The sequence below is a fragment of the Amycolatopsis anabasis genome, assembly GCF_009765355.1.
GTDB classification, from domain to species: domain Bacteria; phylum Actinomycetota; class Actinomycetes; order Mycobacteriales; family Pseudonocardiaceae; genus Amycolatopsis; species Amycolatopsis anabasis.
In genome coordinates, this window is the sequence record NZ_VTHK01000041.1 from 1 (window position 1) to 83,474 (window position 83,474).

Sequence of the window (83,474 nt, forward strand, 5' to 3'; positions counted from 1 at the left end):
CACCCGGTCAACCCCACCCCACCAGCAAAAACCAAGATGAAAAATGCCCATTGGGGGACGTTTGGCTACGGGGTGGGGAGGGCGAGGGTGCCGAGGGCGGCGACCAGGGGGGCGAGTTCGGGCACCTGTTCGGCTTCGGCGAGCGCGTCGCCCAGGGTGCGGTCGTGCGTCGGGCGCGCGGTGTCCAGCAACGCGTGTCCGGCTTCGGTGACCTCGGTGTAGATGCCGCGGCGGTCGTCGGGGCACAGGTACCGCTGGAGCAGGCCGCGCTTCTCCAGCCGGGTGACCAGCCGGGTCGTCGCCGACTGGCTGAGCACCACCGCCCGGGAGAGCTGGTTCATCCGCATGTGCCAGCCGTCCTGGCGGGAAAGCACGTCGAGCACGCTGTACTCGCTCACCGACAGCTCGTGCTCGCGCTGCAACGCACGTTCGAGCGCGTCCTCGATCCGGGCGTGCAGCGCCGCCACCGTTCGCCATCCCTGGGCGCGTGCCTCCGCGGCGTCATCGTCCAGTGACACGGTTCACCTCTTCCTTGGCCATCGCCACCTTGCGCACAGCCTACTTGCATGCTGCACTATCACGCGTAAGCAATAAGCCGCGTGTGCAACTATCGCGGACGCCGGTTGTTGACGGCGCTACTTAGATACTACAGGAAGAAGGTACGTTTCATGCCTGTCGCCCTGCTCGCCCTGGCGATCAGCGCCTTCGGCATCGGCACCACCGAGTTCGTGATCATGGGGCTGCTCCCCGACGTCGCCCGCGACTTCGGGGTTTCGATCCCGTCGGCGGGCCTGCTCATCTCCGGCTACGCGCTCGGTGTCGTGATCGGCGCCCCGCTGCTCACGGCGGTCGGCGCCAAACTGCCGCGCAAGACCATCCTGGTCGCGCTGATGGTGCTGTTCATCGCCGGGAACCTGATCTCCGCGCTCGCCACCAGCTACTCGTTGCTGATGACCGGCCGGATCGTGGCCGCGCTTTCGCACGGCGCCTTCTTCGGCGTCGGCTCGGTGGTCGCCGCCGGACTCGTCGCCCCGGCGAAACGGGCGAGCGCGATCGCCTTGATGTTCACCGGGCTGACCGTCGCCAACGTCCTCGGCGTGCCGATGGGCACCGCGCTCGGCCAGCACTTCGGCTGGCGGTCCACGTTCTGGGCGGTCACCGCGCTCGGGGTGGCCGGTCTCGCCGGGATCGTGACGCTCGTGCCGCGGCAAGGGGCGGGGGAGTCCGGCGGCCTGCGCGGGGAACTCGCCGTGTTCCGCCGCCCGCAGGTGTGGCTCGCGCTCGCGACGACCGCGCTGGGCTTCGGCGGGGTGTTCGCCGCCTTCACCTACATCACGCCGATGATGACCGAGGTCGCCGGGTTCTCCGCCGGGACGGTCACCTGGTTGCTGGTGCTGTTCGGCGCGGGCCTGTTCGCCGGGAACCTGCTCGGCGGCAAGGCGGCGGATCGCGGGCTGATGCCGAGCCTGTACGTCTTCCTCGCCGCGCTGACCGCGGTGCTGGTGGTCTTCGTGTTCACCGCGCACGCGCAGGTTCCCGCGGCGATCACCCTCGCCCTGTTCGGGGCGGCCGGGTTCGCGACCGTGCCCTCGCTGCAAATGCGGGTGATGGAGAAGGCCGAAGGCGCACCAGCCCTCGCGTCGGCGGCGAACATCGCGGCCTTCAACCTCGGCAACGCCGGCGGCGCCTGGCTCGGCGGACTGGCCATCGACCACGGCCTCGGCTACACCGCGCCGAACTGGATCGGCGCCCTGCTCGCCGGATCGGGGCTCGTGGTCGCCGTGGTTTCCGGCCTGCTGGACCGCCGGACCCGGTCGACGGTCGCGGTGCCCACCGCCGACCAGGTGCCGATGACCGTCTGAACCGGCGGGAGGAAGGGACCGGGTCGTGAGTGTCCCGGCCGGTTCTACGTAACCGGTCTGTCCACTCACGACCCCAGCACTCGGCGCCCCTTGCTTGCACGGGCGAGGAGGCATGAGGAACAGGTTGTACTCCTGGTCGACGGTCGTCGTGGCCGGGGCGTTCGGGAAGTCGACGAACAGCATCGCGGCCTTGACCGGGCCGTCCGGCCGGGGGAAGTTCGCCCAGTTCGTCTTCCCCTCGGACAGGAAACCGCCGGACAAGGCACACGGGCCGGTCGGATCCGGAACGGCCGCCAGCGCGGGCGGCGACGGGATCCCGCCCAGCAGCACGGCGGCCAATACACACACAAAACCCAGTCTTCGTAAGGGTTTCCTCGACATCTCGGGTTCTCCTCGCGGGCAGGGGCGGGGTTGCCTCAGCAAGGGATCTACCAGTGCGCGCCGGATGCCGGAAGGCGTTCCGGTCGCCCTGTCACAAGATTGTCAAACGGGTACGGGGGTGAATCACGCACATGATCCGGATGATCTAGGTTGTCCGCACAAGCCGGGCACATTTCGGTAAAAGCCCCCAGAACGTGCAACGAACTGCGCCGTCCGGCCGAACTTCAGGCACGTTCGGAAGGGGCGATCATGGTGATGCGTCAAGTCGGCAGGTCGGCCGCGGTCTTCGTCTGCACTCTGCTCATGGCGGCGGGATTCCTCGTCGCGCTCCCGGCGCCGCTCGCGTCGTCGCTTCCGGCGCTGCCCGCCGGATTCGTGCTCCGGGACCAGGCCAGCGGCCAGGCCGCCTACGATCTGACCGACTTCGCCTACCTGCCGGACGGTTCGATGCTGACCACCGGCAAGAGCGGGCGGTTGGCCTGGGTCGCGGCGGACGGGCGCACCCGCACGATCGCCACGCTGCCGGTGCGCACCGACGGCGACCTCGGGCTGCTCAGCGTCGAACCGGCGCACGACTACGCCACCTCGCGGCAGATCTATCTCGCCCGGTCCGTGCCCAGCGGCGGCGCGCCGTTCACGCTGCGGCTGGCCCGGTGGACGGTGACCGGTGCGACCGAACCGACCGGCATCGCGCAGGAACAGGTCCTGCTCGAGTTCGCCGGGGACGTGCCGACCCACGCGCTGACCGGGATCGTCGCCGACGACGACGGAACGTTGTGGGTGACCAACGGGGACAACGCGAGCCCCGCGTTCGCGGACCGGCTGGCGTTGCGGTCCCTGGACATCAACGCGATCCAGGGCAAGCTCCTGCACATCACCTCGACCGGGCTCGGGGTGCCGGGCAACCCGTACTACGACCCGGCCAATCCCGCGTCGGTACGCAGCAAGGTCTACGCCAGCGGCCTGCGCAGCCCGTTCCGGCTGACCCTCGATCCGGGCAGCGGGCTGCCGATCGTCGGCGAGGTCGGCTGGAACGACTGGGAAGAGGTCGACATCGTGCTCCCCGGGCGGAGTTACGCGTGGCCGTGCTGGGAGGCGAACATCCCGACCCCCGGCTACAGCACGATGCCCGAATGCGCGGGCGTGCCGAACACCCCGCCGTTGTGGGCGTACCAGCACGGCAGCGCGAGCAACCAGGGCAACAGCGTCACCGGCGGGATCGTCTACAGTGGAACGAGCTATCCCGCGCAGTACCGGGGTGCGTACTTCTTCGGCGACTACGTGGGCAAGAAGATCTGGACGCTGCGGTACGACGCGCAGGGGAAACTGACCCAGGCGCCGCAGAACCCGCCGCTGGGCATCGATATCGGCGGCCCGGTGAAGTTCGCGGCGGCGCCCAACGGGGACATCGTCTACGCCGACATCTATTCCGCGACCCTGCGGCGACTGACCTACACGCAGGGCAACACCGCGCCGGTCGCCAAGGCCGCGACCAGCACGAATCCGGCCACCCGCACGGTCACGTTCGACGCGAGCGAATCGGTCGACTTCGACGGCGATCAGCTGACCTACCAGTGGAGTTTCGGCGACGGCACATCCGGGACCGGGGTGCGCGCCACGCACACGTATGCCGCGGGCGCCGACCAGTTCACCGCGGTGCTCACGGTGACCGATCCGCTCGGCGCCACCGGGAGCACGCAGATCACCGTGGCGCCGTCGAACAACTCGCCCGCCCTGCAACTGACCACACCGGGGAACGTGACGTTCGCGGTGGGCGAATCGATCGGCCTCGGCGCGACCGCGACCGACGCCGAGGACGGTGTGCTGCCGGTGAGCTGGACCAGCCGCACCGTCCATTGTCCGGACGACGCCACCTGCCACGCCCATCCCGGGGTGAGCGCGTCCACGGAGACCTTCAGCGCCGGGTTCACCGACCACACCGATTCGCGGATGGAGTTCACCGCGACGGCCACCGACAGCGCGGGCGTCGCGACCAGCGCGACCTATGTCGCCCGGCCGCGGGAACACCGGCTGACGCTGGTGAGCAACATTCCCGCGACGCTGCAGATTCCGGCGGAAGGCGGGGTCAGTTCGTCGATGGTCACCGAGGGCGCGACGCTCGACGTCGTCGCCGCGCCCGTCGCGGCCGATGGGGCGTCCCCGTTCGCCGGGTGGGCGGACGGGCCGGCGGCGACCACCCGGACGCTGACCATGGGCGCCGCGGACACCACGCTGACCGCCAACTACACCACGCCGATCGAGCAGCGGTACAACGCCGAACCCGCGTTGCGGCAACTGCTCGGCGCGCCGACCGGGCCGGAGACCGCCGATATCGGCGCGCGGTACCGCGCGTACGAACGGGGGCGGCTGTACTGGTCGCCGCAGACCGGCGTGCGCGAGGTGCACGGCGCGATCCTGGACAAGTACCTGCAACTCGGCGGCCCGGGCCGGTGGGGTGTGCCGGTCACCGACCAGACGGCCACCGCCGATGGCGCCGGCCAGTTCAACCACTTCACCCAGCGCGCCTCGATCTACTGGACCGCGGCGACCGGTGCGCGGGGAATCTGTTGCCAGATCCGGGAAACCTGGGCGGCGCTGGGCTGGGAACGCTCATATCTCGGCTACCCGGCCACGGACGAGACGGCGACGGCCGACGGGATCGGCCGGTTCAACCACTTCACGAACCGGGGCTCGATCTTCTGGTCCCCGGCCACCGGGGCGCAGGCCGTGTGCTGCCAGATCCGGGAACTCTGGTCGGCCCTGGGCTGGGAACGCTCGTACCTGGGTTATCCGGTCACCGGTGAGCTGGTCGCCCCGGACGGGGTGGGCCATTTCAACCACTTCGCCAACCGCGGTTCGATCTACTGGACCCCGTGGGCGGGTGCGGTGGCGACCTGTTGCCAGATCAGGGAGAAATGGGCCTCGATGGGCTGGGAGCGCTCGTACCTGGGGTACCCGGTGACCAGTGAACGGGTCACCCCGGACGGGATCGGGCACTACAACCACTTCACCAACCGCGGCTCGATCTACTGGACCCCGTTCGCCGGGGCGGTCGCGACCTGCTGCCAGATCCGCGAGCGCTGGGCCGCGCTCGGCTGGGAGCGGTCGTACCTCGGGTACCCGGTCAGCGACGAATTCGCCATCCCCGGCGGGAAACGGACCAACTACCAGTACGGCTACATCACCTGGACCGCCGCCACCGGCCGGGTGACCGACCGCCGCTACTAGCCACCCGCACCGCCCTCGCCCCGGGGGACCCCTCACCAACCGGGGCGAGGGCACCCATCCCCAATGCGGCCTTCGGGACACTCAACGCCCCGAAAGCCACATTGGGTACCTTGAGAGGAGCCCTCCGCGGTCAACCGGGAAGCTCAGTCGCCGCTTTCGTCGGACACCGGAATGCCGCTGAAAACTCCGCCGACACACAGCCGACCGGTCGGGCTCTCCTCCGATTCCTCCGCGTCGCCGCCACCTTTCTCGCAAAGCTCTTCGGTGACGGTATTCTGTGGGGATGCGGTCGCAACGGCCGTCACGGGGGCGCTGAGCACCAGTGCGAGGCCCGCCGCGAAAGCTCCCGCGGCGGCAACAATGCGTTTCATTCCGAACTCTCCCTTTCGATGTTTCTCATCGGTGTCGGTGACACCAAGACACACCCAGGGTCAGCCGAACCTCGGTCACCCCCAAACGAGGTTCACCGCATTGTCGGGGGACCTCACACCCATAGCGCAAACCCGCCGCGCTCGGTCACCGGATTCCTACCCGATCACGCGATCAAGCACCGGTCCGTACCGGCACAGCCCGTCGTCGGATACCGGAGGCTTGCGTGCGCCCGGTCAGCGAGTGTCTGGTGTGGACAGTCGATGGGCGAGTTCGCGGACTTCGGGGTCGCGGCCCCAGGTGGCGAGCAGGCGGTGGCGGAGACCGCGGAGTTCACCGCGGACAAGGGAATTGCGCGACGACGGGGGAACGGCGAGGGTGGCTTCGACCGCTTGCGCCGCCGCGTCCGGTTCGCCCGCGTAGGCGTGGGCGTCGGCGAGGCGGGCGGCGAACAGCGCGCGGTTGGGCCACATCTCGGCCGGGGTGCGCTCGAAAGCGTCCCGCGCGGCGTCGACCGCGTGGTCGGCGAGGGCGCGGTGACCGTGCGCGGCGAGGTCGCGGTAGCAGGCGGCCCGGATGCTCTGGAGCATGGCGACGCCGTACGGCCTGGCGAGCCAGGGCGCGTCCGCCGGATCGGTTCGTCCGGCCAGGTTCGCCGCGAGCGCGAGCCGGTTCGCGCAGCGGCCGCGTTCGCCGAGGCCCGCGAACGCCCGGGCTTCCAGGATCGCGGCCAGGAAACCCGTCCACGGCCGCCCGGCGCCGGTCTCGTGCGCCGCCCGGGCGTACCCGAGCGCGCGCACCTGATCGCCCGCCGCCCGCGCGACCACGCCGATCCGGGTCTGCGGATCCGCCGCCAGGCCGTGATCATCGGCACCCTTCGCCCAGCCCAACGCCCGCCCGAACCACGTCATCGCGAGGTCGCGCTGGCCGTTCTCGAACCGGGCCCACCCGGCGCGGTATCCGTACCGCCCGGCCAGTCGCAGCACCTCGGTCTGATGGGGCGAACTCGTCGAGAGCCAGCCCATCAGTAAACGCAGGTGACTTTCCAGCGCCTCGACGATCCCGGCCCCGCCGAGCGTGTCGTCGAACCGTTCGTAGGCGGTGAGCAGCAGGTCGAACTCGCGGATCGAGTCCGGGCAGGCGTCCCCGCCCCGGGCGACGTTCCGGTGTGCGGCTTCGAGCGACGACCACCGGAGCCCGTGCTCGACCTTGCTGATCAGGGAATGGTGGTGGCCGACCAGGCGACCTAACCGGGCCTGGGTCAGCCCGGCGGCTTCCCGGTGCTCCCGCAGGAGGCGCCCGAACTCCACCCGGGCATCGGTCACGCTCGCTCCTCCGCGGGTTCGCGCGCGTCCGCGATCGTGTCGCCAGGGCGCGATTTGGCAACCCCTCGCACGTCGGCGACAAGGGCGCCCTGCCGCCCCGATAGCGGGGCCTGTCGGCCGGGGCGCGCTCCGTGGTCCACTCGGGTGCCGCGACTTGACTCAGCGAGTTTCACGCGGCGCACGCGGCGAGGTCCACCGGAACCTGCTGCCCCCGCCGCACGAGCACCTTCGTGGTGACCGCCACCGGCTTACCGGGTGGCGCGCAGGTGAGCGTCCACGACTCGTCGAGCATCCCGTTCTCGGCGGGCCGCGTCGACGGGTTGACGTCCCAGGTGAACCGGCCGCCGGAAGGCACGGTCAGCGCCGATTCCAGATGCGTCGGCACCGGTTGCCCGGTCGCCGTGGTCAGGGTGAAGTCCTTGGTGATCCGCAAGGTCGATCCGGCGGGCGCGGAACCGGTGAGCACCCCGTGCCGCGTCCGGTCCGCGGCGGCTTCGGCCGCGCGCAGGTACAGTTCGCGCAATCCCAGCCGCGTCCCGGTGCCCATGTACTGGTCCACCACGCCGGGGCCGAAGGCCGGGTGGAAGTTCCCGGTCCCGATCTCCACGGTGAACCCGAAACCGGCGGTCGCGTAGTACGACCAGCGTTCGGTCATCCCGCCGACCCGCAGCGCCGAGGAGCCGTAGCCGTTGGCCGAGCTCAGCCGGGTGCCCAGCGCGCTGTAGAGGTCCTCCTCCGGCCCGGCCGGGCGCAGCACGACCTCGCCGTAGGTGTGGTTGCTGATCAGCGCGGTCGCCTGCAGGCCGGACACCAGATCGCGGACATTGGTGACCTCCGGTTCGGAGAACGGTCCCGCGCCGCGGTAGGTCTCGGAGCCCCGGTTCGCGCTGGATCCGTTGTCGCCCCAGGCCGCGCCGTAGTTGCGGTTGGGGTCGACGCCGTAGGACCGGTTCGCCGACGCCGCGCATTCGCCCGGACCGGGGAGCTGCCCGTCGCGCACCCGGCAGTTCTTGCGCTTCATCTCGTATGTCAGGCCCCGCGAGATCGCGAAACCGTCCGGGTTCACCATAGGCACGACGACCACCCGGAGCTGGTCGAGCAGTCCGGTGACGCGCGCGTCCGTGCCGTCGTTCTTCAGCAGGTCGTAGGCGAACTCCAAGGTCACCTCCGAGGACGGCCACTCCCGGGCGTGATGCACCCCGGTGACCACCAGGACCGGTTTGTGCGCCGACGCGGCGACGTCGTGGGAGATCTCCAGCCCGCGCACGGTCCGGTTCTCCAACGTGCGGTGGGGCAGGGTGAAGGTCCGGGCCGCCTTCGGGTAGGTCGACGCGAGCCGGTCGAGGTCGGTGTCGTAGTCGGCGAACGCGCGGTAGGCGGTGCGGCCGCTCGGCAGCGTGGAGACCGCGACGGACCGGGCGTAGGCCGCGTCCGCCGCCCGGGTCCGCGCGGCGTCGGCGGTGAGGTCGGCGACCAGCGTGTGCCACCGGAAACCTTTCTGCCGCAGGTGTTCCGCGTCGGCGCGGCCGTGCAGGACGACGTCCGCGGTGCCGTCCACGGCGTCCAGGCCGAGCGCGGCGACCTGCTCGGGTGACGCGTCGACGCGCACCAGGGAGATCCGGTCGTCCGGGGCCGCGGCCGCCGGGGCGGTGAGCGTGGCTGCCAGGGTCAGGGCGGCAATCGGGAGAAGGAAGGATCGCATCGGCGCCTCCAGCCCGTGGTGATGAGTGGACCAGACCATAGGGCGGTACCGGGCGGAGGTGGCGGTTCTGGCGGGTACCCGCCAGGTCCTACCGACGATCGACGGTCACCTCGCCGGACTGGATCACCGCCCGCAGGTGCGTCTCCGGATCGGCGAGCACGCCGAGATCGTCGAGCGGATTGCCGTCCACGATGATCAGGTCGGCGAGCGCGCCGATCGCCAGCGTGCCGATTTCCCCGGCGCGCCCGAGGAGTTCGGCCGCGGTGGCGGTCGCCGAGCGGATCACCTCGACCGGCGACAGCACCTCGCCGCGCAACCGGAACTCCGTGCTCTGGTGCCGGTGCATCCCGCCCAGCAGATCGCTGCCGTACGCCATCCGCACCCCGCCGCGCGCCGCTCTGTCCACAGCGGACAGTCCGGCGTCCAGCACGACGTCGACCTTCTCCCACATCCGGCGGGTGAGCCCGAAGTCCATGCCCTCCTCCTTGAGGGCCCAGTAGGTCACCAGGGTCGGCACCAGGAAGGCGTTATGCGCGACGAACAGTTCCACGCTGCGGTCGTCGAGCAGGTTGCCGTGCTCGATCGAGCGGACACCCGCCTCCAGCGCCCGGTTGACCGCGCGGGCGGTGTAGGCGTGCGCGGCGACGTACCGGTTGGCGGCCTCGGCCTCCTCGACCGCCGCGCGCAGTTCGGCCATCGAGTACTGCGTCGAATCGATCCGGTCGGTCGGCGAGGCCACCCCGCCCGAGGCCATCACCTTGATGTGGTGGGCACCCTTGCGCAGCTCGTCGCGGGCCGCCGCGCGCACCGCGTCGACGCCATCGGCGATCCGGCCGAGCCCGGCGCAGCACGGGTGGTCGTTGACGACCTGCGTACCGCGGCCGCGGGCGTCGCCGTGCCCGCCGGTCTGGCTCAACGCCTTGCCGCAGAACAGGATCCGCGGTCCGCTGAGCAGCCCCTCGCGCTGCGCGTCGGCCAGCCCGAAGTCCGCGCCCGACGCGTCCCGCACGGTGGTGAATCCGCGTTCGGCCATCCCGCGCAGGATCCGGGCGGCGTGCGCGCCGACGTAGTACGGGCTCCAGCCGGGGAGCGCGCCCAGGTCACCGGTCGCGGCGGTGACGTGCACGTGCGCGTCGATCAGGCCGGGCAGCACGACCGCGCCGCCGAGCTCGAGCACCCGGGCGCCGGCCGGGGCGCGGAGCCCGGGCCCGGATTCGGCGATCCGGCCGTCCACCGCGAGCAGATCGCCCTCGCGGCATTCGGCGTTCTCCGGATCGAGCAGTACGGCGTCGCGCAGGAGCAACGCGGTCATCGGGCCTCCCGTTCGGTGAGTTCCTCCAGGGACCGGCCCGCGGTGGACAGGCCGAAGACGAGCACCCCGGCGACGCCGACCGCGAGCACCGTGGTGGTCAGCACGAACACGCCGCCGAAGCCCAGCGCGCTCGCGAAGAACCCGATGACCGACGGGGCGAGGATGCTGCCGAACCGCCCGAACGAACTGGACAGTCCGGTGCCGGTCGCGCGGATCCAGGTGGGGAAGACCTCGGGGGTGTAGGAGTACAGCCCCGCGTAGGTTCCGTTGAGGAAGAACGACAGCACCGCGCCGGACACCATGATCGGCACCGGATCGTCCAGCCGGCTGAGCCAGAACGCGGCGGCCGCGGAACCGGCCAGGTACAGGGCGATGGTGTTCTTGCGGTCCAGGCGTTCGCCGAGCCACGCCGCGGAGAAGTAACCGGGCACCTGGGCCAGGTAGATCACGATGGCGAACTCGAAGCTCTTGGTCACCGTGATGCCGCGGTCCACCAGCAGGGTCGGGATCCAGGAGAAGAAGCCGTAGTAGGCGAAGGTGATCACGAACCAGAGCAGCCAGGTGATCGCCGTGCGGCGCGCCATCCGGCGGCCCCACAGGAACCGCAGCGCCGTGCCGAGGCCGACCTTGGCCGCGGCCTGGACGCCCGGGCGGTCCTCGGTCTCCGGGACCGGGGGCAGCGGGCGCCCGGTGGCCCGTTCGGTCTCCCGCTCCATCGCCGCGACCACCGCTTCGGCCGCTTCCGGACGGCCGCGCGCCAGCAGGTAGCGAGGCGATTCGGGCAGCGAACGCCGCCACCACAGCAGCAACAGGATCGGCAGCGCGGTGATCACCTGCGCCCACCGCCAGCCTTCCGGAACCGTCGGCACCACGAACCGCCCGATCAGCGCGGCCGCGACGAAACCGAACGAGAAGAACCCGGCCAGGGCGCCGACGAACCAGCCGCGGCGCGCGGGCGCGATGAACTCGGCCAGGAACGGCGCGATGATGGCGCTTTCCGCGCCAGTGCCCACCCCGGCGAGCACCCGCGCGCCGAGGAACACCTCGAAGTTCGGCGCGCCCGCGGCGATCAGGGTGAAGAAGCAGTAGACGGCCAGCGCGCCCATCATCACCGCCCGGCGGCCGATCCGGTCGCCGAGCAGCCCGGCGAGCGCCGCGCCGAACAGGAATCCGAACGGGGTGGCCGAGCCGATCAGGCCCAGTTCGCCGTTGCTCAGCGCCCATTCCGCCTTGACGCTGGGCAGCAGGAACGCCACCACCGCGGCGTCCATCCCGTCGAACGTGTAGCCCAGGCCGCCGAGCAGGAGGAGCCGGTGGTGCGGGCGGCTCAGCGGGAGCCGGTCCAGCCGGGCGAGCAACGACATGCGAGGCACGCTAGCGCCCGAACCTGATCTTGCCGAGCCCTTTGCGCCCGCCACTTCGCCGCCGAAGTGCGGGGTCGTGAGCGGCTAGACCGGTTCTAACCGGCGTAAACACTCACGACACGTGCGCGCGCTTTCGGGGTCAGCGCGGGGTGAGGTGCATGCGGATGTCGTCGCGGGCCCAGAGGACGAAACGTTCGACCGGGACCACCTGGTGCCCGGGCGCCAGCCGGAACTCGAAACGCTTCAACAGCACCGCGAGCATGAGCTTGATCTCGACCATGGCCAGCGCGGCGCCCTCGCAGCTGCGCGGCCCGAAGCCGAACGGGACGAACGCGAACCGGGGCCGTTCCCGCGCGGCCCCGGGCAGGAACCGGTCGGGGTCGAACCGCTCGGGATCCGGCCAGTGGCGTGGATTCAGGTGAATCGCCCAGATCGGATACATCAGGGTCGTCCCCGCCGGAACGAGGTGCTCCCCGAGTTCCAGATCCTCGACGAGTTCCCGCGCCGCGTACGGGCCCGGCGGGTACCGCCGCATCGACTCCTTGAGCACGCGTTCCAGGTACTCCAGCTCGCCGAGCTGGCCGTACTCGGGCGCGGGCCGGTCACCGAGCACGCGATCGAGTTCCGCGTGCACGCGCGCGGCGATCTCGGGGTGCTGGGACAGCAGGTACAACGCCCACGACGCGGCCACGCCCGACGTGTGGTACCCGGCCATCATCACCACGAGCGCGCTGTCCCGGATCCGTGCCGGGGAGAGGTCGCTCTCGGCCAGCATGCTCACCAGATCGGACCGGTCGGCACCGCCGGCCGATTCGAGGATCCGGGTGACCGTGCCCCGCACCTGCGCCAGGGCCTGCTCGGCGCGCGCCCGCCGTTCGGAGTCGGAATACGGCGACGGCAACCGGTACTGGCGACCGATGAACTCCTCGAGCAACCCCTTGAACGCGGCGGCCGTGTCGCGCGCGGCCTCGTCCGAGGACAGCTCGCTGCCCAGCGCGTACTGGCAGATCATCCGCAGCGACAGCTCGCTCAGATCCTGTTGCAGCGCGACTTCGCGGCACCCGGCCCAGCGCTGCGCCTGCGCGAGGGTGAGCCGGGTGAACGCCGCGAACTGCGTCTCGTGCGAGCGGTGGTTGCCGAGCACGGTCAGCAGCAACCGCCGCCACGGCACGTGCTCGGCCTCCGGCAGCGTTTGCAGGTTCCCCGCCTCGAACAGCGGCGTCAGGAACTCGAAGAGCTCGTCCGGCCGCCGGTTGATCCGCGAGGTCTGGACCAGCAGTTCCGGATCGGCCACCGAGACGACCCGCGTGCCGGGCAGGTGGAATTCGGCGACCGGACCGTACCGTTCGTGCAGGTCGAGCTGGAACGTGTGCAGCCCGCCCGCCGCGGCGATGTCGGCGAGGTTGCCGTCCTGCGGATTGGGTGGGGGACCGGGGATCGCCCGGTGACCGGAAGCCATAAGGGCATGCTGACCGCCGCCCGGGCGACCTGGCAATCCGCCGTTCAGCCCGCTTCGGCCGCGGCCGGAGTGCGCTTCACCACGGCCGTCGTGCCCTCGTATCCGGTGTTCCCGCGGTTATCCTCGACCCCGGCACCTGGCCGCCGCGCCGCGCAGAAGAGGAGATTTCGTGGGAGACACTGAGCCGCCCGCCGCGGAGATCCTGGTGGTCCGCGGGGTGGTCGAAACCGGTGACCAGCGTGGCCGGGTCCTGGGCTTCCCCACCGCGAACCTCGGGCTGGCCGACGAGGCCGGCGAAACCGGCGAAGGCGTGTGGGCGGGCTGGGTGCTGCGGGCGGACGGGCAGCCGCACCCGGCCGCGGTCTCGGTGGGCCGCCGCCCGACCTACTACGGGAGCGCGGGGCTCCGGCTGGTCGAAGCGCATCTGCTCGATTTCTCCGGCGACCTGTACGGCGAGACGCTGGTCGTCCTGCTCATGCGGCGCCTGCGCTCGCAGGAGGCCTTCGAGTCGAGCGAAGCCCTGATCGAGGCGCTCACCCGCGATGTCGAAAACGCCAAGGACTGGCTCGGTTCGCATCCCGCACCGCACCTGACCGACGACCAGTTGCGCATCGGCCCCAACCGGCTGGTGGGTGTCCGGGTCGGCTGATCCGCCCCGGACACCCACGGCCGGTCAGTTGCCGGTGTAGAGCAACCGGTTCGGCGAACCGGATCCCGGGTTCTTCACCAGATCCGGCGTCGCGGCCTGGACCAGGGCGCCTTCCACCTGTGCCGGGGTTGCGCCGGGGTGGGCCGCCAGGTACAGCGCGGCGGCCCCGGCCGCGTGCGGCGCGGCGAAGGACGTCCCGTTCCCGGTGTAGGTGGCCGTGTCGCCGCCGTTCCACGCCGAGGTGATGCTCACGCCCGGGGCGAACAGGTCGACCACCTTCCCGTAGTTGGAGAAGGACGCCCGGGTGTCGGCCTTGTCGGTCGCGCCGACGGTGATCGCCTCGGTCACCCGGGCCGGGGAGGACGTCGACGCGTCCCGGTTCGAATTGCCCGCGGCGATCGTCCAGGTCACGCCGGAGGCCACCGAATCGCGCACGGCCTTGTCCAGGCTGGTGGACACGCCGCCACCGAGGCTCGCGTTCGCCACGGCCGGCTTCTCCGCGTTCTTGGTGATCCAGTTGACGCCCGCGATGACCTGCTCGGTCGTGCCGCTGCCGTTGGAATCCAGCACCCGGACCGGGTGGAGGTGGGCGCCCTTGGCGACGCCGTATTCGGCACCGGCGATCGTCCCGGCCACATGGGTGCCGTGGCCGTACCCGTCGTCGGCGTCGGTGTCGTTGTCGACGAAGTCGTAGCCCCGCCCGACCCGGCCCCCGAAGGTCTGGTGGGTGGCCCGGATCCCGGTGTCCAGGACGTAGACGTGCACTGTGGACGCGGTCGTCGAGTACCGGTAGGCGTTGTCGAGCGGCAGCTTGCGCTGGTCCGCCCGGTCCAGCCCCCAGGACGGCGGGTTCTGCTGCGTGTCCTCGACGTGGACGACCTTGTTCTGCTCGACGTAGGCGACGGCCGGATCGGCCGCCAACCGGCGTGCCTGCCGTTCGTTCGCCCGCACGGAGAATCCGCTGAAAGAATCCGAGTACACCAGGCCCAGCTTTCCGCCGAACCGGTTCGCGAGTCCGGTGGCCTTGCTCACGATTTCTCCCGAACCCGGTTTCAACGCGACGATATAACTATCCGGCACCGAACCCTCCGCAGCGGCGCCGAGAATGGAACCTTCGGCCGCCTGAGCGGGGCCGGCGGTGAAAATCGTGGCGGTAATGGCCGCGCCGGCTATTCCGGCGCCCGCCATTCTTCGCAGGTATCCGCGCACTTGTTGCTCCCTGTCCCTCGCTGGTTTGCCGGAGTTTTCCCGGCGATTTCGATGCTATGGGCGGGCCGCTAATCCGGATAGGGATTGGTGCGGGCGTCCGAGATGTGAGAACGGCGCGAGCGGGCCGTCATACGGCATACTCTCGGCAAGGCCGCCACCCGGACAGGAGAAAAATGTCAGAATCGACGCCGCGCTGGTCGTTCGAAACGCGGCAGATTCACGCCGGATCCCGACCCGATCCGGCGACCGGGGCCCGCGCGACCCCGATCTACCAGACCAGCTCCTTCGTTTTCGACGACGCCGAGCACGCGGCGGCCGCGTTCGCGTTGCGGGATCTGGAGACGCACGCGTACAGCCGGTTGTCGAACCCGACCACCGCGGTCGTGGAGGAACGCCTGGCCGATCTGGAGAACGGCGTGGCCGCGGTGGCGGTGGCGAGCGGTCAGGCGGCCTCGGCGCTGGCCCTGCTGAACCTCGCGCGGGCGGGCGATCACGTGGTCTCCGCGGCCACGCTGTACGGCGGAACGTACAACCTGTTCGCCTACACCCTGGCCGATCTGGGGATCACCGTCGACTTCGTCACCGACCCGGACGACCTCGGCCAGTGGCGGGCGGCGCTGCGGCCCGGCACCAGGGCGCTCTACGCCGAGACCGTGGGAAATCCCGGCGGCAACGTGCTCGACATCGCCGCGGTGGCCGAGGTCGCGCACGAGGCCGGGGTGCCGCTGGTGGTGGACAACACCGTCCCCACGCCGTACCTGGCCCGGCCGATCGACCACGGCGCCGATTTCGTCGTGCATTCCACCACGAAGTTCCTGTCCGGGCACGGCACCGGGATCGGCGGGATCATCGTGGACGGCGGCCGGTTCGACTTCCGCGCGGAACCGGATCGCTGGCCCCAGCTCAACCGGCCCGATCCCAGCTACCACGGCCTGGTCTTCGGCGACGAGTTCGGCGAACTCGGCTACCTCCTGCGGCTGCGCACGAAACTCGTCCGGGACCTCGGGCCCGCGGTGTCCCCGTTCAACAGTTTCCTGCTGCTGCAAGGGATCGAGACGCTGTCCCTGCGGATGGAACGGCAGGTCGCCTCGGCCCGGATCCTCGCCGAGCGGCTCGCCGGTCATCCCCGGGTCGAGCGCGTGCACTACGCCGGGCTGCCGGGCAGCCCCTGGTACGACGCGGCGAAGCGGTACCTGCCGGACGGGGTCGGGGCGGTGCTGGCCTTCGAGATCGCCGGTGGCGCGGACGCGGGCCGCCGGTTCGTCGACGGGTTGCGCCTGTTCAGCCACCTGGCCAACATCGGCGACGTGCGCAGCCTGGTCATCCATCCGGCGTCCACCACGCACGCCCAGTTGGACGAGCGGCAGCAACGCGAATCCGGGGTGACGCCCGGGCTGATCCGGCTTTCCGTCGGGCTGGAGGGCGTGGACGACCTGGTGGACGATCTGGAGCGCGGCTTCCGCGCGGCACACGGCTGACATCGGAGGAGGCGGGAGCGTGGCGTTGTTCGCGGGAAAGACCGGGACTGTCCACTATCGACAGTGGGTGCCGGAGGGACCCCAGGCACTGGTGGTGTTCTTCCACGGCCTGGGCGAGCACATCGGATCGTACGAGCCGTTCGCGGCGGCGCTCAACGCGGCCGGGATCGCGGTCTGGGCGCACGACCACGCGGGCCACGGGCGCAGCGAAGGGGAGCGGGTGCTGGTCACCCGGATCGACGATCTGCTCGAGGACGCCGAACGCCTGGTCGCCCTGGCCCGCGCGGCGCACCCCGCGCTTCCGTTCGTCCTCGCCGGTCATTCGCTGGGGTCGACCGTGGCGGCGCTGCTCACCGCGGAACGCCTGTGGCCCGCCGGGGTGCGCCCGGCTTCGCTGGTGCTCGCCGGATCCGGCCTGGTTCAGGTGTCCGATGTGGACAACGCGCTGGCGGCACTGCTGGCGAGCGGGATCGATCCGTGGGATTTGCGCAAGGATCCCGGCGAACTGACCCGGAACGAGGCGTACGCCCAGCAGGTCCGCGACGATCCGCTGACCTGGCAGGGCGGGCTCCGGGTGGAAACGCTCACCGCCCTGGGCGAGGCCGGGGTCCGGCTCGGCGACGCGGTCGAGTCCCGGGCGTTGCCGTTGCCCGTGCTCCTGCTGCACGGCGAGGCCGACGACCTGGCGCCCGCGGCGGGCGCCCGGCGCGCCGCCGAACTCCTGCCCGATGCCCGCGCGGTGATCTTCCCGCACGACCGGCACAACATCCTCAACGAGATCGATCGCGACGAGGTCTACCGCGTGCTGACCGACTTCGTCGCCCGGACCACCGCGCACGCCGGTTCGCGATAGCCGTTTGTCCTTAGTGGACGGTTCCGGACATCGTTACCGGAACGTGGGTTGCGCCGGTCGGGGACACCCGCGACGGTGGAGTCGTGCCGTCCGAATCCCGTCCGGTCGTCCGGACCGCCAGCGTCACCGACGCCGCCGCGATCGCCGAGATCCACGTACTGTCCTGGCAGGCGGCGTATGCCGGGCACCTGCCCGGTGAGTTCCTGGCCGGGCTTTCCGTCGACGACCGCCGGGAGCGCTGGGCGGGACGGCTGGTCACCGGCCCGCGGCCCGGCGGGGTCTTCGTGGTGACGCTCGAGGACGAGGTGACCGGTTTCGTCGCGGTCGGTCCCAGCCGGGACACCGACGCCGTGCCCGGGACGGCCGAACTGCACGCGATCTACCTGCACCCGCACCATTGGCACCGCGGCCAGGGGCGCCTGCTGCACGACCACGCGCTGGCCGAACTCGCCGATCAGGGGTTCCACCGGGTGACCCTGTGGGTCCTGCGCACGAACGCCCTGGCCCGCCAGTTCTACGAACGGGCAGGCTGGTCCCCGGACGGCGCCACGAAGACCGACACCATCGGCGACCGCGACCTCCCGCTCGCCGAAGTCCGCTACCGGAAACCCCTCCGCTAGCCGAGCGAACTGTCATGAGGGGACCCCTCCAGACAAAATCTGTCCGGAGGGGTCCCCTCATGACAGCCGACTAGCGACGCAAGGTTTACAAGAATTACGTAATTCTGTAGGTTCGGGTTCGTGGACGCGGAGACGGCGGAACGGTTCGCCGCACTGGAGGAGCGCGTCGCCCGGCTGGAAGGGGGCGCGGGCGGGCCGGATCCGGAGACCTTCTGGGCCTTGCACGGCCTGCGCGACCGGCTCACCGAGCGAACCGGGGGCGTGCTCTTCACCGGTTCGGTGCACCTGCCGACCGGCGAGCACTACGAATGGCAGCAGGGCGCCCGCACCGAAGCCCTGCTCGAGGCGGACTGGGCCGAATCGGGCGCCGCCTTCGCCGCGCTGGGGCACCCGGTCCGGCTGCAGCTGCTCCGGCACGTCCTCGCGGGCACGCACGCGGTCACCGAGTTGCAGGAACTCGATTCCGTCGGCACCACCGGCCAGCTCTACCACCACCTCAAGCAACTGGTCGCCGCCGGCTGGCTGCGCACCGCGAGCCGGGGCCGCTATCAGGTGCCCGGCGAGCGGATCGTGCCGCTGCTGGTGCTGCTCGCGGCGGCCCACCCGCCGATGCCGCAGTAATTACGAAAAACTGGAGGGGAACATGCGTGCACTGAACCGGAGGACCGTGCTCGGCGGCGTCGCCGCGGGCACCGCGGCCGCGCTGCTGCCCGTCGCGCCGGCCGCCGCCGCGACGGATCCGAAGTCACTCGTCGACGAGACGCTGCGGAAAGCGCTCGCGAAAGGCATTCCCGGCCTGGCGGTCGGCGCGTTCGACGGCGGCCGCCAGTACGCGGCGGGCGCCGGAACGCTGAGCGGTGCGGGCTCGCCCGCACCGGACGGCCGGTCGGTCTTCCAGATCGGCTCGATCACCAAGACGTTCACCGCGCTGGCCCTGGCCGAAGCGCGGCGCTGCCACCACCTCCGGCTCGACGATCGGCTCGCCGACCGCCTCGACCCGCGGTTCCCGGTGCCCTCCCTGGGTTCCCGGCAGATCACGCTGCGGCACCTCGCCACGCACGCCTCCGGACTTCCGCCCATCCCGCCGAACCTGCTCACCACCCCCGGATTCGACCCGCTCGATCCCTACGCCCACTTCACCGAGCAGAACCTGATCGACGGGTTGCGCGAAACGAAACTGCGCTACGAACCCGGCAGCGACTACACCTACTCCAACCTGGCCTTCGGGCTGCTCGGCCGGGTGCTCGCCCAGCCGTTCGGCGGCGACTACGAGGAACTCGTCCGCACCCGGATCACCCGCCCCCTCGGGCTGACCGACACCACGTCCCGGCTCACCCCGGACCAGCGGGCCCGCAAGGCCACCGGCCACGCCGCCGACGGCACCGCGGTGCCCGACTGGCGGCTCCCCGAATTCGCCGGGGCGGGCGCGCTCTACGGCACCGTGGACGATCTGCTGCGTTACCTCCGCGCCATGCTGGGCGACGCCCCGACCTACCTGCGGCCGTCGATCCGCCTGGTCCAGCGGCCGCATTTCGAGCCACCGTCGCAGGCGCCGCAACGCATCGGGCTGGGCTGGCACCTGGCGCCCCTGCAGGCCACCGAGCACACGATGGTCTGGCACAACGGCGGAACCGGCGGCTTCAGCTCCTTCGCCGCGATCTCACCGCGCACCCGCACCGGGGTCGCCGTGCTCGCCGCCCAGTCCCGGCCGGACCGGGCGGTCGACGAGCTGGGCGGCACCTTGCTGGAAGCCCTGGACGCCGGTCACCGCTAGCGGCCCGCGAAGGCGAGCACCGCCTCGACGAACTGCTCGGGGTCGCCGTCGATCCCCAGATGATCCTGCCCGTGCAACGGGATGAGGTCGGCGTGCGGCAGCCGCGCGGCGATCGCCTCGGCCGCGGGCCGGAAGTACGCCGGGCCCTCGGTGCCGAGCAGCAGGCGGACCGGGATGGTGATCTTCTCGAGCCGGTCGGAGATGGCGAAGTTCTCCACCCCGTCGAGTTCCCGCACGATGGTCGGCGCGGCGGCGAGCCGGGCCGACCAGATCGGCGTCCCCTTCATCGCCTGGATGTCCATTGTGGACACGTGGATGACCTCGCGGAAGAACGTCTCCAGGATCGCCACCGGGTCGCCGGAGGCCGCGGCGGCCCGGACCCGTTCGATGGTTTCCGGCGGGACGATGGCCCGCCCGCCGACGGGCGCCGGTGGCTCGTAGAGGAACATCCGGTCGATCGCGTCGGTGACCAGGGCGGCTTCCAGCGAGCACAGCGCGCCGTAGGAATGCCCGACGACGTAGACGTCCGGCCCGGCCGATTCCGCGACCGCGGCGATGTCCTCGCCCTCCCGGCGCAGGTCGTACGGGCCGCGCTCGGCGATGCTGAGCCCGCGGCCGCGCCGGTCGACCACGTGCACGGTGAACCGCTCCGCGAGCGCGGCCACGACCGGCGTCCAGCGGCTGCGGTCCGCGGCGCTGCCGTGCACCAGCACCATCGGCGGCCCCTGGCCGAGAACCTCGAAGCTGATCACCGTGCCGTCGCGGGATTCGACCGAGCTGAGTGGAGCCATACCGCATGCTAGCCGGGACGCGCCGCGGGTGTGCGGGCATAACGCGAAACCGGTCGCGGGCATAGCTCTCGCGAATGCGATAAGCCGCCGATCGGTTGTACAGAACGGATTTCCGACTTTCGAAGGTAGCCCATTCCGCTCGACCGGGTGACGCTGAGCCTGTCTTGATTCAACCCTGCAGCGGCGTAAAGCCGCGGAATCGAGTGATCCATGAAACTGGCTCGTCTCGGCCTGGCTCTGGCGGGAATGACCCTCGCCTTGGTCGGAGCCACCCCACTGGCCTCAGCCTCCGAACCCACCGGTGGCGCCACACCGATGATCATCGGTGGCCAGAACGCCACCAGCGGACCGTGGGCCGCCCGGATGTTCGTCGGCGGCCGCCAGACCTGTTCGGCCACGATCATCGCGCCCACCTGGATCCTGACCGCCCGGCACTGCGCCGACGCGGGCACGGGTTACTCGTTCCGGGTCGGCAGCCTGGACCAGACCACCGGCGGCACGATGGTCAACGGCACCCAGGCCACCCGGCATCCCAGCGCGGACATCGCGCTGATCAAGCTGGCCAACAGCGTCCAGGCGACCTACTCGCCGCTGGGCACCACGGCGGACGTGCGGACCGGGCAGACCGTGCAGGTCTACGGCTGGGGAGCCACCAGCCGGTGCGGTTCGGAGATCAACTGCCAGTCCCGGTACCTCAAGGTCGCCAACGTGTCGGTGACCTCGGTCAACTCGCGTGACGCTTACAGCGGCATCGCCGTGCAGGCCCGGCGGGGCGACGGCATCACCGCCGGCGGCGACTCGGGCGGCCCGATGTTCGCCAGCGGCCGCCAGGTGGGCGTCGCGTCCACGAGCGACCGGCAGACCGTCACCAACTACACCAACATCACCCGGTACCGCGACTGGATCCAGCAGGTCGCCGGAGTCTGATGGCACGAGCCGCGGCGGCCGCTTCGGGATCGTTCCCGGGCGGCCGCCTCGGTGTGTCCGGCTACGAGTGCACCCGGTGGCGTGCGGGTCTTCGGAGTGGTTCCACGGTCCGGACGGGCGCGACGAGGAGGCGTCTTCGGCGGCAGATGAGCACCGCCGCGCAGTAGACGGCCCCGGACAGCGCGGCGGCGCCGAGCGCGTCGCTGGGCCGGTGCCAGCCGGCGATGACCACGGCGAACCCGGCCACCAGCGCCCAGGCGCCCCCGAGCAGGGAGAGCCCGGGGCGGGCCCGGCGCGGCGCGACCAGCAGCAGGGCCAGTCCGGTGGAGGTCGCGGCCGTGGCGTGCCCGCTGGGAAAACTGTTGTGCGTCAAGGAAGTATCCGGACCGAGTTCGGGGCGGGTCAGGACGAACAGTTTCAACAGGCGGGACGCGCCGATCGCACACGGAATGATCGCGGCCGCGGCGAGGCCCACCGCGAGCCGCTTCCGCGCGATTCCGATCAGCAGAATCACGGCCACCGAGCCGAGCAGGATCGCGATCTGGCCGATCAGTTCCAGCAATCGGTCCGAACCTTCCTGGAGGGCCGGGGAGGTGTTCGTGGTGAGGGCGGCGAACAGTTCGCGATCCCAGCGCTGACCGGTGGCGGTGAGCACGAAACCGAAATAACCGGCGAGGAAGGCGGCGAGGCAACCGGCCAGGCCCAGTGCGGGGCCGCGCAGCGAAGGGGCGGCCCGGCGGCGGTGCCGGGGTGGCGCCGTTGTGCGAATCGGCGTGGCGGAATCAGCGCACAACGGCATGGCGACCTCTCCCCGATGATAGGTCGAATAAAAACACGATTCATCCGGCGGCAATTGTTTCTTGACCGCTGGGGCGCGAAGCGGATAATTGGATATCCGCATCCTCGCTACTGCGAAGTAGGTTACTGGCGCCGGATGCGGTTAGCAAGAGATTAACCGACCAGATGTCCTTTCCGGATCGGTTGCCGGAGAAATTGTCATTCGGCTGCGGGTTCTCGATATTCGGGTACGGCCGGATGTGCTTGGTTCCGCCGCGAGACACGCCGAAGGCCCCGCGACACGCGCACGGGGCCTCCGGTTCGCCGTGGTCAGCGCTGACGTTGCTTGTTCGCCCGCGCCGAGTTGGTGCACACCTCACCGACGTCCACGGTCTGGCCGCGGTCGGCGTAGACGTCGGTCAGGCCGACCAGCCGGCCCGCCCGGTCGGTGCAGGTCAGGGTGTAGGCCTCCTTCGGACCGTACGTGGTGGGGAGCGGCGAGGCGAACTCGACCCTCCCCGCGGTCCAGTCGTCCGGACGCGCCGGATCGACCTGGTCGTAGTTGACGATCACCGCCGTGTAGTCACCGGCCGGCGGGTCGAACAGCACGGCCCGCTCGGAGTTCGTGCCGCCGTTCGCCGACTGGCTCACCAGCTTGCCCGCCGAATCGAAGACGTACAGGTCCCAGTCGGTCTCCTGGGACTTCCAGGAGATGGATACGGACAGTTTCCCGTTGTCCACTTCCGGCAACCCCTTGACGGTGAAGGGGATGCGCTCGGCCGTGGGGTTGCCCGGGAAACCGGTGTTCTCCGCGGGCACCCCGGCCGGATTGGCCAGTTCGATGCCCTGCTGGGCCGGCCCCTGCGGGTCGCGCCCGTAGCGTCCGGCCACATAGGGCCTGGTGGAGGGGTTGATCGACCACGCGAACCGGCCGCCGGTGGCCCGCAGGCTCGAGTTGAGCGTGTCCTTCACGTAGAGCGGCGGCCGCGTCGAGCCGTCCGGCTGGATCACCGGCGAGGTCGGCGTCTGGAACGTTTTGTGCAGCTGCAGCTGGTGACCCCGCGGGGCCGAACCGATCAGCGTCGAATGCGCTGCCGGATCGGCGGTGTTGGCCAGCATGTCCAGGAACGCCTGGCGGTTGCCGCCCTTGCCCGCGCCGGCGGCCGGGGGCAACCCGGCGTACTCGGCGACCACGCCGTTGGCGTACCGCGGGTGGAACTCGCTCGGCCCCACCTCGAAGGTGAACCCGTAACCGCCGGTCGCCCAGTACGACCAGTCCTCGGTGGTTCCCGTGGTGTCGTACAGGCCCCAGGACGGTTCGCTGACGTACCCGTTGCGGGTGGCCATCTGGTCGCCGAGCGCCTTGTACGCGGGCTCGTCCAGCGGCGGCCGGGTGTCGGCCACCCCCGGCGCGCGCAGCACCAGGTTCGAGTAGGTGTGCAGGGTGATCAGGTTGGTCACCTGGCGGTTGGACACCAGGTCGCGGATGTTGCGGGTCTCCGGCTCGGAGAACGGCGCCGAGCCGCGGAAGGTGTCGTTGCTCCACGTGGTCGACGCGCCCGGGCCGCCCCAGAAGCCCGCGTAGTTGCGGTTGAGGTCGATGCCGCGCTGGCGACCGGCGGGGTTGCCCGCGCAGGTCCCGGTGCGGAACTCCGGCGGTGAATCGTCCGCCCGGCAGTTCTTGCGCTTCATCTCGTAGTCGAAGCGGGAGAAGTCGCCCTTGGGCTCGGCTTCGCGGGAGATGGAGAAGCCGTCCGGGTTGACGATCGGCACGACGATGTTGCGCGTCTTGCCGACCAGGGAGCGGATGGCCGGATCCTGCTTGGTGCCGTTGACGAGTTCGTAAACCCATTCCAGGGCGTGCTCACCGGCGGGCCACTCCCGGGCGTGGTGCACGCCCATGCTCAGGAACACCGGTTTGCCGTCCGCGGTGTTCGCGACGCCGGTGGCGACCTCTGCGCCGACCACGTCCCGGCCCTCGATCGTGGGATTGGGCAGCGTGAAGGCCCTGACCAGCGCGGGATTCTTCCTCGCCAGTTCCTTCAGTTCGAAGTCGTACTCGTAGAGGTGGCGGTAGCTGGTGCGGCCGGACGGCAGCGCCGATGCCGCGGTTTTCGCGGCGTAGTCGGCGTCCGCGACGGCGTTCTCCTTGGACTTCCGGGAAAGGTCGGGGTCGATCGTGCGGAACCGCAGCCCGGTTTCGGTCAGGCGGGCGCGGTCGTCGTCATCGGCGAGGATGACCTCGACCCCGGAAGCGTCGCCTTTTTCGGTGACGTCCAGCTCGGTGGCGAGCAGGCGGCGCTGGTCCTCCCGCCGCGGGGTCTCCACCCGCACCAGTTCGGGGCGCGCGCCCGCCGCCGGTCCCTGCGGGGTCAGCGCGAGGAAGTCCACGCCGAGCGTCACCGTCCGGGCCGGGCCGGTGTACCGGCAGCCCTGCACGACGAGTTGTTGCCCCTTCCGCACGAAACTCTCGGCCAGTTCGTGGCTGCGCAACGCGGACGATCCGGCGACGATCTTGCCGGTCGCCTTGTCGAACACGGCCAGATCCCAGTCGCCCTCGGCGCCGTCGCGCGGGGTCAGCCGGGCCTGGACGAGACCGTCCACCCCGGCGGTGACCTCGCGGACGTCGGCGCCGGGCGCGCCCTTGGCCAGCGGGGAAGCGAAGCAGGCGCGGGGAACCGCGCGGTCGGCCCGCAGCACGTTCTCCGCCGCGGTCGCGGTGGGTGTGGTGAGCGCGAACAGGACGACGCCGCTGGCACCGAGCGCGATCGCCGCCCGCACCGTCGTCGCCGATCTCAGTCTTGACAACATGTCCTTACCCCTCAGTGTTTCCGTCTTGGCCGGGTGGGCCGCGGTCGGATCACACTACGTCGGGAAACGCCGAGGGGATGCGGCCATAAGTAGGCATTACCGGCTGTGAGACGGGAAGGGTGCGAGGAGTTCGTCGATCCGGTGCGGTCGGCCATTTTCCATCACCAGGCGCACGTCACCCAGCGCGGCGAGATCCTTCGTCGGGTCGCCACCGGTGACCACCAGGTCCGCGAGCTTGCCTGCCTCCACGCTGCCCAGCTCGTGGTCGACGCCGAGCTGGCGGGCCGCGGCCAGGGTCGCGCTGTGCAGCGCGGCGAAGGGCGCGACACCGTGCTTCCCCATGGCGCGCAGGTTCATGTGCATGCTGACCGCGGGATTGTCCAAAGGGGAATCCGTACCGGCGACGACCGTGCCACCGGCGGCCAGGATGCGCTTGATCACCCCGACCTCGCGGCGGGCCATCTCGGCGTTCCCGAAGAGGAAGCCGCACGGCCCCTTGCCTTGCGCGCACAGGAGTTCGGCGTGCAGGACGTCGCGCTCCTGGACGGGGTAGAGCGCGCGGACCCGGGGATCGTCGACGATTCCCGGATCGTCCGCGAGCAGGGCGCTCGAGCTGAACAGCGTGGTGCTGAGCGGCATGCCGCCCCGCGCGTGCAACCGGATCACGTCCTCGTAGACATTTCCGCGCGAGGAATTGCGGGAGAACCCGAACCCCCACTTCGTGGGACCGGCGAGGTGCTCTTTCATGTCCACGCCGTGCGCGATTCCGGGGTAGAGGTAGTGCGAGGTCGTCGGAATGCCCAGGGCGTGCGCCTGCCGGGTGACCCCGGCCTGCCAGTCGATCCGGAAGCGTTCGTAGGTCTTGACCAGGTCGTAGCCGAGTTCGCGGGCCCGTGACAGTTCCAGCGCCAGCTGGTGCTCGTCGAACACCGGCCGGGAGAACTCCCAGGACACCCGGTTTCCCTCGAGCATTTCACCGGTCATGAAGAAGCGCGGCCCCACGCGCAGCCCCGCTTCCAGCGCTTCGCGGTCCTCCAGTGCGCGGTAGACCGGATCGCCGGTGGACCGGGTCGTGGTGATGCCGAAGGAGAGCAGCAGGCGGCCCTGCCGGTCGCCGTAGGATTTCGACCGCATCTCCTGGTGGTTGTGCATGTCGATGAGGCCGGGAACCACGGTCAGTTTCGAGGCGTCGATGAATCGGCGGCCGTCCGGGGGCCGATCGGGGCGGTGCGGTTCGATGCGCTCGATCCGGTTGCCGGTGACGAGAATGTCCACATCGGACCGCGGCTCGGGATGGCGGCCGTCCCAGAGGCGCCCGGCGTGGATCAAGATCCGCTCCGCGGGCCGGTCCGGGGTGAAGTTCAGGTCGACGGGCACCTCGCGCGACCAGGAGCCGTCCACGGCGACCATTCTGAGCCGCCCGTTGTTCAGGTACAGCAAGGATTTCGAGTCGCCGCTCCAGGTCGGCGCGTCGCTCGCGTGCGCGGTGACGCGCCGACCCGGGCCGGTCGGCGTACCTTGCGCGTCGACCGGCAGCACCCAGAGCGTGCTCTCCAGCGAGAAGGCCAGCCATTTCCCGTCGGGCGACCAGACCGGACCGTCGTCGCCGCGGGTCGAGACCGAGCGCTGCGGCGCGGGCTCGACGATCCGGCTGGTGCCCGAGGCGACGTCGGTCAGCTGGATCCGGTTGTGCCCGGCGGCGAGCACCGCGAGCGCCAGCGTCTTCCCGTCCGCGGACCAGCTCGGCCTGCCCGGTGCGTTGAGCGGTGGGAGGACGCGGGTCACCGCGCCGGTCGCCAGGTCGACGGTCTTGGTCTGCGCGGACTCGTCCTGGAAGGCCAGGACCCGATCGCCCGGGGCGAAGGCCGGGGCGACCTCGGTGCCGGGCAGCGAGGTCACCCGGCGCTCGGTGTTCGACGCCAGATCGAGGACGTACAGATCCTCGGTGCCCGCCTTGTCGGAGGCGTAGGCGATCGAGCGGCCGTCGCGGGAGAACACCGGATCGACCTCGTAGAACCCGTCGCGGGTGATCCGGCGCGGGGGCCCGCCGATCGGCATCAACCACAGGTCGTTGAGCGCCTTGAACACCACCGACCGGCCGTCCGGGGAGAGCGCGGGACCCGCGATTCCGCGCACCGGTTTCGGTGCGGTCGAATCGAAGTCGTATTCCTTGCGCGGGTACTGGTCGCGGGACAGCTTGAACGTCGCGGTGAACGGGACGGTCCGGGTGGCCCCGGCGAGGGTGGAGACCGCGATGTGCCCGTCGGCCCCGTGGAGCAACTCGTCGGGGGAGAGCCATTCCGGTGGGAAGCTGGACACGTCGCCGGAGGCGCCGATCGGGCCGGGCCGGTCGGACACCATGAGCCGCTGGGCTCCCTCGCGGGTGCGCAGGAAGGCGATCCGGTTGCCGTCCGGCGACCAGGAGGGCGCCGAGACGGAGCCGGGCGCCGCGGGGACCACCGTGCGGACCGCGCCGCTCGCCAGCTCGACGGCCTCGATCGTGTTGTCCCGGACGTAGGCGATGGCACGGCCGTCCGGCGACCACGTCGGCTGCGTTTCCGGGGCGGGCGCGGTGGTGACGCGGCGCAGGGCGCCGGTGCGGATATCGACCGTCCAGATGTCGTGGGAGCCCTCGCGGGCCGAGGCGAAGGCGACCTGAGTGCCGTCGGGGGAGAAGGCGGGTTGGAGGTCGTCGTGGTAGCCGCGGGTCAGCTGCCGCGTCTCGCCGTCGGTCGTGATGGTCCAGATGTGGAACGTGCCGTCGGCGAAGCCCTGCACCGCGATGCTGCGGCCGTCGGGTGCGAGGTCGGGCCAGAACGGGTCGAGGAAGCCTTGGCGAATGGGTTTCGCCTGTCCGCCGGATCGGGGCAGGGTGAAGAGCTGGCCCTGGACGTCCAGGACCATCGTGCCGCTCTCCGGCGCGGCGGTCACCGCGAGGTTCGTGCCCTCGTCGACGGTGATTTCCTTGGCGTGGCCCGGAACGGGAGCGAGCCCGAGGACCAGTGTCAGGACGGCGAGGTGATGGAACATGGCGATCACATCCCGAAGGCGAGCAGCACGTTGCCGTGCTCGCTCGGATAGGTCGGCCAGTACCCGGCCTGGACGTAGAGCATGCCGTGGGCGACCACGGCGCCGCCGTTGCCGGAGATCGAGCTGCCGTGCCCGGTGAGCCCGTTGACCCCGGGGAAGTCCCGAACGGTGTCGAACTGCCAGAGCACTTCGCCGGTGCGCGAGGAGTAGATCCGCATCTTGCCGTCGTTGCTGCCCTCGTACAGCAGGCCGGGGCTGGTGGTGACCGCCGGGGTGTGCGCGAGGACGCAGATTTCGGGATGCGCGGCGGCGCCGCCCCACTGGCATCCGTCGGCGGGATTCGGAGTCTGCCAGCGGATGTCGCCGGTGGCGGGGTCGAGCGCGAACACCGTACCGGGCTTGGCGAAGTAGGTGGCCACGTACAGCCGTTCGCCGTCGAAGCTGCTGCCCCACTGGATGCCGGAGAGGCCGCCACCGGGCATCGGTTCGGACAACTGGCGGCGCCAGGCGACCTCGCCGGTGCGCGCGTCGAACACGTGGTAGACGCCGCTCTTCTGCCCGACGCCGACCAGCGTGCGCCCGCCCGCGCGGAAGATCGTCGGGGTCGCGCCGATGTCGTAGTCCAGGGCGTGGCCGTCCTTGAGGCCCGGGCAGTAGCCCTCGGCGTCCGGGAACCCGCACAGCACGCGCCAGGTGTCGGACTTGGTCACCTGCTGCTTCCAGCGCACCGCGCCGGTGCGGGTGTCCAGCGCGAGCAGCGAGTCGAAGTCGCCGGCGCTGCCGCTGTAGTTCTGCCCGGTGCCGATGTAGAGGGTGCCGGTCCGCTCGTCGATGACCGGGGAACTCCACACGCCCGCGCCGGACGGTTCGTACTTCGTCGCCCCGCTCGGCCAGGTGCCGTTCGCCTGCGGTTCCGGCACGGTGAAGTAGCGCCACACCAGTTCGCCGGTCTCCGCGTCGATCGAGTCGACGTGCCCGCGGAAGGTGCAGCAGGGATACTTGCGATCGGTGCTGAGCATTTCCCCGCTGGACGCGCCGAGGTAGATCCGGCCGTCGTGGAAGATCGGTGAGCTGGTGTGCATCCCGGCCCGGTGCGGTTCGGTGTTCTTCGCCCACACGAGCTTCCCGGTCCGCTGCTCGACGGCGTACAGGTAGCCGCGCATGTCCCCGAAGAACACCTTCCCGCGGGCCACGGCCGGGCCGTCGGTCACCACACCCGGCCCCCGCCCGGGATCGACCGACCCGAGGTCGAAAGTCCATTTCGTGGCCCCGGTCTTGGCGTCCGCCGCGTAGAACTTCCCGTCCGGCCCACCGAAGAAGATGTCGCCGTCGGCGACCGCGGGCTGGCTCTTCAGCGGAAACCCGGTCTTCGGAAAGGCGAATGCCCACTTGAGTTTCAGATTCCCCGCGGTGCGCGGGTTGATCACGTGTTCGGCCGCGTTGAAGCGGGAACCGGATTTGTCCGCCTGCCAGGTCGGCCAGTCCCCGAGTTGCCTGCCCTGCGCGCTCGCCGCCCCGGCGGCGAGGAGAACGGCGATGCTGACGGTTGCCACAAGACGACGTTTCCCTTGCCGGGAAGGCATTCCGGCTCCCTTCGGTGGGCACTGCGGCAGAAGTTACCGGCCCTCCTTCGGGCTGGGGACAAGTGAAACCGTATTATGCCGAGTTATCGGAGGCATCGTGCCGGGGTATTTCATGAGGTTTATTCGATTTCTTGTTTGGATTCTATCTCCACTGTTGATCTTGATTTCCTGGTATTCTGGGTTTATCTCGAAGGGGGCTTGAAGTGTTCAATCCGAAAGATCTTTCTGATTCCGAGTTGTTGTCGCGTTTGGCGGAGTTGCGGGCGTTGCGGTGTCAGGCGGATGCGGCGAAGCTCCAGCTCTTGGACGAATTCCGCGAGCGAAGACCGTCGCGGCGGTCGGCGGTGCAAGAGGCCGCGAGTTCGCTGCGGTTGTCCCGTGATGTGGCGGAGACGCAGCTGGCTGTGGCGTGCGGGATGCCCGCACGGTTGCCGGGTTTGCTGGCGGCGATGCGGGCTGGTGAGCTGGACTGGGAACGCGCCCGCTTCGCCTATAATGTGCTGTCCGGCCTGAGTGAGGAAAAATCGCTGGAAGCCGATCGGAAGCTGGCCGGTCGGATCGGCGAGAAAACGATCGCGAATTGGCGGCGCGCGGTCACCCGGGTATTGAACGGTGTGGACCCTGATGGTGCACTGGAACGTGCTCGCGAGAAACGCAAGGGCCGGAAGGTGGAGTTGATCCACCAGATCGATTCGATGGCCTCGCTGTGGGTATACCTGCCCGCCGAAGTCGCGGGCGCGGCCTATGCGCGGGTGGATGCGTTGGCGCACAAGCTCAAGACCAAGGGCGAGGAACGCACCCTGGACCAACTGCGTGCCGATGTGCTCGCCGAGTTGCTGCTCGGCCAGCACGGCGGACTGGCTGGGGTGAACGCCCAGGTGTTCGTGCACATCCCGATCGACACGGCGTTGGGTTTGCGCGAGGATGGCTGCGAACTGGTCGGCCACGGCCCGATCCCCGGCGAGATCGGCCGCGAGATCCTCAACCGGCCGGACAGCGTGTGGCGCAAGGTGCTCACCGACCCGATCACCGGCACGGTGAAGGACGTCGGCCGGACCCGGTACAAGCCACCGGCGGATCTGGACGAGCTGGTCCGGGTACGCGACCGCACCTGCCGCGCTCCCGGCTGCAACCGCCCCGCCCAACGCTGCGACAACGACCACTGCCAACCCTGGGCCGACCACGGCGACACCTGCGACTGCAACCTCTGCGCCCTGTGCCGCTTCCACCACGTGCTCAAGGACGAACCGGGCTGGCGTTTCTCCTTCGACCCCGACACCGCCGAGCTGGCCGTCACCACTCCGACCGGCCGTCAATATTCGACCCTCCCGGAGCCGCTGCGTGACCCCGAACCCACACCGGCTCGGCGGACCGATGACCACCCGGATCAGCCACCACCGTTCTGCCCGAGTCTCCCTCGTGTTCTGGTGGCTGACGGCGGCCGCTTGGTGGCCTCCTCCCGGGGCACGCCGCCCGCTCGACCCGGGCTACCAAAAATAGCGAGGGACCTTTACTACGGTTCAACGGTAGTAAAGGTCCCTCGCTCCCGTTCAGCTGGAGCGAAGGTCCCCCGCTATTTTTGCGCTGCGGAGGCATCCGAGGCGCCGGGTATGCGGCGACCCGCATACCCGAACGTGCAACTCACAGCCCTGAACGTGCAACTCGCGGGCCCCAACGTGTAACTCGCGTGCCTGAATGTGCGACTCGCGTTACCGGAGTGGGGGGCTCGCGGAGGGGAGGGTGCCGGTGTTCATGGTGTGCAGGAGGGTGTGCTGGGTCAGGTCGTCACCGCGCAGGGTGGCACTCAGGCGACCCTGGTGGAAGACCAGGACCCGGTCGCAGACCTGGGCGAGTTCGTCGAGGTCGGTGGAGCAGAGCAGCATGATCGCGGGGCCGTCGGTCATGGTGCGGAGCAGGGTGTGGATCTCGTGCCGCCCGCCGACGCCGACGCCGCGGGTCGGGTCGTCCAGGAGCAGGACCTCGGGGTTGGCTTCGAGCCACTTCGCCAGCACGGTTTTCTGCTGGTTGCCGCCGGACAGCAGGCCGCAGGGTATGTCCACATGGGACGTTCGGATCCCCAGCCGGGTGACCTGGCGGGCGGCGCGCGCACGCAGTTCCCCGGCGCGCAGCAGGGCGCCGTCGCGGGCCAGGGCGACCGAGCGGACCTGGGCTACGTTCTCCCACAACGGTTTGTCGAGCATCAGGCCGTACCGGTGCCGGTCACCGGAAACCAGCGCCACGCCCGCGTCGATCGCGGCCCGCAGCCGCCGCGGCGCCGGGCGGTCGCCGGGGAGCCGCACGCGCCCCCGCACCGGCCGCCGGAGTCCCGCGACGACCTCGAGCACGGTCCGGTGGCCGGAACCCGCCAGCCCGGCCAGGCCGACCACCTCGCCCGCCCCGGCCGTGAAGCTCACCTCGGACAACCGCCCCGGCACGGTGACCCGGTCGAAGGCGAGCGTCCGGCCGTCCCGCGGCGAAGCGGCGACCCGCGGCACCGCCTGCTGGGCGTGCCCGAGCATCGCGGTCACCACGGCGCCGATGTCGAGGTCCCCGCGCGGCACCCCGGACAGCACGGTCCGGCCCTCCCGGAGCACGGTGATCTCGTCGCACAGCGCCATCACCTCCTCCAGCAGATGCGACACGAAGACCACCGCGACCTCCCGCCGCCGCAACGCCCGCAGGATGCCCAGCAGCCGCTCGGTGCTCGCCGCTTCCAACGCGGAGGTCGGCTCGTCGAGGATCAGCACCCGGGGCTCGGTGACCAGCGCCTTGGCGATCTCCACCAGCTGCCGCTGCGCCAGGGACAACCGGCCCACCGGCCGCCGCAGGTCGACGTCGAGCCCGAGCTGCGCCAGCACCGGGCGGGCCCGCGCGACCATGGCGGACCGGTCGCGGAACGGGCCCCGCGTCGGTTCCCGCATCGGGAACAGATTGGTCAGCACATCCAAATCGGGGAACAGGTTCAACTCCTGCGACACCACGGCCACCCCGTGCGCCGCCGCGTCGGCCGTGGAGGTGAACGCCAGCTCCCGTCCGTCCAGCACCAGCGAACCGTGCTCCGGCCGCACCGCACCCGTGATGATCTTGATCAGCGTCGACTTGCCGGCCCCGTTCTCGCCGAGCAGCGCGTGCACCGAACCGCCGTGCACCCGGATCCCCGCGTCGCTCAGCGCCCGGACGCCGCCGTAGGTCTTGGTGACGCCCCGGACCTCGAGCACGCTCATCAGTTCGCCTCGGCCAGCGGCCGCAGATGCGCCTTCGGATCGGCCACCTGCTTGGCGGCCTCGGCGGCGAACCACGCCTTCCGCGACGCCTCATCCACCTGGCGCGCCATGATCTGGTCGATGTTGCCGGAGTTCACGATCAGCGATCCGGTGTTCCACCAGCCCTGCTCCAGCGGTTTGCCCGAGCGCGCGCGGTCGGCGAGCAGGCGCAGCGCGACATAACCCTTGAGCCAGTGCTCCGGCGACGCGAGCGCGGCCACGTAACCCTCCTTGACCCCGAGCAGCGCCTGCGGATCCGGGTCGCACGAGCCCACCAGGAACTTGCGCTCGGTGTTCTTCTGGATCAGCGCCAGCGACACCGCGTCCGAGGCGCCCGCGCCGATGTAGGCCACCGCGTTCGGATGCGCCTTGACGATGTCGTTCCACTTGGTGAAGTTGGTGGACGGTTCGGAACCGGCGTCGAACGGCCCGCTGATCGTCAGGCCCGGCCGTTCCCGCTGCAGCACCTCCTGCACCCCGGCGAGGCGCTGTTCGAGCAGGGTGAGCCCCGGGATGTCGTTGCCCAGCACGACTTCGCCGGTGGCCCCGGCGGGAATGTTCTTGAGCAACTCGGTGGCCAGCTGCCGCCCGAGATCGGTGTTGCTGTTGCCCACGTAGAGCCCGACACCGCTCCCGGCGGGCGGCACGGTGTCCACGGCGACGACCGGGACCCCCGCGTCGGCGGCCTGTTTCAGCGGGCGGACGAACAGGTCCGGGGTCAGCGTCTGCAGGGCGACCCCGTCGGCCGAGGTCCGGATCGCCGACTGGAACTGGGAAACCTGCATCGGCCCGTTGATCCCGGACGGCGCGTTGTCGGCGAGGTTGACCTGCCCCGCGTCGGCGGCCGCCGCCTTGGCGCCGAACGCCATTTCCTGGAACGGGTTCTGCGAGGTGGTCGCATAGCTGAACGCGAGGTTCAGCGGACCGTTCTTCGGCCCGCCACCTCCGGTCGACGGCGACGCGCAGGCGACGAGCGCCACCGCGCAGCAGCAGGCGAGCGCCAGCCGCGCGCTCCTGGAGAAGACCATGATCCCTTCCTTCCTCAGATACCGAACTCGGACCTGCGCGCGCGGCGCCGGCTGCGCAGCAGGCTGTCCACCGCGACGGCGAGCAGCACGACGGTTCCGCTGGCGAACGAACTCCAGTTCGCCGGGATGCTGAAGTAGACGAGCCCGCTGGACACCACGCTGAGCAGCACCGCGCCGAACACCGCGCCGACCACCGTCGCGCTGCCGCCGCGCAGGGGCGTCCCGCCGATCACCGCGGCCGCGATGGCCTGCAGTTCCAGGCCGGTGCCCACATTCGGGTCACCGGAGGTGAAGAACGCCAGCCCCAGCACACCGGCCAGCCCGGCGAGCCCGCCGACCAGGACGAGCACCGCCAGCCGGGTGCGGGGCGTGGAGATCCCGGAGAACGTGGCCGCCTCCGGATTGGAGCCGATCGACCGGACCCGGTAGCCGAACGGCGTCAGCCGGAGCACGACCGTGAGCGCCACGGTGACCACGATCAGCGTCCACACCCCGAACGGCAGGCCGAGCACGGTGCCCCCGACCACGGTGAAGAACGGCGCGTCCAGCGGCAGCCCGGTGACCTGCTGACCGTTGCTCAGCGCGAGCGCGAGGCCCCGGAAGACCTGCATGGTGGCGAGCGTGGCGACGATCGCCGGGATCGCGACCAACTGCACGATCAGCGCGTTCACCAGCCCCAGCACCGCCCCGAGCACGATCCCCGCGGCCGCCGCGAGCCACGGGTTCACCCCGGACCGCATCAGCAGGCCGGACGCGATCAGCGACAGCGCGAAGTTCGCGCTCACCGACAGATCGATTTCCCGCATGGACAGCAGGAACGACATCCCGGCGGCGAGCAGGGCGACGTAGACCGAACTCTGCAGCACATCCCGCAACTGGCCGGGGTTGAAGAAGCCGGGTTGCAGGATCCCGGTCAGCAGCACCAGCACGACCAACGCTGCGAACACGCTGCTGGAATCGGCCTGCAGCACGCGTCGCAGCAGGCCGTTCGCGGGGGCGGTCTCCGGGCGCGTGTCCGGGGTCGTCGCCGTCTCCGCACGCGTCAGCCGGTCGGTCATCGCGCCTCCTCGCTCGCTCGTCTGGCGGGTGTGGGGAACAGCGTGCGGCCCGGCGCTGGACGCGACTTGTCTGTGTGTGCACTCTCCTTGTCGGGCAGCTCACGAACTACGATCCGGCGCGGGGTGGCCGGCGTGCCGACCGGCTACCGTCGGTTTTTCCCGGCCGAGGAAGGAAGATCTACTGTGGACAATTCTCGGCTCGCGGGGAAGGTCGCCGTGATCACCGGCGGCGGCACGGGAATCGGCGCGGCCGCGGCGCGGCGGTTCGCCGCCGAAGGCGCCGACGTGGTGCTCGTCGGCCGCCGGGAGGCGCCGCTGCGGGCGGTCGCCGGGGAACTGGGGGAGCGGGGGATGGCGCTCGCCGCGGACGTCACCGACCGGGTCGCGGTGCGGGCCGCCCTCGACGCGGTCGCCGAGCGCTTCGGTGGTCCGGACATCGTGGTGGCCAACGCGGGCGGGCACGGACTCGGCGCCGCGGGGGAGATGACCGACGAGGATTGGCGGCGCGGCCTGCACGCCAACCTGGACACCGCCTTCGTCACCATTCGCGAGGCGCTGCCCGCGCTGGAACGGCGGCGCGGCAACGTCGTCGTGGTCTCCTCGATCGCCGGGCTGGCCGCCGGGCCGCGCGCGTGCGGGTACGTGACCGCCAAGCACGCGCTGATCGGGCTGACCCGGTCGCTGGCCCGCGACTACGGCCGGGCCGGGGTGCGGGTCAACGCGGTGTGCCCGGGCTGGGTGCGCACGCCGATGGCCGACGGGGAGATGGACGAGCTCGCCGCGGACCGCGGGATCGGCCGAGAGGAGGCCTACGCCCTGGTCACCCGGCACACCCCGCTCGGGCGACCGGCCGAAGCCGAGGAGATCGCCGCGGTGATCGCCTTCCTCGCGTCCCCGGACGCTTCGGCCATGACCGGTGCGGTGCTGGTCGCCGACTCCGGCGCCGGGGCGGTCGACCTGCCCACCATCGCGTTCGACGAGGACGCCGGGCGGGCCCCTGCCTGAGCCGTGCTTCCCCGCCCGGCCGGTTCAGCATGCTCGCCGAACGTGCCGAGTGCGCCGTTTCCCAGAGATTGATACGCCGTTTTCGCGGCGGGCTTGCCGTGCGATCGTGAAGAAAGCCTGGGGATTGGGCGCGAAGCGGTGAATCCCGCGCGCGCACCGCCGGGAAGATTCCGCCTGGAATTCGGAAAAGGAGCCCGGTGACGTCTACGTCTCAAGTGCCGTGGTCCGTGCTGGACCGCTCGGAAACCGAACCCGAAGACCTGCGGGTCGTCCCCGCGCGCCACCCGTTGCGCTGGCTGGCCACCGCGGTCGTGCTGGTCCTGCTCGCCATGGCGGTCCACGCCCTGATCACCAACCGCGCGTGGGACTGGCCGACCTTCGGGCAGTTCCTGTTCTACGACTCGGTGCTGGCCGCGGTCGCGCTCACCCTCGAGCTGACGTTGTTCGGCGTGGTCGCGGGATTCCTGCTCGGCACCGTGCTGGCGCTCATGCGGCTGTCCCGCAGCCGGTTGCTGCAGGCCGTCAGCTGGGCCTACACGTGGGTTTTCCGTTCCGTGCCGCTGATCCTGCAGCTGCTCTTCTGGTACAACCTGGCGATCCTGTACAACCAGATCTCGTTCGGTGTCCCGTTCGGACCGTCGTTCTTCGCGGTGGACACGATGTCGCTGGTGCCGCCGTTCCTCGCCGCCGGGCTCGGTCTCGCGTTGCACCAGGCCGCCTATGCCGGGGAGATCGTGCGAGCCGGTTTCCTCTCGGTCGACCAGGGGCAGCGGGAAGCCGCCGCGGCACTCGGGATTCCCGCCGGGCGGCAGATCCGGCGGATCGTGCTGCCGCAGGCGATGCGGTCGATCATCCCCACCGCGGCCAACGAGATCATCGGCATGGTCAAGGGCACCTCGGTGGTCTACATCATGGCGCTGCCCGAACTCTTCTACCAGGTGCAGGTGATCTACACCCGCAACGGCCGGGTGATCCCGCTGCTGCTCGTCGCCACCGCGTGGTACCTCGCGCTGACCACGGTCCTGTCGATCATCCAGTACTACGTGGAGCGGCACTACGCCCGGGGCGCCCTGCGCGCGCTGCCACCGACGCCGTGGCAGCGAGTCCGGAGTTTCGCCGCGGCGGTGCGGAGCGGCCGATGAGCGAGTACATGGTGGAAGTGCGCGGGGTGCGCAAGAGCTTCGGGCCGCACGAGGTGCTGCGGGGGGTGGATCTCCGCGTCCGGACCGGTGCGGTCACGGTGATCATCGGCCCGTCCGGATCGGGCAAGTCGACGTTGCTGCGCACGATCAACCACCTCGACAAGGTCAACCGCGGTTTCGTCAGCGTGGACGGCGAACTGATGGGCTACCGGCGTGCCGGGAAGCGGCTGCACGAGCTGAAGGAACGGCAAGTCCTCGCCCAGCGCACGAAAATCGGGTTCGTCTTCCAGAACTTCAACCTGTTTCCGCACCTGACCGCGCTGGAGAACGTCGTCGAGGCGCCGGTCTCGGCGCAGCGGCGGTCCCGGGCCGAGGCGGCCGCCCTCGCCCGTGACCTGCTCGCCCGGGTCGGCCTCGCCGAGTACGCGGACGCGTACCCGCGCCGCCTTTCCGGCGGGCAGCAGCAGCGCGTGGCGATCGCCCGCGCGCTCGCGCTGCGGCCCAAGGTGCTGCTGTTCGACGAGCCGACCTCGGCGCTGGACCCGGAACTGGTCGGCGAGGTGCTGGACGTCATCAAGGATCTGGCCCGCGGCGGGACCACGATGATCGTCGTCACGCACGAGCTCGGTTTCGCCCGGGAGGTCGCGGACACCGTGGTGTTCCTGGACGACGGCCGAATCGTCGAACAGGGGAGTCCGGCCGAGGTGCTCGACAACCCGCGGAACGAACGCGCCCGGGCGTTTCTCAGCAAGGTCCTCTGAGGACAGACAGGAGACTCCGTGTTCAAGGCAAGAATGGCCGCTTTCGTCGTGCTCGCCGCACTCCTGGCGGTGACCGGCTGCGGCGCCGGGGCGTCCACAACGGACAGTGCCGCGCCGAACGCGGGAGTGAAGATCAACACCAAACCGGACCAGCACCGGGAGCGCGCGCAGCGGGTCGACGAGATCGCGAAGCTGGTGCCCGAACCGATCCGCGCCCAGGGCGCGCTGGTGGTCGGCACGACCGGGAACACCACACCGCCGCTGTCCTTCCGCGCGGACGACGACCGCACGATCATCGGCGTGGAGCCCGATATCGCGCAGCTGGTCGCCGACGTCCTCGGCCTGCGGCTCGACCTGCGGGCCACCTCCTGGGAGAACCTCTTCCTCTCCGTCGAGACCGGCCAGTACACCGCCGGGTTCTCCAACATCACGGTCACCGAGGAGCGCAAGGACAAGTACGACTTCGCCGGCTACCGCAAGGACACCATCGCGTTCGAGGTGCGCGAGGACCGGGACCTGACCGTCTCCGGGCCCGCGGACCTGGCCGGGCTGCGGGTCGGCGTTTCGGCGGCCACGAACCAGGAGCAGATCCTGCTGCGCTGGGACGAGCGGAACAAGGCCGCCGGGCTGTCGCCGATCCAGTTCCAGTACTACCCGAACTCCAACGACTACTACCTCGCCCTGCGGTCCGGCCGGATCGACACCTACGTCGGGCCCAACCCGGGCGCGGCCTACCACGCCGCGGTCACCGGGGAGTCCAAAGTGGTCGGTACGGTGTCCGGTGGGGGCGACGTGCCCGCCGAGATCGCGGCGATGACGAAGAAGGGCAACGGCCTGGCCGAGGCGTTGCGGCGCGCGCTGGCCGTCGTCATCGGCAACGGCCAGTACGCCGAGGTGCTGCGCCGGTGGGACCTGGCGAGCGAGGCGGTGCCCGAGTCGAGGGTCAACCCGCCCGGGCTGCCCCGGCAGAAATAACGGCTCCCGCCATCGCCTTCGACGCCGAGGCCGCTGTAGTCTCCGAAGCGTGAAGATTCTCGGCAAGCGCATCCTGGCGGGCGTTTTCTGCATCGCATTCCTCACCGCCGCGACACCGGCGGCGCAGGCGGACACCGCACCGGTGCACCGGGGCGGCTCGGCGGTCGAGGAGACCGCGGCCGGATTTCCCCCGGAGCTGCGCCTGCGCATCGCGGCGGCCGAGGCCTACGCGAGCAGCCGCCCGGGCTTCGCCGGAATCGTGGTGCGCGACCGGAAGACCGGCGCTTCCTGGCACAACCCGCACTCGAAGACGCTCATCTGGGCGTGCTCCACGCCGAAGCTCGCCATGGTGGTCGACCTGTTGCTGCGCGACGACTCCGGCGCCATTCGCCTGACGGACGAAGACCGCGCGCTGATGCACGCGATGCTGAACTCCAGCGACAACGACGCGGCGCACACGCTGTGGAACCGCTACGGCGGTGAGGACTTCGCGACCCGCTTCCCGTCCTACGGGATGACCGACATGCGGTTCACCGATCAGCATCCGCACCACTGGGGATGGATCCTCACCACGGCGGACGACCTCGATCGCCTGATGAACTACGTGCTGGAGCGCATGCCCGCCCGGCACCGGGAGTACCTCGTCGGCGAGATGCGTTCGGTCGACGTGAACCAGCAGTGGGGCGTCTGGGGCGCGGGGGAGGCCGCGAAACCGGGGAACAAGAACGGCTGGGCGGACGACAACGACGACGGTTCCTGGCTGATGAACTCGGTGGGCTTCGTCGGCCCGGACGAGCGCTACACCGTCGCCATCATGAACAACACCCAGGTGGTCGAGGGCGGTTACGACGTCGGCAAGGAAACGACCACGAAGATCAGCGAACTCCTCTTCAAGGGTTACTTCCGCTGAAGCAACGCCGCCAGGCGGTCGACCGGCAGCGCGGGCGCCCGGTGGCCGTTCCGGCCGACCATCGGCTCGTTCGCGACCAGGGCGTTCAGCACAGCCTCCTCGACCACGTGCACCACGGCCTCGAAGAACGGATCGATCCGGCCCCACGGAACGAACCGGAGGGATTCGTAGGCGGCCTCGGTGCTGACCGGGAACGTGCTGGTGAGCGCGCCGGGATTCGCGGTGGAGAAGGCCAGGAAGAGGTCGCCGGAGAAATGGGAACCGGTGGTGCCGGTGCGGGCCAGGCCGAGCGGCACCCGCCGGGCCAGCGCCGCGCACTGCCCGGGCAGCAGCGGGGCGTCGGTGCCGAGGACCACGATGACCGATCCGGACCCCGGCGGGGCCAGCCAGTTCCGGTCCTCCATCGGGTTGTCCCCGGCGAGTTCCGCCCCCACGCCGACCCCGGCCACGGTCAGTTCGCGCCGGGCGCCGAAGTTGGCCTGCACCAGCGCCCCCACGGTGTAGGCGTCCGCGCCGTAGGACACCACGCGGGAGGCCGTGCCGGTGCCGCCCTTGAAGCCGTAGCACATCATTCCGGTGCCGCCGCCGACCGAACCCTCCGCGATCGGGCCGCCGCGTGCCGCGTCGAGCGCCGCGCCCGCGTGCTCCGGGCGGATCGTGGACGCGTTGACGTCGTTGAGGTAACCGTCCCAGGTCTCCGCGACGACCGGCAGCAGCCACTGGCTAGCGACGTCCGGCCGCTCGCGCACGACCCAGTCGATCACGCCGCGGTGGCACGGCCCGACCGCGTGGGTGTTGGTGAGCAGCACGGGCAGCCCGAGCGAACCGGTCTCCGCGAGCCAGGCGGTGCCGGTCATCTCCCCGTTGCCGTTGAGCGAGTACGTCCCCGCGGCGCACGGCTTCGCGAACCCGGCCCGGCCGCGGGGCAGGATCGCGGTGACGCCGGTGCGCGCCGATTCGCCCTCGACGAGGGTCGTGTAGCCGACCTCGACCCCGGGCACGTCGGTGATCGCGTTGGCGGGACCGGTCTCGCCGGGCAGCGGTATGCCGAGTTCGCGGGCGCGGGTCATCGGTTGCCCTCCAGTGCGCAGCGGGTGGCGGAGGCCGCGTAGGCGCGGATCATCGCCTCGGCGGTCGCGGCGTCGACGCTCGGCACCGCCATGGTGACGTGCAGGCCGTACCCGTCCTCCAGGGTCACCAGGTTGCGGGCGATGGTGAGCGGATCGGTGACCAGGTCGAACGTCCCGGCCGCCGCGCCCGCTTCGAGGATGCCCGAGTAGATGCGGACCTGCCGCTCGTACAGGGCGATGTGCTGCGCCGCGTAGGCCGGATCGCGCCGCGCGATCGTGCCCAGTTCGTAGAGCAGGACGCAGAGTTCGTCGTCCGGTCCGGTCGGCAGGCCGCTGTGGATCACGCCGAGCAGGCGGCGCCGGGGATCGGCTTGTGCCCGTGCCGCTTCCTCGCGTGCCGCGCAGAAGCGGTCGACCGCCTCCCGCTGCACCTCGTGCAGCAGGTCGACCAGGGTCGGGAAGTAGTAGAGGACCGAGCCGGACGACATCCCGGCGCGATCCGCGATGTCGCGCAGGCGGAGGTTGAGCACCCCGCGCTCGATCACCGCGCGCCGCGCGACTTCGACCAGTTCGGCCCGGCGTTCCGGTGCCCGGTTAGGACGTGCCATGGTCCTCATTCTTCGAATGACCTTCAAACAACGCAAGTCGCACGAGAGCCGAAACACAATCGTAACTGGCTTCTGGGTTGCAATCTCCGGGGTCGGGACCTTTGATACGGGAACCGCGCGGTTCGTCGAAGGGTATTCAAAGAACTCGGCCAGCCATCGGAGAGGATCATCATGACCGCTTCCGGCCAGACACCCGCCGCAACCCGCCCCGCCCTTCGCCGGGGCCTGAAAACCCTGGGCACCCTGCTCATCACGCTGTCCGCGATCAGCCCCGCGTCCTCGGTGTTCATCATCGCGCCCGGGGTCATCGGCGGGGCGGGCACCGGCGCGGTCTGGAGCTTCGTCGCCGCCGGGATCGTCGGGATCTTCATGGCGTTCGTGTACGCCGAGCTGTCCTCGGCCTTCCCGCTCGCCGGCGGCGAGTACGCCATCGCCGCCCGCACCCTCGGCCGCCTGCCCGGGTTCCTCGTGCTGGGCCTGATGATGGTCACCCAGCTGCTGATCGTCGCGGTCATCGCGCTCGGCGTCGGCACCTACCTGGCGGTGCTGTTCCCCGGTCTGCACGGCCCGACGGTCGCGGCCGTCACCTGCGTCGCCGCCGCGGTCACCGCGATCTTCGACATCCGGCTCAACGCCTGGGTGACCGGGATCTTCCTGGCCGTCGAGATGCTCGCCCTGCTCGTCGTGAGCGCGCTCGGGTTCGTGCGGCCCGCGCGGTCGCTCACCGATGTGCTCGTGCACCCCGTGGTGGCGGACGGCGCCGGGGTCGTCCCGGCCTCGATCGGGGTGATCGCCGTGGCCACCTCGGTGGCGATCTTCGCCTACAACGGCTACGGCTCGGCCGTCTACTTCGGGGAGGAGACCCGGGACGCGTCACGCGGGATCGCCCGTGCCATCCTCTGGGCACTGGGCATCACCGTGCTCGCCGAACTCGTGCCGGTGACCGCCGTGCTGCTCGGCGCCCCCGATCTCGGCGCGCTGTTCGGCGCGGAGAACCTGATGTCGTACTTCCTGGGTGCGCGCGGCGGCGAAGCGCTCACCACCGCGGTCAGCCTGGCGGTCGCGCTGGCCATCATCAACGCCGTGCTCGCGATCGTGCTGATCAGCTCGCGCATGGTGTTCAGCAGCGCGCGGGACGAGGCCTGGCCGGGGCCGGTGAACCGGGCGCTGGGCGCGCTCCACCCGAGGTTCGGCACCCCCTGGATGGCCACCCTGCTGACCGGCGCGGTCGGCGCGGCGCTGTGTTACGTCGACCCGGAACTGCTCCTGGTCGTCACCGGCACCTCGATCGTCGCCGTGTACGCCACGCTCTGCGTCGCGTCGATCGCCGGGCGCCGCAACGGTTCCACCGCGGGCGGGGCCTACCGGATGCCGTGGTTCCCGGTGGCGCCCGTGCTCGCCCTGGCCGCGCTGGCCTACGTCGTCTACCAGAACGCGCTGGACGCGCGGATCGGCCGGCCCAGCCTGTTCGTCACCGCCGGGATCGTGCTGCTGGCGCTGCTCTACTACGTCGGCGTCCTGCGGCGCCGGGGTGAGTGGGTGCTGCGGGGTCCGGAGCCCGAATGACGTCACTCGGCTTCGCGGCGCGCGCGGACGCGGCGATAGCTCCAGATCAGCAGCCCGAACAGGATCAGGCCGGAGAGGATGAGGCTCGAGCCCGCGCTCCACCCGCCGAACGGCAGGCCGGGCACGACTCCCCACACGATCCCCGCGCCGATGAGCGCCAGCCCGGCGAGCACCGAGCCGGCGATGCGCAGGGGAGAGGAGACGCTGTCCTCGGCCGCCTTCATGGCGCGGTCGCGCACCGGGTCGACGTAGCGTTCCAGTGCGGGAAACTCCGAGGCGAGCACGATCAGCCCGGCGAGGACCAGCAGCAGGCCCGGCCCGGGCAGGACGAGCAGTGCGATCCCCACCAGGAGCAGGGCGGCGCCGATCACGCCGATGACCACCCGTTTCACCGGATTGCCCGTCGCCACGGCCGCCTCCCTCTCGTCTTCGCCGTTAGTAGCCGATCGAACCATCGAACCGGTGCGGGACACGCCGGAGAAGTCCAGGATCCCCCGGTCGGTCGGCGGGGTCGATTCCCGCCGACGGGCGGGGCGGCCGCGGCCACCCGACCGGTAGGCCGTCACGGGCGGGCACCGGAAACCTGAACGGCATGGCGGTGAAACCGACAACCGAGACCACGTCCGGGGCCAGGGTCAGGCTCGCCGGTGTCGATCTGGCGCGCGGACTCGCCGTGTTCGGCATGTTCGCCGTGCACCTGGGGCCGGAGCCGGGCACGGGTGGATTCCTCAGCTGGCTGACCGGAATCGTCCAGGGCCGGTCCGCGGCGCTCTTCGTGCTGCTGGCCGGGGTGTCCCTGGCCCTGCTGACCGGCGGCCGATGCCCGAAGCGGGGCGCTGACCGGCGGGAAGCGGTGCTGCGCATCGCGATTCGCGCCGTGATCCTCCTGCTGCTGGGCACCGGGTTGACCATGCTCGGCACCTCGGTGCTCGTGATTCTCGCCTACTACGGCGTCTTCTTCCTGCTCGCGTTGCCGTTCCTCCGGCTGCGCGCGGGCACGCTCGCGGTGCTCGCCGGTGCCGTCGCGATCCTGGGACCAGTCCTGGCGGCCGTCGCCCGCCCGCTGGTGCAGGGCGGTCACTTCGCCGAGGTGAGCACTGCGCACGATCCGCTCGCCCAGTTGTCCGGCGAGGGTGTGTTGCGGCTGCTGCTGACCGGGAACTACCCCGCGATCACGTGGATGGCGTTCGTGTTCGCCGGAATGGCCCTCGGCCGGCTCGACCTCGCCGCCGTCCACAAGCGACTCGCGGTGGCCGGTGCGGCGCTCGTGGTGCTCGGGTACGGCGGTTCCTGGTTCGCGCTCGGCCTGGTGGAGACCGCCGAGATCGACCTGGACGAAGAAGTCGCCGCGCTGTTGGACACGACACCGCACACCGGGACCCCGTTCGAGATCGCGGGCACGCTCGGGATCGCGATCATGGTGCTGTCCGCCGCGCTGGTGCTGGCTCCCCGGTTCCCCCGGGCGGTGCTGCCGGTCGAGGTGGTGGGCCGCATGGCGTTGACCGCCTACGTCGCGCACGTGCTCGCAATCGGCGCCCTCGGGATCGGGGAAGTCCCCGAACGGCCGCTGCTCGCGCTGACCGCCTTCGTGGTCACCATCGGCGCCGGGTTGCTGCTGTGGAGCCGGTTCTTCCGCCGCGGCCCGCTCGAATTCCTGATGCACCGGGCCACCGAACCGGCGCGGCTGCTCAGGCGACGGTGATCACCGCTCCGCTGCGCCCCGGCTTCGCTACTCTCGGTGAACGCGGGTTCACAGCCGACCGAAGCCGGGACCCGTCAGGCCGCTGACACAGCGGCCGAAGCGAGCGATAATGGGCGCAGGTGAGTGACCATGGCGCTTCACGATGAGGAGCAACGTCGTCTGGCCGAGATCGAACTCCGGCTGGCCGAGGAGAACCCGCGTCTCGCGCAGCGCCTCGCCGAGCTGCGCCCGATCCGGATCTCCGGCACCATCCTGGCCGTAGTGGCGGTCGTCGGCGCCCTGACCATCGGCCTGACGATGATGACCTTCGGCGCCCAGTCCTCTTCTCTGATACTGATGGTTCTCGGTGCGTTGCTCGCCGTGGTCGTCCCCACCGCCGCCGTCTGGCGCTGCTGGCTCCACCGACTGCACTGATGGGCAGCCCGGCGCGCGCCGACGGCCGCTGGCCGTTGAACAGCCTGCTGGCGGGTCTGCCGGCCGCCACCGTCGAGGAACTGCTCGGGCTGGGTACTTTTCGCGAATTCGGCCCGGAACGCGTCCTGCTCCGGGAAGGCGAGGTCTCCGTCCACGCCTACCTCCTGTTGAGCGGGTGCGTGAAGGTCACCGCGACCACGCCCGAAGGCCGCCTCGCCTTGCTCGCCATCCGGGTCGGCGGGGAGCTGATCGGCGAGCTCGCCGGTCTGGACGGTGAGCCCCGGGTGGCGACGGTGACGACGGCCGGCCGGTTGCGGGCCCGGCTGATCTCGCGGGCGGAGTTCCACGGTTTTCTCGCCCGGCATCCGGACGCCGCGCTCGCGGTCAGTCGCAGTGTCGGCGCCAAGCTCCGCTGGGCGACGCGTCGCCGGGTCGACTTCGGCGGTTGCGAGGTTCGGGTCCGGCTCGCCCGGGTGCTGGTCGAACTCGCTGCCGGTTACGGGAAGCGGGTGGGCGCCGGAATCGAGATCGGGGTTTCGCTGACGCAGCCGGAACTGGCGGCGCTGGTGGGCGCCGCCGAACCCACGGTGCACAAGGCGCTGGCCGAACTGCGCCGCCGGCGGATCGTGGACACCGGCTACCGGCGCACCACGATCCGCGACTACGACCGGATCCTGGCGGTCGCCGGACTCGCGGACGGCTGAGGTCCGCTAGGAACATCCGGTGAGGAGCAAGGTCGCCAGCGTGCTGGTGAGCATGCCCGCCATCCCCACCAGGGAGCGCCGGACGTGCCGGTGCTTGCGCATCGCGAGCTCGGCGAGTAGCTGCGCCACTTCCCGCGCCTGTTCCCCCTGATTTCGCGCGGTGCCCTGAGGCGCCCATGTCCGGTCGAAGGTGGCCACGGCGGGGAAGGCGAACCGGTTGTCGCCCGAAGTTCCCGGGAGCCGCGGGCGCAGGGCCTGGACCAGTTGATGCGACGACACGGCGAAGGCCACCGCGAAAAGGCCGAGCAGCGCGAACGCGAGCCCCCTGGCCGGGGCCGCGCCGGTGGAGTTGGCGAGCAGGCCGAACTGAACGGTGAGCAGGGCCGTGAGCATGCCCTGCACGGCCACCAGGGTGCGAACCTTCTCGTCCGCGTGCTGCACCGCGCCCTGGAACAGGGTGATCGTGGCCAGGGCGGTGGTGAGTTCACCGGCGTCGGTGCGATCGTGTGCGGGGACCGCTGATCTTCCGCGTTGCATGATCGTCCTTTCCCTCGATTCACCGCCGTAACCGTCCCCGTTGTCGTCGCGACCGAACACGTCAAACGCCGGGTTTCCGGATTCCGGGCCGGGAATCCCCCGAATGGTCGGATCCCGTCCAAGGACGGGGTGTGCCTTCCGCGAATCTGGCATGGATGGTGCTGCCGGCGCTCGTGGATGGTCGCCGGATACGACCGGAGCAGGTGGGGAGCCAACGCTGAACCAGGAGAATTGGCCGAGGGACTGCCTGCTCGGACAGCTTGGCGCGCGTGCGCGGGAGGCGTTGCTCGCGCTCGGCACCACGACGACCTACCAGGCTCGGCACACGGTGATCCGGCAGGGCGCGGAAAGCCATTCCGTGCTGGTTCTGCTGTCCGGTTCGGTGAAGGTGACCGTGGACAGCGAATTCGGCCGCACCGCGCTGCTCGCCGTGCGGGGCCCCGGGGATCTCCTCGGCGAAATGGCCGTTCTCGAACGGCGCCGCCGAGCCGCGAATGCGGTCACCTGCGGCGCGGTCCGGGCCAAACTGATCAAGGGAACGCATTTTCTGGAATTCCTCGACCGCAATCCGGACGCTTGGCGGCTCGTCGCCCGGTCGCTGAGCGAGCGGCTGCGCTCGGCCAACCGGCGGCGTGCCGAATTCGTCGCCTGCCCGGCGCCGGTTCGGGTCGGCCGGGTGCTGGTCGAGATCGTCCGCCGGCACGGCGAACGAACACCGGCGGGCTGGAACCTCAGCGTGTCGCTGACCCAGACCGAGATCGCGACCCTCGCGGGTGTCGCGCTCGGAACCCTCGAGAAGGCCCTGCAGTCCATGCAACGGCAGGGGCTGGTGCGGCGCCACTATCGACGGATCGTGGTCGAGGACATGTCCGGGCTGTGCCGATTCGGCGGACTTCCGTACCGGAACCCGTACTAGTACGGGGTCAGCGACCGCGAACTGACAGAAAGTGAGGTGCGACGGCCGAACACCGGATCACGGTAGCCGGATAGGAGGAATACGTTGCCGGACAAAGAAGGCTTTGCGCGAGTCCTTTTCCTGGCGGTGGACGCGTGGCGCTATGGAGCGCGTGACGATCTCGGCCAGTCCGACGTGCAGGACGCCCTGGTCAACGGCCTGGCCGCCGCGGCGGGGCACGCCGGTCTCGAGCAATCCTGCTGGGAAGTGCAGAACACCGGTGACGGCGTGCTCGCGTTGCTGCCCAGCGGTGACGCCGAGCCCAAACTCGTGGATCCCTTCGTCCGGGCCCTCGACGAGTGGTTGTGGCGGTACAACAGGGATCGGGTTCCGGCCGCCCGGTTGCGTCTCCGGGTGGCCGTCCACCACGGTGTCGCGTACCAGGCGAGCTGCGGTTTCGCCGGACAGGGCGCCGTGCATGTCGCGCGCCTCGTCGACGCGCGACCGGTGCGCGATGCGCTCGCCGGCGCGCCGGACCGGAACCTCGTCCTGGCCATCTCGAAGCCGGTTTTCGACGACGTGGTCTGCCAGGGGCACACCGCGTTGCGGCCAGAAGACTTCGTGCCGGTCGAGGTGCACATGGCGGAGAAGGGATTTCGCGCGCCCGCGTGGATCCGCGTGCCCGGCGTCGACCCCCAACGGCTCGCGAACCGGAAGCAGGACGTCGATCCGGAGCTGTTCGCGCTCAGCCTGTCGTTCGACTTCGCGCCGGATCCCGGATCCCTCGAAGAGGTGGTGGACCGGTCGTTCGAGGCGGCCGGGCTGGACCGGCCCGCTCTCCGGGAAGTGGCGGGCAACGAAGTGCTGATCGTCCTGCGGGAAGGCGTCTCTGGCACCCGGGTGCTCGGGGTCTGGGTCGAATGCCTGGACGAGGCGCTCCGCGCGCGCGGCACCAGCGCGACTTTGGGTGTGGACTTCGGCCCGGTGATCGGGGACGGGCCCCGGATCCGAGGGCTGGCCGCGGAACGGGCCCGGGGACTCGCGGCGTCGCCGCGGGTCGCCGACGTCTTCGCGGCCGCTCGCGGGGTGCGGCTGGCGGTGGTGGTGTCCGATCTGGTCCACCGGTCGGTGGTGCGGCGGGGCGGGCGGTTCGTCAGCCCGGAGAGTTACCGGCCGGTGGAGGCCGGTCCGCGGGCCTGGTTCCGCGTATTGGGCTACTCGGTGCCGCCTCCGCCGGCCGCCGCGAGCCGCGGTGCGACCGAGCCCCGCGATGTCGAGATACACGGCAACGGAACCGTGATCGACCACGGGGAATTCGGCCATTACCACAACGGTGACGTCAAGAACTACTACGGGGACAGCCGCCGATGAGCACCGACGAATCCGCGGAATCCCCGGGCACGCCGCAACCGGCTGCCGAACCGGGGAACAATTCGAGCGGCGATTCCCCGCCGGACCAGGCGGAGGGCCGGAAGGACGACGCGGTCAACGAGCAGGACGCTCCGGAAATGAACCGGGCGTACTGGCGTGGACAACGGTTCTACGACATGCGCGGCAACACGACGCTGATGGAACACGCGAACATCCGCGAAATGCAGGTCGGGGATCGATATTTCTTCGTCGGCCAAGGCGTGTCGTGCATCTCGGGCTCGATTCGCGAAGAAATCCTGAGGTGGACCAGGGATCGATATGTCCCGATCAGAAACTACCCGGATATGCGCAAGACGCTGGCGGAACTGCGGCTGGCGCTGCTTCGCGGGGTGCCGGGCACCGGGCGAGCGACAACGGCCCTGCACCTGCTCGACGCCGTGGCCAAGGGAAAGGTCTACCGCCTGGATGTCGGCGCGGAGATCAAGTCGATGTCCGAGGCGGACCTACCGCACCAGGGTTGCGGCTATTTCGTCGAGTTGTCCCGGCGGGCCGAGAACTCGCTGACCGAGGCTCATCTGGACAAACTGCGAGACCTGCTGGAGAAACGCGATGCCTACTGCGTCCTGATCGGCGGGCGGGACCTGCGTCAGGTGGATTCGTTCGGCGGCTACGCCATGGAATACGAACCGCCCGATCCGCGGGAATTGCTGGAGCGGCACATTCGCCATGAGGTGCGGGTGGAGGACGACGAGGACCTGGAGCGGCGTTTGGCGGAGCTGGTCCTGGCGGACTGGGTTCATGTCGCCCTCGGGCCGCGTCCGCGCCCGATGGAGTCGACGCGAATGGCGGCGCTGCTGGTGGACCACGCGCGAGGTGTCCTCGATCGGAGCGAGGTCGAACGGCGCGCCACCCAGGCGGTGCCGTTCCAGGTTGCCGAGTGGTTCGCCGAACTGCAAGGCCTGCGGGCGGGAGAGGATCTGGACGAAGGGCTCGGGCTGGCCGCCTTCCGGATCGCACTCGGTGTGTTGAACGAGTCGCCCTACCACCTGGTGGCCGAAGCCGCGAGGAAGCTCGCCCGGAGGTTCGTCGAGGCGACCGCGTCGGAGAATTCGCGCCAGACGTCGTTGCTCGCGGACGATCCCGAGCGCAGGCTACCGGCGTTGCGCGCGGAGTTCATCGATGGGCAGGCGATAATCGGGACGGCCAGGGTGCCGATGCGGCTGCTGGCGTTCCAGGACGAGCGATACCCGGTCACGGTGCTGCGCCACGTCTGGGAGAACCACCACCGCATGCGCGCGGCGATTTCCAGCTGGCTGATGAAGCTGAGCAAGGATCCGAGGCCGCTCGTCTGGGTGCGTGCGGCACAGGCCGCCGGATACCTGTGCTCCCTGGACTACACCTACGCGTTCACGAAGTTGATCACGCCGGGAATCTATGCGACCGGCGACAACTGGATGCGGCGGCGGTTGTTCGCGGCGATCGCGCTGGACCAGGCGGCACAGGAAGACCAGGTGCTGCAGGCGATCCGTGGCTGGCTCCGCCGCTGGCGCCGTCGTGGTGACGAAGCGGAGCGGTGGACCGCGGCCGCCACGCTGGGGTTCGGCCTGGGGCTGCGGTACATCGACCATTCCCTTGAGGAACTGCGGATTCTCGGCACTCCGTCGGAACGGCTCCCGGTGCTGGCCGACGAGGGCGGGTCGGGGTTGGTCTGGGTGGCCGGGTACAGCCTGTCCAAGTTGTTCGCGTTCGGCGCGGTGGAGCCGGTGCTGGACCGGCTGAACGAGTGGGTCCGCAGCGAGCGCCGCAGCCTGCGCCGGCTCGCGCTGGAGACGGTCAACCAGCTGACCGATCTGTACGGGTTCGAGCTGAGGTTCCTGGACATGTCCGCGGGGCGGAAGCCCGGCGTGCGAGCGGGGCGTGAGCGCTGGCCGCTGTTGCTGACCCTGCAGGAGGCGGACGACCGGCTCACCGAGCCGTTCGCCGACCTCCTCCGGCGTTCCCTGCGCGCCCGGGGTGGGGACGGCACGGCCAAGCGCCTGCTGGGGCGCTGGATTCGTTCCGGTGAGAAGGACGCGGAATGCCTGGGTGTTCTCCTGCGGTTTCTGCCCCATCTCATCGAACGTTCCGATGACGCACACCGCCTGTACCACCTGGTGAACCGGATGCGCCGGGACTGGGCCGAGCCGCTTCCGGTCGATGTCGCGCGGCAGTTGGAAACGGTCATCGAGGGTTCGATGCTTCGAGGGAGGGCGTCATGAACGAATCAGCGGACGAGGTCGCGAACAACTCCGGCCAACCGGAGACGCCTGTCCCCGCGGTCGAGCGGGCGGCCGAGGAGGGGCGCCGCGTCGGGGAGGGCAGGTCACCGGTCGCCGCGGTCGCGCCCATCGTCGGCGAGCACCACGTGGGCAGGTTCGAGTTCTTCTACCGAAGGCCACCGGTCAAGGCGTGGACCGCGCGGGTGTTCGTGCAGGCGTCCGGCCGGTGCCTGGTGTTCATGCCCGACAGGCAGCCGACCACCCGCGAACTGCTGTGGAGCGGTATCCGGACGATGTACGAGATCGACCTCGCGTACCGGCATCTCGCCTTCGAAATCGATCTGCCGAGCACGGGTGACGCGTTCGCGTTCCAGGCCAGGGTGGACATGCAGTGGCGGGTGACCGATCCCCTGCTGGTCGTGCGGGACGGGATCACCGACATCCGCCGGGTGCTGCTGCCCTCGCTGCTGGCCGATCTGCGGCGGGCCACCCGGAGGTGCCGCATCGCGGACGCGGAGAAGGCGGAGTGCGAGGCCAATCGGGAAGTGGCCGATGACGCGTTGAGCCGCCGGCACGGGTTGTGGACGAAGGTCTTCGTGCGCCTGCGGATGGACGATCAGTGGCGGCGCAACGTCCGGCTCGAGGCCCAGGTGGGCGTCTACCGGGCCATCATCGCGATGGGCGATCTGAACCAGTTCGCCCTGCAACTCGCGCAGAACCCGAAGGATGTCGAGCCCGTGGTCCGGGCCCTGGCGAGCGAGCGCGACCTCCACCGCCGCGAGGTGTTCGATTTCATCGCCAGGCTGATCGAATCCGAAGCCCTGGATCGGTGGGAGATCGACGACCAGGTCAGGGAGGCCCTGCGGTGGCTGAAGGACTCGATCCACCGGGTGATCTCGGGAACCGACGAAGCCCGCCAGTTCTCCGCAGGTCCGGAAGGGAACGGTTCGCCGCCGGGCCGTGTGCTCAGCGCGCCCTCGCCCGCCGGTAGCTCGAACGGGACGGGCGGCTCGTCGTAGGGCACCTCGCCTGGCTGACCGCCGGACTCGGTCCGAGTGCGGAGTTCGCATGCCCGAATGGGTAACTCACGTCCTCGAGTGTGTAACTCGCATGCCTGAGTGTGTAATTCGCGTACGTGAGTGTGTAACTCGGGGACCGAACGGGGGACTCGGGCGACGGGAACGGGGGACTCGCGGCGGCCCCGGAAATGTCGGTGCCTGGGGCTACCCTTGAAGCAAGGGGTTCCCCCGAGGCACGAACGGTCCGTTCACGTGGGTGGGCAGGCGGGGGTCAGGTGAGCGGGGAGTAGTGGGTGGCGTCGCCGGTGCGGATGGTGCTGCGGGTGCCGTCGATGCTCACCGGGACGTCGCCGGCCAGGGTGATCCGGTGCAGCCGCCGCGGGCTGTCGTCGTAGTCGGCGATCGCGTAGTGCTGGGTCGCCCGGTTGTCCCAGATCGCCACGTCACCGTCGCGCCAGTGCCAGCGCACGGTGTTCTCCAACTGGGTCACCCGCTGCTGCAGGAGACCGAACAGCGTCTGCGACTCGGCGCTGGTCAGCCCGACGAGCCGGTTCACGAAGTGGCCCAGCAGCAACGCGCGTTCGCCGGTTTCCGGGTGCACCCGCACCACCGGGTGCTCGGTTTCGTACACAGTGGACTCGAACTGGTCGCGATAGGACTGGAACTTCACGTCCACCCCGCCGATCCGCGCCTCGTCGACGTTCGCGGCGTAGTCGTAGGCGTTCGTGTGCACCGCCCACAGGCGATCCACCAGCGCCTTCAGCGAAGCCGGCAGCTTCTCGTACGCGGTGACCGTGTTCGCCCACGTGGTGTTCCCGCCGTACGGCGGCAGATGCACCGCGCGCAGCACGCTGATCGCCGGGATCCGGTCCACGAACGTGACATCGGTGTGCCAGCTGTTGGCCTTCGAGTAGTCCGAGTCGATCGGCAGCACGTTCGCGTTGTCCGAGTTCTCGACGGTCGGATGCGCCAGCGTCGGCGTGCCCAGCAGCGAAGCGAAGGCCAGCTGGCCCGCGTCGTCGAGGTGCTGCTGGTCCCGGAAGAAGATCACCTTGTGGGCCAGCAGGGCGTCCCGGATCCGCGCCACCGTGGTGGCATCGAGATCGCCGCCGAGCCGCATGCCGTCGATCCGGGCGCCGGTGTGCGCGCCGAGCCGCACCACTTCGACACCGCCGGGTGCCGCCACGTCCGCCTGCAGAGTCATTGCACCGATCCTTTACGCGACTGGCTTTCGAAGACTGCTTTCGCACGCTAAGGATGAATCGCCGGTGCTCGCAAGGTTTTGTAACGCCGTGAAAATAAGTGGACCCCGATCGTCCCGCATCCCGGACGCCTTTGACGCGCACGGGTTTCCCTGGGCCCGGCTCGTCAGGCCTGCCCGGTCTCGAACCGGCTGATCCGGCCGTCGGACACCACGAACCGCCAGGCCGTGCGCATGGCGCCCCACCGGTCGTTGCGGTAGTTGGCGATCAGCGACCGGCCGTCGTCGGTCGCCGATTCCACCTCCAGCCGCCCGTTGGCGGAGAAGATCTCCTGGTCGACCCACTGATCGAGGTCCCGGTCCGCACCGTCGTCGGACATCGTGGCATCGGGGGTGAGCACTTCGTAGAACGCGTCCCGATCCCCGGCGTTGATCGCGTCGATCAGGGCGCGCACCACAGGATCGGAAATCTCGCTGGTAGTCGGCATGACCCCAGCATGCCAACAACCGAGTCCACTGTGTACTCGCTCGTGCGGGTGACGATCGGCCCCGGTCGGTGCCGGGGCCGGGTGGCCGGATCGTGACCGTTTCCGGGCCCGCCCGGCGGTAGGATCCGCCGGACCAGCCGGTGTGGAAATGGGGGACCGACATGGGGGTTGCCGCCGGGGAAGTGGGAGTTCCACGGATCCCGTTGCCGCGGTTCGCGGTCGGGCCGGTGGGGGTGGTCGTCGCCATCCAGGTCGCGGTGCTCACGGCGTTCTCCGGCCGGTACGGGTTTCATCGCGACGAGTTGTACTTCCTGGCCTCGGGTCACCGTCCGGCTTGGGGATACGTGGACAATCCACCGATCACCCCGCTGCTCGCCCGGGCGGCCACCGAGATCTTCGGGAACAGCCCGAGCGGGCTCCGGGTCGCCGCGACCCTGGGCGGGGCGGCGACCGCGGTGGTGGTCGCGCTGGTCGCCCGGGAGTTCGGCGGCGGGCGGACCGTGCAGGCGGTGGCCGGGGCGGCGGCAGCGTTGTCGTCCCTGGTGCTCGTGGTGTCCCACATGCTGTCCACGGTCACCGTCGACGTGTTGATGTGGACGGTGACCGGGTTGCTGGCGTTGCGGCTGCTGCGCACCGGGGACGGGCGGTGGTGGGTGCCGATCGGCGCGGCGGTCGGGGTGGGGCTGGTGAACAAATGGCTGGTGCTGCTCCTGGTTTCCGCGCTCGGCGTGGCGGTTCTCCTGGCCGGGCCACGGTCGGTGTTCCGGAGCGGCTGGCTCGCCGCCGGTGCCGGGATCGCGGTGCTCCTGGTGTCGCCGACCGTGGTGTGGCAGGTCGCGCACGACTTCCCGATGCTGCGGGTCGCCGCCGAGATCAGCGGGGACGACGGGGTGGAGAACCGGCTCCTGTTCGTGCCGATGCAGCTCGTCTACGCGTCACCGGTGCTGGTGCCGGTGTGGATCGCCGGAATCGTGCGGCTGTGGCGGGATCCGCGCCTGCGCTGGGCCCGCGCGCTGGCGGTGAGCTATCCGGTGCTGTGCGTGGAGCTGCTGGTGCTCGGCGGAAAACCGTACTACTCGGTGCCGCTGCTGATCCTGCTCATGGCCGCCGGGGTCGAACCGGCGCTGCGCTGGCTCAGCGGTGGTCGCCGCGCGATCCGGCGCGCGGTCGCCGGTGCCGCGATCGCCGTGGCGGCCGCGATCGGCGTGGTGGTCGGGCTTCCCGTGCTCCCGCCCGCCGCGCTGAACGGGCCCGTGCTGGCGATGAACAAAGAACCCGGCGAGCAGGTCGGCTGGCCGGAATTCACCGCGGCGGTCGCGGGGGTGTGGCAGCGGATCCCGCCGGAACGGCGCGGCACGGCGGTGATCCTCACCCGGAACTACGGGCAGGCGGGCGCGATCGAACGGTACGGCCCGGAACACGGCCTGCCGCAACCGTATTCCGGGCACATGTCCTATGCGGACTGGGGACCACCACCGGACCGCATGACCGGTCCGGTGGTGCTGGTCGGCCGGTTCGGGCCCCTCCGCGCCCTCACCGGCTGCCGGGTGGTGGCCGTGCACGACAACGGCTACGGCCTGGACAACGACGAACAGGGCACCGCGATCTCGCTGTGCGACCTGCTCTCGGAGCCCTGGTCCGCGTTCTGGCCGGACCTCCGGACGGTCTAGTAGCCCTTGGGGATGAAGATCCACAGGAGCAGGTAGAGCAGGAACTGCGGGCCCGGCAGCAGGCAGGACAGCACGAACAGGATCCGCACGGTACGCGGCTTCCAGCCGAAGCGTTCGGCGAGTCCGCCGCACACCCCGCCGATCACCCGGTTGCGTCGCGATCTCGTCAACTTGGTCGTCATGTCCTCCACGATGCCGGTGGCCGGGGCCCCTCGCATCGGTGACAACCCGGAGTTGTCCCGGAGATGGGGGCGGGGCGCCGCACCCGCCCCCATCTGGGGGAATCAGGACTTCGTGACCGTCAGCACGAAGGTCGCGGCGCCCGCGGCGCAACTCCCCGGATCGGGGTTGCTGCTGATGAACCCGGTGTAGAGCAGCTTGTTCGGCGAGCCGGAGCCGACATTGCCGATCTTGCCGTCGGTCGCGCCCGCCACCAGCGCGTCGCGCGCCTGCTGCGGGGTGGCCGACGGGTTCGCGGTCAGGTACAGGGCGGCGGCGCCCGCCACGTGCGGGGCCGCCATCGAGGTGCCCGACATGGTGGACGTGCTGCCGTTGCTCAGGCCGAGCGAGACGATCTGGTCACCGGGCGCGAAGAGGTCGACGCATTTCCCGTAGTTGGAGAAGCCCGCCCGGCTGTCGTTCGAGGACGGCCGGCTGCCCGCGGTGGCGCCGACCGTGATCGCCTCCGGCACGCGCGCGGGGGAGACGTTGCACGCGTCCTGGCTCTCGTTGCCCGCGGCGACGGCGTAGACGAACCCGGCGGCGGCCGATTTCCGCAGCGCCTCGTCGCCGACGCCGACGTTGTCCATCTTCAGGCTCATGTTGACCACGGCCGGTTTGACCCCGTTGGCGGTCACCCATTCCATCGCGTCGACGGCCGCCGAATCCGGACCGGTGCCGGAGCAGTCCCCGCCCAGTGCCTTCAGGGCGACCAGTTTGGCCTGCTTCGCCACGCCGTAGGTCTTGCTGCCGATCGTGCCGGAGACATGCGTGCCGTGGCCGAAGCAGTCGATGCCCTGGCTGCCGACGAAGTCCTCGCCGACACTCGCCCGGCCCTCGAACTCCGGGTTGTCGGGTTTGATGCCCGAGTCGATGACGTACGCGGTGACCGCGGAACCGGTGTTGGGGTAGGCGTACTTGCCGTCCAGCGGGCGATCGCGCTGATCGATCCGGTCCAGGCCCCAGGTTTCGGCCGCGGTCGTCGTGCCGTCCTGGTAGACCGTGCGCACCGCGGGATCCGCGGCGAGCCGCCGCGCCTGCCGTTCGGCGAGGTTCCGGACCGAGAAACCGCGGATCGTCCTGGTGTAGGTCGAGTGCACGGTTCCGCCGTAGGTCCTGCTCAGCGCGGCCGAAGAATCCTGGACCGCCGTGCCGCGCTCGTTGAGCACGACGATGTAGCTGCCCGGGATGGGTTTCCCGGCGGGCACTACCGGACGTTCCGGTGGGGGCGCGGCGAGGGACAGGCCACCGCTGAACAGCGTGACCACGGCCGCGCCGACGAGCGCGAAACCGGCCCGCCGCATTCGAGTTGTCGTGAACATGTATTCACGATCGGGGAGCGGATACGGCCGAACAACGCCGGTATTCATCCGTAGGGTTACCTAATCAATCCGCCGATCAGCCGTCGTGCAGGGTCACCGTGCGGCAGGCCAGGTGCAGGGCGAGCCGTTCGTCCCGGTGGTTCAGGTCGACGCCGAGCAGCCGTTCGATCCGGTCGATGCGGGCGGTCACGGTGTTGCGGTGCACGCCGAGGACCGCGGCGGTCTCCGCGATGGACGATTCGGCGTCCAGATAGGCCGCGAGCGTCCGGATCAGCTCGCCGGGCTGGCCGTGCAGCGGGGCGACCAGCGCGCGGGCGGCCGGTTCGAACGTGTCCGTGCGGGTCCATTCCAGCAGCAGCTGGGCCATGCCGAGCTGGTCCACGTGCAGGAAGTGCCCGGTTTCCGGGCGGGTCGCGGCCAGCCGGGCGGCGTCGGTCGCCTCGGCGACGGTCCCGGCCAGCCCGTCCGGACGCGGATGCGGCCGCCCCACGCCCATGTGCGCGGGCACGGTCCGGCGCAGGTCCCGGTGCGCTGCCCGTAGCCGCGAGCCGAGGGTGCGCACCTGCCCCGCGGTCGGTTCGTGGTCGAACGTGGTCCACGCCGTCCAGCCGTCGCCGTGCTCGACGACGACCGCCTCGATGCCCGCCGCGCGCAACGCGTGGGCCACCTCCTGCTCCCGCGCGATGGTGTCCACTCCGGACCGCGCACCGATCCGGATGCCGACGTGCCAGCCGCCGAGCCGCCAGCCCGCGTCGGTGGCCCGTCGCCGCAGATCGGCGCCGGGTTCGCCGTCCAACCGGAGCAGATCGCCCAGCAACGCCGCCCGGGACCGCGCGTCCCGCTCCGCTTCGAGGCGGTGGGCGAGCAGCCAGCGCTGCACCGCGCCCGCCGCCAGCGCGAGCGCCGGGGGCACGATCTCGGCCCGCGCGGCGGCGTTCCCGCGCAGCTCCGCGGCCAGCCAGACGGCCGGGCGGGCGGTGCCGGGCAGCAGCGCCGGATGCGCCAGCAGCACGCCACCGTCCACTTCGGTCCGTTGCGGCACCGGTTCGTCCACCCGGACCGGCACCGGACGCGTGATCTCGCCCGCCAGCGGTTCGCCGCGGTCGTCGAGCAGGGCGACCGGGGCGTGCAGCAGCGTGCCGAGCACGCCGACCACATCCTCCGGCGGCCGGGGACGCTCGCCGAGGGCGCGCTGGGTGTCCAGGAGCAGCGCGGCGCGGTCGAGATCCGGGGCCGCCAGGAACAACCGCGCGGCGATCAGCAGCTCGAGCGGCTCCGCTTCCGCCGACAGCAGCGGCACCGCGAGCCGTTCGCACAGCAGGCGGGTGGATTCCAGCGGCGCACCCGCCTGCGCCGGGAGCAGCGCACCGGCGCCGCCGGAGTCGGCGACCCGGCGCAGCAGGGCGTCCACCCGCCAGTCACCGGGTGCGGGCGGGCGGATCAGCACGACGAGTTCACCGGCCGCGATGTCGTGGTCGTAGCCGGGGTCCTGGGCCGGGCTGACCAGCCGCACCGGACGGTCCAGGCCCGCCCGCCCGGCGAGCACCCGGACCGTGCCGCTCCATTCCGGCAGCGCCAGCAACCTGCGCACGGTCATACCCGCACCCCCAGGAGGGCGGGATCGCAGTCGATGCCGTACGCCCGGGGCTCCAGCACCGGAAGCCGCCGGGGATCGGTCCAGAACTCCGCGGCGGGCAGTTGCAGGACTGCGACCTCGATGCCGTACCGGACGAGGTCGCACGGGATCGGCGCCCGGCTCCGGCGGTCGACCACGGCGAGCACGTCCGGGGTGGACGCCACCACCGCGCCGTCGCGCAGCGCGAGCAGGTACTCGTTCTCCATCTCCAGCCGGAGCACCGCGTCCGTCGCGTGGTCGACCACGCTCACGCTGCCGCGGCCGAAACCCGCGCGCCCGTGCCGCCCCGGACCCGGGCGGCGGGCCACCTCGACCACCCGGCCCAGCGCCAGCACGCGGCCGCCGGTGACGTGCGCGAGCGCGTCGTGGTCCGCGGACAGGGCTCGGCGGCCGAGGTCGAGGGCGCCGGTGAACGTGCCCGGGACCGCGCAGGCGGGCAGGTCGGCGGCCCGGACCGGGGCCAGCGCGAACACCGCCCAGCCACCCATCCCGGGCAGGAACCCGCGCGCCGCGCGTTCCACGTCGGCGGGGGAGCCGCGGTCGAGCAGGAGGATCTGCCCGCCCGGCCCGGCCAGGGCGGCCGGGGCGATCCCGCGGCCCACGGCGGCGGTGGACAGCTGGTCGAGCCGGGGCAGGGCGCGGCCGGAAAGATCGGCATCCACACAGGACAGTCCGAGGTCGTCCGCCGCGACCAGCGGCATGATCCCGTTCAGCCCGCCGATCTCGATCGACATCAGCGCCTGGGCGTTTTCACCGGTCCACCGCTGGATCGCGGCCACCGCGGCGCGGAACTCGTCCCCGCCGGGCGGTTTCTCGGCGAGGACCGCGGTCGCGCCGATGATCCCGACCGCCACGACCCGCGTCTCCGGCGCGACCTCGCCGATCGGGAGCACCTCGGGCCGCCGTCCGGCCCGCAACCTCGCGCGCAACAGGGCGGCTGCGGCCGTGGTGTCCCCGCCCCCGCCGGACCCGAGCAGCGTCACCCCGCGCTCCAGCGCCCCCAGATCCTCGAGCTCGATTCGCATAGGAGCACCCTGTCATGAGGGGACCCCTCCGGACACATCTCGTGAGGAGGGGTCCCCTCATGTCACCGGAGGGCGTAGCCGCCGTCCGGGTAGAGGGTCGACCCGGTGGTGAAGCCGTTGCCGAACAGGTAGAGCACGGCTTCGGCCGCTTCGGACTCGCGGCCGAGGCGGTGCAGGAGGGTGTCACGGCGGTACTGGTCGAAGCTGGCTTCGCGCACTTCGGCCGGGCGCTGCGCCCAGAGGTTGCCGTCGATCGTGCCGGGGGAGACCACGTTCACCCGAACCGGGGCGAGTTCGACCGCGAGCCCCCGGCCCAGGCCCTCGATCGCCGCGTTGCACGCCACGTAGGCGGGCGCGGCCGCGGGCGGGCGCACGCTCGCCGCACCGGCCATCAGCACCACCGAACCGTCCCGCGCGAGTTTTGGCGCGGCGTGTTTGACCGCGTGGTACTGGCCCCAGAACTTCGAGTCGAACGGGCTCGCGGCGTCGGCGTCGCTGAGTTCGCGCATCGGGCCCACGCGGTAGGACGCGGCCGGGGTGAAGAGGTGGTCGACCCGGTCCAGCGCGGCGAAGAACTCGGCGAGGGTGGCCTGGTCGGCGGTGTCCACCGTCCGCCACCGGACGGCCCCGTCGAGGGCGGCGCCGTCGAGAGATGCGGCGGCTTCGGCCAGTTTCGCCTCGGTGCGGCCGCCCAGTACGACCTCGGCGCCCGCCGCCACGGCGCGACGGGCCACTTCGAGGCCGATCCCGGAGCCGCCGCCGATCACCACCACGGTCCGATCTCGCAGGGTGTTCATTCCTGTCCTTTCGCGTCGCCGGTCAGCGTTTCGACCGGCTGGAACGGGTAGGGGAGTCCGAACGCGCCGGGGCCGAACACGGCCAGTGCTTCCGGCGTGCGCATCAGGTCCGGGGTGGAGATGCCGATCGCGGTCACCCGCTGCCCGTACCGCAGGCCCTCGGTGGTAATCGGCTCGGCGCGTTCGGAATCGAGCAGGCACACCAGATCCGGGACCACGCACCGCACCTCGCCGTCCACCAGGGCGACCAGGTTCTCGTTCTGGAACACCAGCTCCAGCTTGTGCTCCCCGTCGAAGGACACCGCGGCCGCGCGGCCCCGCGCGAACCCCGCCTCGGTCCGCCGTTCGACGTCCGAGACCTTGCCGCGGAACAGCACCCGCAGGTGGCCGTAGAGTGTGTCGGTCAGCACCTCGGCCAGGTGCGCGACCGGATCGAGGTTGCCCTCCCGGGCTTCGCGGATCGCCCGGCCCACGGTGAGCGCCAGGGTGAGCGTGCGCGGAATCGCCGTGCGCCGCACGTCCGCGCCGCTCATCGGGTACTCGGCGATGTGCGCGACCCCGCCGAGCCGGATGGTCACGCCGCGGGCCAGCCATTCCATCCGCCGGTTGTCCGCCCCGGCGTCGATCACCGCGGTCTCCCCGCGTTCGCCCGCGACGGCCATCGGCGAACCCGGCACGCCGTACACCCCGAACGTCTCCATCTGCAGTTCGGGGAACGCGCGGCCCATCCCGTCCGCGTCCACCACCGGCAGCCCGGTCCGCGCGCCGACCAGCAGGGGGATCATCGAGTTGATCCCGCCGCATTCGATCGGCATGGTCGCCGCGGCCGCGCGGCCGAGCCGGTCCTCCAAGGCGCGCAGGGCCGCCACCGGTTCGGTGCCCCGGGGCAGCTTCTCGAAGACGACCGTCGGCGCGCCCATCTGCGCGGTGGGCACGACCAGCGCGTCATCGTCCACTTCGGACGGATCGAGCACGGTGACCGGGCCGAACTCCCGGATCGCCTGCCGGACCAGCAGCCGCCCCACATACGGGTCGCCACCGCCCCCGGTGCCGAGCACCGCGGCCCCGCGGGCCAGATCGGTGAGGTGGTCCTCGGTCAGCAACCAGCTCACCGCGCCACCCCCACCGGGTCGAGGTCGTAGCCGAAGTAGCGCGGCCCGGCCAGTTCCAGGCCCGCCGGGGAATGCCAGCGCGGATCGGCGGGTGCGGCGATCACCGCGAGCCGCTGGCCGAACCGCAGCGATTCGGTGGTCACCGCGTCGCCGGTCTCGGCGTCCAGGGTGCAGATCAGATCCGGCACCGAAGCCACCACGGCGCCGTCCCGTTCGGCGATCAGGTGCTCGTTCTGGAAGCGCAGCACCAGTTCCCCGGGGTCACCATCCATTCCGGACAGCCGGGCGTCGCCGCGGGCGAACCCGGTGACCGTGCGCCGCTGGACGTCGACCACCTTGCCGGTGAACAGCAGGCGACCGTCCAACCGGGACACCACCGCGCCGACCGGATCGGTGTTCGCGGCCCGGGCGGAGCGGACCAGCGCGCCGAGTTCCGCGCACAGGCTCAGCGTGCCGGGCACCAGCGACTCGCGGGCCTGCCGCCCGGTCATCGCGTACGAGCTGATCATCGCCGAGCAGCCCATGTCGATGGTGGCGCTGCGGGCCAGCCGTTCCGCCCAGCGGTTGTCCACGGTGTCCAGCACGCAGCGGTTGCCCTTCTCGTCGGCGATCGCCATCGGGGTGGCCCGCACGCCGTAGAGCGTGGGCAGCACCATCTGGATCTCCGGGAACGCGCGGCCCATGCCGTCCGCGTCCACCAGCGGCAGCCCCAGCTGGGCCGCGGCGACCACCGGGATGAGCGAGTTCACCCCGCCCGCCTCGTCGCACGCGATGTGCGTCGGCTCCAGGCCGAGGTAGGCGGACAGCATTTCGGCGGCCCGGGCGACCTGGTCGGCGCACGGCAGCTTCTCCACCATCACCGTCGGCGCGCCCATCATGGCCACCGGCAGCACCGCGGCTTCCGGATCCAGTTCGTCCAGTGTCACCAGGCGGACCGGGCCGTGCTCGCGCACCGCGGCGCCCGCCAGCAGGCGGCCGATGTACGGGTCGCCGCCACCGCCGGTGCCCAGGATCGCCGCGCCGCGGGCGAGGTCGTCCAGATCGTCTACCGTGATCTCGCGCATGGTTCAGCTCCCCAGCTGCAGTTCGCCGACGGCCTTGGCCCGGATCCGGGTCGCGTTGCCCGGCAGGTAGGGGATCGGCACCTCGTCGAAGTCCACGATGTCCACTGTGGAGGGACTGGCCCCGGCCGCGACCGCGCGGTCCACCGCCTCCTGCTTGGCCTCGGCGATCACCGAATTCCGTTGCCCCGGCTCGATCGCGTACACCCGGTCCACCTCGCCGCCGATCTGCGCGATGGCCGCGCCGATCGCGTTCGCCACCGCGTAGTGCTCGGGGCGGTGCACCTCGCCGACCCCGGCCAGTTCGTCCGGCAGCAGGACCGAACCACCGCCGACGGCCACCACCGGCAGCGGTTCGGCCGAGGTCCGCATCCGGTCGACCGCGTCCGCCGCGTCGGCGGCGATCCGGTCCAGGGCGGCACGCACCAGATCCTTGTCCAGGTGGGCGACCCGGCCGGGGTCGCCGATCTCCGCGCGCCCGGCGGCCACCGCGATATCGGTGGCGGTGAGCGTGTCCCCGCCGAACACCAGCGCCTTCGAGGTCAGTTCGTAGCCGACCGAATCGGGCCCGACGGTGACCGCGGCCGCGTCCCCGCGCACCAGGCTGCCGCCGCCGATGCCCAGCGAGAGGACATCGGGCATCCGGAAGTTGGTGCGGATCCCGGCCACGCTGACGTCCGTGGTCGCCTCGCGCGGGAAACCCTGGTTCAGCACGCCGATGTCGCTGGTGGTGCCGCCCACGTCGACCACCGCGCAGGTGCTCAGCCCGGACAGCACGGCCGCGCCGCGCATCGAGTTGGTCGGCCCGGAGGCGAAGGTGGCGACCGGGTAGCGCCGGGCGAAGTCGACGTCCATCAGCGTGCCGTCGTTCTGGCTCAGGTACAGCGGCGCGGTGATGCCCGCGCCGCGCACCGAGGCGGCGAGCCCGTCCACGATGCCGGCCGCCAGCTCGCGCAGCGCGGCGTTGATGATCGTCGCGTTCTCCCGTTCCAGCAGCCCGATCCGGCCGATCTCGTGGGACAGCGAGATCGCCGCACCGGGCAGTTCGGCGGCGACGATCTCCGCCGCGCGGGCCTCGAACTCCGCGTTCACCGGGGAGAACACCGAGGTGATCGCGACGCTGCGGACCCCGGCCTCGCCCATTTCCGCGGCGGCCTTGCGCAGTTCGGACTCGTCGAGTTCGGCGATGTGGCGGCCGTCGAACTCGTGCCCGCCGTGGCACAGGTAGCCGCGTCCGGCGATCGCGTCCACCAGGCGCGGCGGCCAGTCCACCATCGGCGGCAGCGACGCGCCCGCGGGCAGGCTGAGCCGGATCGCCGCGGTCGGGGCCAGGCGGCGCGCCTCGACCAGCGCGTTGATGAAATGCGTGGTGCCGATCATCACCGCCCGCACCCCGGCCGGGTCGAACGCGTGCTGGGCCTGCAGGCCGTCCACGGCGGCCACGATCCCGGAGGTGACGTCGGCGGTGGTGCTCGTCTTGATCGCGGCGAGCACCCGCTCCCCGTCCAGCAGGACGGCGTCGGTGTTCGTGCCGCCGACGTCGATTCCGATACGCACTTCGCTGTTTCTCCTTGTTCTCGAACGGTTTTATGCCTTTGCGGGCAGGGCGTCGGCGGTGCGGCTGGCCCCGGTCCCGCGGACCAGGCCGAGCTTCCCGGCGACCACGTAGAGCACGAACGCGACCACGAGCGAGTTGATGCTCGCCAGCCCGACCTCGACGAACTCGCCGACCAGCGCGGCGGCCACCCAGATCACCAGGGTCGCCGGAACCCAGTTCGGGGCGTCCTCCGGCACCGCACCGGCGGCCCGGGCGGTGTCCAGTTGCCCGCGCCAGCGGCGCACCACGAAGTACTCGGCGACCATGATCCCGGCGATCGGCGGGAAGGCCACGCCGAGCGTGGTCAGGAACTCGGTGAACTTGCCGAGGATGCCCGCCGCGGCGAGCACGCTGCCGACGATCCCGAGCAGCGCGGTCGCCACCCCGCGGTGGAGGCGCTTGCCGAACACCGTGCCGACGAAGTTCACCAGGCCCAGCCCGGAGGAGTAGAGGTTCCAGTCGTTGATCTTGAGCGTGCCGGCGACGACCACCAGGATGCCGACCCAGCCGACCGACGAGGTGACGATCGTGGTGATGTCCGCCGACCGCACCGCGTGGGCGAGCAGCACCCCGGCCAGGCCGATCACGTACTCGCCGAGGGTGATGCCGAGCAGGGTCTGCTTGACGACGTCACCGACCGAGCGGTTGAACCGGGTCATGTCCGGGGTGATCACCGCGCCCACGATGAATCCGCCCGCGACCAGCGTGGTGCCCTCCAACAGGGTCAGTTGCGGACCCGGGGGCGCCGAGGACACCAGCGCGCCGAGATCGTGCCGGGAGAGTTCGGTGACGATCGACCACCCGACCAGGATCAGGAACGCGGGGACGGTCAGGTAGGCGGTCCAGGCCATCGAATGGAAGCCGCGGAGCACGATCGCGGTGACGACCAGCCCGAACAGCAACGCCCAGGTCCATTCCGGGAGCCCGCCGACCAGCGCGGACAGGCCCCGCGCGGATACCGCGGACTGGATGCCGAACCAGCCGACCAGGCTGATCCCGATGGCCAGCCCGATCAGCGCCGAACCGCCGCGGCCGAAACCGGTCCAGCGGGCCAGCATCGAGGTGGACAGCCCCTCGCGGACGCCGATCACCCCGACGAAGATCGCGACGATCTCCAGCACCACCGCGCCGAGGGTGAGCGCTCCGAGCGCCTGCCAGAAGCCCATGCCGAAGCCGAGCGTGGCGCCGAGCAGGAACTGGCTCAACGCGGACACCTGGCCGAATCGCTGGATCGCGACCGACCACCAGGAGTAGCGGGCGCGCATCGGCACCCTGGTCAACGCGTAGTCGTCGACACCGACGGACGAGGCCATGCCGACCTCCTTAGCTGTGCGAGCCGTGCGGAAGGAGTGGTTGGCCTGCAACCGTAGATACCGGTCCCGTGCCCGTCAGTGTGGAAAGTGCACAGCGGCACCTCGGCGAAAGTGAACTACGCACAGTCGGGGAAGCGCTGATCTGGGGCCGCAGGTGCAGCTGAAATGGAAAGCGGGCACCCGCGCCAACAGGTACCCGCTAGCCATCCGAGCACACGTCCGGACCCAACCGGAAGGCGACGATGGATGGGGAACGTTCTCACCGAGGAGAGCGTCCGCCTTCCACGCTAAGGCTCCCGGTCGTCCCGCGGCCAGGCGGGTGGGACGTCCTGGACGCCCGGAATTCCGTCCTGGACGCGTCGAACCGCTCCTCGCGGGCGCCGACGGCAGGTTTGGGCACGTCGAGAAACACATCCCAGGCGGTGCTTGTGACGCAGATCACTGCGAATCTCCGAAGCGTGCGCGTCCCAGACCCGTCCTGGACGCCGGCCGCGCGCGGCAGGTCAGTGCGCTGGGCGCGGCGCCGGGCCATGATGGAGGGGTCGATTTCGTCACTGTCGGTCCCGGGTTCGTTACCCCCGCCTGGCGGCGCCAAACGCCCGGTGTGGTGCCCGGTTCGGCACGACGTGGTCGGTGCTGTCCGGACCCAACCTGGAGACCTTCGTGCCTGCCGCGGGGGAGTGGAGTGTGCGATGAACGCGATGACGATGCTGTGGAAGCCGCGGGCGGTTCCCTGCTCGCAGACGGCTGGGGAACAGGTGCGCGCGGTGGCGCAGCTGTCCGTGCTGCTGGTGTTCGTCCTGGTGATGCTGCAGCGCGGCTACGACCCGCAGACCTGCGTGGCCACGGCCACCGCCGTCGCGGTGCTCGCCGCGTGGAGCGGGACGGTCAAGCCCGCCACGGTCGGACGGCGTCTGCCGGTGCTCGGCGAGTGGGGCGGTGCGCGATGACGGTCCCGCAGACGAACCCGCCGGCCGGACCGCCGAGGGCCAAATTGCGTTTGGTGGAGAACAAGCCCACGCGCGCGCAGGGCGAACAGTCCCCGGCGTCGTTCCGGGCGGAGGAGGCGGAGACGGCCAAGGAGTTCTGCGGGCTGCTGGACGAGCTGCGCCAGTGGGTCGGAATCTCCTTCATGACCGTGCAGGGGCTGACCGGGAAGAAGATCTCCAAATCGCGGGCGCACCAGCTGGTGCACGCCGATCAACTGCCCAGCCCGGACGATCTCGTCCTCTTTCTCGAGGCGTGCAACGTCACGACCGAAGAAGCCGACCGGTGGCGGCGCGGCGCGAGCCGGATCAAGAACGGCGCTCCGCGTGACACCGTCTTCGAGAAACCGCGACCGGCACCACGCCCGCGCTCGCCGATGCCGCCGCCCGAGGCCGGACTGCCGCCCGGGGAACCGGCCTTCCAGCCTCTTCACTCCGGCGTCGGCGCGGCACCCTGGGGCACGACCGCACCCGCGCCCACGCCAGCGCCACCACCGATCGACTATTCCCAGGCGGCGATGTCGTTTCCGCCCGCGGTGAAGGGGCCGATGACGGTCAGCGTTCGGGCGCTGCTGATCCTCACCGCGGTGGTGCTGCTGCTCACCGGCGCCACCGCGGGGCTGTGGCTGCTGCGGGTCCCCACCGAACTGATCCTGGCGGTGATCGCGGGAGTCGTGGTCTGCGTCTCGTCCTGGCTGATGGCGTTGCGCTGGCGATGGCAGGCGGGCCTGGACCGGGAGCACCGCCGCCCGTCGTTCCTCGTCGAACCGGATCCCGATGCTGTCTTCGGGGATTCCGATCTCCAGGCCACACCACCGACCATCGGCCTGTAGCGCGCCATGGCCCGGCGACTGCGCATCCTGCCCTGGCGCCGCGGGCAGACCACGGTCGAGCCGCCCGCCCCCAGCCTGTGGGACGAGTTCCTCAGCCGCCCGCCCGAACCCGATGACGACGAAACCCGCTGGCGCGCGGAGGCCGCCGACGGCGACGCCGACGCCATGTTCGCCCTCTCCCGGCTGCTCGAGGGCGACGGCCGCGACGCCGAGGCCGCGGACTGGTGTCATCAGGCCGCCATGGCCGGACATCCGGCGGCCATGGCGGCCCAGGCGCACCTGCACGACCAGCGCGGCGCGAGCGGCGAAGCCCGGTTCTGGTGGCGGCAGGCCGCCGAGCAAGGCGACACCCACGCGATGTACTCCCTCGCCCTCCTGCTCGAACACGGCGGGGAGAAAGGCGAAGCCGAACACTGGTACCAGGCCGCCGCGCGCCAGGACCACGTCCTGGCCCAGGCCCAGCTCGCGTACCTGCTGCACCAGCGCGGCGCCGACCAGGAGGCGAACCACTGGTGGCAGCGCGCCGCCGAGCACGGTCACGTCAGCGCCCTGTACAACCTCGGCTGCCAAGCCGCGATCGCCGGTCATACCCGCGACGCCGAGACCTGGTGGCAGCGCGCCGCCGAACTCGACCACGTCGACTCCATGATCTGCCTCGCGCGGCTGCTGGACAGCGAACAGGACGCGCGGGCCGGGCACTGGTGGCACCGCGCAGCCGCCGAAGACCACCCCGTCGCGGCTACTGGATCTGGCTGGGCGCGCCGGTCGCGGGGGTGACTAGCCCTCCAGTTTCTGCTTCTCCGGGAGGAGGTGGCGCCACTTGTCGAGCTCGTCCCCGCGCGCGGTGATCAGGTGCGCCGATCCGGCGGCGTCCACCAGCACCTCCGCCGCCGACTGGACGTTCATGAACTCCATGTGCTGCGTCGCGCAGTACGCCCCGACGTCGAGTATCACGAGGTGACTCCGCGAGTCGACGCCGTCGGGCACCCAGTACTGGCCGGGCAGGATGTAGTCGTGCCGCAGGACGCTGCGTCCGCGCAGTTCGGCGTGGACGCCGGAGGCGTTCGCCGGCTGGATTTCCGCCATGGACGCGTCCAGGAACACCACGTTGTGCCGCCGGTTCCGGAACTGGGCCGACGGCATGAGCATCCGCGATCCGTCGGTCACGACCAGGTTGGTGACCGGGTTCGTGATGACGTCGCGTTTCACCTTCAGCAGGAGCGCCCCGGTGTCGGCCAGCACATCGCGTGCCGGTTCGAAGAGGAACTTGACCCGGTCGGGCACGCCCATCCGGTCCGCGGTCTTGCGGAGCGCCGTGAAGTACCGGTTCCAGTCGAAGTGCTTCTCCGACTCGTCCCACTCCTCGTAGACGAATCCGTATCCGCCCGCGAAGTTGATGGCGCGGGCGGTGGGGAAGTAGGTCTGGAAGATCGAGAAGAGGTTCTCGATGATGCCGATCATTTCCTGGGGCGAATGTTCGCTTCCGCAGTACGCCTCGAAGCAGTCCAGCTCCCGCCCGTGTTCGGCCAGCATATCGGCCAGGGCGGCCAGCTCGTCGTACTTGATTCCCGGCTTTCGCGAGCCGAGGCTGTCTATTCGAACGCTGACCGAAGGAGCGCCGCTGCGCAGCTGGTAGCGGACTTCGTCCAGGCTCGACAGGAATGTCGGCAAACCGGTCCGGGTCCAGAAGTCGATCTCGTCATCGGAAACGTGCCCGGGGGATACGATGAACTTGTCGAATCCGAATTGCCGGAGGATCCGGTATTCGCCGGGCAGTTGCAGCAGCACCCCCGCGGCCACGTCTTGCAGCGCCCTCAGGACATGCGGGTTGGAATTGGGGAAGAAGGGGATGTACAACTCGACTCGGTCGTCGAGTCCGGCGGCCGTGGCCGCTTCCTTGATACGCTCGATGTTCTTCAACAACTGCGCTTCGCTGTAAATGAACAGCGGAGTACCCGCGCATTCGCTGATCAGTCGCAGATCGATTCGGCTGACCCACGAATGGCAAAAACTGCTGGCCATCCAACGCCTCAGCTCGCTCGCTAACGGTTCGAGGCAGACCTTACCAGCGTTCCGCTCGTGGAACGCAAGACCGTCGTGCGATCAACCCAGATAGCCCGGTTTCGCCTGGTGCCGGGAATGTGTTTCGGGCAGGGCGAATATGCAGGCCAGGCTGAGTGCCGCGGCCCCGGCGACGTAGATTCCGACCGCGGTGAGCCCGTAGCGGTCGGCCAGCCAGCTCGCCACGATGGGAGCGGCCGAGCCGCCGACGATCCCGCCGATGTTGTAGGCGAGCGCCGCCGCCGAGAGGCGGAAGCGGGCTTCGAACAGTTCGGGCAGGAACGCCCCCAGCGGCCCGTACACCCAGCCCATCACGGTCAAGCCCAGGGCGAGGGCGATCCAGGTCAGCCCGAGGTGGCCGGTGCCCATCGCCCACACCACGACGAACGCGGCCGGCACGCTCGCCCCGCATCCGGTCAGCAGCACGAACCGGCGGCCGTACCGGTCGCTCATCCGCCCGCCCAGCACGACCCCGAGGGCCATCCCGGTCAACGCGGCGATCACCAGGGGCAAGATCGTGTTGCGCTGGATGTGCAGGGTGCCCGTGCCGTACGAGAGCGCGAACACGGTGCACAGGGTGAAAAGCACGTAACCGCTCACCGCGGCCCCCGCCGCGAGCAGGAGCCGGCCCGGCCGGTGGCGCACCATTTCGAGCAGGGGCGCGGAACTGCGCCGCTTCTCGCGAACCAGGGTGACGAACGCGGGCGTCTCGTTGATCCGCAACCGAACCCAGAGGCCGAGCACCACGAGCACCACGGAGGCCAGGAACGGCACCCGCCAACCCCAATCGCGGAACGACGCGTCGTCCATCACCACCGACAGCACCAGGAGCACTCCGCTGGAGCCCATGAATCCGACGCACGGGCCCAGTTGCGGGAAAGTGCCGTAGAAGCCGCGCCGGCCGGCCGGCGCGTGCTCCACCGCCACCAGGGCGGCGCCACCCCATTCGCCGCCGACGCCGAACCCCTGGATCAGGCGGAACAGGACGAGCAGCAGCGGAGCGGTGATGCCCGCCGTCGCGTAGCTGGGCAGGAAGCCTATGGCCACCGTCGACAGGCCGGTGATGAGCAGCGCCACGACCAGCACCGACTTGCGTCCCAGCCGATCGCCGAGGTGGCCGAACACCAGCGCGCCGAGGGGGCGCGCGATGAACGACGCCGACACCGCGGCGAACGAGGCCAAGGTGCCGGCGAGCGGTGAAAGGGTCGGGAAGAACACCTTGTTCAGCACCAGTGCGGCGGCGGACGCGGAAAGGAAGAAGTCGTAATACTCGATCGCGGTCCCCGCGAAGGTGGCCATCGCGATCCGCTGCGGTGACATCTCCGGGGCGGGTCTCGTTCCGCTCATGTCCGCACGCTCGCCATCTGCGCGAAGAGATCCCGGCCCGCCGGTTCGGATGGCTGGCGGCGGCACATCGCCGTTGCCGCCGTGCGAGGCCGATCTGGACGCCAGCAACGGGATGTGGGCCGCACTGCAGGTCTTCTCGAGCGGTGTCGCTCGGTCACACCCCCAGGGTGTCCGTGCGCCGTACGCTGGGAAAACCCATTTGTAAACATCGCCCATCCATGAGGTAGCGGGCCATTATCGGACCTGTTGATCAACCCCGTACACGTCAGCGAATAGTTCGATTGTGACTCTACACTGAGGTGTACAAAGATTGTCAACACGGGGGTCACCGAGATGGCCTATGCTTGAAGCTCCAGTTGCTGGCCGCTGGCGGGGATGCCGCGATCTCAGGCGGAGGGGTGAGTGATGACGCCGGCAGAGTCGACCCGGTTGACCCGAGGGCTCGCTGCGAAGCTCGACAAGCTGATCAAGGGTGTGCAGGGACCCGGAGGTCGGCCAGGCGTGCACGTCCTGGCCCAGCAGATCCGGGACGCGACCGGTATCTCCATTTCCGGAACCTATTTGAATCAACTCGCCAGCGGTCGGCGGGACAATCCGACGGTGCGCCAGCTGGAAGCGCTGGCGACCTTCTTCGGGGTGGAGCCGTCGTACTTCCTGGACGAGGCGACGCCCGAGAACGGCGGGGATCGGCTGCGCCCCGACCTGGCCGCCGCCCTCCGCGATCGCGGAGTGGAAATGATCGCGCTCCGCGCGGACGGACTGTCGGCCGATAGCCAGCGGGCGATATTGAGCATGATCGACCAGGCTCGCCGGATCGAGCAGATCGATGTTTCCGATGATGACAAGAAGAACTAGACGCCGCGGAGGGGTGAATCTCCGGAAATGATCGAGCGGGACCTGCGGCGGCGCTGCGCTGATGCTGTGCGGGATCTTGTCTTTCCGCAACCTTTTTCGGCGAAGAAGCTTTGCGCGAGTGTTGCCAGGCAGCGCGGGCGCCCCCTCTACCTGCACCAATTCAGCGCGGACTGGGTCGGCGGGGAGAATTTGTGCGGGGTGTGGATCGGCACGGACGTCGCTGATCACATCTTCTTCGAGCAGCAAACCTCACCATTTCATCAGGAACACATCATCCTGCACGAACTCGGGCACATGATCTTCGAGCATGCCATGCCGGAGCTGCTGGACCAGTTCGACCCCACGGTGTTCGACGACGGCGCGAACCTGGCCCACGTCCAGAACGCCCTGCTGCGGGCCAGCTACACGACGCAGCAGGAGCAGGAGGCGGAACTGGTGGCCAGCCTCATCCTGACCCGCGCGGGCTGGGATCGCACCTCGTCGCCGCGCGGGGAGACCAGGGCGGTGCGGGCGGCGCTCGGCCTCGACGAGTAGCGGCACTGTCAGGCGAGCCGCAGCCGCGGCCGGTAGACCTCCATCCAGGTGACGAAATCCAGCAGGTACTCCAGGTGCTTGCGGGTCGGGCCGGTGATCGCGCCCGGTTCGGCGGCGGCGACCCGACGAGCCCAGGCGCGGTCGAAGAAATCGAACACCCGGTGGTCTCCCTCGCCCAGCAGCTGACCGAGCTGCTGCTGCACGGCCATCACGTACTTGACGTCCTGCGTCGCGGGGAACGGGCTCTTCTTCCGCCGGGCCACCGCGTCGGGCAGCACGTCCGCGGTGGCCGCGCGCAGCAGGCTCTTCTCCCGCCCGTCGAAGGCCTTCATCGCCCAGGGCGCGTTGAACACGTACTGCACCAGCCGGTGATCGCAGAACGGCACCCGTACCTCCAGCCCGGTCGCCATGGTCATCCGGTCCTTGCGGTCGAGGAGCAGGCCGAGGTGCCGAGTCAGGTTGAGGTAGTCCACTTCTCGCATGCGCCGCTGCTCGGCGCTCTCGCCCTCGAGCACGGGCGCCTGGGCCATCGCCTGCTCGTAGTTGGTCCGGTTGAAGGCCGGGAGGTCGAGCAGGGCGGACATCTCCGGGGTCAGGGGCACCGGCGGTTTGGCGGCCTGGCCCGGCGGCGAAGCCATCCAGGGAAAGGTCGGCTGGGCGGCCCGCCCGTCGTGGCACCAGGGGTACCCGCCGAAGAGCTCGTCGGCCGACTCCCCGGACAGGGCCACCGTCGACTGCTCGCGCACGGCCTGCGACAGCAGGAAGAGAGACAGGTCCATATCGCTGAACCCGCCCGGTACGCCGCGCGCGGTGACCACGGTGCGCCGCACCTCGGGATCGGCCATGGCGGAATAATCCAGCACGATGTCGCTGTGGTCGGTACCGGCGAACGCGGCGACCTGGTGCGCGTACGGCGTGTCCGGCGAGCCCCAGGTCTGGTTGGGGACGAACCTGGCCGTCTGCCCGGCGAAATCGACGGCGAAACTGCGGAGCCGGGCCTCGCGACCGGCGAGCCGTCGTGCGGCGATACCGGTGACCGCGCTGGAATCCAGCCCGCCGGAGAGCAGGGAGCACAGCGGCACATCGGCGACGAGCTGACGTTCGATGACATCGTCGAGGAGTTCGCGGACCCGGGCCACGGTCGAGGGCAAGTCGTCGGTGTGCGGACGGGCCTCGAGTTTCCAGTACACCCGCTCCCGGCAACCCGCCCGATCGGCGACCACGAGCGCCCCGGGCAGCACCTCGTGCATACCCGCCCAGCTCGCCCTGCCGGGAGTCTTGTCGCGCACCAGGAACTGGCTCACGTGTTCGGCGTCGACCACCGGTTCGGCCAGCGGGTTCGCCAGGATGGCCCGCGGCTCGGAGCCGAACAGCACACCGTCGTCGGTCGGGAAGTAGAACAGCGGCTTGACCCCGAGCCGGTCGCGGACGAGCAGCAGCCGATCGGTCCGGCCGTCCCAGATGGCGAACGCGTACATGCCGTTGAGGTGATCGACGAGCTCGTCGCCCCATTCCAGGTACGCGTGCAGGACGACTTCGGTGTCGCTGGCCGTGGCGAACCGGTGGCCGCGGCGGCGCAGTTCGTCGCGGAGTTCGGTGAAGTTGTACGTTTCCCCGCTGTAGGTCAGCACAATGGCGCCCGACGGCAGCCGCAGTTCCATCGGCTGCGCGCCCCCGGGCGGGTCGATGACCGACAGCCGGCGGTGCCCGAGGGCGGCCGTCGGGGAGATCCAGGTGCCCGCGGCGTCCGGTCCGCGCCGCGCCATGGTCTCGGTCATCGCGTCGACGGTTTGTTCCTCGGTGGTCAGGTCGCGGCGATACGCGATCCAACCGGTAATTCCACACACGTTCAGGCTCCCGCGGTTGGCGCGTTCCGGTAGACCTTGGCCACCTTCCGGAGGAATTCGATCTCGGTGGTCACATTGGCGCCGCCGAGGCTGGCGACGTTCAGCGGATGCGGCTGGGCCGGTGTGCCGTTGAGCTTCGCCTCCCTGGCCAGCCGCAGCCAGTGCGCGGTGATCAGCGGTTCCTGGTCCGGTTCGCCGGCGTCGCCGGCGACCGCGCGCTGGATGTCGGCGAGCTGCCGCGGTTCCACGTAGTCGCGCAGAACCAGGATGGCATCACGGATTTCCACCACGATCCGGTACAGCGAGAGGCGCAACGCCCGGGTCGAGAGCACCAGCGCCCGGGCCCGCGAACTGGGGCGGGTCAACGCGACCTGCGGCACCGCGTCGGTGAGCTCCGACCAGATCGGCCGAAGCTGCCAGAAGGAGCGCAGGTCGCGCGCCCTGCCGGTGAGGACGAACACCAGCGGGATGGCGGTGGCCGTCGCGTAGAGCAGGCCGGCGCAGCCGACGATGAGGGGAGCCGCGGCCGGGATGCCCGCGAAGCGCGTGAACAGGACGATCGCGTTGCCCAGCCAGTACGCACCGAACAGGCCCGCGCCCACCCCGAAAAGCCGGAGGGCGATCCGCAGGACCAGGGTGTCTCCCCGCCGGCTGTACCGCCAGCAGACGACGACACAGGCCGCGTTCACGCCGATGTGGGTGGCCGCCGCCACCAGCCAGTAGGCCGGCGAGGGCGACGGGTAGCCGACCAGCGGGATCCGGTGCAGCAGGTGCTCGGGCGCGACGAGGTCGAGGATCACCATGGCCGTGATCACCGCGCCCGCCCCGCCGAACAGCAGCCACACCCGCCGCCGGATCCCGGCGGCGGTGGTCACGAAATCCATCACCGCGAACGCGGAGAGAATGCCGAACAGGTTGCCCGCCAGCGGCACGTAGTGCGTTTGCCCGACCAGCCCGAACAGGGCGTTCACCACGGCCGGGTGGTGAATGGTGACCGCCCCGGCCGACATCGCGACCGCCACCCACAGCCCGCGCTGGGCGGGGGTCCGGACCACGACGGGCGCCCGGACCAGGGTGACCACCCACATGCTGACGATCGCGATCGCCTGCACGTGGAGACCGAGGTTCCGCAGTACCTCAAGCATGCTTTCCCGGAGCGACCCGGCGGCGAGCCGGCACCCCGGTCAAGCTTCGCAGCGCGGAGCCCGGATCTTCGCTACGCAGCAGGGTTTCGCCGATGAGCGCGGAATCGAACCCGTCACCCGCCGCCCGTTCGACGTCCGACCGATCGCGCAGTCCGCTCTCGGCCACGCTGACCACGCCGTCGGGGATCAGCGACCGCAGCCGTGCGGCGCGGTCCACGTCGACGGTGAACGTGTTGAGGTCGCGGTTGTTGATCCCGATGATGGTCGCCCCGACCCGCACCGCGCGCTCGATCTCCGCTTCGTCGAAGGCTTCGACGAGCGGATCCAGGCCCAGTCCCCGGGCGGTCGCCACGATATCGGCGAGTTCGCTGTCGTCCACCGATCGGACCACCACGAGAACGCCGTCCGCGCCGCACGCGTGCGCCAGTTCGACCTCGCGGGGATCGACGACGAAATCCTTGTAGAGCACCGGGATCTCGACCGCGCGGGCGGCCTGCGCGACCAGATCGGGGGAGCCGCCGAAGAACGGTTCGTTCGCCAGGACCGAGATGGCCCGGGCGCCGTTGGCCTCGTAGGTCTTGGCCAGCGGTACCGCCTTCTCGACCGGCCACAGGTCGCCCTTCGCCGGAGATCGGGGCTTCACCTCCGCGATGATCGCGATGTCGGACTGCGTCAGCGCCGACGCGAATCGCCCTTCCCGCGCCGGGCGGGGACGCTGTCCCGCCGGCGGGAGCGGCCCGTCACCCGATCCCCACTGCTCCCGCTTCGCTGCGACAATGCGCGCAATCATTTCGTCCAAGCGCACGAAAACTCCCCACGGTGACAGGCTTCGAAAGCGTACGCGGCGAGTTTAGTAGTACCGGTGCGAGCGACAACAGTGCGGTCGTCCGGGGCATAAACCGGAGCGGCGTCGAGTTGAAATAAGAAGTGCCGCGCTCTACCAGCCTGGGGGTCACCGGGAGCGCGGCACCGGAAATAACCATACCCCGATACTTAGCAACGGGTCAATCCCTGTTGTATCGTACGCTGAGAAATACAATGACCGTAACCTTAGCGTACGGTTCCGGGGTGAGCCCCGGGCTTTCTTTGCGATTCCGGGTGCCGGTTGTGTGGCGGTTTCGCGCCGCCGATCCGCTGCGGCTGGGGCAAGTCCCCGAACGAGCGGCTGATGAGTCGCCCGTGCGGCCGCACGGGCGGGTGCTTGCCGGATTGATCGAAGTCTTCGAATGCGAAATCGGTGCAGCCCTGCCGACGACCGTCGTGTCGAGTGTTGCGCAACCGGGGCCCCGGGTCTTGACCAGGGGAGAAATCGGGAATTCCCTCGAATGCCGGGTGCGCTATCAGAGACTGGATTACTCGACGTAGCGAAAAATCATGCCCACGCCGCTCCGCCGGATGGCCTCGCTGAGCTGGCGATTGTCAATCGTGGCATTGCCGAGTCGCGAAGTGACAAGTGCGCCAAAGGTTCTCGGTCCCCGCGATCAGGCGAGCACGGCCCGCGTTAGGGCACCGGTTTCCGGCCCGGCCTGCGCGACCACGATTCCGTCCGGTCCCCAGATGCCCGAACAACCGGCGGTCCGGGTGTAGCCGCCACCGGTCGGCCCGGCGAAACTGGCCACCGCGACCCAGACGGAATGCTCGGTGGCGATCCGCCGGGCGCGTTCGCCCAGCACGGCCGCGTCCTCGGCGTGCTCCGCGACGGCGGCGACGTAGGCGTCGATGCCGAGGGCCGCGGTGTCGGCGGCGTGCCGCGCGACGCCGGTGTCCTTGCAGACGGCCAGTCCGAGCCGCCAGCCGTCGACCTCGAGGACGGCCGGTTCGCCGCCCGGGGCGAACCGTTCGGGTTCCGCGCCGCCCAGCCACATCTTGTGGTATGCCACCGTGGCGCCGGTGCCGTCGACGGCCAGCAGGGACAGGTGCGGTCGGCCCGCCGCACCCCGCGCCGGGGCGCCGGCGAGCGCGACGGCGCCCGCCTCGGCGCAGGCCTCGACCATCGGCGAAAGGCGCGGATCGTCGGCGGCGATCGCCGGGGTGTCCAGTTCGTATCCGGTCAGGGAGAGTTCGGGGAAGACCACCACCCGCGCGTCCGCGGCGCGGATCGCCGCCGCGTGCGTCACGGCGTTCGCCGCGACGTCGTGCGACACGCACGGCGGCTGGGCCACGGCGATGGCCAGCGGATCGCGCATCCCTCGAGTGATCACCGACCGATGATCTCAGGCCCGCGCGCGGTGGCCAGCCGGTGCCGCGCGGTCTCCCGAATTGTGCGGTCACACACCTGCGTTCGGGTGGTCGGTGCCGTCGCACATCGACGCCGGTCGGCTGGTGCGCCAGGATGATTTGCCGGGCGCCAGACCAACGGAGGTCACGATGCGACGTCTCGTCACCGCGATCCTCGCCGCCGCGACGGCGCTCGGCCTGGCGGTTCCGGCCGCGGCCTCCGCGGCACCGGCCGAGGTCCGGATCCAGGTGCTGTCCAACCGCGCGGATCTCGTGTCCGGTGGCGACGCGCTGGTCGAGGTCTCGGTTTCCGGGCCGGAACGGCCGCGGATCGACGTGGACGGCCGCGACGTCACCGGCCGGTTCGCGCCCGAACCCGGTGGCCGGTTCGTCGGCCTGGTCGACGGGTTGAAGAACGGCGCCAACGTGCTGTCCGCCCGGATCCCCGGCCGGGGCGCCCGGCTGACCATCACCAACCATCCGATCGGCGGCCCGGTGTTCGCCGGACCGCAGGTGCGGCCCTGGGCGTGCGGCACCGTGGCGGCCGGGCTCGGCGAACCGGTCGACGCGCAGTGCAACGCCCCGTCCGTGCGTTCCTACGTCTACCGGAACGCGGTGACCGGCACGTTTCTCCCGTACGATCCGGCGCATCCGCCCCTGCCCGCGCTGGTCGCGAAGACCACCACCGACCAGGGCCGGACCGTGCCGTATGTCGTGCGGGTGGAGAAGGGCACGATGGACCGCGGCATCTACCAGCTGGCCGTCCTGGACGAACCCGGCGGCGAGGACCTGCCCCCGGCGTGGAACCACAAGCTGAGCGTCCGGTTCGAAGGCGGCGCGGGCGCCCACCACTCGCAGGACGCCCCGCCGGACGTGCTCGACCACGTCGCGCTGTCGCGGGGATTCCTGGTGGCCACCTCGGGGTTGCTGGTGCACGCGTCGAACGAGAACCAGGTGGTCTCCGCCGAGGCGCTGATGATGCTCAAGGAGCGCATCGTCGAGCGGTACGGCCGGATCCGGTACACCATCGGCAACGGCTGTTCCGGCGGTTCCATCCAGCAGCAGCTGATCGCCGGGATGTACCCCGGGCTGCTCGACGGGATCCAGCCCACGTGCAGCTATCCCGATCTGTGGACCACGGGCACCGAGGTCGCCGACTGCCACCTGCTGCTCAACTACTTCAACCACACCGCGCCCCTGCAGTGGCTCGACCCGGTGCGGCGCGCGGCCGTCGACGGGCACCAGAGCGTGCTCAACTGCGGCGCCTGGGAAGCCGCGTTCGGCGGGCTCGTCGATCCGGCCGCGGCGGCGAACTGCAACCTGCCCGCGGACCAGGTCTACCACCCCCGGACCAATCCCGGTGGTGTGCGCTGCGCCGTGCAGGACTACCAGAAGGCGGTCTGGGGACCCCGGCCGCAGGACGGTTTCGCCAAGCGGCCGCTGGACAACGTCGGTGTCCAATATGGACTGAACGCGCTGAACCGCGGGGTGATCACGCCGGAGCAGTTCACCGATCTCAACGCCCGCGTCGGCGGCACGGGCATCGACTGGAACCTCCAGCCCGGCCGCATCGAGGCCGATCCGGGCGCGGCCGAGATCGCCCACCGCACCGGGCAGATCACCGACGCCCGGCAACTCGCCACCGTCCCGATCATCGACCTCCGCCCGTACATCGAGCTCGAGATCCACACGTCGTTCCACAGTTACCAGATGCGGGCCAAACTGGATCGGGACAACGGCGGCCACGCCAACCAGGTCATCTGGACCTTCCCGGTCACCGATCTGGCCCTGCCGTTCCCGAACGGTGTCCTGGAGAAGTCCTTCGTGCTCCTGGACCAGTGGCTCGCCGGAATCGAGCGGGATTCCGGCAGCGCCCCGCTGGCCGCCAAGGTGATCCGGAACAAGCCGGGGACGGCCGTGGACACCTGCTGGATCCTCGGCGCGCGGGTGACCGACCCCGCGCGGTGCGCCGCGGCGTACCCGCACTACGGCGATTCGCGGATCGCGGCCGGGTCGCCCCTGGCCGACGATATTGTCAAATGTCAGCTCAAACCGCTGACTCCGACCGATTACCGGGTGTCGTTCACCGAACAGCAATGGGCACGACTCGAGCTGGCATTTCCCGGTGGCGTGTGCGACTGGACGAAACCGGGCGTCGGCCAGCGGGCCTCGACGCCGTGGACCACGTTCGCGAACGGGCCCGGCGGGCGGCCCCTCGGCCCGCCGCCGGTGTCCACACCGGAGCGTTGACGGCAGAATTCCTTGGTGTGAAGCCAAAGTGTCCGGCGTGAGCACGTCTTCGGCAATTCGATTCTGCCGGGTGTGATAAATCCTTTCCGCTCGCGATGAAAATTGGGTGAACGCCTTGTTGGCCGCCCGTTTCGCCCACTAGCGTCCCTGCCGGTGGATCCGGGGCCCTGGTTTTGCCATCAGTTGTTTCGTTCATTCACCGGAGAAAGGACTGGGAATGACAGCGACAAAGGCAAAGCGTGCCAACCGCCGGTTGTTCAGGGCCGGAATCGTCACCGCGGTCGCGATGGCTGCCACGGGTGTGCTGGGCGCCGGTACCGCGGGCGCCGCGGACAAGGCGTTGACCTGGAAGGGTGGCTTCCCGGTCATCGGCGACCAGAGCGTGAAGTCGGTCATCCACGTGGACATCCCGGCGAAGGTGTCGAGCGGTCAGGCGGTTTCGGTGCCGTTCAGCATCGACGTGGACGCCGGTGCCGGTGCCGGTGACGGCCTGCGCCTGGTCGGCGCCAAGAAACTGGCTGGAACGATCAAGTCCTCGGTGACGCTCACCGCGTCGAACGGGCAGAGCGTCCCGCTGAAGATCGAACTGCCGATCCCGGACACCGAGGTGCCGAAGGAGGGGCCGCTGACCTTCGCCGCGAAGGGTTCGGTCGACTTCAAGGTCCCGGCCGGGGTGCCCGCGGGACCGGCGAAGACCGCCGTCGACGCGAAGGCCACCTCGCACATCGTCACGGACAGCCTGCTGGGCGAGTTCGACGTCAACCTGGTGCTCGACCCGCCGGACCAGGACACCGTCCTCGGGACGACCGAGGTCGGCTGATTCGTCGCGGTTCGGGGGCGCTCTCCAGGGGGCGCCCCCGAAACGTGTGCCCGAAAGGGCGGGATTCGGGAACTAGAAGATTCCTTGACGGGGGCATAACGGCAGGTCGACGCGTGTGATGGGTGGTCGCCGCGCACTCTTTGGTGACCGTGTGTGTGAAAACCCGCCCCGCGAATTGCTCCGTTGTGTCAGTATTAGGCCGTTCGCGGGGGAAGGGGACCCGTCGAACGGGGGACTCCGGGCTACCAGGTCGCATGTTTCGGCAGCCCATGTCACCTAGTTGGACTAATGAAGATCAACAGGGGAGGAGATCGACATGACCACCACCGAGACCGGTCAGGTCGTCGAGGAGCAGCCCGTCCCGGCGGGGCCTCCGGTTCCGAAGGTCAACCCGGAGATCGAGATCGTGGGGGAGGAGCCGCAGGACGGCGACAACCAAGGTGTGGGCACCGAGTGCTCGGGAGGCTGCGCTCACAAGACCCCGTGAGCCGCTTCCAATAAGCGTGATCGCCCGCCTGCCGAACTTTCCGGTGGGCGGGCACATTTTTGGCTACGGTCTGTGCTGTCATAGGAGAGTGCCTGTGACACAGCCGAGCGCCGCCAGAGCTATACGTGACGCGCGGGAACTCCACCGTGCGGGCGTAGCCGCGAACTGTTCCGCGCGCCAACGCGAAGGGGTTCGCTTGTTGCAGCGTGGCATGAGACTGCTTGACTCGATCGATCCAGTGAGTCCCGAAGATCGGCCTGACTGGCTGGTCGTCCGCATCAGAATCGCGTGCACGCTGGCGACTGTGTCTTCAGAGACCAGCGGTGATGCGGCCGCTGGCCTCGCGAGCTTGGACGATGTGCGAAAACTCGTTCAGGCAGTGGCTGATCCTGTCGTGCAGGCGGACCTGAGTGGAGCGGTCGACCACAATTCCGGCCTTCTGCTCATGGGCATGGGACGCAATGAGGAAAGCGTCTCGTATTTCGACGCGTCGGTCGAACACCAGGAGTTCTGCCTAGCCCGTGCCGTGGATCCCGCTTCGATGATTGGGCTTTACATCGACACCCTGGCGACGCGAGGGCTCGCGAACACCCGACTGGGTAAGGTGCGCCGGGCGAGAGAAGACCTGACCAAAGCAGTCGATCTCGCCGAGAAGTACAAGCTGAAGACCGATGCCGCTGACGTCAGACGGCCGCTCGGAAATCTGGAACTCAGGGTCGGAGATGTTCCGGCGGCCCTCCGTCGCTATCAGGAAAGTGAACGGATCTATCGCTCGATCGAGGTCGACGTTCCCGCGTTGCTCCGGCTCGATGAGGCGCGTGCGTTGCTGACGGCTGGACTGGCCGACGAGGCAGGCGTGCACCTCGACGAGGTCTTGCCAGTCATGCGAGAACAACGCAGCATCAGCCGGGACCTCGCCGATGTGGAACTGTTCCGGGCCGCTTCGGCGCTTATGACCGATGAACTCGATCTCGCGCGGGAGTTGGCGGAGTCGGCGGGGCGGCGGATGCGGCAGTGGGGCTGCGCGACTTGTGTCGCCAACGCCGCCATTATCGGGCTGAGGGCGGACGCCCAGGACGCGCTGGCCTCGGGCGAGGTGCCCAGCGGGCTGCCCGGCCGTGCGATGCGGGTCGCGAAGTCGATGGCGGCGCCGCGGCTCGCGGATCAGGCGAATGTGGCGCGGATGCTGGCCGTCCGGTTGGAGATCCGGCGTGGCAACCTCAAGAAAGCGGAAAGGCTGCTGGCCGAGGTGGCCAGGCCCGGGCAGCTCACGCCGATCGACCAGCGGATGCTCCGCCGCCTCTGCCGGGCCGAACTGGCCGCGGCGCAAGGGAATCGCGGCAAGGCGCTCACCGAGATCCGGACCGGGGTGGCCGAGCTGGACCAGGTCCGGGATCGCATGGGCGGGCTGGAACTGGTGTCCGGTACGGCGCTGCACGGCCGCGAGCTCGCCGACCTCGCGATCCGCCTCGTGCTCGGGGACGCGAATCCGCGGCGGCTGTTCGACTGGCTGGAGCGCACCCGCGCGCAGACCTACCGGTACGAGCCGGTCGCCGAGGCCGACGATCCGGTGCTCGCGGAGCGGGTCGCCGAGGTACGCAGCCTCACCCAGTCGATTCACCAGGCGGTGCACGACGGGCATCCGACCGCGGCGTTGCGGGCCCGGCGGGCGGAGCGGCTGCGCGAGGCGCACCGGCTGGGCTGGCACGCCGGGCGCTGGGGGCGGCCACGGCCGGTGGCGGGACTGAACGAGGTGGCCGAGCAACTGGGGAACCGGGCGCTGGTGAGCTTCGCGGTGTCCGAGGACGATCTGGTCGCGGTCGTGGTGGTGGACGGCCGGGCCCGGACGCTCCGGCTCGGGTCGGCGACGCGGGCGGTGGAAAGCGCCCGGATGCTCAACGTGGACCTCAACGCGCTGGCTCCCGATCACCTGCCGGCGCCGCTCGCCAAGGTGATCCTGGACTCGGCGAACCGGCAGGCCGACCTGCTGGACGCCCAGCTCGCGCGGCCCCTGGTCGAAGTGGTGGGCGATCGGGACCTGGTGGTGGTGCCGACCGGTGGCCTGTACGCCGTGCCGTGGGGGGTGCTGCCGAGCCTGCACTTCCGGCCCACCGTGGTCGCGCCGTCGGCGACGGCCTGGCTCGCCGCGGAGCGAGCCGAATCCGGGCGGGCGCGCAAGGTGGTGCTCGTGCGGGGCCCGAACCTCACGGCCGCGCGCGCGGAAATCGACAAGCTGGCCGCGCACTACGGAACGGCCAAGCTGATGTCCGGACCGCGGGCCGCGGTCAAATCGGTGCTGCGGGCGCTGGACGGGGCGAAACTCGCGCACATCGCCGCGCACGGCGCGCACGAACCGGAGAACGCCCTGTTCTCGCGGCTGGAATTGGACGACGGCGCGCTGTACGCGCACGAAATGGCGGCGCTGCGGCGCCCGCCGCGCCAGGTGGTGCTGGCGGCGTGCGAGCTGGCGCTCAACCGGATCCGGCCGGGGGACGAGGCGCTGGGGTTCGCCAGCGCCCTGCTGGCCAGCGGGTCCCAGACGGTGATCGCGCCGCTGAGCAAGGTCGGTGACCAGGCGTCGGCGGCGGCGATGGACGACTACCACCGCGCGCTGGCCGGTGGCGCGAGCCCGGCGGTCGCCCTGGCCGACGCGGTCGCCGTGGATCCGATGCGCCGCCCGTTCGTGTGCCTGGGCGCCGGGTGACGTTCGCGGGCTCGGCTGTCGCGAGTCCCCCGTTTCGGACGTGCGAGTTCCCCGTTTCGGTAGGCGGGTCAGGGCAGTGCGAACATCTGGCGTGCGTTGCGGCCGCCGAGTTCCGGGTCGGCGTAGGGGTAGTCCACGGAGAACATGATGTGGTCCG

72 protein-coding genes are annotated in these 83,474 nt (G+C 70.4%); 33 read left to right on the forward strand and 39 right to left on the reverse strand.

The features are described from left to right. Positions 1–65 precede the first annotated feature (65 nt). Positions 66–518, reverse strand: coding sequence for a MarR family winged helix-turn-helix transcriptional regulator (locus FXO23_RS36925; RefSeq protein WP_158891038.1), 453 nt, complete (start codon positions 516–518; stop codon positions 66–68). 150 nt (positions 519–668) lie between these two features. Here FXO23_RS36925 and FXO23_RS36930 point away from each other — a divergent pair, with 150 nt between their 5' ends. Both FXO23_RS36930 and FXO23_RS36935 read left to right on the forward strand, forming a co-directional pair. Beyond that, positions 669–1,862, forward strand: coding sequence for an MFS transporter (locus FXO23_RS36930; RefSeq protein ID WP_158891040.1), 1,194 nt, complete (start codon positions 669–671; stop codon positions 1,860–1,862). A gap of 636 nt (positions 1,863–2,498) precedes the next feature. Then, on the forward strand, positions 2,499–5,471 hold the full coding sequence (locus FXO23_RS36935) for a PQQ-dependent sugar dehydrogenase (RefSeq protein ID WP_246258253.1): 2,973 nt from the start codon (positions 2,499–2,501) through the stop codon (positions 5,469–5,471). A 143-nt stretch (positions 5,472–5,614) separates the two neighbouring features. Here the strand turns inward: FXO23_RS36935 and FXO23_RS36940 are convergent, their stop codons facing one another. The 6 genes from FXO23_RS36940 to FXO23_RS36965 form a co-directional block, all read right to left on the reverse strand. Then, positions 5,615–5,842, reverse strand: a complete 228-nt coding sequence (locus tag FXO23_RS36940; RefSeq protein ID WP_158891044.1) for a hypothetical protein — start codon at positions 5,840–5,842, stop codon at positions 5,615–5,617. 234 nt (positions 5,843–6,076) lie between these two features. Next, positions 6,077–7,165 carry a helix-turn-helix domain-containing protein gene (locus tag FXO23_RS36945; protein WP_218952264.1) on the reverse strand — a complete coding sequence of 363 codons (1,089 nt, stop codon included), beginning with the start codon at positions 7,163–7,165 and terminating at the stop codon, positions 6,077–6,079. A gap of 169 nt (positions 7,166–7,334) precedes the next feature. Next, the gene (locus tag FXO23_RS36950) at positions 7,335–8,867 is read right to left on the reverse strand and encodes a M14 family zinc carboxypeptidase (protein ID WP_246258243.1); all 1,533 of its coding nucleotides are present in this window, start codon (positions 8,865–8,867) and stop codon (positions 7,335–7,337) included. An 88-nt stretch (positions 8,868–8,955) separates the two neighbouring features. Next, positions 8,956–10,179: a metal-dependent hydrolase family protein gene (locus FXO23_RS36955; RefSeq protein ID WP_158891046.1), complete on the reverse strand. Its 1,224-nt coding sequence runs from the start codon at positions 10,177–10,179 to the stop codon at positions 8,956–8,958. Further along, complete coding sequence (locus FXO23_RS36960; protein WP_158891048.1) at positions 10,176–11,543, reverse strand: MFS transporter; 1,368 nt, start codon at positions 11,541–11,543, stop codon at positions 10,176–10,178. The genes FXO23_RS36955 and FXO23_RS36960 overlap by 4 nt, the downstream gene beginning before the upstream one ends. 139 nt (positions 11,544–11,682) lie before the next feature. Beyond that, positions 11,683–13,002, reverse strand: a complete 1,320-nt coding sequence (locus tag FXO23_RS36965) for a cytochrome P450 (protein WP_158891050.1) — start codon at positions 13,000–13,002, stop codon at positions 11,683–11,685. Between the two features lie 169 nt (positions 13,003–13,171). Here FXO23_RS36965 and FXO23_RS36970 point away from each other — a divergent pair, with 169 nt between their 5' ends. Further along, positions 13,172–13,651, forward strand: coding sequence for a riboflavin kinase (locus tag FXO23_RS36970; protein ID WP_158891052.1), 480 nt, complete (start codon positions 13,172–13,174; stop codon positions 13,649–13,651). Positions 13,652–13,675: 24 nt separating this feature from the next. On the opposite strand, the gene FXO23_RS36975 is transcribed toward FXO23_RS36970, so the two are convergent. Further along, the gene (locus tag FXO23_RS36975) at positions 13,676–14,839 is read right to left on the reverse strand and encodes a S8 family peptidase (RefSeq protein ID WP_158891156.1); all 1,164 of its coding nucleotides are present in this window, start codon (positions 14,837–14,839) and stop codon (positions 13,676–13,678) included. 194 nt (positions 14,840–15,033) lie between these two features. On the opposite strand from FXO23_RS36975, the gene FXO23_RS36980 reads away from it, so the two are divergent. From FXO23_RS36980 to FXO23_RS37000, 5 genes are all read left to right on the forward strand, one after another. Further along, positions 15,034–16,338, forward strand: a complete 1,305-nt coding sequence (locus FXO23_RS36980; RefSeq protein ID WP_158891054.1) for an O-acetylhomoserine aminocarboxypropyltransferase/cysteine synthase family protein — start codon at positions 15,034–15,036, stop codon at positions 16,336–16,338. A 67-nt stretch (positions 16,339–16,405) separates the two neighbouring features. Beyond that, positions 16,406–17,191: an alpha/beta fold hydrolase gene (locus FXO23_RS36985; RefSeq protein ID WP_246258244.1), complete on the forward strand. Its 786-nt coding sequence runs from the start codon at positions 16,406–16,408 to the stop codon at positions 17,189–17,191. Positions 17,192–17,274: 83 nt separating this feature from the next. Beyond that, positions 17,275–17,811: a GNAT family N-acetyltransferase gene (locus FXO23_RS36990; protein ID WP_158891056.1), complete on the forward strand. Its 537-nt coding sequence runs from the start codon at positions 17,275–17,277 to the stop codon at positions 17,809–17,811. 120 nt (positions 17,812–17,931) lie between these two features. Beyond that, positions 17,932–18,432: an ArsR/SmtB family transcription factor gene (locus FXO23_RS36995; RefSeq protein WP_158891058.1), complete on the forward strand. Its 501-nt coding sequence runs from the start codon at positions 17,932–17,934 to the stop codon at positions 18,430–18,432. 22 nt (positions 18,433–18,454) lie between these two features. Further along, the gene (locus tag FXO23_RS37000; protein WP_158891060.1) at positions 18,455–19,585 is read left to right on the forward strand and encodes a serine hydrolase domain-containing protein; all 1,131 of its coding nucleotides are present in this window, start codon (positions 18,455–18,457) and stop codon (positions 19,583–19,585) included. Here the strand turns inward: FXO23_RS37000 and FXO23_RS37005 are convergent. Then, positions 19,582–20,376 carry an alpha/beta fold hydrolase gene (locus tag FXO23_RS37005; RefSeq protein ID WP_158891062.1) on the reverse strand — a complete coding sequence of 265 codons (795 nt, stop codon included), beginning with the start codon at positions 20,374–20,376 and terminating at the stop codon, positions 19,582–19,584. The genes FXO23_RS37000 and FXO23_RS37005 overlap by 4 nt on opposite strands. Positions 20,377–20,586: 210 nt before the next feature. On the opposite strand from FXO23_RS37005, the gene FXO23_RS37010 reads away from it, so the two are divergent. Further along, the gene (locus FXO23_RS37010) at positions 20,587–21,303 is read left to right on the forward strand and encodes a S1 family peptidase (protein WP_158891064.1); all 717 of its coding nucleotides are present in this window, start codon (positions 20,587–20,589) and stop codon (positions 21,301–21,303) included. A 61-nt stretch (positions 21,304–21,364) separates the two neighbouring features. Here FXO23_RS37010 and FXO23_RS37015 read toward each other — a convergent pair whose 3' ends face one another. The 4 genes from FXO23_RS37015 to FXO23_RS37030 form a co-directional block, all read right to left on the reverse strand. Then, positions 21,365–22,102 (reverse strand): phosphatase PAP2 family protein, encoded by a 738-nt coding sequence (locus tag FXO23_RS37015; RefSeq protein ID WP_158891066.1) that lies wholly within the window; start codon positions 22,100–22,102, stop codon positions 21,365–21,367. A 308-nt stretch (positions 22,103–22,410) separates the two neighbouring features. Next, positions 22,411–24,891: a M14 family metallopeptidase gene (locus tag FXO23_RS37020; RefSeq protein WP_158891068.1), complete on the reverse strand. Its 2,481-nt coding sequence runs from the start codon at positions 24,889–24,891 to the stop codon at positions 22,411–22,413. Between the two features lie 96 nt (positions 24,892–24,987). After that, positions 24,988–27,921: an amidohydrolase family protein gene (locus tag FXO23_RS37025; protein ID WP_158891070.1), complete on the reverse strand. Its 2,934-nt coding sequence runs from the start codon at positions 27,919–27,921 to the stop codon at positions 24,988–24,990. Positions 27,922–27,926: 5 nt separating this feature from the next. Further along, positions 27,927–29,504 carry an outer membrane protein assembly factor BamB family protein gene (locus FXO23_RS37030; protein ID WP_158891072.1) on the reverse strand — a complete coding sequence of 526 codons (1,578 nt, stop codon included), beginning with the start codon at positions 29,502–29,504 and terminating at the stop codon, positions 27,927–27,929. Positions 29,505–29,707: 203 nt separating this feature from the next. Between FXO23_RS37030 and FXO23_RS37035 the strand changes: the two genes are divergently transcribed. Continuing rightward, positions 29,708–31,186 carry an HNH endonuclease gene (locus FXO23_RS37035; protein WP_425484942.1) on the forward strand — a complete coding sequence of 493 codons (1,479 nt, stop codon included), beginning with the start codon at positions 29,708–29,710 and terminating at the stop codon, positions 31,184–31,186. Between the two features lie 27 nt (positions 31,187–31,213). Here FXO23_RS37035 and FXO23_RS37040 read toward each other — a convergent pair whose 3' ends face one another. The 3 genes from FXO23_RS37040 to FXO23_RS37050 are packed head-to-tail and all read right to left on the reverse strand — an operon-like array spanning position 31,214 to position 34,853. Next, positions 31,214–32,728: a sugar ABC transporter ATP-binding protein gene (locus FXO23_RS37040; protein ID WP_158891075.1), complete on the reverse strand. Its 1,515-nt coding sequence runs from the start codon at positions 32,726–32,728 to the stop codon at positions 31,214–31,216. After that, positions 32,728–33,795, reverse strand: a complete 1,068-nt coding sequence (locus tag FXO23_RS37045; RefSeq protein ID WP_158891077.1) for a sugar ABC transporter substrate-binding protein — start codon at positions 33,793–33,795, stop codon at positions 32,728–32,730. Before FXO23_RS37045 ends, FXO23_RS37040 begins: the two co-directional genes overlap by 1 nt. A gap of 14 nt (positions 33,796–33,809) precedes the next feature. Beyond that, positions 33,810–34,853, reverse strand: a complete 1,044-nt coding sequence (locus FXO23_RS37050; protein ID WP_158891079.1) for an ABC transporter permease — start codon at positions 34,851–34,853, stop codon at positions 33,810–33,812. Between the two features lie 183 nt (positions 34,854–35,036). On the opposite strand from FXO23_RS37050, the gene FXO23_RS37055 reads away from it, so the two are divergent. The 5 genes from FXO23_RS37055 to FXO23_RS37075 all read left to right on the forward strand — a co-directional run bounded on the left by FXO23_RS37055 (position 35,037) and on the right by FXO23_RS37075 (position 39,646). Beyond that, positions 35,037–35,858: an SDR family NAD(P)-dependent oxidoreductase gene (locus FXO23_RS37055; protein WP_158891081.1), complete on the forward strand. Its 822-nt coding sequence runs from the start codon at positions 35,037–35,039 to the stop codon at positions 35,856–35,858. 197 nt (positions 35,859–36,055) lie between these two features. Then, positions 36,056–37,000 carry an amino acid ABC transporter permease gene (locus tag FXO23_RS37060; RefSeq protein WP_246258245.1) on the forward strand — a complete coding sequence of 315 codons (945 nt, stop codon included), beginning with the start codon at positions 36,056–36,058 and terminating at the stop codon, positions 36,998–37,000. After that, the gene (locus FXO23_RS37065) at positions 36,997–37,761 is read left to right on the forward strand and encodes an amino acid ABC transporter ATP-binding protein (RefSeq protein WP_158891083.1); all 765 of its coding nucleotides are present in this window, start codon (positions 36,997–36,999) and stop codon (positions 37,759–37,761) included. The genes FXO23_RS37060 and FXO23_RS37065 overlap by 4 nt, the downstream gene beginning before the upstream one ends. A gap of 18 nt (positions 37,762–37,779) precedes the next feature. After that, a complete protein-coding gene (locus FXO23_RS37070; RefSeq protein WP_246258246.1) occupies positions 37,780–38,736 on the forward strand; it encodes an ABC transporter substrate-binding protein in 957 nt (318 codons plus the stop codon). A 49-nt stretch (positions 38,737–38,785) separates the two neighbouring features. Next, positions 38,786–39,646 (forward strand): serine hydrolase, encoded by an 861-nt coding sequence (locus tag FXO23_RS37075; protein ID WP_246258247.1) that lies wholly within the window; start codon positions 38,786–38,788, stop codon positions 39,644–39,646. Here the strand turns inward: FXO23_RS37075 and FXO23_RS37080 are convergent. Next, positions 39,634–40,716 carry a DmpA family aminopeptidase gene (locus FXO23_RS37080; RefSeq protein WP_158891085.1) on the reverse strand — a complete coding sequence of 361 codons (1,083 nt, stop codon included), beginning with the start codon at positions 40,714–40,716 and terminating at the stop codon, positions 39,634–39,636. The genes FXO23_RS37075 and FXO23_RS37080 overlap by 13 nt on opposite strands. After that, entirely contained in the window at positions 40,713–41,324 is a 612-nt protein-coding gene (locus FXO23_RS37085) for a TetR/AcrR family transcriptional regulator (protein ID WP_158891087.1), read from the reverse strand. Before FXO23_RS37085 ends, FXO23_RS37080 begins: the two co-directional genes overlap by 4 nt. A 171-nt stretch (positions 41,325–41,495) precedes the next feature. On the opposite strand from FXO23_RS37085, the gene FXO23_RS37090 reads away from it, so the two are divergent. Next, positions 41,496–42,890, forward strand: coding sequence for an APC family permease (locus tag FXO23_RS37090; protein WP_158891089.1), 1,395 nt, complete (start codon positions 41,496–41,498; stop codon positions 42,888–42,890). Between the two features lie 2 nt (positions 42,891–42,892). Here FXO23_RS37090 and FXO23_RS37095 read toward each other — a convergent pair whose 3' ends face one another. Next, complete coding sequence (locus tag FXO23_RS37095; protein WP_218952265.1) at positions 42,893–43,300, reverse strand: PGPGW domain-containing protein; 408 nt, start codon at positions 43,298–43,300, stop codon at positions 42,893–42,895. Between the two features lie 182 nt (positions 43,301–43,482). On the opposite strand from FXO23_RS37095, the gene FXO23_RS37100 reads away from it, so the two are divergent. The 3 genes from FXO23_RS37100 to FXO23_RS37110 all read left to right on the forward strand — a co-directional run bounded on the left by FXO23_RS37100 (position 43,483) and on the right by FXO23_RS37110 (position 45,710). Beyond that, entirely contained in the window at positions 43,483–44,592 is a 1,110-nt protein-coding gene (locus FXO23_RS37100; protein WP_158891093.1) for a heparan-alpha-glucosaminide N-acetyltransferase domain-containing protein, read from the forward strand. 129 nt (positions 44,593–44,721) lie between these two features. Next, a complete protein-coding gene (locus FXO23_RS37105) occupies positions 44,722–45,006 on the forward strand; it encodes a DUF3040 domain-containing protein (RefSeq protein ID WP_158891095.1) in 285 nt (94 codons plus the stop codon). Continuing rightward, the gene (locus tag FXO23_RS37110; protein ID WP_158891097.1) at positions 45,006–45,710 is read left to right on the forward strand and encodes a Crp/Fnr family transcriptional regulator; all 705 of its coding nucleotides are present in this window, start codon (positions 45,006–45,008) and stop codon (positions 45,708–45,710) included. Before FXO23_RS37105 ends, FXO23_RS37110 begins: the two co-directional genes overlap by 1 nt. A 6-nt stretch (positions 45,711–45,716) precedes the next feature. Here the strand turns inward: FXO23_RS37110 and FXO23_RS37115 are convergent, their stop codons facing one another. Then, complete coding sequence (locus FXO23_RS37115; protein WP_158891099.1) at positions 45,717–46,247, reverse strand: Pycsar system effector family protein; 531 nt, start codon at positions 46,245–46,247, stop codon at positions 45,717–45,719. Positions 46,248–46,530: 283 nt separating this feature from the next. On the opposite strand from FXO23_RS37115, the gene FXO23_RS37120 reads away from it, so the two are divergent. From FXO23_RS37120 to FXO23_RS37135, 4 genes are all read left to right on the forward strand, one after another. Next, positions 46,531–47,163 (forward strand): Crp/Fnr family transcriptional regulator, encoded by a 633-nt coding sequence (locus tag FXO23_RS37120; RefSeq protein WP_158891101.1) that lies wholly within the window; start codon positions 46,531–46,533, stop codon positions 47,161–47,163. A gap of 84 nt (positions 47,164–47,247) precedes the next feature. Continuing rightward, the gene (locus FXO23_RS37125) at positions 47,248–48,513 is read left to right on the forward strand and encodes a hypothetical protein (RefSeq protein ID WP_158891103.1); all 1,266 of its coding nucleotides are present in this window, start codon (positions 47,248–47,250) and stop codon (positions 48,511–48,513) included. After that, on the forward strand, positions 48,510–50,771 hold the full coding sequence (locus tag FXO23_RS37130) for a hypothetical protein (RefSeq protein WP_158891105.1): 2,262 nt from the start codon (positions 48,510–48,512) through the stop codon (positions 50,769–50,771). Before FXO23_RS37125 ends, FXO23_RS37130 begins: the two co-directional genes overlap by 4 nt. Then, on the forward strand, positions 50,768–51,790 hold the full coding sequence (locus FXO23_RS37135) for a hypothetical protein (RefSeq protein WP_158891107.1): 1,023 nt from the start codon (positions 50,768–50,770) through the stop codon (positions 51,788–51,790). Before FXO23_RS37130 ends, FXO23_RS37135 begins: the two co-directional genes overlap by 4 nt. Before the next feature lie 271 nt (positions 51,791–52,061). Here FXO23_RS37135 and FXO23_RS37140 read toward each other — a convergent pair whose 3' ends face one another. Further along, positions 52,062–52,994 carry a TauD/TfdA dioxygenase family protein gene (locus tag FXO23_RS37140; protein WP_158891109.1) on the reverse strand — a complete coding sequence of 311 codons (933 nt, stop codon included), beginning with the start codon at positions 52,992–52,994 and terminating at the stop codon, positions 52,062–52,064. A 164-nt stretch (positions 52,995–53,158) separates the two neighbouring features. Then, entirely contained in the window at positions 53,159–53,479 is a 321-nt protein-coding gene (locus tag FXO23_RS37145; RefSeq protein WP_158891111.1) for a nuclear transport factor 2-like protein, read from the reverse strand. 182 nt (positions 53,480–53,661) lie between these two features. Between FXO23_RS37145 and FXO23_RS37150 the strand changes: the two genes are divergently transcribed. Next, on the forward strand, positions 53,662–55,149 hold the full coding sequence (locus FXO23_RS37150; RefSeq protein ID WP_246258248.1) for a glycosyltransferase family 39 protein: 1,488 nt from the start codon (positions 53,662–53,664) through the stop codon (positions 55,147–55,149). Here the strand turns inward: FXO23_RS37150 and FXO23_RS37155 are convergent. From FXO23_RS37155 to FXO23_RS37195, 9 genes are all read right to left on the reverse strand, one after another. Then, complete coding sequence (locus tag FXO23_RS37155) at positions 55,146–55,331, reverse strand: PspC domain-containing protein (protein ID WP_179956979.1); 186 nt, start codon at positions 55,329–55,331, stop codon at positions 55,146–55,148. The two genes, FXO23_RS37150 and FXO23_RS37155, sit on opposite strands and share 4 nt — an antisense overlap. Before the next feature lie 102 nt (positions 55,332–55,433). After that, positions 55,434–56,690, reverse strand: coding sequence for a S8 family peptidase (locus FXO23_RS37160; RefSeq protein ID WP_246258249.1), 1,257 nt, complete (start codon positions 56,688–56,690; stop codon positions 55,434–55,436). Positions 56,691–56,766: 76 nt separating this feature from the next. Continuing rightward, complete coding sequence (locus FXO23_RS37165) at positions 56,767–58,287, reverse strand: helix-turn-helix domain-containing protein (RefSeq protein ID WP_158891114.1); 1,521 nt, start codon at positions 58,285–58,287, stop codon at positions 56,767–56,769. Beyond that, entirely contained in the window at positions 58,284–59,351 is a 1,068-nt protein-coding gene (locus tag FXO23_RS37170; RefSeq protein ID WP_158891116.1) for an S-methyl thiohydantoin desulfurase family protein, read from the reverse strand. Before FXO23_RS37170 ends, FXO23_RS37165 begins: the two co-directional genes overlap by 4 nt. A 62-nt stretch (positions 59,352–59,413) precedes the next feature. Further along, positions 59,414–60,148 (reverse strand): SDR family oxidoreductase, encoded by a 735-nt coding sequence (locus tag FXO23_RS37175; protein WP_158891118.1) that lies wholly within the window; start codon positions 60,146–60,148, stop codon positions 59,414–59,416. Next, entirely contained in the window at positions 60,145–61,260 is a 1,116-nt protein-coding gene (locus FXO23_RS37180) for an S-methyl thiohydantoin desulfurase family protein (protein ID WP_158891120.1), read from the reverse strand. The genes FXO23_RS37175 and FXO23_RS37180 overlap by 4 nt, the downstream gene beginning before the upstream one ends. Continuing rightward, positions 61,257–62,324, reverse strand: coding sequence for an S-methyl thiohydantoin desulfurase family protein (locus FXO23_RS37185; protein ID WP_158891122.1), 1,068 nt, complete (start codon positions 62,322–62,324; stop codon positions 61,257–61,259). Before FXO23_RS37185 ends, FXO23_RS37180 begins: the two co-directional genes overlap by 4 nt. Positions 62,325–62,327: 3 nt before the next feature. After that, positions 62,328–63,878 (reverse strand): hydantoinase/oxoprolinase N-terminal domain-containing protein, encoded by a 1,551-nt coding sequence (locus tag FXO23_RS37190; RefSeq protein ID WP_158891124.1) that lies wholly within the window; start codon positions 63,876–63,878, stop codon positions 62,328–62,330. 30 nt (positions 63,879–63,908) lie between these two features. Beyond that, positions 63,909–65,231 (reverse strand): purine-cytosine permease family protein, encoded by a 1,323-nt coding sequence (locus tag FXO23_RS37195; RefSeq protein ID WP_158891126.1) that lies wholly within the window; start codon positions 65,229–65,231, stop codon positions 63,909–63,911. A gap of 692 nt (positions 65,232–65,923) precedes the next feature. Between FXO23_RS37195 and FXO23_RS37200 the strand changes: the two genes are divergently transcribed. From FXO23_RS37200 to FXO23_RS37210, 3 genes are read left to right on the forward strand one after another with little or no spacing between them, the layout of a single operon-like run. Continuing rightward, a complete protein-coding gene (locus FXO23_RS37200; protein ID WP_158891128.1) occupies positions 65,924–66,181 on the forward strand; it encodes a hypothetical protein in 258 nt (85 codons plus the stop codon). A 53-nt stretch (positions 66,182–66,234) separates the two neighbouring features. Beyond that, entirely contained in the window at positions 66,235–67,050 is an 816-nt protein-coding gene (locus tag FXO23_RS37205) for a hypothetical protein (protein ID WP_158891130.1), read from the forward strand. 6 nt (positions 67,051–67,056) lie between these two features. Beyond that, positions 67,057–67,827: a tetratricopeptide repeat protein gene (locus tag FXO23_RS37210; protein WP_158891132.1), complete on the forward strand. Its 771-nt coding sequence runs from the start codon at positions 67,057–67,059 to the stop codon at positions 67,825–67,827. Here the strand turns inward: FXO23_RS37210 and FXO23_RS37215 are convergent, their stop codons facing one another. Next, entirely contained in the window at positions 67,828–69,072 is a 1,245-nt protein-coding gene (locus tag FXO23_RS37215; protein ID WP_158891134.1) for a diaminopimelate decarboxylase, read from the reverse strand. Positions 69,073–69,153: 81 nt separating this feature from the next. Continuing rightward, complete coding sequence (locus FXO23_RS37220; RefSeq protein WP_179956980.1) at positions 69,154–70,458, reverse strand: MFS transporter; 1,305 nt, start codon at positions 70,456–70,458, stop codon at positions 69,154–69,156. A gap of 405 nt (positions 70,459–70,863) precedes the next feature. On the opposite strand from FXO23_RS37220, the gene FXO23_RS37225 reads away from it, so the two are divergent. Both FXO23_RS37225 and FXO23_RS37230 read left to right on the forward strand, forming a co-directional pair. Then, complete coding sequence (locus FXO23_RS37225) at positions 70,864–71,313, forward strand: helix-turn-helix domain-containing protein (protein WP_158891136.1); 450 nt, start codon at positions 70,864–70,866, stop codon at positions 71,311–71,313. A gap of 27 nt (positions 71,314–71,340) precedes the next feature. Beyond that, positions 71,341–71,847: a hypothetical protein gene (locus FXO23_RS37230; protein WP_158891138.1), complete on the forward strand. Its 507-nt coding sequence runs from the start codon at positions 71,341–71,343 to the stop codon at positions 71,845–71,847. An 8-nt stretch (positions 71,848–71,855) separates the two neighbouring features. Here FXO23_RS37230 and asnB read toward each other — a convergent pair whose 3' ends face one another. From asnB to FXO23_RS37250, 4 genes are all read right to left on the reverse strand, one after another. Further along, complete coding sequence (gene asnB / locus FXO23_RS37235; RefSeq protein ID WP_158891140.1) at positions 71,856–73,694, reverse strand: asparagine synthase (glutamine-hydrolyzing); 1,839 nt, start codon at positions 73,692–73,694, stop codon at positions 71,856–71,858. Between the two features lie 2 nt (positions 73,695–73,696). Continuing rightward, a complete protein-coding gene (locus FXO23_RS37240; protein ID WP_158891142.1) occupies positions 73,697–74,839 on the reverse strand; it encodes an MAB_1171c family putative transporter in 1,143 nt (380 codons plus the stop codon). Continuing rightward, positions 74,832–75,629 carry an indole-3-glycerol phosphate synthase TrpC gene (locus tag FXO23_RS37245; RefSeq protein ID WP_158891144.1) on the reverse strand — a complete coding sequence of 266 codons (798 nt, stop codon included), beginning with the start codon at positions 75,627–75,629 and terminating at the stop codon, positions 74,832–74,834. Before FXO23_RS37245 ends, FXO23_RS37240 begins: the two co-directional genes overlap by 8 nt. 691 nt (positions 75,630–76,320) lie before the next feature. Next, positions 76,321–77,040, reverse strand: coding sequence for a carbon-nitrogen hydrolase family protein (locus tag FXO23_RS37250; RefSeq protein ID WP_218952266.1), 720 nt, complete (start codon positions 77,038–77,040; stop codon positions 76,321–76,323). Between the two features lie 166 nt (positions 77,041–77,206). Here FXO23_RS37250 and FXO23_RS37255 point away from each other — a divergent pair, with 166 nt between their 5' ends. The 3 genes from FXO23_RS37255 (at position 77,207) to FXO23_RS37265 (ending at position 80,613) form a co-directional block, all read left to right on the forward strand. Next, the gene (locus FXO23_RS37255; RefSeq protein WP_218952267.1) at positions 77,207–79,306 is read left to right on the forward strand and encodes a DUF6351 family protein; all 2,100 of its coding nucleotides are present in this window, start codon (positions 77,207–77,209) and stop codon (positions 79,304–79,306) included. 217 nt (positions 79,307–79,523) lie between these two features. Further along, positions 79,524–80,126: a DUF6801 domain-containing protein gene (locus tag FXO23_RS37260; protein ID WP_158891146.1), complete on the forward strand. Its 603-nt coding sequence runs from the start codon at positions 79,524–79,526 to the stop codon at positions 80,124–80,126. Between the two features lie 316 nt (positions 80,127–80,442). Beyond that, entirely contained in the window at positions 80,443–80,613 is a 171-nt protein-coding gene (locus FXO23_RS37265; protein ID WP_158891148.1) for a hypothetical protein, read from the forward strand. A 310-nt stretch (positions 80,614–80,923) separates the two neighbouring features. On the opposite strand, the gene FXO23_RS51910 is transcribed toward FXO23_RS37265, so the two are convergent. After that, entirely contained in the window at positions 80,924–81,115 is a 192-nt protein-coding gene (locus FXO23_RS51910) for a PH domain-containing protein (protein WP_246258250.1), read from the reverse strand. Positions 81,116–81,127: 12 nt separating this feature from the next. After that, positions 81,128–81,508 carry a hypothetical protein gene (locus FXO23_RS51915; RefSeq protein ID WP_246258251.1) on the reverse strand — a complete coding sequence of 127 codons (381 nt, stop codon included), beginning with the start codon at positions 81,506–81,508 and terminating at the stop codon, positions 81,128–81,130. Here FXO23_RS51915 and FXO23_RS37270 point away from each other — a divergent pair. Next, a complete protein-coding gene (locus FXO23_RS37270; protein WP_246258252.1) occupies positions 81,497–83,317 on the forward strand; it encodes a CHAT domain-containing protein in 1,821 nt (606 codons plus the stop codon). The genes FXO23_RS51915 and FXO23_RS37270 overlap by 12 nt on opposite strands. Positions 83,318–83,474 lie beyond the last annotated feature (157 nt).

Coding starts and splice junctions, on each gene's coding strand:
- FXO23_RS36930 (WP_158891040.1), top strand. CDS start 669: ATGCCTGTCGCCCTGCTCGCCCTGGCGATCAGCGCCTTCGGCATCGGC.
- FXO23_RS36935 (WP_246258253.1), top strand. CDS start 2,499: ATGCGTCAAGTCGGCAGGTCGGCCGCGGTCTTCGTCTGCACTCTGCTC.
- FXO23_RS36940 (WP_158891044.1), bottom strand. CDS start 5,842: ATGAAACGCATTGTTGCCGCCGCGGGAGCTTTCGCGGCGGGCCTCGCA.
- FXO23_RS36950 (WP_246258243.1), bottom strand. CDS start 8,867: ATGCGATCCTTCCTTCTCCCGATTGCCGCCCTGACCCTGGCAGCCACG.
- FXO23_RS36955 (WP_158891046.1), bottom strand. CDS start 10,179: ATGACCGCGTTGCTCCTGCGCGACGCCGTACTGCTCGATCCGGAGAAC.
- FXO23_RS36960 (WP_158891048.1), bottom strand. CDS start 11,543: ATGTCGTTGCTCGCCCGGCTGGACCGGCTCCCGCTGAGCCGCCCGCAC.
- FXO23_RS36965 (WP_158891050.1), bottom strand. CDS start 13,002: ATGGCTTCCGGTCACCGGGCGATCCCCGGTCCCCCACCCAATCCGCAG.
- FXO23_RS36975 (WP_158891156.1), bottom strand. CDS start 14,839: ATGGCGGGCGCCGGAATAGCCGGCGCGGCCATTACCGCCACGATTTTC.
- FXO23_RS36980 (WP_158891054.1), top strand. CDS start 15,034: ATGTCAGAATCGACGCCGCGCTGGTCGTTCGAAACGCGGCAGATTCAC.
- FXO23_RS37000 (WP_158891060.1), top strand. CDS start 18,455: ATGCGTGCACTGAACCGGAGGACCGTGCTCGGCGGCGTCGCCGCGGGC.
- FXO23_RS37005 (WP_158891062.1), bottom strand. CDS start 20,376: ATGGCTCCACTCAGCTCGGTCGAATCCCGCGACGGCACGGTGATCAGC.
- FXO23_RS37010 (WP_158891064.1), top strand. CDS start 20,587: ATGAAACTGGCTCGTCTCGGCCTGGCTCTGGCGGGAATGACCCTCGCC.
- FXO23_RS37015 (WP_158891066.1), bottom strand. CDS start 22,102: ATGCCGTTGTGCGCTGATTCCGCCACGCCGATTCGCACAACGGCGCCA.
- FXO23_RS37020 (WP_158891068.1), bottom strand. CDS start 24,891: ATGTTGTCAAGACTGAGATCGGCGACGACGGTGCGGGCGGCGATCGCG.
- FXO23_RS37025 (WP_158891070.1), bottom strand. CDS start 27,921: ATGTTCCATCACCTCGCCGTCCTGACACTGGTCCTCGGGCTCGCTCCC.
- FXO23_RS37030 (WP_158891072.1), bottom strand. CDS start 29,504: ATGCCTTCCCGGCAAGGGAAACGTCGTCTTGTGGCAACCGTCAGCATC.
- FXO23_RS37040 (WP_158891075.1), bottom strand. CDS start 32,728: ATGAGCGTGCTCGAGGTCCGGGGCGTCACCAAGACCTACGGCGGCGTC.
- FXO23_RS37045 (WP_158891077.1), bottom strand. CDS start 33,795: ATGGTCTTCTCCAGGAGCGCGCGGCTGGCGCTCGCCTGCTGCTGCGCG.
- FXO23_RS37050 (WP_158891079.1), bottom strand. CDS start 34,853: ATGACCGACCGGCTGACGCGTGCGGAGACGGCGACGACCCCGGACACG.
- FXO23_RS37065 (WP_158891083.1), top strand. CDS start 36,997: ATGAGCGAGTACATGGTGGAAGTGCGCGGGGTGCGCAAGAGCTTCGGG.
- FXO23_RS37080 (WP_158891085.1), bottom strand. CDS start 40,716: ATGACCCGCGCCCGCGAACTCGGCATACCGCTGCCCGGCGAGACCGGT.
- FXO23_RS37085 (WP_158891087.1), bottom strand. CDS start 41,324: ATGGCACGTCCTAACCGGGCACCGGAACGCCGGGCCGAACTGGTCGAA.
- FXO23_RS37090 (WP_158891089.1), top strand. CDS start 41,496: ATGACCGCTTCCGGCCAGACACCCGCCGCAACCCGCCCCGCCCTTCGC.
- FXO23_RS37100 (WP_158891093.1), top strand. CDS start 43,483: ATGGCGGTGAAACCGACAACCGAGACCACGTCCGGGGCCAGGGTCAGG.
- FXO23_RS37105 (WP_158891095.1), top strand. CDS start 44,722: ATGGCGCTTCACGATGAGGAGCAACGTCGTCTGGCCGAGATCGAACTC.
- FXO23_RS37110 (WP_158891097.1), top strand. CDS start 45,006: ATGGGCAGCCCGGCGCGCGCCGACGGCCGCTGGCCGTTGAACAGCCTG.
- FXO23_RS37115 (WP_158891099.1), bottom strand. CDS start 46,247: ATGCAACGCGGAAGATCAGCGGTCCCCGCACACGATCGCACCGACGCC.
- FXO23_RS37130 (WP_158891105.1), top strand. CDS start 48,510: ATGAGCACCGACGAATCCGCGGAATCCCCGGGCACGCCGCAACCGGCT.
- FXO23_RS37135 (WP_158891107.1), top strand. CDS start 50,768: ATGAACGAATCAGCGGACGAGGTCGCGAACAACTCCGGCCAACCGGAG.
- FXO23_RS37140 (WP_158891109.1), bottom strand. CDS start 52,994: ATGACTCTGCAGGCGGACGTGGCGGCACCCGGCGGTGTCGAAGTGGTG.
- FXO23_RS37145 (WP_158891111.1), bottom strand. CDS start 53,479: ATGCCGACTACCAGCGAGATTTCCGATCCTGTGGTGCGCGCCCTGATC.
- FXO23_RS37155 (WP_179956979.1), bottom strand. CDS start 55,331: ATGACGACCAAGTTGACGAGATCGCGACGCAACCGGGTGATCGGCGGG.
- FXO23_RS37160 (WP_246258249.1), bottom strand. CDS start 56,690: ATGTTCACGACAACTCGAATGCGGCGGGCCGGTTTCGCGCTCGTCGGC.
- FXO23_RS37165 (WP_158891114.1), bottom strand. CDS start 58,287: ATGACCGTGCGCAGGTTGCTGGCGCTGCCGGAATGGAGCGGCACGGTC.
- FXO23_RS37170 (WP_158891116.1), bottom strand. CDS start 59,351: ATGCGAATCGAGCTCGAGGATCTGGGGGCGCTGGAGCGCGGGGTGACG.
- FXO23_RS37175 (WP_158891118.1), bottom strand. CDS start 60,148: ATGAACACCCTGCGAGATCGGACCGTGGTGGTGATCGGCGGCGGCTCC.
- FXO23_RS37185 (WP_158891122.1), bottom strand. CDS start 62,324: ATGCGCGAGATCACGGTAGACGATCTGGACGACCTCGCCCGCGGCGCG.
- FXO23_RS37195 (WP_158891126.1), bottom strand. CDS start 65,231: ATGGCCTCGTCCGTCGGTGTCGACGACTACGCGTTGACCAGGGTGCCG.
- FXO23_RS37200 (WP_158891128.1), top strand. CDS start 65,924: ATGAACGCGATGACGATGCTGTGGAAGCCGCGGGCGGTTCCCTGCTCG.
- FXO23_RS37210 (WP_158891132.1), top strand. CDS start 67,057: ATGGCCCGGCGACTGCGCATCCTGCCCTGGCGCCGCGGGCAGACCACG.
- FXO23_RS37215 (WP_158891134.1), bottom strand. CDS start 69,072: ATGGCCAGCAGTTTTTGCCATTCGTGGGTCAGCCGAATCGATCTGCGA.
- FXO23_RS37220 (WP_179956980.1), bottom strand. CDS start 70,458: ATGAGCGGAACGAGACCCGCCCCGGAGATGTCACCGCAGCGGATCGCG.
- FXO23_RS37225 (WP_158891136.1), top strand. CDS start 70,864: ATGACGCCGGCAGAGTCGACCCGGTTGACCCGAGGGCTCGCTGCGAAG.
- FXO23_RS37230 (WP_158891138.1), top strand. CDS start 71,341: ATGATCGAGCGGGACCTGCGGCGGCGCTGCGCTGATGCTGTGCGGGAT.
- FXO23_RS37240 (WP_158891142.1), bottom strand. CDS start 74,839: ATGCTTGAGGTACTGCGGAACCTCGGTCTCCACGTGCAGGCGATCGCG.
- FXO23_RS37245 (WP_158891144.1), bottom strand. CDS start 75,629: ATGATTGCGCGCATTGTCGCAGCGAAGCGGGAGCAGTGGGGATCGGGT.
- FXO23_RS37255 (WP_218952267.1), top strand. CDS start 77,207: ATGCGACGTCTCGTCACCGCGATCCTCGCCGCCGCGACGGCGCTCGGC.
- FXO23_RS37260 (WP_158891146.1), top strand. CDS start 79,524: ATGACAGCGACAAAGGCAAAGCGTGCCAACCGCCGGTTGTTCAGGGCC.
- FXO23_RS37265 (WP_158891148.1), top strand. CDS start 80,443: ATGACCACCACCGAGACCGGTCAGGTCGTCGAGGAGCAGCCCGTCCCG.
- FXO23_RS37270 (WP_246258252.1), top strand. CDS start 81,497: ATGCGAGAACAACGCAGCATCAGCCGGGACCTCGCCGATGTGGAACTG.